The following is a 112,242-nucleotide window of genomic DNA, read 5'->3' on the forward strand; positions in this document are numbered from 1 at the left end:
CGACCACCGCGGCAGCGATCCAGTTCACGAGCGTGTTCAGGCTTGCGCGCGGGGGGCGGCGATCGCGGCCGGCTTCGCCTTCACTTGAGCCCTCGCCTGCGCTGCGTCCGATAGACGACCTCATGTCGCATGCCTCGCGCGTGCGTTCATGGCGTCGATCTGACGGTTGAGAACGTGGGCCTGCTCTGCGAAGGCCTCGCGACGCGGATGAGTCGGGTTCGCCGTTTCGCGTGAAACCAGCGGGATGCCGGCGAACGGGCCGCTGGCGACCTTGCCTTCTTTCAGAGCCCTGTCCGCCTGGGGCACGGAGATCTTCTGCCAGTGCGTGTGCTTCGGAAAGCATCGGACGAACGCTTGGCGGCGGGAGCCGACGTTGCGGATCCAGATTTCGCAGGTGGGGGTCGGGGTGTGTGCCGGCGCTGCGGCGGGAGAGGGTGCGGGCATTTCGGCCTCCGTCGTTGTAACGGGCCGAACAATACCTGCGGGTAACTTACCCTGTCAATACCTTCGGGTAAACATCTGAGTCAGCCGTCCGGGCAGCGCTCAAGCATGGATTCATCACAGAACTTTTCCGCGTGCATCTCTCGAATCGGGAGCCGCCACAACGGGAAGGGAATCACGCGAGAAGGAGAAAAGACTGATTCACGCGCGCCCCCTTTTTGCAGCAGGCGATTCGCTTGCCGGGGGGAGGATCATCTGAATCGTGTCCTCGATGTGGTCCTGTTGAGCCCGCGTCAATCTCGCATAGTTCGCAGGAGTGACTCGCCGAAAGGGCCATTTCGTCATCGAGGAGACCTTGCGCTCGTCATTCGATGGAGTACCTGGTCGACGACCGCTTGGCAGTTGCGAGCCGGTGGGCATGTCGAACCAGCCGGGTGGCAACTCGAAGCTCTCCGTGGCCGTCCGAATCGTCTGCAAGCCGAGGTTCTTGCGCCCCTTCTTGTGCGGCTCGTAGAGCAAGCGCGACACATAGTCAGGGGACTTGTCCAACTTGAGTGCCAGAGAGGCCTGCGTCAGGCCCAGATCATTTTTAAGTTCGATCAGGCGCAAGCGCCAGTGCTCAGCGATTTCCATGAGGAATTGTTGCAACTGCGTACCTTTAGGTAAATGGCCTGGAGGTATTGACCGATAGCTATACCCGTGGGTAAAGTTCTCGCCCATGAATGACTTGCGCCGCTACCTCAACTCGATGTCGACCTTCGCTCAGGCGGACTTCGCGCGGGATTGCGGGACGTCTGTCGGTTATCTGCGCAAAGCGCTGAGCAAAGGTCAGCGCTTGAGCGAAGGTCTGTGCATCGATATTGAGCGTGCTACTGCCGGCGAAGTGACCTGCGAGCACCTGCGGCCGGACAGGGCGGAGGCGTTTGCCTATCTGCGCGAGAGCGCTTGCCGATTGAAGCCACAGCCTTGCCATGAGTAGGCGCCGTGTGCGCGGCAGCGCCGCCCGCGGCGGTACGGCACGCGAATTCTTTCACTCGAAATGCTGCTGCGGATAGGGGCTCGATCCATGTCCGCACTGTGCCCGTGCGCGTCTCGCGATGCCACATCCAAACCCAAAAGGAACCGGACAACATGAGTCCACTCGACGCCATGCGCCTGATGATCGACAACTATCCCGGTGGCCGCGCTGCGGTGGCCGTAAGGATCGGCAAGAGCGAGGAGGTGCTGCGCAAGGAGACGAGCGGCCACGGCGCTTTCAAGCACGGCCTGGCCGACGCGGTGACGATCTCGGACATGTGCATCGAGGCCCAGTCGCCGCACTGCTACGCCTTCGTCAATGAGGTCGCGGGCAGGGCGGGGCGGCTTGTCGAACTGCCGGCTCACGAAGGCGCGAACAAGCAGGACATACGCGCCGACGTCGCTGGCCTGCTGAAGGAGTGCTCGGACACGGTCGCGGTAGTCACCGAGGCGCTTGCCGACGAGACGATCAGCGACAACGAGCTGCGGCACGTAGAGCGCGAGATCGAGGAGCTGGTGGAACGAGCGCAGGCGGTGTGCGCGGGCGCCCGGGCTAGGCATGCGGCGAGCAGGCCGGCGATGGACCACAACGGATTCGCGCGGCCTCTGCGGGTGTCATGAGCGGTCAGAACTTCAGGAAGGTTGCGCGGCCTTGAGCACTCGAATCATGGGACTCTGCTGGCGGCTGCAGATGGGGCCGCCTGCCAAGGCCGTGCTGATCGCACTCGCCGACATGGCGAACGACGAGGGCTATTGCTGGCCGAGCCTCGAGCGGCTGTGCGAGCGCACCTGCTTCGGGCGCACCGCGGTCATCAACGCGATCGCCTGGCTCGAAGCGCACGGCATCGTGCGACCGAACCGCATGACTGGGCGGAGCACCACCTACTGGGTCGAGCCCGAGAACTTCACAGCAGAGGCTGTGGACAACCCCGCCAACCCATCCGCCTCGCGTACCGGTGCGCCTGGCAAACCGGTACGCCACGCGGACCGAACCCGTCCGCCAGGCGCACCCGACCCGTCCGCGAGGCGGACCCTAATCGTCAAGAACCGCCAAGAACCAAAAACCCCCCAACCCCCCGCCGATGCGGGGGGCGAGCGCGATGCGATGCAGATGCCCGCAGATCGCCCGACCGGGCACGGTGGCTTCGAAGCGTTCTGGCAGGCCTATCCGCGCAAGACCGGCGAGATGCGGGCCAGGCGGCAGTGGGTACGCCTCAACCCGAACCCGGCGCTGCAGATGCGAATGCTGGCCGCTGTCGAGGCGCAGACGCGCTGCGAACAGTGGAATCGGGATGGCGGGCGATGGGTTCCGATGCCGAGCACCTGGCTGCATGGCGAGCGATGGCGTGACGTGACTGATGCCGGCGTGCCTGCGGTGTGGTGGGAATCGTCGGCGGGCGTCCAGGCCATGGGCGAATCGCTCGGCCTGATCTTCGACCTGGCGGAGCTCGGCAACGCCTACACGGACGATCGCCGGCTGGAGCACTGGAAGGCCTACCGCGGGCGGGTCTTCGAGGCGGCAGGCAGCGGGCCATGGGCGCAGAGGAGGCCGGCATGACGCGAGCAGAGGCGATGGTGAAGCTGCTGGCGATCGGTGAGCTGCGGCTGGAGGACCTGTACGCGATCTGCGGCTGGCATCCGGTCGACGTCCGCGCGGTGCTGCTCGACCTGGAGCAGGGCGGGCAGATCCGCTGCCTGCGCCTGCGGGGCGAGCGCTGGTACCAGGTCATTGACCAGGCCGGCGCAGATCACTGCGCGTGCGCCATGGAGGCCGACCGATGCGCGTGACCTTCGACACCGCGGCGCTGAAAGCGCTATCGGCACAGCTGCGTCGCGACGTCATCCCACGAGCCACCGCGCGAGGGTTGAACAACGTGGCCTTCGATGCGAGGAAGGCAGTTCAGCAGGAGATGCGCGACGTGTTCGACAGGCCGACGCCGTTCATCACGAACAGCCCGTTCGTGACGCAGGCCACGCCCGATCGCCTCGCGTCGAAGGTATCGATGCGCTATCCGGGCGGCAAGGGCGTCGAGCCCGAGAGCGTGCTGCGCGCCGAGATCACCGGCGGGCCGCGTCGCCTGAAGCGCTTCGAGATCCTGCTGGACCGCGCGGGCATCCTGCCCAAGGGCTACTTCGCCGTGCCGGGAGGGAAGGCGCCGCTCGATGCCTACGGCAACATACGAGCGGCGTTCATCGTCAAGCTCATCAGCTACCTGCAGGCCTTCGGCGAACAGGGCTACCGCGCGAACATGACGGACAAGCGGCGCGCGTCGATGTCTAAGGCCGGCAAGACCGATCGCGGCTATCGGACCATCGGCGGCGTGCAGTACTTCGCCACGCACGGGCGGCTGCGCGGCGGCCATCGCGGGTCACACCTCGAGCCCGGCATCTGGTCGCGCTCGGGCCTGCACGGCATGAAGCTCGAGCCGGTCATCCTGTTCGTCCGCCAGCCGACCTACGCGAAGCGCCTGGACATCGAGGCCGTCGCCCAGCGCGTGGTCGATGCACAGGGCGCGCGGCAGATGGCGCGGGCGCTGGAGTTCGAGCTGCGCAAGCTCGGCGGAGCGGCGCGATGAATCGATGTTCCACGCGAAACCACGGGTCCTCCCGGGAGGGTCGCCGCACGGGTAATTCGAACCCCGATCGCGGACTGTTTGATGGCCTTCCTATGGGGGTTGTATTGTGCTGATCGACCTTCGGGCTACCGGCACGCAGGCCGAGCTCGCCGAGATCGTCGGCGTGAGCCAACAGAACATCAGCGCGCTGATGGGCGAGGGCAAGCTCCCGCCGACCGGCATGCTCGGCGACCTGGTGCACGCCTACTGCCAGCGCCTGCGCGACCAGGCCGCCGGCCGCCTCGGCGCCGAGGTCGGCGGCCTCGACCTGGTGCAGGAGCGCGCCGCCCTCGCGCGCGAGCAGCGCCTGGGTATCGAGATCAAGAACGCCGTCGCCCGCGGCGAGTACTCGCCGGTCTCGCTGCTGGCCGAGGTGCTCGCCACCGCCAGCCAGACCGTCTCCGAGCGCTTCGAGCAGCTGCCCGGCGCGCTGCGCAAGGCCTGCCCCGACATGCCCGACGCCGCGCGCGACCAGGTCATGTCGACCATCGCCGAGGCCCGCAACGAATGGGTGCGCAGCACCGAGCGCCTGGTCGCTCAGCAGCTCGACAACGGCGACGATGGCGAAGCCGACGAGGTGATCTACGCATGAGCCACGCGCCCAACGAGACCCTGCGCGCCGTCGTCTCCGCCGTCGCCGCCGGCCTCTCGCCACTCACCACCGTGCCGCCGCAGCCGCTCAGCGCCTGGGCTGAGGAGAACTTCTTCCTGTCGGCCGAGGCCAGCCACATCCAGGGACGCTGGCATGCCTATCCGTTCCAGCGCGGCTGGATGGACGCCTTCAGCAACGACGACATCGAGGAGGTCACGGTCCGCAAGGCCAAGCGCGTCGGCTACACCAAGACCATCCTGGCCTTCATCGCCTACAACGCGGCGCACCGGCGCCGAAAGCAAGCCCTCTGGCAGCCCACCGACGACGACCGAGACAGCTTCGTGAAGTCCGAGGTCGAGCCGATGCTGCGCGATGTCCAGGCCCTCGAGGCCGTCACGCTGCCAGGCCGCGAGGCCACCATGAAGCTCAAGACCTTCCTGGGCTCCGTCCTGCACCTGCTCGGCGGCAAGGCCGCACGCGCCTACCGCCGCATCACCGTGGCCGTCGCCATGCTCGACGAGGCCGATGCCTTCGACCAGAAGATCGAGAAGTCCTCCGACCCGATCACGCTGGCCCGCGGCCGTCTCGAAGGCGCGCCGTTTCCGAAGCTCATCGCCGGCAGCACCGTGCGCGTGAAGGGCCTGAGCCACATCGAATACCGCGAAGAGCACGCCGACGCCCGCATGCGCTACCAGGTCGTCTGCCCGCACTGCAGCGCCGAGCATCCGCTGCTGTGGGGCGGCAAGGACGTGCGCCACGGGTTCAAATGGGACGGCGTCGACCCCGACACCGCGCGCCACGTCTGCCCGCACTGCCACGGCAGCATCGCCCAGGCCGACTACCTGCGCATCTGGGACCAGGGCGCGATGTGGGTCAGCGAATGCGGCCGGTATCGCTACGACCATCACCAGCACCGCTGGACCGACGCACACGGCGCGACCGTGCGCGCGCCGCGCCACGTCGCCTTCTCCGAAGCCTGGACCGCCTACAGCCCGCAGCGCAGCTGGTCGGACATCGTGCGCGAGTTCCTCGAGGCCAGCACCAAGGCCAAGGCCGGCGAGACCGGCCCGCTCGAAGGCTTCGTCAACGAGACACTCGCGCAGTACTGGGAAGAGACCGTCGAGCGCGCCGACGAGCATGCGCTGGCCCGCCGCGCCGAGGACTACCGCCGCTTCACCGTCCCCTTCGGCGGCCTGGTGCTCGTGGCCGGCGTCGACGTCCAGGACGACCGCTTCGAGGTCGTCGTGTGGGCGATCGGCCGCGGCGAGGAGATGTGGGCCGTCGACTACAGCGTCATTCACGCCAACCCCGCCGACGAGCGCGACTGGGACCGCCTCGACGCCTACCGCGAGACCCTCTTCACCCACGCGAGCGGCCAGGCCCTGCGCATCGAGGCGATGGCGGTCGACACCGGCGGCCACTTCACGCACCTGGTCTACAACTACTGCCGCCAGCGCGAGCGCGATCGCGTCTTCGCCGTGCGCGGCGATCCGCAGCCCAGCAAGATGGTCAAGGGCAAGGCCACGATCCAGGACGTGAACTGGCGGGGCAGGGTGGTCAAGCGCGGCGTGCGGCTCTGGTACGTCGGCACCGACACCGCCAAGGACCTGATCTACGGCCGCCTCTGCGTGACGCAGCCCGGCGCAGGCTACGTCCACTTCAGCAAGGACCTGCCGCCTGAGTTCTATCACCAGCTCACCGCCGAGGCACGCGTGCCGCAACGCACCAGCCGCGGCATCGAATACCGCTGGGTCAACAGCAAGCGCGCCCGCAACGAGGTGCTCGACTGCAGCGTGTACGCCATCTTCTGCACCCACGCGCTGGGCTTGCACACCTACACCGGCGCGATGTGGAGCCGGCTCGAGTCGACGGTCCAGCCGGCCAACGCGGATCTCTTCGCGGCGCCTCGGCCCCGGGCGGAGACTGAGGCCGAGGCCGCGTCGGAGCCCGCCATCGCGCCCGCCGCACCCAAACCCAGGTTCGCGCGGCGCCCCGCCCATCGCCCGCACAGCTTCGCCTCCGAAGAATGGAACGCCCGCCTATGACGCCGCCGCACGCCTCGACCACCGCAAAGCCCGACGACGGCGCGCTGCAGCTCGAGCACGACCTGGTCGAGATCCTGCGCGAGGAGCGCGGCCTCGCCGATCCGGCCGCATTCGAGCTCGCCGCCGACCTGGTGCGCGGCATCCGCAAGCGCTGGGGCGGCATGCGCCTGGGCACCCGCGGCCTGTACATCCCGGCTCCCAGCAAGACCGAGCGCAACGAGGCGATCCGCCGCGCCTACGACGGCACCAACGGCCCCCGCGTCATGCGCGAGCACGGCATCAGTCGCTCGAGCCTCTTCCGGATCGTCAACGACGGCCGCCCGCGCCGTACCGGCATCGGCGTCTCCAGCCCCAAGGATCCCGCTCCCTCCCGTGCTTCGGCATCGGACGAGCGCTAGCTTCTTCACTTCACTCTCCGGACATTCATGGCCTTCACTTCATCCGACCTGGTCGCCGTCGAGCGCGCCATCGCCAGCGGCGAGCTCTCGGTCAGCAACAACGGCCGCTCGGTCACCTACCGCTCCATGCTCGACCTGGTCCGCGCACGCGACATGATCCGCGCCGAGCTCGACAAGGCCGCGTCGCGCGGCGCGACCAACACCTTCGGTGGCCGAAGCTACGGCCTCGCCCGATTCGACTGAGGACAGCACCATGAACCTGATCGATCGATGCATCGCCTGGGCCGACCCCAGACAGGCCCTTGAGCGCGCCCGCGCGCGCACCGCGCTGGCCCACTACGAGGCGGCACAGCCCTCGCGTCTGCGGAAGAAGCGCAGCGACAACCAGAGCCCGAACGCCCTGGTCCAGCGCAGCGCCGTCGCCCTGCGGGCTCACGCGCGCTACCTCGAGCGCAACCACGACCTCACGCGCGGCGCGCTGCGCGTCATGGTGAACAACATCGTCGGCCCCGGCGGCATCGGCATCGAGCCGCAGCCCCGGCGCCACGACGGCACCATCCACACAGAGTACGCCGCGGCCCTTCGCAAGCTCCATCGCGAGTGGCGCCTGCGGCCCGAGGTGACCGGACGCATGCACGCGGCGCAGGCCGAGCGCATGGTGGCCTACACCTGGATCCGCGATGGCGAGTGCTTCGCGCAGAAAGTCATCGGCAACGCGCCCGGCCTGGTCCATGGATCGGCGCTGCCGTTCTCGCTCGAGCTGCTCGAGCCGGACTTCGTGCCGCTCGAGTTCAACGATGCCGGCCGCAACATCCGCCAGGGCGTGCAGGTCAACGCATGGGGCAGGGCGACCGGGTATCACGTCTACAAGGGCGATCCGCGCGATGCCGGCGCCTGGCTGTTGTCGCCGTCGGCACTGAAGCTTGTACCTGCCAGCAGCATGATCCATGTCAGCACGCTCGACCGCCTGCATCAGTGGCGCGGCGTGTCGGAGTTCGCCAGCGTGTTGACGCGCGTCGAGGATCTGAAGGATTACGAGGAAAGCGAGCGGGTCGCAGCGAAGATTGCGGCATCGCTTACGGCCTACGTCAAGCGCACGAGCCCGGACGGGTACGAGGCGCCATCGAAGAAGCCGGGCGAGTCGGACGACGCGTCGGCGCGGGATCTTCGGATGGAGCCCGGGATGATCCTCGACAACCTGGCGGTCGGCGAGGAGATCGGCCTGGTCGATACCAACAGGCCGAACCCCAATCTGGTGAGCTGGCGATCAGGGCAGCTGCGCGCATACGCGGCGGGGCTCGGGGCGAGCTACTCGAGCATCAGCCGCGACTACGACGGCACCTACAGCTCGCTGCGGCAGGAGCTGGTCGAGCAGTGGGTGCACTACGCGGTGCTGACGGATGACTTCGTGGGGATGTACACCCAGCCGGTGTGGCAGTCGATCGTGGCGGTGGCCAACCTGAGCGGCGTGCTGCGGATGCCGGATGACGTGGATCCGTCGACTGCGGACGATTGCCTGTTCCTGGGGCAGTCGATGCCGTGGATCGACCCGCTCAAGGAGGCGCAGGCCTGGCTGGCACTGACGCAAGCTGGCTTTGCAAGCGAGGTCGAGGTGATTCGCAGGCGAGGCGGAAACCCCAGAGATCTTCTTGATCAGATCGCGGAATGGCGCAAGGAAGCGTCAGAGCGTGCCCTTCAATTCACCAGCAACGCGAGCGAGGGCCGTGGCACCCCCTCGACAACCGGCGACGGCAAGTCGAACGCGAGTCGAGGCTGATGGGTCAATCACCTCGTCAAGACTGGGGGTGCAAGTGGCGCCACATCGGCGTATCGTTCCGATCGCGTCCCACGCCAAAGGATCACTTCGAGGAGGTGTTCGATGTACAAAGTAACCGATATCTTCTCGGAACTTGCTTCGCTGCTCGTGCCGCTTCTCGGGAAGGCAGTGGATGCGAACGCCGCGTCGCGAGATGAAATCGTGACGGTCATCAGTGACATGGCATCCGAGGTCGAGGAGGGGCTCGGGTTGGTCGCGACCTACATACGCGGCGCGGCGTACCTGGATTCCAAGCAGGAGATCGGGAAGCACTTCTTCGAGGCCGAGAAGACGCTCTACCGCTACCACAGCGAGTTCAAGATCTGCAAAGGCCTCAGGCTGTTGCGAGATCGCTTCAGCCGCATGTTCGATGCCATGCCGCATTCGGTCCAGATTGGTGAGCGGAAGAGGATCGAAACATTGCTCTCGGAACTGCAATTGGATGAAAGCCTGATCGTCGAGGAGTTCGGTGACTTCTGGCGACGAATTCATGCTGCCTTGGAGGCACAGCCTCTAGATGAAGTTAAGGCGCTGATTCGAGCAGAGCTCGAGAGCGTCCAAGACAAGAAGCGTCGGATCCAAGAGAGTGCCCGGACCATCCTTCAAGCGGTCTAGGTCGACCTCATAGTCAATGGACGCGAAGGGCGCTCGCCTGTGATGCCTTTAGTCCCAATCCTTACCTAAGACTGAAACACTGAAATCCGCAGACTCCCGTGCATCCAAACGATGCAAGGGAAGTCCGCAGTGAGCAGCAGCAGCGCAGCAAAGCAATCCACCCCCTGGTACGCCATCCGCCGCAAGACGGCGCAGGCCGCTGCTGCCTCGGGCGTCGGCTCCGCAGCCGAGATCTTCATCTACGGTGACATCGGCGAGAGCTGGTACGAGGAGACGGTCAGCGCCGCCAACTTCGTGCGCGAGCTGAACGCGCTTCAGGTCGACCACATCTCGGTGCGCATCAGCAGCCTCGGCGGCTCCGTCCCCGACGGCCTGGCGATCCACAACGCGATGCGCCGGCACCCCGCAGACATCACGACCGAAGTCGACAGCATGGCGCTCTCGATCGCCAGCCTGATCGCCATGGGCGGCGACAAGGTTCACATGGCCGAGAACGCCGTGCTCATGATCCACGCGCCCTGGACCCACGCCGTCGGCAACAGCGCCGCGCTGCGTGACCAGGCCGACCAGCTCGACACCTGGGCCGCGGCCATGTCGACCAGCTACGCCGCGCGCACGGGCGACCAGGCCGCGATGCTCGCGCTCGTCACCGACGGCCGGGACCACTACTTCACCGCCGCCGAAGCGCTTGCCGCCGGCCTGGTCGACGCGATCACCGAACCCTTCCCGGTCGCCGCCAGCGCGCGCGACCTTCCTCTTCATCGCTATCGCTCGCTGCCGGCATCGCTGCTGGCCGCGGGCCCCCCTGCGGCCGTTGCCGCGCCTCTTCCGGAGCCCTTCATGCCTCAAGCCACCACCGCCCCGGCGGCACCTTCGAACCCGACTGCGCCCGCCGCAGCCGCTGCCGCACCTGCTGCCGCCGCATCCGACATCGCCGCCGCCGCGCTCGCTGCCGATCGCAGCCGCCGCGACAGGATCCGCGCGAGCTTCGCACCCTTCGCCGCCCACCAGGGCGTGGCCGAGCTGCAGCGCGTCTGCGAGGACGACACCGCCACCGGCATCGAGGCCGCCGGCCAGCGCCTGCTCGCCCATCTCGGCAGCCAGGCCTCGCCCGTTGCCGGCCCCCGTGTCGTCACGACCGAGGACGAGGCCGACAAGCGCCGCGATGGCGTTGTCGCCGCGCTGCTCGTGCGCGCCGGCTACGCCAGCCGCGAAACGGTCGCTGCGCACGGCAGCAACCCCTACCGCGGCCTCACGTTGCTCGAGCACGCCCGCGCGAGCCTGGACCGCGCTGGCGTCAACGCCCGAGGCATGGACAAGCGCGAGCTGGTCGCCGCCGCCTTCACGCAGAGCACGAGCGACTTCCCGGTGTTGCTCACCGATGCGATTCACCGCACGCTGCTGGCCGCCTACGCGCTGCAGCCCTTCACCTGGACCCGCTTCGCCAAGCGCGGCAGCGTCAGCGACTTCCGCGCGCACAACCGTTTCCGCGTCGGCTCGCTTGGCAACCTGCAAGCCAAGAACGAGCTCGGCGAGTACAAGAACGTCGCGATCCCTGACGGCGAGCGCTCGAGCATCTCCGCGCAGACCAAGGGCTACATCATCAATCTGAGCCGCGAGATCGTCATCAACGACGACCTGGGCGCCATCACCGACCAGGCCGCCGCCATGGGCCAGTCGGCCGCCCGCACGGTCGAGGCGGACATCTACGCGCTGCTGCTGTCGAACGATGGCCTCGGCCCGGTGCTGAGCGACGGCAAGACGCTCTTCCACAAGAGCCACGGAAACCTGATCGCCGCCGCCTCGGCGCCCAGCAGCGCGAGCTTCAACGACTTCCGCATCGCGCTTGCCAAGCAGATGGACGTCTCGGGCAACGACTACCTCGATCTGCAGCCCGCCGTGTGGCTCGGCCCGATCGGCCTCGAGGCCCAGGCCAAGCTGGTCAACCAGGCGCAGTACGAGCCGAACGTCGAGATGAATGCGCTCACGCCCAACATTGCGCTCGGCATGTTCCGCGACATCGTCGGATCGCCGCGTCTCTCCGGGACGCGTCACTACGCCTTCGCCGATCCGACCCAGGCGCCCGCGCTCGAGGTCGCCTTCCTCGACGGAATCGACACGCCCTACCTCGAGCAGGAGACCGCCTTCGACACCGACGGCGCGCGCTTCAAGGTGCGCCTCGACTACGGCGTGGCCGGCCACGACTACCGCGGCGCGGCGACCAACGCCGGCGCCTGAGTGGCGGCCACCTCATTAATCAGCCAGGAGAACAACTGACATGGCACGCAATTTCGTACAGGCCGGCCACACGCTGGATTTCGTGAACCCGGGCCCGAACGCCGTGGCCGCGGGCGACGTGGTCGTCGCCGGCACGCTGCTCGGCGTTGCATTGGTGGACATCGCACCGCAGGCGACAGGTTCGGTCGCTCTGGAGGGCGTCTTCGAGTGCCCGAAGGAGCTCGGCGTCGCGTTCGCGCAGGGCCAGGCGTTGGCCTGCGAGATCGACACCGGCGCCTTTGCTGCCGAGCTCAGCTCAGGCCCCCGCGCCGAAGGGTTGGGCGCCGTGGCCTTCGCCGCCGCCAGCGCCGAAGCCCAAACCGTCCTGGTGAAGTTCACCGGCGTTCCCTGCGTCGTTTCGCAATGAGCTGCGGCTTCGCGTCGATCGAACAGCGCATCAACCGCGCGGTCGGCGGGCGCCTGTGCAATGCCAGCGCGCGCGTCGGCGATGGCGAGCCCTTCGGCGTCATCTTCGAGCGCGAGCGGGCAGACCCGCTCGGCCTGGTCGAGGCCGCCGTGCCGACGATCAGCTTCGCGCGCCACCTCGCGCCCGGGCTGGGCCTGCAGAGCAGCATCGCCGTCGACGGCCGCCCGTACCTGGTGGTCGGCGGCCTGGAACCCGACGCATCCGGCTGGCTCACCCTCCAGCTACGCGAGGCCTGACCATGGCGCTGCATCTTCAGGACCAGATCGTCGCGAGCCTCCAGCGCACGCTCGTCGACGCCGCAATCGTGGCGCCGGGGCGTGTCCAGGTCGAGGGCGTCGACGAGATTCCGGCCGACAGCGCGCCCGCTATCGCGATCGAGGTCGGCCCCGAGCAGGTCGAGGCCCTGACGATCAAGGCACCGCGCACGCTGCGGCGAACGCTGAGCCTCGTCATCCGCATCGTGGTGGCACAGAACAGCGGCTACCGCGAGCGCGCCGCCGAGATCCTCGGCCAGGTCGAGCGCGCCATCCACGGCACACCGCAGGCGCGCAGTGCCGACGGCATCGCACCCGAGGGCCTGCAGCTCCTGGGGTCCGAGCCCGAGCGCGATGGCGGTGCCTCCCGCGTCGTCTACGGCATCCGCACGCACTGGCGCGTGACCTACCTCTGCAAGGAAGGTGCGCCCGACCACTCGCTGGCCGCCTGACGTCACTCACATCCACTCAAGAAAGCGAACACCATGACCGTTCAAACCGTTGCCGGCACCAGCCTGCGCATCTCCGACAAGACGCCGATCGCCTTCACGGTCGCGGCCTACGCCGAGCTCGACTACGAGGAGATCGGCGAGGTCACTGACGGCGGCTCGCACGGCCGCACCTATGCCGAGGTCACGCACCAGCCGATCAATTCCCGCGGCACGCAGAAGTTCAAGGGCTCGTTCAACGAGGGAACCAAGACGCTGCAGCTCGCGATCGACGACGACGACCTCGGCCAGCTCGTGCTGAAGGAGGCCCTGCATTCCGACAAGGACTACAGCTTCGCCGTCGTCTACCAGGATGGCGCCACCGACTACTTCCAGGCCAAGGTCCTGTCCTTCGAGAAGGCCACCGCGGGCGTCGACAGCATCCGCTCGGCGACGGTCAACCTGTCGCTCACCACCAGCAAGGCCGGGATCGGCATCGTCGAAGCGCCTGCGCCCGCCGCGCCCTGAAGTCGCTGCGCATCACGTCGCAGGCCATCTCACACGCTCTCAAGCGTTCCCCTGAATCACTGAACCATGACCCTCAATCTCAAGACCCTGGCCGCCAGGAACACCAGCACCTTCCAGCTCCTCGACGGCAACGACGAGCCGCTCTTCGCGCCCGATGCGCAAGGCAACCCTGACGCGACCAAGCCGGTGCGCGTCACGGTCTACGGCCCTGGCAGCAAGGAGTACCAGCGCGTCCAGGCCAATGCCCAGAACCGCCTGGTCGAGCGCATGAGAAAGCGCGGCAAGGCCGCGCCATCGGCGGACGAACGCCTGCGCGACCAGGCCGAGCAGCTTGCGGACCTCACGGTCGCCTTCGAGAACCTCGAATACGACGGCCTCCAGGGCCGCGACTTGGCCCTCGCCATCTACGGCGATGGCTCGCTCGGCTTCATCACCGAACAGGTCAACAAGCACGCGGCGGACTGGGCAAATTTTACGAAGGCCTCGCAGCCGACCTGATCCTGCACGTGCGCCACGCCGCCTGGCTGGCGGCCGTGCCCGCCGACGACAGCAGCACCGCCAGAGTGACCCATCCTGCCAGCCCTCAGAGCCGCGGCGCGCAGCGCGAAGCCGCCGGCTTCGCGGTCGACATGCCGCCGCTCGATGCCGCGGCGCACCTGGTGGATGTGCTGTGGCAGATCGGCCCGTCGATGCCGACGGGCATGGGCGCGGTGCCGATCAGCTTCGGCGAGATGCAGGCCTGGCAGCAGCAGACCGGCTACGCGCTCGGCTCGTGGGAGGTCCGCACGCTGCGCCGCATGTCGGCGGCCTATGTCGCGCAGGCCGAGGAAGCCCGCCAGCGCGACTGTCCGCCGCCGTGGCTCGCGAAGGAGGCCCCGCGCGAAGGCGCGAAGACCGCCAGGCGCATCAGGGCGTTCCTGCGCGACTGAACTGGAATCGAGAACACGAGAGATGGTCAGCACCGGAAGCGAATTCGAGATGCGGTTCCTTGCCAACGTCGAGCAGGCGCTGGCGGAGGTCCGCAAGATGGAGCGCGGCATCGGCGCCTCGCTCGAGGGCATCACGAAGGCCGCGAAGTTCGCCGCAGGTGCACTCGCTGCCGTGGGCTTGAGCGTCAGCGTGTCGGCGATCTCCGGCTGGGTGCGCGAGGCCATCGAGGCGGCCGAGGCCACCGGCAAGCTCGGCCAGAAGGCCGGCATCGCAACGAAGGACGTCGCCGGCCTGCAGCTGGCTTTCGGCATGGCCGGCGTCAACGCAGCAGGCATGCAGACCGCGATGGCCAAGCTGTCGGTCGGGATCACGGGCGGCAGCAGGGCGCTCGAGCAGCTGGGCATCAAGACCCGGACCGCCTCCGGCGCCTACCGCGACACCAAGGACATCCTCTACGACGTTGCGGACAGCTTCGCGGAGCTCAAGACCGGCGCTGCGAAATCCACGCTCGCGGTGGAGATCTTCGGCAGGTCCGGCACCGACCTGATCCCGCTCCTCGACGGCGGTGCCGAAGGACTGCGCGACATGGCTGAGATGGCCGAGCGCCTGGGCCTCGTGATCGACGACCAGACAGCCACCGCGGCCGGCAGCTTCAACGACACGCTCAACCTTCTTCAGGAAGCGGGCCGGGGCGTGAGCACGCAGCTCGCCGCCCAGCTGTTGCCCACGCTCAACAGCATCGCGGGGGCCTTCTTCGACACGCTCACGCAGGGCGATGGCCTCCGCAAGGTCGCGGACTTCCTGGCTGCGTCCCTCAAGATCCTCTACACGGTCGGCATCGGCATCGTGCAGGTGTTCAAGACCGTTGGCACCACGCTCGCCGCGGCGGCGGCCCAGGTCGCCGCGCTGCTGCGCCGCGACTTCGCAGGGGCGACCGCGATCGGCAACGAGTGGATGGCCGACATGAAAGACGACGCGAAGTCCACCGCCGCGCAGATCGAGAAGGTCTGGTCGGGGGCGGGTGACTCCGCCGTGTCGGCACTGGCTGCGAACGCCCGCCGCACGAAGGAGATCCAGCTCCAGACCGAGGCGCAGCGCGCGGGCGCCAACCGCGCCGCGGCCGACGCCGATGCCGCCGCCAGCGCCCGCATCAAGGCTGCCGACAAGGCCATCCTCGAGGCCCGCAAGACCCACTTCGAGGACATCGCGCTCGCCGTGCGGCTCGGCACCCGCACCGAGCTCGAGGCGATCGAGGCGCAGCTTGCGAGGGAAGAGGAAGTCTTCGCCAGGCGCACGGCGCTCGCGAACGCCGAGCTGTCGAACCTCCGCACGCGCGCCAACAGCCTGAAGGACCAGGAGGGCGTGCTCGCGCGCCTGGCAGAGATCGAGCGCAACCATGTCGAGGCGCGCCGCAAGGCGGCCGCCGATACCGCGCTGCTCGACAAGCGCGAGAGCGATGCCCTCGAGGCGCGCTACCAGGACGCCGGCAAGGCGGCAGACGCCGCGGAGTCGGCCGTCCGCATGCAGCGGCGCCAGGCCCAGTTGCTCGGCGTCGAATACGCGCACGCGGCCAAGGGGGCGGGTGCGTCCAACTACGACCTTGTCGAGAGCCTGGCGGCGCTCGAGCGCTCGTGGGCTTACGACACCGCCGCGCAGATCGAGCGCCGCGCCGAGATGGAGCGGGGCCGTGACCTCAGCGGCGAGACGACCGAGGCTCTGCTGCGCCAGGCCGCGGCCATGCGCGAGCTCGCGGACATGCAGTACGGCGCCGCGATGAGGGCGAATTCCATCGAGACGCTGAAGGCGATCGATGCCTACCTGGATCCGGCCAAGGCCAAGGACTTTGGCACCGCGCTGCGCGACAGCTTCGGCGAGGCCGGCAACGCGCTCGCACAGATGGCGAATGCCCTGCAGGACTTCGCCCAGAAGCAGGCCCAGCTCGGCGCCATGCAGAAGGCGCTGGCCGAGGACAAGAGCATCAACGCTGCCGATCGCCTCGTGCGCGAGATGCAGCTCGCCAAGGCTTCCGCCGCACTCCAGGTGAGCGGCTACGCCAGCATCGCCGGGGCAGCCAAGGGGCTCTTCAAGGACCACTCCAAGGGCTACAAGGCCATGCAGGCGGCCGAGAAGGCCTTCCGCGCGGTCGAGATCGCGATGGCATTGGAGTCCACGGCCAAGAAGGTCTTGGGCATCACGCAGGTGGTCGCCGCCACCGCGATCGGCGAGCAGGCCAAGAGCAACGCGATCACCCAGGGCGTGGACGTCCAGCTCGCGGCCGACCAGGTCAAGGGGCAGTCCGCGGCCGTGGTGGGCGTCGCGACGCAGGCGCAGGGCGACCCGTACTCGGCATGGGCGCGCATGGCAGCGATGGCGGCCGTGATGGCGGCGATGGGCTTCGCGGTGCGCGGCGCCGGTGGATCCGGCGGTGGCGACAGCTACACGACGCCCGTGGCCGGCACGGGCACGGTGCTCGGCGCCGAGGGCCAGCAGTCGAAGTCGATCGGCAACGCGATCGAGCTGCTCGCGGCCAACAGCCGCATCGAGCTGCCGCTCACGCAGCGCATGCTGTCCGTGATGAGCGGTGTGCGCGATGGCATTGCGGGCCTGGGTTCCGTCGTCGCACGCAGCCAGGGCCTGCGCGGCGGCACGGCGACCGCGGCCAGCATCAGCGGCGCGGAGCTCATCGACAGCGGCATCGCGTTCTCGCCACAGACCATCGGCGACATGATCGCCAAGGGTGTGCAGGGCCACGGCTACACGGTCAACTGGGCCAAGAAGAAGGGCGCGAGCGCGAGCTACACCGCGCTCGACGCCGCACTCACGGGCTCCATGCAGTCCATGGTCATCGGCATGGTGGATGCAGTCGCCACGGCGGCGCACAGCCTCCGGCTCGACGACCCGGACATGATGTCGCGGATCCTTTCCATCATGCCGGACCTCGGCGACACGTCGATGATGCGCATGATGGGCATCGCCGGTGGCGGCATGGTGTCGCTCAAGGGCAAGTCCGGCAAGGAAGCGCAGGACGAACTCGAGGCGCTGTTCTCCAGCCTCGGCGACCAGATTGCACGCGCGGCGGTGCCTTCCCTTGCGGCGTTCCAGAGGGTCGGCGAGGGCATGTTCGAGACGCTCCTGCGCGTCGCAGCCGACGTCGAGAAGGCGGAGTACGCGCTCGAGAAGTTCGGCGTCGCCGCGATCGACTACACGCAGGTGCTCAACAAGAGCGGCGACCTCGCGACCGAGATCGTGCGGCAGTCGGTGGCCGCGCTCGAGTACACGGCCTCCGGCGCGCTCACCGGCGTGGGGCAGATCATCGAGGTCTTCACGGGCTCCTACGACGAGCTGATCGACCTGTACCGGGTCCTCTCGGACGTTCGCGGCGCGATGCGCTCGGTGGGCGCCGCAGGCGCGGACCTGTCGGCGGCGATGGTGCGCGGCGCCGGCGGCATCGAGGCGCTGCAGACTGGGCTGCAGGACTACTTCGACGGCTTCTTCACCGAAGTGGAGCAGCGCGCCGCCAACGCCGCGCGCCTGGCCGAGGAGTTCGCCCGGGTCGGCGTGGCCGTGCCGGTGAGCAAGGAGGCCTTCCGCGCGCTGGTCGAGAGCCTCGACACCTCCACCGATGCCGGTGCGAACCTCTTCGGGCAGCTGATGCAGCTCTCGGGCCAGTTCGCCGAGGTCGCCGATGCGGCCGCGGCGGCAGCCGACGCGCAGGCACAGGCCGCGATCTCGGCGGCGCAATCCGCGGCCGATGCCTGGCGATCGGTCGCCAACGGCCTGCGCGGTGACATCGAGCGCCTGCACGCCGACAGCCAGAACCTCGTCGATCCGATGCTGCGCTATGCGCGCGGTCTGGCGCAGCTGGACCGCGACGTCGTGCAGGCCCTGGCCGGCGACATCGAGGCGGCACGGCGCGTCGGTGCCTCGGCCACGGGCTTCCTGCAGGCGGCCGAGCGCACCAGCGCCACGCGCGCCGATTACCTGCGCGATCGCGCGCTCACCGAGGCCAAGCTCGGCGCCGTGCTCGAGCAGGCGGAGGAGCAGGCGGACATCCAGCAGGTGATCGCGGACGCGAGCGCCCGGCAGGTCTTTGAGCTGCAGTCGATCAATGCGAACCTGGTCGACTTCGCGCGCGCAGTGCTGGCCGGGCGCGCGGTGGGCTCGACACTGCCCGCGTTTGCCGAAGGCGGCATGCACGCGGGCGGTCTACGCCTGGTCGGCGAACGGGGATGGGAGATCGAGGCCACGGGGCCTTCGCGGATCTGGAACCAGGATCAGCTCGCGGACGCGCTGTCGGGATCGGCGGGCAAGGACGACGGCGAGGGGGAGGGCGACCGCATCTGGCGACGTCCGCAGGCGCGGTCGACCGGCTCGAGCCAGGCTGCGATCGACGATCGCATCGTGCAGCGGCTGGATGCCCTGATCGCCGAGTGCATCCGCGGAAACGATGAAGGCCGCGTCGGCGACGCCGCGATCGCCGAGATGGGCCTTCGCACGCACCGGCTGCTCGATCGCCTGAGCGATGGCGGCGACGCGTTGCGCACGCGAGATTCGAGCGCGCTCGACGCGCCGCCGACCCGCGCCCGCGTCATGAGGGCCTCGGCATGAAGGTGACGTTCCCCGTGGCCATCACGCCCGCCAATCTGCTCGCGAGCAACGTGAGCGAGGAAGACCTGCCGGCCTGGCAGGCCGGCGTCACCTACGCGGTCGCGCAGCGCGTGATCTCCGAGCGGCGGATCTGGGAAGCCGTGAAGGCAGGCAAAGGCCAGCCGCCCAGCGACAACCCCGAATACTGGGTCGACCTGGGTGCCACGAACCGCTGGGCGATGTTCGACCAGAAGGTGGGCAGCCAGTCGCGCCGCGCGACGCCCATCGTGGTCGAGTTCGCGCCCGGCATCGTCAGCGACGTTGCGGTGCTAAACGTCGATGCCGAGTCGGCCCTGCTCGAACTGCGCGATGGCGGCGAGGTGGTGTGGCGGTCCGAGCGCGACCTGCGCACCGGCGAGGTGATCGTCAACTGGTTCGACTACTTCTTCTCGGAGTTCAGGAACCGCACCGACGTGATCTTCACGGGCGTGCCTCCGTACGCGCAGGGCGTGCTCACGCTGACCGTCGCCAAGCCCGTCAACGACGTCGCCGTGGGCGAGGTGCTCGTGGGCCGTTCGATGACCTTCGGCCAGACGCAGATCTCGCCGCGCCTGGGGATCACCGACTACTCGCGCAAGGAAGCCGATGCCTGGGGCGACTACTTCGTGGTCGAGCGCGCGTTCTCCCGGCGCATGAGCGTCAGCGTGCTGGTCGACAACCGCCTGGTCGACGAGGTCTACCGCCTGCTCAACAAGCACCGCGCCACGCCGCTGATCTGGAGCGCGGACGACGAGCGCTTCAGCTCGCTCATCGTCTATGGCTTCTATCGCAGCTTCGACATCGTCGTCGCGCACCACACCCATTCCTTCTGCTCCCTCGACATCGAGGGCCTCACCTGATGACCGCCAGCCCCAGTCCGATGAACCGCCCCACCATTCCCTCGGTGCCGACGCCGGTACCGACGCGCAACGACCCCGAGAACTTTGCGGCGCGCGCCGATGCGACCCTGGGCGCGTTGCCCTCCGTCGTGGACGGCATGAACGCGATGGGCCTCTACATGGGGCAGCGCGGCGGCGATGCCGATGCGTCCGCCATCGCGGCCGCGCAGAGCGAGGCGAAAGCATGGGATTCGGCTGCGGCCTCCGAACTCTCCCGCCGTGCGGCCGCGCTCTCGGCCGCTGCCGCCGCGGCGTCGCCTGCCATGCCGAGCACGACGGCGGCGTCGCTCTCGGTGAGCCCTGGCATGAAGACCTTTCTGACCCAGCCGGCCCGGCTGTGGGCCGAGGGCCAGCATGTACGCATCGCGCGCACCGCGGCGCCGGCCGAGATCGGCATGGGTGGCGTGGTGATCACCTATGACGCGGCCACGGGCCACATGAGCGTGGTCGTCGGCCAGGGCATGACCCAGGGCCAGGGCGAGCACGCGGGCTGGACGATCACCGGCAGCGGCCCGACGGCGACGCTGGCCCAGCTTGGGCTGCCGCTCGCCTCCAGCGGTCCGAACCGGATCATGGTGGCGGACGCCGCTGGCCGTGTGTACGAACTGCGCACTTCCGAAGAGGTGTTTGCGCCCGCGCGCTCGGCTTTTGGCGTGCCCGTGGGCATGGTGGCGCATTTCGCCACCACGCGAACGCCGTCAGCATGGCTGCGCCTCAACGGAACGCTGGCTTCGCGCGTGGCATACGCCGACCTGTTCAATTTTGCGAAGGAACAGGGGTTGGTGGGCGAGTCGGAGTGGTTCGGCGGCGCCTTCGGCCGCTTCAGCCTGGGCAACGGCTCGACCACCTTCCGGGTGCCCGACCTTCGTGGTCTGGCATTGCGCGGCCTGGACGATGGTCGAGGCTTCGATCCGGACCGTGCCTGGGGCACGCACCAGGACTCCGACAACCGCTCGCATGCGCACGCCGTGGCCGACCCCACGCACGCGCACCCGGTGGCAGACCCCACGCACACCCACCCGGCCTGGACCGATGCCCAAGGCTGGCACGACCACGCGAACGGACTGAACGGCAACAACGGTCTGCACGGCCTGCAGTTCGGCTCGGGGGCGCACACCGGAAATATCGGCCTCTTCGGTGTTGACGGTGGCAGACGCACCGACGGCAACGGGCAGCACGGCCACAACGTCGGCGTCGGTGCCGCTGGCACGGGCATCGGCATTCATGCATCGGCCACCGGCATTGCCATCCATGCCAGTGGCGGCGCCGAGAGCCGGCCCAGAAACATCGCCTACCCCCTGTTCATCAAGTACTGAGGATCGTCATGCGCGTCTATTGCTTTGACCCCGCCACGGGCGTCTACACCGGAGAGAGCGAGGCCGACCCTTCGCCGCTCGAGCCTGGCTGCTTCCTGCTCCCGGCTTTCGCCACCTTCGACCCGCCCCCGCCGGCAGAGGAGGGCATGCGAGCCGTCATGGTGGAGGGCGCGTGGGCGCTGGAGGCCATCCCCGCCCCGCCGGCGCTCGAGACGCCCGGCGCGCCCGGTGAGCCCGCAGAGCCCGAGCTCCCGCGGCCGCCATCCGAGCCGCCCACCTTCGCGGAGCGTGCCGACATGCTCAGGGCGCTGGTGCAGGAATACATGGACGCCATGGCGCGCTCCTACAACTACGACGACATCAGCACCGCCGTGACCTACGCGGAGGAACCCGCAGTCCCCAAGTTCCAGAACGAAGGCCGCGCAATGCGCGCCTGGCGATCGCTGGTGTGGGAGGCCTGCTACGACCTGCTCGCCCGCGTCCAGGCCGGCGAGGCCGAGGAGCCGAGCGTCGAGCAGCTGCACGAGTTGCTGCCGCGCCTCTTCGTGCCGCCGCTCGAGCCGGTCGACCCGGCAGAGGAGCCCTCGGAATCGGAGGAGGTGCCCGTTGCCTGAGCGTGTTCCATCGATGGGTGCGGCCGCTGCCGCCACCGCTGCCGGCGCGGTCAACGGAATCGGGCCGGCCGCGGCCTGGTCGCAGCCCGACATCGTGCTGCTGAGCGGCGTCTTCTGCGGCGCGCTCGTGTTCTTGCTGCGCAGCAGGGAGCCGTCGCGGCTCAAGAAGGCGGTGTATTTCGGGGTGTCGCTGGTCGGCGGCTACGCGCTCACGCCGCACCTCGGCGAGGCCGTGCCCTCGCTGCCGCTGTGGCTGGCCGCCTTCGTCTCGTCGGCGCTGCTGGTGGCGATCGCGATGGTGGTGCTCGACTGGGCCGAGGCCAGCGTGCCGCAGATCCTGAGTCGCCTGGTGGAGCGTGTTCTCGGGGGTGGAGGTGAAAGTGGAAGTGAAAAGAAATGACTGAGCTGTTGGTGTACTTCGGGGCCCGCGGCCCGCTCGACCTGGTGCTGCTGCTGGCAAACGGTCTCATCGCCGGAGGAATCTTCCTGCTGCTGGTGCTGGCCCACCCGGATGCCGACGACGCCTTCGCGGCGCAGGGGCGCATCGCGCGCTATGTGCTGGCGGCGGTGTACGGCGTCGTGGCGTTGCGCGTGCTGGGCGGCTGGTACTACACGCCGGTCGAGCCCACCGAGGTCGCGGTCAACGCGCTCGTGCTCTGGCAGGTGTGGCTGGTGCGTGGCGACATCTCGGTGCTGATTCGTGCAATCCGCGCCCTGCAGGCACGTCTGGGCGCGCGCAAATGATGGCGCTGCGTTCGGTCCTGGCCGAGATCCTCGAGCCCGCGGCCAGGCTGCTGCCCGCGCGCATGGACAGCACCGCGGCGCGCGTGATGCTGCTGGCGATCGGCCAGCAGGAGAGCCGCTTCGAGTTTCGCCGCCAGTTGGGTAACGGTCCCGCGCGCGGCCTCTGGCAGTTCGAGCGCGGCACACGGGCGAGCCGGGGCGGTGTGTGGGGCGTGTTCCTGCACGAGCAGAGCCGCGGCTACCTGGAGGTGCTGTGCCGGGCGCGGCGCGTGAATTTCGAACCCGACGCGATCTGGTCGGCGCTCGAGCGCGACGACATCCTCGCGGCCTGCGTCGCCAGGCTGCTGCTGTGGACGGATCCGAAGCCGCTACCGTCGATCGACGACGTGGCCGGTGCATGGGATCTGTATGCCGTGCGAACCTGGCGACCCGGCAAGCCGCATCCGCAGACCTGGGCCGGCTACCACCTGGCGAGTCGTGGGGCGCTGGGGGTCTTGGCATGAGCCCGGCACTGGTTGCCGTGGCGAGTGCGCTGGTGCTGAGCCTCGCGGGCAATGCGGTCCTTGGCTGGGCATGGCTCGGCACGCGCGATGCGCTTGTCCAGGCCGTCAGCGATCGCGATCTGGCCCGGTCGTCGGCCTCGGCCTGCAGTGACGCGACCGACGATCTGCGCAAGCTCGCCGATCGGCGCGCGGCTGTCGCGAAGAAGGCCCAGGCCATCGCCCGCAGCCAGGCTGCCGCGCACGAGCAGCTCGCGCAAACGATTCTCTCGACCCCGGCGGCGCTGACCGGCGACGACTGCGGCAGCGCGCGTGTGCGCGTCGACCGCTGGTTGATCGAGCGAGGAGTGGCGCGATGAGGCGTCGCAGTGGCCTGCTGGCCTCGATGGCGATCGCCTGGCTCGTGGCGATGGTCGCGGTCTCGGGCTGCGTCACCACCAGCGGCGCTGTCGTGAAGATTCCGGTGCCCGTGGAGTGCCGCGTGCAGACGCCATCGCGTCCCGCCATGCCGACCGAATTGCTGGTGCCGGGTCTTGCCCTCGACCGCTTCGCGGCAAGCGCCCTGGCCGAGATCGAGATCCGCGAAGGCTACGAGCTCGAGCTGCGCGCCGTGGTCGATGCCTGCACGGCGCCGGTCGCACCTTCATAGAAAAAAAGAACAGGGCGACTCGCCTCGGTGTTGGACCACCTTGTTGAGCCACCGAACACACAGTACGCGCCTGTGAGCCCAGCCAAGGCCCTGTCCACCTCTAGAGGCGGGGCGAGTTTAAACGCAGTCTGGAACACCTCATGGCAATCCCAATCGTCCCCTGGCTCGGTGGCAAGCGCCGCTTGGCCGACACCATCATTCCGCGCTTCCCGGCGCATACCTGCTACGTCGAGGTCTTCGCGGGCGGCGCCGCGCTCTACTTCCTGCGGCCGGCCGCCGAAGTCGAGGTCATCAACGACGTCAACGGCGAGCTGGTCAACCTCTACCGCGTGGTGCAGAACCACCTCGAGGAGTTCGTGCGCCAGTTCAAGTGGGCGCTGTCGAGCCGCGAGGTCTTCAAGTGGCTGCAGGACACGCCGCCCTCCACGCTCACCGACATCCAGCGCGCGGCGCGCTTCTTCTATCTGCAGCACCATGCTTTCGGCGGCAAGGTCTCAGGGCAGACCTGGGGCACCGCAACCACGGCGCCGCCGGTGAACCTGCTGCGGCTCGAGGAGCAACTGAGCGCCGCGCACCTTCGCCTGGCCGGCACGCACATCGAGCGGCTCGACTGGCGCGAGTGCATGCGCCGCTACGACCGGCCGCACACGCTGTTCTACCTGGATCCGCCGTACTGGCAGACCGAGGGCTACGGCGTTCCGTTCGCGTGGGAGCAGTACGAAGCGATGGCCGAAACGCTGAAGGGGCTGCAGGGCAAGGCGATCCTGAGCATCAACGATCACCCGGACGTGCGGGCCTGCTTCGAGGGGCTGCACATGGAGTCGCTGGACATCACGTACCAGGTCGGGGGAGGGCACCGGGGCGCGGAGCGCAAGGAACTGCTGATCTTCAGCTGGGATGTGGTGGCTGAGCCGGCAGGGTTGTTCTAGACGCCTGGAACGGTGGTCCAGTTGTGCAGGCCATCACGGTTTCTCTGCTTTGGGGTGGCGGTCGAGGGGCACTCTGGCCGCATACCCGTCGCATACTCGCCGCGCAACAAATCAAACGGAGTGAGGATGAAAGGATTCGGGCCAGTGCTGTTCTTCATGGCGCTTGTCTTAGGCGCGGTGCTTCTTGGCGCGACTCGCCGGCCGCGCAAACAAGCGCCTTTAGAACTCCCGAGGGCCACATCGCCGCTTACGCGGCATGAGCAGGCGATGTACTTCCGTCTGCAAGGTGCGCTGCCCGGACTCGTCGTGCTCTCGCAGGTGTCGTTCAGTGCCTTGCTCACTGCCAGATCGATGGCCGCCCGCAGTACGTTCAATCGAAAGCGAGCTGACTTCGTCGTTTGCGAGAGGTCGTTCAAGGTCGTTGCGATCGTCGAGTTGGACGACGGCAGTCATGATGGCAACGAGGGCCGCGATGGGAAGCGCGATGCGCTGCTCGAGAAGGCGGGGTATCGAGTGTTGAGGTACCGGGGAATCCCGGACATTGATCGAGTGCAGGCGGATTTTGCGCCGCCGCCGCTGCCGTCCGCTTTGGGTGAAGACGAAGAAGGCAGGATCGATCCCACATAGGCGCAACAGGTGATACTTCTAGAGGGGCCCCCGGGCTAAGAGGAAGCAATGACAGAAGAAACGAAGCAAGAGTCAATTGGAGCTCCCAACGAGCCGCTGTTTGATCTAGACCTTGGTGCGAATGGTGGGCGGTTCGCTCCGACATCGATCGAGGAGATGGAGAGGTGGGTCGAGACGGAGTATCAAGCATGGGTGTGGGTACTGGGCACGCCTGGTGTGGATCACAGGTCGGTCTTGGACTATGCGTACCAGCCCATCAATGAGGCGCTCCACTTTGCTCGCCAATCAAGAACTTACGCGGCTCAATCAAACGACCAAGCTGCACGCGAGCAGATTTCCCAAGTCTCAGAGCGCATTCGGGAGGCATTTCAGGCCCGCACATTTCCGCATAGCACGTCATCACTTGGACAGCGCGTACTCGAACTTAGCGCGGAAGACCAAATTGCTGGAGTCGCGTACTTGTATGCGCAGCTTCCCCCGGTGCCTGGACAGGTTCATAGATTCGATGCTAGAGACCTGGCCGGATGGCGAGGGCTTGTCACTGGGTTGGCAGAGCGGTATGAATTCGCGTCAAATCATGAACCCGCCATCAGGGCGCAACGCAACGCGCTGGAGTTGCTCCACGAGCGCGCTGAGACGCTCATTGGAGAGAAGCGCATCACTCTGGATGGTCTTCACCGGAGCTACGAATTCAGTTCCCGAAGTATCGCTGACGCGATGAGCGATCAAGAGAGCAGATTCTCAGCGCTCTTGAGTTCGTCGGATGAAGCATACAGATCGGCTTTGGCTGATCATCACGAAAAGATGGAGTCCACGCAGAAAGCTTTCCGCGAGGGAATGGCGTTGAGGGCGCCAGTGGAGTATTGGAAGACGAAGGCAAGGACTCACGCCGAAAAGGCGGAAGAGCTACTTAAGGCGTCGTTCATTGCAATGGGACTACTTGCGGTCGTGCTCTGCCTTGCCGCGTGGTGGACTCTGGCTGGCACGTCTGACTTTCGAAAGTTCGCCGTGATGATTCTTCTGGGAACCTTGGGCATCTGGGCCATACGGCTCATCGTACGAATGTTTCTCAGCAACTCGCACTTGGCGACCGATGCCGAGGAACGTGTGACGATGGTTCAGACCTACTTGTCGCTGCTCGAAGAAGGGAAAATGGAGTCAGGCGACGATCGCAAGCTCATTCTGGCGCCACTTTTTCGACCAGCGTCGGACGGTCTAGTGAAAGATGAGGGCTTGCCGCATCCGATTCTTGAGTTGCTGACTCGACAGGGAAAATAGTGCTCGAGGGCCGTGGTGGAGTGTGCTTCGCGTATAGGACATGAATCCATCGAACTTAAGTGGCAAGACCGCCGCCGAGATCATCTTCTTCGCGGTTTTCGCGGCACTGTTCTTGCTCTTGTGGGCTGGCGCTTGGGCGTTGAAGCGCATGCTTCCTCATCAGCATCCGCTAAGAGCAAAATTGACAGGCAAGGCAGTTGTGCGCTGCGCACAAGTTGGCGCACTTGCATTGATCGCGGCTTACATCGCTGTGGCGCTTTACCAATCCTCCTAAGGCTCCTGAACGGCTACTCTCGGGAAAGATAGATGTCGACTTCGCCCAGACAATAAGTCCAAAGCCGTCATGCAGTTTGCCGTCTGTAAACGGGCTGCACTCGCTACACTCAAGTCTTAAATGCGCCTCCCTACAATCACACTTGCAATCTTTGGGCTGATAGTTGTGCTCGTTACTGGCTTCTGGCCGGTTGTCGTGTCGCACACCTTCAACGAGCAGACTTGGGGACTTTACTCTCGAGAGTTCTTTGAGAACGTGCTTGTGGAAGCACATGGCGCTCTGATCGATCTCTTTGTAATCGGCGTAGTGCTATTCTGGTTCGAGAGGAGGCGCGATGCGGCCAATACGATCAAGTCGCATATGCATACTCTTGCGGATCTTCGTTTCTACCGAGGACCTGATGCGTCATACCGCATTCTGGGTCAACTGAAGCGGCTGGTTGAACTCGGAGTTCAATCCTTTCAACTTCCTGAAGCCATTTTGAATGAGGTTGAAATCTCCGACGTATCTTTGAAAGACTCCAACCTTCGCGCCGTCAATTTTGCGAATACAACCCTGCTTCGCGTAACACTCGAAAACTGTCAGTGCGAAGCTGCAATCTTCGCTGGCGCCCGTTTTCGTCATGTCGTATTGAGCAACGTCAATCTTCGGAGAGCCAAGTTCCAGGGTGCACAACTAAATGGCTGCAACTTCTCTGGCTGTGAACTTCAGATGGCGGACTTTACGAACGCGGACCTGCGTAGCGCAATTTTTCGCGACGTCGATTGTCGAGGAGTAAAGTTTAAGAACGCAGACCTGAGAAGTGCAAACTTTATCGGCGCGAAAAATCTGGACCCTGAGGCGCTGAAGGAAGCGAAGAACTTCAAATATGTGAAGGATAAACACCACCACGCTATTTGGAAATAACGGCAGGGGAATCGAACCACCCGTCCAGATAGTCCTTGCGGCCTACCCGTTTCATCTAGGAGCTGCCCCCCATCAACAGCGCCAGCCCGTTGACTTACGAATATAGCACTGGACGCCCTGTCAGTAACCTGTCGCCCACTTGAAGTGCGCCGGCGATACATAGATTGAACGACCGCATCAATCTACCGCCATCGAAAAATTTTGGCCGATTGCCGGCTTTGCGCGAAAGGCAACGGCAGACCGCGTCTACCTGAAATCCCGACTCGACACCCGCAGTTCCCCCAACAGCGGCGTGTGGTCCCATAGCTCTCCAGCTACCAGCGAGCACACCCCTTTCTCGCTCTGCCAGGTCCCCTGAACCGTCAGCAGCCGCGACTGCCGCAGCTGAGCCCGCTGCGCCTGCGCCAGCTTCGGCCACACGATGATGTTCACCGTCCCGGTCTCGTCCTCGAGCGTCGCGAAGATCACCCCCTTCGAGGTGCTCGGCTGCTGCCGATGCGTGACGATGCCGCTGGCCATGACCCGATCGCGATCGCGCGCCTGCGTGCGCAGATCCTCTGCGGTGCGAATCCCGAGTTCGGCCAGGCGAGGGCGAATCAGCGCGAGCGGATGCCTCCGCAGACTGAGCCCCATCGAGGCGTAGTCATCCGCGACCTCGGCGCCTTCAGACGGCTCGGGGAAGGCGAACGGATCCTCGACCGTGCGCGCCTCCCGCAGCATCTCGGTCGGCCGCGTGTCTACGCCCGCCGCGTCCCACACGGCATCGGGCCGCCGACCCGCCAGCGTGAGCAGCGCATCGGCCGCTGACAGGCACTTGAGATCGTGTGCATCCAGCCCTGCGCGCTTGACCAGGTCCTCGACGCTCGCGAACGGCCCAGCTTGCCGCGCCGCCACGATCCGCTCAGCCGCCTTCTCGCGCATACCCACGATGCGCGACATGCCCAGCCGCACCGCGCGCAGAGGCGTGGCGTAGGTGGCATCCCAGCGAGGCAGGGCCCTGGCTTGTGCCTCTTCCTCGAGCGTGCTCCCCCAGTCACTCACCGTCACGTCCACCGGCCGCACCACCACGCCATGCTCGCGCGCATCGCGCACCAGCTGCGCGGGCGCATAGAAGCCCATGGGCTGGCTGTTGAGCAGCGCCGCGAGGAACGCGTCGGGATGGTGCCGCTTCAAGTAGCACGACACGTACACCAGCAGCGCGAAGCTCGCCGCATGGCTCTCGGGGAAGCCATAGGAGCTGAAGCCTTCGACCTGTTTGGCGATCTGGCTTGCGAACTCCGGCGTGTAGCCCTTGGCCGTCATCCGGTCGACCAGGCGCTTCTGGTGGACATCGAGGCCGCCGCGCTTTCTCCAGGCACCCATCGCGCGGCGCAGTTGGTCGGCCTCGCCGGCGGTGAAGTCGGCCGCGGCCATGGCGATCTGCATCACCTGCTCCTGGAAGATCGGCACGCCCAGCGTGCGCTCGGTCGCCTGCTTGATCTCCTCGCTCGGGTAGGTCACGGCTTCTTCGCCCGCGCGGCGGCGCAGGTACGGGTGCACCATGCCGCCCTGAATCGGCCCGGGCCGCACGATCGCCACCTGGATCACCAGGTCGTAGAAGCGCCGCGGGCGCATGCGCGGCAGCATCGTCATCTGCGCGCGGCTCTCGATCTGGAACACGCCCACCGTGTCGGCCTTGCAGATCATGTCGTAGGTAGCAGGGTCTTCCGAGGGCACGTCCTGCATGCCGAAGGGCCTGCCCAGCTTGATCGCCACCAGGTCGAGCGCGCGATGGATCGCGGTGAGGATGCCGAGCGCGAGCACGTCGACCTTGATGAGCCCGAGCGCATCGAGGTCGTTCTTGTCCCACTGCACCACGCTGCGGTTCTCCATCGAGGCGTTCTCGACCGGCACCAGGCGGCTCAGCTTGTCGCGCGAGATGACGAAGCCGCCCGGGTGCTGGCTCAGGTGCCGCGGGAAGTCGCGGATCTCATTCGCCAGCATCAGCCAGAGCTTGACCATGCGGTCGGCCGGATCGATTTCGTTCTCGATCAGGCACGCCTCGCTGATCCACTGCTGCTCCGTGCCGTAGGCGGTCTTGGCGAGGCGGTCGACTACCTTGAGCGTAAAGCCCAGCGCCTTGCCCACGTCGCGGATCGCCGACTTGCTGCGGTAGGCAATCACCACGCCTGTCAGCGCCGCGCGATCGCGCCCGTACTTGCGGTAGATGTACTGCATGACCTCTTCGCGGCGCTGGTGCTCGAAGTCGATGTCGATGTCCGGGGGTTCCTTGCGCTCCACGCTGATGAAGCGCTCGAACAGCACGTTCATTCGCTCGGGGTCCACCTCCGTCACGTAGAGGCAGTAGCAGATCGCCGAGTTGGCAGCCGATCCCCGGCCCTGGCACAAGATGCCGCGATCACGCGCCCAGCGCACGATGTCCTCGACCGTGAGGAAATAGGCCTCGTAGTCGAGCTGGCGGATGATGCCGAGCTCGTGCTCGATCTGCGCGCGCACCTTGTCCGGGAGCAGGGCAGGGAAGCGCTTGGCCGCTCCGGCATACGTGAGCTTGCGAAGGTACGAGGGCGCGGTCTCGCCGGGCGGAACCAGCTCCTCGGGGTATTCGTAGCGCAGCTCCTCGAGGCTGAAGGTGCAGCGGCGCGCCACCTCGACCGTCTCGTAGAGGTAGCTCGCTGGGAACAGCTCCGCCAGGATCGCGCGGCTACGCAGATACGCCTCGGCATTGGCCTCCAGCGCGAAGCCGCATTGCTGCACCGACCGGCCCACGCGCACGGCCGTCACCACGTCCTGCAGGCGCTTTCTGCTGCGCGTGTGCATGACCGGCGTGGAGCTGGCGACGATCGGCAGCTCGGTCATCTCCGACACCTGGTGGACCACATGCCAGCGGATGTCGTCGTCCAGGCCCATCGGCCACACAGTCACCAGCCAGGCCCGATCGCCGAACCAGGTCTTGAGCCACATCGCCTGGGCGAAGAGGCTCTCGACCGTGGCGTCGCGCTCGGGCAGCAGCAGCGCGAGGCAGCCTGGCAGGCCGGCCAGATGCGGCGCCTTGGCGGTCTTGCCCTCGAAGTCACCCACCTGGGCCAGGTAGGTGCCCTTGGCGGCGCGGCGGCGGGCGAGGGTGATCGCCTCGCAGAGGTTGCCGTAGCCGCGTCGGTCCTGCGCCAAGAAGATGAGGCGAACGAAGGGCTGTCCGCCCGCGGTGGTCAGCAGGATCTCGCTGCCGACGATGAAGTGGATACCGCTCTCGCGCGCGGCCAGGTGGGCGCGGACCACGCCCGAGACGGAGCATTCGTCGGTGAGGGCAATGGCCGTGTAGCGCTTGGCGGCGGCGCGCTCGACGAGCTCCTCGGGCTCGGAGGCGCCGACCAGGAAGGTGTAGTTCGAGCGGCAGTAGAGTTCGGCAAAGGGTGGGGGTTCAGGGGTGGCTGACATGCTGTACAAAGATACAGTGTTTATCCGTTCGACCCTAGAAATAAGTACTGGATGCGCGTACAGTTTTGGCATGGACACTAACAAACTTGCCGAGATCTGGATCGCGGCCTGCGCGCACCGCCTCCAGCAGCACTGGCGCACGGTCGATCCCATCGAGCTGGAGGAGGTGGCCGCCGAACTCTGGCGAAACGAAAGACTTCGCGAACTGCCGCCGGCCATGGCTGCGGCCGAGTGGCTTTCACCGATTGAACACTGAGTGGCGGGTACATTTCGGCGATGTGCAGCCACTACCAGGCCGAGAAGCGCCGCAAGCAGATCGAGAAGCTGTTCGGCATCCGCATGCCGCCCGACTGGGAGCCGCCGCCGGGCGGCCTGCACATCTACCCGACCCAGATGGCACCGTTCATCCGCCGCCCGCCCGAGCGCGAGTCGGGGGACGAGGCCGTTCCCGACTTCGAGCTCGTCGAGGGGCACTTCGGGTTGCTACCCGGCTTCGCGAAGGATGTGAAGTACGGCCTCAAGACGTACAACGCACGCACGGAAACCGTGGCCCAGCTCGCCAGCTTCAAGAACGCCTGGGCCAAGCCCCGGCACTGCATCGTGCCGTGCGAGGCGATCTACGAGCCGGACTGGCGCACGGGCAAGTTCATCTCGACGCGGTTCACTGCCGCCAACGATGAGACGCTCGGCGTGGCCGGGCTGTGGTCGCCATGGAAGAACCCGGAGACTGCGCAGTGGGAGCTGAGCTTCACGATGCTCACGATCAATGCGGACGAGCATCCGCTCTTCAGGCACATGCACCGCCCGGATCCGAAGCGGCCGCCGGAGAAGCAGGACAAGAGGATGGTGGTGGTGCTGGCGCAGGCACAGTACGGCGAGTGGCTGGATGCGCCGGCCGAGCGGTCGATGGCGTTCATGAATCAGTTTCCCGCCGAGCGCTTTGCCATGGTGGCAGAGCCGCCACCACCGAAGGCATTGAAGTCGGAGGCGCCGCCGGTCACTGATGCGCCGCTGGCCGAGCCGCCGCTGATCTGAGACGGACGCCGAAGTTGCATGTTCGTCATCACCCTCACGTACATCCGTCCGCTCGACGAGCTCGACGCGCTCATGCCGAAGCACGTTGCCTGGCTGAAGAAGCACTACAAAAGCGGCCTCTTCATCGCGTCGGGGCGGCAGGTGCCGCGCAATGGTGGCGTGATCCTTGCGCGCTCCGGGGACCGCCAGGCGCTCGAGGCCATCTTGCAACTCGACCCGTTCGTGAAGGGTGGATGCGCTCGGGCTGATGTGCTCGAGTTCGCGCCGAGCATGACTGCGCGCGGTGCTGAGGTCTTGAAGAACATGTAGGTGAGCGGTGGGGTTTGAGGCAGTTTTCCGATTTCGACCAGAAGCAGCCGTTCGAGTGCGGCTGGCGAAGCGCGTGCGCACTGACCCCGTCGCGGTAAAGAATCTCCTACCGCATAGCCTTCCACGCAGTGGCAACGCTGGTAGTTGAGGGCGAAAACAGACGAGGAGCCGCCGAATTGACTCATGTGACCATCGCCACTGCGGGAAAGTGCGTCGTTTCCGTCATCGCTTTGCTCGCAAGCTTCAGTTCGTCGGCGGCCTGTGCTCCTCCAAACCCCGAACGCTATGACTTTCGAGGCGAGGCAATCCGCTTCCAGGTCTCGTGGACCGATGCCGACGCGATTGTGCTGCGGGGCGCGGACCGGGCCTCCTTCGAAGTCATGGACTATCCGGCAACTAGTGGGAGCTACTGCTCACCCCCGCCTTCAGCGTACGGCCGAGACAAGGCTCGGGTGTACTTTCGCGGTGAGCCCATCGGTGACGCCGACCCCGCGACATGGACGTTCATCGACAGGGAGTACGCCCGCGACAAGACGCGGATTTACTTTCGAGGCAAGCTCGTCGCCGGCGCCGACCCCGCGACATGGAAGGTCATCAGCGCAGAGTATGCGCAGGACAAGTATGGCTACTATGCGTTGGGGCGCCGCGTACAGGGCAGCGGGTTTGTCATGCTGGACCACAACTATGCCAAGACAGACAAAGAGGTCTTCATGAGTGGCATCCCCTTGAAGGTGACGGATGCCCCGACATTTCAGGCTTGGCGCCCGAGCGTCGGTATCACGCGCGACAAGGCGCATGTCTACTTCCGCGGAGTAGCCATTCCGGGGGCTGATGTTGCAACCTTCGAGCAAGTCGACAGATACCTGTTCAAGGACCGACGGGCGGTGTATCTCGAGGGGCGCGAGTTGGAAGAGCTTGACCCGGTGAAGCTTCGGGTGTCCAAGTATGGTACGTACGCGCTTGATGAACGCGTCGTTTTCTCTGGCCACAAGAGGGTTCCACGCGACGCCAGCACCTTCGAGGAACTGCAGCCGCCGTGGTCGAAAGACAAGGATGGCGTCTATCACTGGGACCGCCTGGTCAAGGATGCGGACATTGAGTCGTTTATTGCCAAGTCGGTGCGGTCCGCTTACGACAAAAACTATCGGTACGACGGCGAAGTTGCGTACTGCAAGATTAACTCTCAGGCTCCCACAGAACTGAAGCTTTGCCCCAACTGAGGACCGGATTCGGCCATTTGCGGTCGCTCGCTGCGCGTTGTTCAATTTCGGCTAGGCGCTCACAAGCGGACACTTAGAGGTGATCAGAAAGCATGTCTGATCCCCGACGTCATATCCGTCGACCTGCTCGGCGTCCACCCAGAAGTCCGGATACCGTTCAAACGTACAGCCGCATGCGACGGTCCTCCACAACCGCTTCTGCAACGACGAAGGGAGCAGCATCAGGTCTTCGTACTGCCCGATGCACAGCTACGGCATCCATGATCTGCGGGGCGAGATTATGGCTCGCAGCAGGGCAGCCGTCATTGCAATCGCCGCAAGGACTCGCCAGTCCCCGCGGGAGATGCCGCACTCGCGCAGGCAGGCAGCTTCCAGACCATGGCTAAGGCGACTCGACTGTAGGGCGAGCTGATAGGGGACGTGTCGTCAAGACTGAGCGCCACTGGCTTGCGAGAACGACTGGGGGGAAACCCTATGTCGTTTCATATGAAACTAATTAAACTTTCATTTGTAATGAGTTTATCAATTTGCCCACTATGAATTTGCCGCCACTCAGATCACCCGCAGGCGCCTGCTGATGGCCTCCTCAGCATCTGGCGCACTGCCGGCAGGAACAGTGTTCGCGCGCAGCCGGAAGGGATCACGCGCTTCATCGTCCTCCCGGATCGCTCGCTCACTCTTGGCGCGCGCGAAGGTGGTGAGCCAGTCGTCCGACGAAGACGTCGCACGCTTGGTGGAGAGCGCTGCCAACTATGCGGAGCGCGTAGCCTACGGCGCCGACCTCACGCTCAAATGAACTTCAACCATTCCAGGAAACTCCTTCATGACAGATCTGTTCGAAAACCCGATGGGCCTGATGGGCTTCGAGTTCGTCGAGTTCGCCTCGCCCACGCCCGACACCCTCGAGCCCTTCTTCGAGAAGCTCGGCTTCTCGCTGGTCGCCAGGCACCGTTCCAAGGACGTGGTGCTGTACCGCCAGGGTGACATCAACTTCGTCGTCAACCGCGAGCCCAACAGCCCGGCCGCCTACTTCGCTGCCGAACACGGACCCTCGGCCTGCGGCATGGCGTTCCGCGTCAAGGACTCCCACAAGGCCTATGCGCGTGCGCTCGAGCTCGGCGCCCAGCCGATCGAGATCGCCACCGGCCCCATGGAGCTGCGCCTGCCCGCGATCAAGGGCATCGGCGGCGCGCCGCTCTACCTCATCGACCGCTTCGAGGACGGCAAGTCGATCTACGACATCGACTTCGAATTCGTGGAAGGGGTGGAGCGGCATCCCGCAGGCCACGGCTTGAAGGTAATCGACCATCTCACCCACAACGTCTACCGCGGCCGCATGACCTTCTGGGCCAACTTCTACGAGAAGCTCTTCAACTTCCGCGAGATCCGCTACTTCGACATCCAGGGCGAATACACCGGGCTGACCTCCAAGGCGCTGACCGCGCCCGACGGCAAGATCCGCATCCCGCTGAACGAGGAGTCGGCCAAAGGCTCGGGCCAGATCGAGGAATACCTCATGAAGTTCAACGGCGAGGGCATCCAGCACATCGCCTTGTTGAGCGACAACCTGATCGACACCATCGACCAGCTGGGTCTTGCCGGCGTGCCGCTGATGACCGCGCCCAACGACGTCTACTACGAGATGCTCGAGACGCGCCTGCCCGGCCACGGCGAGCCGGTGGGCGAACTGCAGGCGCGCGGCATCCTGCTCGACGGCACCACCGAGGGCGGCACGCCACGTCTGTTGCTCCAGATCTTCTCCGAGACCGCCTTCGGGGGCCCGGTGTTCTTCGAGTTCATCCAGCGCAAGGGCGACTACAGCGACGGCTTCGGCGAAGGCAACTTCAAGGCGCTGTTCCAGTCGATCGAGCGCGATCAGGTGCGCCGCGGAGTGTTGCAGACGGCCTGAGGCCGTACCGGGCCGGCGGGGAGCCGGCCGAGGTGTGAGTGCACGCGAAAGGTGTCACCAAAGAACGCGATTCCAGTCGGAGGTACGGGCCACTCCGACGGCGACCCGCACAGGCTGGATATTGCGTTAGACAAGCAAGTCTTCAATCGGAATGGAAAGCAATTTTCCGAGCGAAGCAGCAAACTGTGCCCGATTGCTCTCGGGAAGCGCTGAAAGCATGCGCTCTTCCAGTTCAAGGGCATACGGAACGAGTGTTTCGTAGACCTTGCGGCCGCTGGCTGTTGTCATGAGAAGCCGCATCCGGCGGTCCGCTTCAACAGCCTTCGCGACAACCAGCCCAGCCGTTTCGAGGCGCCGTACGGCGCGGTGCACCGCGACCGCATCCATGATGTGCGGGTCCACGAGGCTGGCTGCAGGACAACCTTCCTGCTGGGCGATCGACGCAAGCACCCGCCAGTCGGTCCGCGAAATCCCGCACTCGCGCTCGCACGCGGATTCGAGTCCGTGGCTGAGCCGGCTCGAAAGCAGCGCAAGCTTGTACGGAACATATTCTTCGAGCGCTAGCGAACGCGCCACAGGCTGGCGGGAGCGACTGGTGGAAACCCTATTTGATTTCATATGAAACTATATAAACTTTCATTTGTAACTATCACATCATACTCAAAGGGCCAACCACAATGAAGCTCGCATTTCCCCAGATCACACGCCGGCGCCTTCTTCTCGCGGGTGCAGCCGTAGGTGCATTGCCCGCAGGGTTGGCGCATGCGCAGCCCGAAGGCGTCACCCGATTCATCGTCCCGGTGCCCGCCGGCGGCGGCATGGACAGCACGGCCCGCCTGATCGCCGAGGGCGTCCGGGATGTCATCGGAACGGTGATTGTCGAGAACAAGCCTGGCGGTGCGCTGCGAATCGCATTGCAGTATGTAAAGGCCGCCGCGCCGGACGGGAAGACCCTGCTTTACACGACCCTCTCGCCGCTCACCATCTACCCCCACGTGTACCAGAAGCTAGGCTATGACGCAGTGTCCGACCTGATACCGGTTGCCCCTGTGGTTTCGTACGATTTCGCGCTGGCAGTTCCCGGCAGCAGCCCGATCTCGTCGCTTGCGGAGTATCTCGAAGCGGTCAAAAGGAACCCCGAGAAGATGGGTCTCTACGCCGTTCCTGCCGCAGGTACATCGCTGCACTTTCTCGGGGTAGCGCTGGCACAAGCGGCCAACGTCCCGCTCACTGTCGTCCCCTACAAAGGATCGGCGCCTGCTATGCAGGATCTGGTCGGCGGCCAGGTGCCCGCCTGCATCAACGTACTCGGTGAGTTCTTGCAATATCGGGCGGCCGGCAAGGTAAAGATTCTCGCGACGGCTGGCGCTCAGCGCTCGACCTTGACGCCGGATGTCCCAACATTCTCCGAACTTGGCTTCAAGTCGCTGGTCATGAACGAGCAGTTCGGCCTGTTCGCGCCGGCCAAGACGCCCCCTGCGACCGTTGCGCGCATCAACACCGCCGTGTCCGACGCCATGCGCAAGCCCGAAATGCAGAAGCGTGTCGCAGAGATGGGTTACGGGACCCTCATCCTCACTCCGGCGGCATTTGAAGAGAAAGTGCGCAAGGACCGCGACCTGTGGCGACCCCTTGTCAAGGCGAGCGGCTTCTCGCTGGACGAATAGAAAGGGCGCCGCAGCATGTACGAATTCAAGCCAGCGTGGCAGGTCGCCCTTGACGATCTGTGCGAGCGCGTCCTTCAGATCCGTGATGCCTGTGGCGAGGCATGGCCTTACCACTGCGATCCGGCGAGCGGCCAGTGGGATACCACCGCAGACGGTGACTGGTGTGGTGGCCACTGGGTCGAATGTCTTCGCATCGTGGGCGAGCTGTCCGGCGATAGGGTCTTGCAGCAGGAGGCCGAATCGCGGACCGAACGCCTTCGACAGTACCTCGAAAGAGACGACATGTTCCGCGCGCACCGGTTCTACTACTCGGCGGCGCGACAGTACGCCTGGACAGGCGAAAAGAAATTCAGGACGCTGGCGCTGGCGGGCGCGTGGGCTGTTCGCTCCATGGCCATTCCGTCCAACGGCGCCATGCCGATCGGGACCCAGGTGCAGGTCCGCTCGACGCAGCTCAGCGGCAGGCATAAGGTGTGCGTGGACAACGTCCACCCGAACCTGATCCTGGACTGGTGGGCGCTGAAGGAAACGGGAGATCAGGCCTTCGCGGATGGTGCGCGGCGCCACCTCGACCTCACCCTGCGGGACTTCGTTCTGGACGATGGATCCACGATCGAATTTATAGACTACGACGTAGCATCCGGAAAGCCCCTGCGCCACTTCACGCTACTGGGCGCCCATGACGACAGTTGCTGGTCACGCGGCCAGGCCTGGGCCGTCGCAGGGTACCTGCGCGCGTGGGAAGCGCTTGGCGACAACCGCTACCTGTCTGTGGGCAATCGCCTGCTCGACTACTGGATGGCGAACTGCGGTGCTGACGGCGTGCCGCCCTGGGACTTCAAGGACCCGGAACTCGACACGAATCCGGGTAGCGTCCCACTCGACACATCGGCTTCGGCCATCGTCGTAGAACAGCTTGCACGCATGGCGGTCAAGGGCGGCTTGCCGCCGGACGCGAGCCGGGCTTGCGCACGGCTGGAACCGATGCTCGACGGCCTGATCGCTCACATGGGCCGCGCGACAGGCGATGGATCGCCACCTGGAATGCTGCGCGATGCGTGCTTCAACCAGCCCAAGCGATATGCAAATCGCAGTGAGGTCATCTGGGGAACGGCTTACCTGTTGTTCGCCCTGTACTACCTGAGGACGGGTCGTGTTGTCGAGTAAGACTGTCGCCGTCGATGTACCTTGCACTCCGATGGCGCTCCAGGTTGTGCTCTTTCGCGCGCGCAAGGGCGAAAGCCACAAGTTTGCGCGTGCCATGGAGCAGGCTCTGCCGATACTGCGCGCCGCCGAAGGCTATCGGGATCACCGGTTTGCACCCGGCATCGACGAACCTGATGCCCACGTTCTGCTCGTCTGGTGGCGCGCCGTGGACGACCACGTGATCGGCTTCCGGCAGTCCGCTCGCTATGGCGATTGGCGGGCGCTACTAGACGGTCACATCTACGGCGAACCCTACGTCCGGCATTTCAGCCTGCCAGCGTAGCTGGCAGCCTCGAAGCAAAAAATCTTCAACTGCGCGCTGCGTGGCCAGTGTGCGAACCTTCTCAAGGGAGACGATATGTTCATCCGAAATTGCTGGTACGTTGCGGCCTGGGACAAGGAAGTTCCGGCCGATGGTTTCCTGAGCAGGACCATCATCAACACGCCCGTCGTGCTTTGGCGCGACGCGGAGTCAAAGGTGATTGCACTGGTCGATCGTTGCTGTCACCGTGGCGCCAAGCTGTCCATGGGCCGAAAGGAAAACGGCGGGGATTGCGTCCGCTGCATGTACCACGGGCTCGTGTTCGACCGAACCGGGCAGTGCATCGCCGCACCAGCCCAGGACCGGATTCCGCCGCAGGCCAGGGTCCAGAGCTTTCCCGTGGTCGAGCGCCATCGCTGGGTCTGGATCTGGATGGGCGACCCCCAAGCGGCCGATCCCGCCCTCATCCCGGACACGCAATGGCTGGACCATCCGGAATGGCGCTCGAAGGACGGCTACCTCCACTACGACGTCGACTACCTCTTGATCGCGGACAACCTATTGGATTTCTCTCACCTTCCGTTCCTACACCCCAGCACGCTGGGAGGATCCCCCGACTATGCAGCGGTCCTCCCGAAGGTGGAGCGAAACGCACGTGGCGTCCGTCTGACCAAATGGGTGCCGAACACCGAGCCACCGGCCTACTCCGCGAAATATGCGAACTACGCCCCGGGCGCGCAAGTAGACAGGTGGACTTACTACGACTTCATCGTTCCGGGCGTGCTGTTGATGGACACCGGGATGATGCCGGCCGGCACAGGTGGCCAGGATGCACACCGCGAAAACTCAGTGGCATTCAGGGGATGCCAAGCGTTGACCCCGGAGACCGAGACCTCTACGCACTACTTCTTCGCGCATGCGCACAACTTCATGCTAGACCGCCCGGATGTCACGGCCGAGATCCACGCCGGTGTCGAGCGCGCATTCGAGGAAGACCGGGTCATGATCACGTCGCAACAGCAGAACCTTGCGCACGATGCCGCCTTCAAGATGGTGCCGCTCAGCGTTGATGCGGCCTTGTCGCAATTCCGTTGGGTCGTTGACCAGATGGCAAAGAAGGAACTTGCAGCGTGAATAGCGCCAGTCAACAAGTCCTGACGGTCAGCGCTATCCGCGCAGAGGCGCGGGATGTCCTATCGGTCGAACTGCGGCATCCTGAGGGCGCGAGGCTTACACCCTTCGCTGCAGGGGCGCACCTTGAGATTCGGTTGCCGACGACGCGAGAACAAACCATGCCGATGATCCGGCATTACTCGCTATGCAACAGTCCGCTCGAAACGGATCGCTATGTGATCGCTGTCGGTTTCGCGCACGCCGGCCGGGGTGGGTCGAGGGCGGTTCACGAGACGATCCGCGTTGGCGGCCTAATCAACGCTTCCCTACCGATCAACAACTTTGCGCTCGTTCCTGCTGCAAGTCACTACCGCTTCGTGGCGGGTGGCATCGGAATCACGCCGATCATGTCGATGATTGGTTGGTGCGAGGCGCAAGGCAAGAGCTGGTCACTGCTGTATTGCACGCGCAACCGGCTTCGGACCGCGTTCTACGAAGAACTGCAGCAGTATGGCAATCGGATTCATTTCCACTTTGCGGATGAGGCAGGCGGCGAACGAGCAGATCTCGCCATGTATCTGGGGAGCAAGAAGACCGAAGAACATGTGTACTGCTGCGGCCCCGCGTCGCTGATGCACTCGGTACAGGAGCATTGCGGAGACCGACCCAAAGGCTCCGTTCATCTGGAGTGGTTTGCTGCAGGTGATCGGCCGCTTGAGAACTCGTCGCCTGCGTCTGAGTTCACGGTGGTTGTGAAGTCGTCAGGACAGCGCATTCTCGTGCTTGAAGAAAAAAGCATCCTGCAAGCGCTGGAAGATAGCGGGGTCGCGATCCCTTTCTCGTGCCGCGAAGGTTTGTGCCGGACGTGCGAGACAAGCATTTGCGCAGGGCGTGCAGACCACCGGGATTGGGTGCTTTCCGAAGAAGAGCGCGACGCTCAGCGTTCGTTGCTGGTCTGCGTTTCAAGGGCTCAAACGGCTGAGCTCGTACTAGACCTTTGAAGCGTAAAGCCAAGGTCATTACGCGACACGACAAGGGCCGGAACATGGTCTCAAGAATAGGGAAAGAGTTTCGAATAGACGTGCCATTGTTGTAGCGGACACGCAGGCAACGCATGCTTGAGGACATGCGCGTCCGCAAGCCTTAAGCATCAACGGTCATTGGCCGAACCCACGTCGATGTCTTCAATCGATGCATACCTGCCATCCAGACGCGTGCCACGAAAGACCGAGTTGGGCCCACAGCGGAAGTAGGCCATTTTCAATCTAGCCGACCGGCTACCATTCGCCATGGACTCAAGCTGCGATCACATTGATGCAAAACCGCTCATGTGGCGCGTCGCGAGAAGGCCGACTGTGGTCGTCATTTCGCTGATCCTCGCGGTCTTTGCCGCGTGGTCATGGGGTCTCCACGCGGGCGTCTGCGTGTCGCAGTTTCGCATCCTCAAGGATAGAGAATTGATCGAAGCCGCCGTCAGGCACGTCATCCTGGGCGACGATGCGGACCAAGGGCAGGTCGATGAGTTCCTTCATGCCAATCCAGACTGTTGCGGGGTGAATCGGACCGCGAGCCGTGGCTTTCTTTCTTGGGACGTGTTTGAAGTCGAGATCAATTACCAACGACAGCCAATGGGCACGAGCGTTGAACCTTTCTACAAGACGATCGTAGCTGTCCAGGCTTGCGGTTCTTCGATGGGCTCAACTCACGGAATCTCCACGCCGACCCTCGAAAAGTATTGACGGAAGCTGGCGTGATCGTCTGCTCCTGGCCGAAAAGATGCTTCCTCCACATCCGATCGCGTGTCAATGGGAATTGCATGCAGTCATCTCCGCCAAGTAACTTTTATCCCGAAGGACCGAAGCGCCACGGAGAGCAAACCAAGGACAAAAAAGAACCACGCTGCAGTGAACACTATCAGCAGTGAAGCCATCAATGACGCACTCGCTCGCCATGCGGGCTCGTTCTTCGCGACAGTCGGAATCTCGCCGAAGACGTACGCTACTGCCTCGAGGGACAACCATGCCAAAAATGGGGCAGCGAAGCCGATCATTAGGACTAGTGACGTTCGAGGGTGACTGGTGATTGATAGTTTAGTGGCGCCGAGCAGCCGACATACGACTGCTGTGAAGAGGAGGCAGACGCAAGAATATCTCAGCCACTTGAACACATCCGGCAAGCTGGCCACCGCAAAGTCAGCGAGTTGGGGTCTATCGAGCCGCCGTGCGAGCGTTGCGTCATCGAAGAGCCCGGCGAAGTTGGTGCCAAGCAAAGAAGTCACGGAGAGCAATTCAGATCGGAGGCACAGCGACACCAACGCGACCACCAAGGAAGCGACCAGCATTCTGTTAGAGATGGATAGAGCGAGGGCCCGATCGTCGAATATGCGGACCACCAAGCCCATCGCTAGTGCCGCAAGCGCGACGCAGAACCCAAAAGCAGCCCAATCGCTGAAATGGAGCGGCGGCGCACGCCCATACTGCACATAGACGTGCCCGGTAGCAAACCCAACCATTGACCAGGCTACCAGGACGGCGCTGCAAGCAGCCAAAAATATCGGGCGAGTTGCGAATGACTTACTGGCCGTAGTGCGTCCCCTGCCGTGCGACGGCGATTCAACTCTCAATTCTTGCTTGGTAGTTGGTTAGTGCGCAAACACGACGATCCACCCAGTTGGACCCTGCCAACCAACGACTGCTACTGGCCGGTAATCGACGTTAGCGAAACATCGACATTGCTTTAAAAAACGCCCCTATCAGGATGATGCCGCCGCAGAAGATGACGACAAACTTTCCACCCCATCCGGGAGCCCGCCACAGCAAGCCAAACGTGGACCAAGGGTTAAGTCTGGGCGCGCCAGGCGCCTGCTTCTTGGGAAGGTGCTTGGCCTCAATCAGCGCGACCGCCCCGATGCCAGCAAAGAAAAGGGCAAAGGCTAGGCACATCAACGCAGACTGATATGCGCCTCGCTGTGCCATGCCGCCAGCCGCCACAGCGAAGAACAAGACAACCGCACCAACCAGCAACCTTGTGAACCAGCCCACCAAATCTCCTCTGGCCCTATTTAAAGCGGCAACGCCGCGCCGATGACGGATTGTTGTGCGTACTTCCGTGAGTGCGCACGCGCTCCGGACGGCCTTGTTGTGAGCCAGCGACGAAGGTCCACTGTTGGCCACGCTCCGCCACTCACCTTTATGCCTCAGCGACCGCCGCGATGGAAACCTTAAGCCCCGGAATTCTCGCCGGCAGCTTGGCACCTTGCTGGGCGGGAGGATCAGAGGGGAACCATCTGATCCATTCCTCGTTCATGCCCGCAAAGTCGTCTTCGTCTGCAAGGACAACGGTGAACCTGACAGCCTTCGCCAGTGAGCTGCCCGCGGCCTCGAGAATTGCCTGCACATTGGTCATGCACTGACGGGTCTGTTCCTGGATCGTGCTACCGACGATTGCGCCCGTGACGGCATCGGCAGGGGACGTTCCAGAGAGGAAGACGAGTCCGGCGGCTTTGACCGCCTGACTGTAGGTCGCCGGCGGCTTGGCTGGCAGCCTTCGGTGTGTAGACGATCTGGCGAGTCATTGGCTTCTCAGCGACTGTTAGAAACGGTGGCGATGGCGCCACCCGCCTGCGCAGTTTGGTAGCGAGCAGCAGGTCACCACGATCCCCTCGCGTCCATCGGAAAGATCTCATCCGGATGGGGGAGGGCTGGTTGAGCGAATCGCATCTATCCCGATTTGCGGGCTAGGCCCTCGAGGTGCTTCGAGAGCTTAGTGAGCCAAAGCCTGCGCTCGGTGTCGTAGCTGTGGGCGTTGTAAGTGCCCTCAATCACCGGCGGCAGATGACCCAGGATCGCCTCAGCCACTTCTCCGGGGCACCCTAGCGCGGCGAGCATCGTGCGGCTCGTGCGCCGCAGGTTGTGCGGCGTCCAGTGGATGACCGGCAGCATCAGGCCCTCGCTTTCACGTTTAGCCACCTTGGCGGAATACGGCTGCAGGCCGTAGATGTAGGTCGAGAAATCATGCTGGGTGTACTGCTCGCCGCGCGCGTCTTCGAAGAGGAAGCCCGACTTGCCGACCGCCTTCAGGCGCCGCTGAATGATCTTCCGCGCGCGGCCGATGAGTGGCACTCGGAGGTCGACGGCAACAGCGAACCGCTCGTTCTTCGTGAGTGCCTTAGGGACGGTCCACCAGGTGCCATCTTTTTCCTCGCTGATGTGCTCGGGCCGAATCGCTAGGATCTCGCCGCCACGTGTGCACGTCCACAGGTACATCTGCAGGGTGTCCTGGCCGAGCTCGTGCATGTTGGGCAGCCACCCGAGCAACGTGCCGACCTCTTCGTCGCGTAGCAAGCGCCGCTGCTGGCCCTGGTGCTCGCCGCCGACGATCTTCCCCTTGCTTTTCAGCCGGCCCTTTTGCACGGCTGGCCACCAGTTCGGCGTGTCTTGGTCTAGGCGGCCTGAGTCCAGCGCCAGTGCCCACGCTGCACCGAGCATCGAGCGTAGCTTTTGAGCGGCCGTCGGCGTAGCTTTCCGCGCTTCCAGCAGGTCGAAGCATGTCGATCTGGTCACCGAGTTCGCCAGGCTGGCCGCGAACGTCGGTTCTTCGTCCAGAAGCCGCTCGAGCGCTCTGCGCGCAGCGAGTGCGCCGGCCGCCTTCCGCTCGGCCTCGAGGTGACCCATGATGTAGTCTTGGACCAGCTTGCGCACGGTGAACAGCTCGGCGGGCGGCGGAGCAGAGCCGGCAGGCTTGCGACGCTGCCGCTGGAATTCCTTCGGGTCGATTCCGTCGGCGCGTTTGGCGCGGAGGTCCTCCCAGATAGCCGCGGCCTTGGATGCCCGCATCTTCGGGTAGGGGCCGATGGCCGTCTGCTTCATCAAGCCTGACACCGGGTGCTTGTAGCGATAGGTCCACGTCGCCTTCGACGCTGAAGCCACCAGGCGGAGACCTTCGCAGCCGTCGACAACGAGGTGTTCACCAGGCTTCAGCAGCTTGGCGGCGCGAACATCGAAGAACATGGGGGACCTATACTCCGGCTGTCGTCGAGGGGTGCCCTCAAGGGATCCCGCGACGGGTAGGGGGTGGCGCGGTTGTCTCAAAAGCTACGCCGAAACCTACGCCGAAGTGCAAAGTGTATAGGGGTGACGCCGGCCGGCTTTGGGGAATGTCAAAGCGACCTATGAGCTGATTTCCCTCTATAGATCAAACACTTAGGTCGAAAATTCGTTGCGCGTCAACGACTTACGAAATGCGGGTGTAGTTCAATGGCAGAACGGCAGCTTCCCAAGCTTCATACGAGGGTTCGATTCCCTTCACCCGCTCCAGATCCAGCTGAAAAACGGCCCCGCACCGCGGGGCCGTTTTTCATGGGTGCCTGCCGTTCAGCGCAGCCCGTTGCGCATCGGATCGACGTTGGCCGGCAGAGCGTTGAAGTCGATCGCTTTCCAGAGATATTCCTTCTGCTGCGGCGACAGCAGCGCGTAGCGCGGCCAGAAGAAGAAGTAGTCGGCCGACGACATGTACGAGTTGTTGTCGAGGATCATGCGCTTGGCGCAGCAGGTGAAGTTGGTCCAGTCGGGCCAGGAAGTCTGGCCGTCGAACAACTGGGAGGGCGCACCGGTGCGGGCGAAGGTCGCGACGTGCCTGATGAAGCGGTCCGACAGCGCCTGGCGGCTGGCCGTGTTGCTGCCGTCCCATGCAAAGCGCATGAAGTTCGGCTCGCTGGTGACGAAGTTGCCGAACAGCGGCCCGATGTCGAGGCCGTGGAAGGCCGCGAAGGTGTTCTTCCAGGGCTGCGGCGTGTCGTCCCAGTTGAAGTTGTAGCGGTAGATGCCGCCCTGCTGCAGGCGCAGCAGCCGCACCACGTTGTCGATGATGTTGTCCATCGCATAGGAGATGGCCTCGTGCGTCTGGGTGTAGATCGGCTGGAACTCCGGCTTGATCAGGTCGTTGAAGCCGACGCTGCCGGGCGCCGCGTAGTTGGCCAGCTGCCAATACTCCTGCGCACTCGGCTTGCCCATGCCGAAGGAGAAGGCGAAGTAGGAGCCCTCGTCGTGGGTGGAGCCGATCATCAGCGGCATCTTGTTGTAGTTCCCCGCCACCAGCCCCACCAGGCCGCTCGAACGGATCACGGTGCCGTCGGTGAAATGGCCCGGCACGACGGGGTAGGGCGTGTACTTCATGATCTGCGCCGCGGTGGCGCCGCGCAGCAGTGCCGCCACGTCGGCCGCACTCATGCCCAGGCGCTGGGCGGCGGCCTGCTCGGGCGTGGACGCGCGGCCGCTGTCGACCAGCAGCTTGTTGACCAGATCCTCGGCCGCCAGCTGGCCCACGGCCGAGGGGTAGCCGTTGGGGATGCCCGACATGCACAGGGCGCGCTGGAACTTGCCGGCCGCCAGGGGCGACTGCAGCAGCCCCCAGGTGTTGATGCAGCCGGCGGACTGGCCCGCCACGGTCACCAGGTTGGGATCGCCGCCGAAGGCGCCGATGTTGGTTCGCACCCAGTCGAGTCCGCGCACCAGGTCCAGCGTCGCGAAGTTGCCGGAGTCGTCCTTGGCGTTGCCGTTGGCCAGCGCGGAATGCTTGAGCCAGCCCAGCATGCCGAGCCGGTACTGCACCGTGACCACCACCATGTTGGCCTTGGCGGCCAGGTAGGCGCCGTCATAGAGCGGCTCGCGTGCCGATCCCTTGATGTTGCTGCCGCCGTGGATCCAGAAGAACACCGGCAGCTTGTCGGCACTCGAGTTGGGCCGCCAGACGTTGAGGTACAGGCAGTCCTCGCTGCCCACCGGCTGGTCGAAGGTGGCCGGATCGGGCTCGCCGAAGAAGCTGCCCATCTGCACGCACATCGACGCGAAGCTGGTCGCGGCGCGCGATCCGGTCCAGGCCACCGGCGGCTGCGGCGCGCGCCAGCGCAGGGCGTCGACAGGCGGCTGGGCGAAGGGCACGCCCAGGAAGGCCTGGGTGTTGTTGGCAGCGGCCTTGCCGTAGATCTTGCCGGCGTCGAGCTGGCGCGTCAGCTGCTGGTCGTAGGCGGCGAGCGCCGGGCCCAGGCCGGACACGGCGGCGATGAAGGCCACGCTGCGCAGGGCCATGCGGCGCCAGCGCGCCCAAGGCGCGGGCGAGAGTTCGAGGTTCACGGCTGTCTCCTGGTTGTTATCTGGTGGAGCTCGCTGGGCTCCTTCGGCATTCTCGAAGCGATCGATAGCGCCGGCCTCTGGTCATTCCCCAGGGTCGCCTCGGAATCGGCTGATTGACAGGCGCTCGCGCCCTTGCTAGAGCCAGTGCGACGTCGGCCGGTCAAGGCACCAGGTCGTGGCGCACGGCGTAGAGCACCAGCTGCGCGGTGCTGGCCACCTCGAGCTTGCGGAAGATGTTGCCGCGATGGGTGCTCACCGTCTTCACGCTGATGCCCATGCGGGCACCGATCTCGGTCGGCGACAGGCCCTTCAGCAGCAAGGGCAGCAACTGCTGCTCGCGCTCGCTCAGCCGCCGGTGGGGCGGCAGCGGTGCCGGCGCGGCCTGTCCCGGTGGCGTGGGCGAAGCTTCCGAGGCCGGCCCGAGGGCCGCGGCGATCTGGCCGACCGCCTCGATGGTCTGCCTCGTCAGCCCCAGCAGCCGTTCGGTCAGGGCCTGCAATTCCCCACCCTGGGCGCTGTGCAGCACGCGGGCCGCATCGGTGCGGATGTTGCTCAGCATGCCGCCCAGCACCTCCTGCACCTCGCGCGCGAAGGCACTGCGCTGCGCCTCGAGGCGCGCGGCCGTGTGGCTGCTGAAGGCCTGCAGCTGGGCCAGCAGGCGGCGCTGTTCGGCCTCGTTGTGCAGGCGCTCGGTGACATCGACGCCGACGCCGATCACGGCCGGCCGGCCCCGGTAGTCCATGCGCGACCCATGAACCTCCACCAGCACCACATGGCCCTCGCGATGCAGCCCGCGCGTGATGAAGTGCATGCTGGGCGGATCGCCGCGCAGGCGCGTCTCGACCCGCTGGCGCACTTCGTCCAGGAAGTCCGGCGGCACGATGCGCGCGAGCGGCATGCCGATGACCTCTTCGGGCGTGTAGCCGGCGATGGCGGCCCAGGTGCTGTTGGCGTAGACGAAGCGGTCGTCCTGGATCACGTAGATCCCGGCCACCGATTGCTCGACGATGGCCTCGAAGGGAATGCCGGCGGCGGGATTCATGGATCGAAGGAGAGTGGGGCCGGATTATTGCGGATCGATCTCGCGAGTCCGGCCCTGCGTCGGCGCGCAGCGGGTCCGGCAAAATGCCGCGATGACGAAAACTGCGCGCTACTACGCGCGTTCACTGGCCCTGCTGGCCATCGGCCTGACCCTGGCCGGTGCCGCTGCCCTCTGGCAGTTCCGCTACAACGAATCGCTCATGGAAACGCGCTTCGAGGCCCTGTCCCGGCGCGCCGTGGAGCAGGTGGGCGCGCGCATGCAGGCCTTCGAGTACGGGCTGCGCGGCGCGCGCGGGGCCGTGATCGCGGCCGGCGGCGACACCGGCATCACGCGGCTGCGCTTTGCGCAGCACAGCGCGTCGATCGATCTCGAGCGCGAGTTTCCGGGCTCGGGCGGCTTCGGCTTCGTGCGCCGCGTGCCGCGCGAGAAGGAGGCCGACTTCGTGGCCGCCGCCCGGCGAGATGACAAGCCCGACTTCGAGATCCGCCAGATTGCGCCCCACGACGACGAGCGCTTCGTGATCCAGTTCTTCGAGCCTTCCCTGCCCAACAGTCCCGCGATCGGGCTCGACATCGCCTCGGAGGCGCGCCGCCGCGCCGCAGCCGAGCGGGCGATGGCCACCGGCGAGATCGCCATGACCGCGCCGATCACGCTGATGCAGGCGGTGACCACGCCACCGCGCCGCTCGGTGCTGGTTCTGCTACCGGTGTTTCGCATCGAGGCCGAACTCGAGGCACTCAAGCAGCGGGATCGCCGCTCGGCCCCGGTGCACGGCACGCCCGAAGACACGGTCGGATGGATCTACACGCCGCTGGTGATGGACGAGGTGCTCAAGGACTTCGATTTCCAGGACGGCCAGTTCACGATGACGCTGACCGACACCTCGGACGCCGCGAATCCCGACCGCTTCTTCGTCTCGCCGCAGCATCACCCTGCGGGCGTGCGAGGCCTGAACGCCACGATTCCGCTCGCGCTCTACGGCCGCACCTGGCTGGTCGAGCTGGCGGCCAAGCCGCAGTTCCTCAAGACGCTCAACCTGCGCAGCCCCTGGGTGGTGTTCCTGGTTGCCGTGACGCTGGCTGCGCTGTTCTCGGCGCTGTCCTTCTTCGAGCAGTCGTCGCGCCGCCGCAAGCAGCGCGAGAGCGAGCAGCGCTCGCGCCTGGCCGCGATCGTGACCAGTTCCAACGACGCCATCATCGGCTGCGACCTGGAAGGCCGCATCACCGAGTGGAACGACGCCGCGACGAAGATCTTCGGCCATTCCGTCCAGGAGGCGGTCGGTCAGCCGATCCGGTCGCTGCTGGTGCCGCCCGGCTCGGAGCCCGAGGAAGAGGCACTGCTGCGGCAGGTCTCGGACGGCTTCTCGGTGGCTGCCTTCGAGACCTTCCGGCTGCACCGGGACGGCAGCCCGGTGGCGGTGTCGGTGGCGGCGGCGCCGATCCGCTCGGCCGACGGCAGCGTGGTGGGGGCGGCGCAGACCGTGCGCGACATCACGCACGAGAAGGCGACCAAGGCGCGCATCCTCGAGCTCAACGCCACGCTCGAGGAGCAGGTCACCGAACGCACTGCCCAGGTGGTGGCGCTGTCGCTGCGCGAACGTGCGATCCTGGCCGATGCCGCGAGCGCCATCATCGCGACCGACGTCGACGGCGTGGTGACGCTCTTCAATCCCGCCGCCGAGGCCTTGCTGGGCTACACCGCCGCCGAGGTGGTCGACCGCTTCGAGCTGACCCGCTTCCACGATCCGGTCGAGGTCCGGGAGCGCTCGCAGGCACTGGCCGCCGAGCTCGAACGTCCGCTGGTGGTCGGCGAGGTCTTCGCGCGGCCGCTCGAATCCGGCCACGGCGATCCCGGCGAATGGACCTGGGTACGCAAGGACGGCAGCCGGGTGCCGGTGCATCTCAACGTCAGTCCGCTGCGAGATACCGAGAACCTGGTGGTCGGCTTCATCGCGATCTGCTCCGACCTCTCGCAGCGCAAGCTGACCGAGGAGAAGCTGCGCAACAACGAGCGCTTCATGCGCATCGTGACCGACAACATCCCGGGCATCGTCGCCTACTGGACGCCCGACATGCGCTGCACCTTCGCGAACAGCGGCTACCGTCGCTGGCTCGGCCTCACGCCCGAGCAGATGATCGGCACCAGCCAGCTCGAGCTGCTGGGTCCCGAGCAGTTCCGCGTCAACGAGCCCTACATGCGCGCCGCGCTCGCCGGCGATGAGCAGCGCGTGATGCGCACCCGCACCCTGGCCGACGGCACGGTGGCCCACTACTGGCTGCACTACGTGCCCGACCGCGACGAGCACGGCGTGGTGCAGGGCTACATCTCGGTGGCGGTCGATGTCACCGACATGCGGCGCGCGCAGGACCAGCTCGAGGCGCTGAACCTCGCGCTCAACGCGCGCAGCGCGCAGGCCGAATCGGCGAGCCGCGCCAAGAGCGAGTTCCTCGCCAACATGAGCCACGAGATCCGTTCCCCGCTCAACGCGGTGATCGGACTGGCCTACCTGCTGCGCCAGACACCGCTCGACGCCTCCCAGCTCGACTACCTGCAGAAGATCGACGCCTCCAGCAGCGCCTTGCTCGGCGTCATCAACGACATCCTGGACATCTCGAAGATCGAGGCCGGCGAGATGGCGCTCGAGCAGACCCGCTTCAAGCTCGACGAACTGCTCGACGGCGTGATGGCCATGGCCTCGGTGAACGCCGGCGGCAAGGCCGTCGATCTGCGCCTCGAGGTCGAGCCCGGCCTGCCCGCGCAGCTGCGCGGCGACGTCACGCGGCTGCGCCAGATCCTGCTCAACCTGATGAGCAACGCGGTCAAGTTCACGGCCGAAGGCTCGGTGCGACTGTGCGTGACCGCCGAGCCGGCCCGCGACGCACGCGTGCTCCTGCGCTTCGCGGTGATCGACACCGGCATCGGCATCGAGGCCGATCAGCTCGGGCGCGTCTTCGCGCCCTTCGTCCAGGCCGATTCATCGACCACGCGGCGCTTCGGCGGCACCGGGCTCGGGTTGTCGATCGTCAAGCAGCTGACCGAGCTGATGGGCGGCGAGATCGGCGTCTCGAGCACGCCGGGGCAGGGCAGCGAGTTCTGGGTCCGGCTGCCGTTCGAGGCGGTCGACAGCGTTGCGCTGCCGGAGGCCGACGACGACGGACACGAACCGGGCCTCGCCGGCATCCGCGTGCTGGTGGTGGACGACAGCCCGGTCAACCTGCTGGTCTGCCAGAACATCCTGGCGCGTGCGGGGGCCGAGCCCAGCCTGGCCAGGGACGGCCGCGAGGCGGTCGAGCGCCTGCGCGCCGACCCCGCGGCCTTCGACATCGTGCTCATGGACGTTCACATGCCGGTGCTCGACGGCAATGCGGCGACGCGCGAGATCCGCGGCGAGCTCGGCCTCGCGACGCTGCCCGTGATCGCGCTGACCGCCAGCGCACTGGTGGCCGAGCGGCTGCGGGCCTTCGAGGCCGGCATGAACGACTTCGTGAGCAAGCCCTTCGACGCCGATGCGCTGGTGCGCACCGTGCGTCGCTGTGTCGAGCGGTCGCGCGGACAGGGGGTTGCAGCGCCGGGTGGCAGCGGCAGCATCGCCACTGGCGCAGCGCAGAAGCCGGCTGCCGCTCCGGCGGCCGACCCGGCACCGCCGATGGCGACGGCGACGGCAACGGTAGCGCGGAACCCGGTGAACCCGGCGACCCCGCTCGCCGACCTGATCGACGCCCTGCGCAATCGCAGCGGCTCGGCCCTGTCGCGCTACGACGCCATGACCCCCTGGCTGCAGGAGCGCCTCGGCGAGCGCCGGTTCGCGGAGCTCGAGCGCGCGATGCAGGAACTGCGCTTCCGCCGCGCGGCCGAGCTGCTGGCCGAGGTCGAGGCGGCCGGACAGCCCCCAAACCTATAATCGAGGGCTCCAAGCAGAACAGGCAGACAGGTGGCTTCGCCAAGAGGGGCTGCCCCTGCCGGCCGCCTGCGCCACCAGCCACACCCCAAATGAGCCAGCCCACCTTCAGCGTCGCCGACATCCGCAAGTCGTTTCTCGATTTCTTCGCGACCAAGGGTCACACGGTCGTTCCCTCCAGCTCGCTGGTGCCGGGCAACGACCCGACCCTGATGTTCACGAACTCGGGCATGGTGCAGTTCAAGGACGTGTTCCTGGGCAGCGACAAGCGTCCCTACGTGCGCGCCGCCTCGGTCCAGGCCTGCCTGCGCGCGGGCGGCAAGCACAACGACCTCGAGAACGTCGGTTACACCGCGCGCCACCACACCTTCTTCGAGATGCTGGGCAACTGGAGCTTCGGCGACTACTTCAAGCGCGATTCGCTCAAGTGGGCCTTCGAGCTGCTGACGCAGGTCTACAAGCTGCCGGCCGAGAAGCTCTGGGCCACGGTCTACATCGAGGACGACGAGGCCTACGACATCTGGACCAGGGAGATCGGCCTGCCGCCCGAGCGCGTCGTGCGCATCGGCGACAACAAGGGCGGCCGCTACATGTCCGACAACTTCTGGATGATGGCCGACACCGGCCCCTGCGGCCCCTGCAGCGAGATCTTCTACGACCACGGCCCCGAGATCGCGGGCGGTCCGCCCGGCAGCCCGGACGAGGACGGCGACCGCTACATCGAGATCTGGAACAACGTGTTCATGCAGTTCGACATGCAGCCCGACGGCAGCGTGAAGCCCCTGCCGGCCCCCTGCGTCGACACCGGCATGGGCCTCGAGCGCCTGGCCGCCATCCTGCAGCACGTCCACAGCAACTACGAGATCGACCTGTTCGACGCGCTGATCAAGGCCGCCTCGCGCGAGACCGGCGAAAAGGACCTCGGCAACAAGAGCCTGCGCGTGATCGCCGACCACATCCGCGCCACCGCCTTCCTGGTGGCCGACGGCGTGATTCCATCGAACGAGGGCCGCGGCTACGTGCAGCGCCGCATCGTTCGTCGTGCCATCCGCCACGGCTACAAGCTGGGCCGGAAGAAGCCCTTCTTCCACAAGCTGGTGCCCGACCTCGTGGCCGTGATGGGCGACGCCTATCCCAAGCTGCGTGCCGACGAAAAGCGCATCACCGAGACCTTGAAGGCCGAGGAGGAGCGCTTTTTCGAGACGCTCGCCAACGGCATGGAGATCCTCGACGCGGCCCTGGCCGGCGATGCCAGGGTGCTGCCCGGCGAAGTGGCCTTCAAGCTGCACGATACCTACGGCTTCCCTCTGGACCTCTCGGCCGACGTCTGCCGCGAGCGCGGCGTGGCGGTCGACGAGGCCGGCTTCCAGGCCGCCATGGAAAAGCAGAAGGCCGCGGGCCGCGCGGCCGGCAAGTTCAAGATGGAGCGCGCGGTCGAGTACACGGGCGCCGGCAATGCATTCACGGGCTACGAGCAGCTCGAGCAGCAGGCGCGCGTGGTGGCGCTGTACTTCGAGGGCGTGCCGGTGCAGCAGCTCGACGAAGGGCAGCCCGGCATCGTGGTGCTCGACACCACGCCCTTCTATGCCGAGAGCGGCGGCCAGGTCGGTGACCAGGGCGTGCTCGCGGCCGAGGGCCTGCAGTTCGGCGTCGAGGACACGCAGAAGATCAAGTCCGATGTCTATGGCCATCACGGCATCCAGACCCAGGGCACGCTGAAGGTCGGCGACACGGTCACTGCGCGGGTCGACACCGAGCGCCGTGCCGCCACCATGCGCAACCACAGCGTCACCCACCTGATGCACAAGGCACTGCGCGAGGTGCTCGGCGGCCACGTGCAGCAGAAGGGCTCGCTGGTCGACGCCGACAAGACGCGCTTCGACTTCGCCCACAACGCCGCGGTCACGCCCGAGCAGATCGTCGAGATCGAACGCCGCGTGAATGCCGAGATCCTCGCCAACCAGGCCACCCAGGCCCGCGTGATGGACATGGAGGCGGCCCAGCAGACCGGCGCCGTCATGCTGTTCGGCGAGAAATACGGCGAGACCGTCCGCGTGCTCGACATCGGCACCAGCCGCGAGCTGTGCGGGGGCACGCATGTCACGCGCACCGGCGACATCGGCCTCTTCAAGGTCACGAGCGAAGGCGGCGTCGCCGCCGGCGTGCGCCGCATCGAGGCCGTGACCGGCGCCAATGCGCTGGCCTACCTGCAGCAGCTCGAGTCCACCGTGCACAGTGCGGCCGCGACGCTCAAGACGCCCGCGGCCGAGCTGCAGGCACGGCTCGCGCAGGTGCTCGAGCAGGTGCGCTCGCTCGAACGCGAGGTCGGTGCGCTCAAGGGCAAGCTGGCTTCGTCCAAGGGCGACGAGCTGCTGGCGCAGGCGGTCGATGTCAATGGCGTCAAGGTTCTGGCGGCCAAGCTCGACGGTGCCGACGCCAAGACGCTGCGCGACACCATGGACAAGCTCAAGGACAAGCTCAAGACCGCGGCCATCGTGCTGGCGGCCGTGGATGGCGCCAAGGTCCAGATCGCGGCCGGCGTCACCGCCGACACGCTGGGCCGGGTGAAGGCCGGAGAGCTGGTCAACTTCGTCGCCCAGCAGGTCGGCGGCAAGGGCGGCGGCAAGGCCGACATGGCCATGGCCGGCGGCACCGATGCGGCCGCCGTGCCGGCGGCGCTGCAATCGGTGCAGGCCTGGGTCGCGGAACGCGTGAAGGGATGAGCGCCGCACGGCCGCCCGAAGGCGCTCGCACCGCAGCGCGAAGCGCGGAGGTTTTCGAATGAGCGCCGCACGGCCGCCCGAAGGCGCTCGCACCGCAGCGCGCAGCGCGAAGGTTTTCGAATGAGCGCCGCCCGGCCGCCCGAAGGCGCTCGCACCGCAGCGCGAAGCGCGAAGGTCTGCGAGTGACCCAGGCACGGCCCGTCGACATCCTCGTGATGGGCGCCGGCACGGTCGGCTGCTTCATCGGCGGCAGTCTGGCGGCAGCGGGCGTGCGGGTCTGCCTGGTCGGGCGACCGCGCGTGCTCGATGCGGTGGCCGCACACGGCCTCACGCTGACCGACCTGGAAGGCGGTCGCCATCAGGTGCCGGCGGGCGAGCTTCGGCTGGCGGGGCAGGTGCCCGAAGGGGTGCGTCCCGCCCTGGTGCTGCTGACCGTCAAGAGCGGCGCCACCGCCGAGGCTGCGGCCGAACTCGGCACCGTGCTGCCGGCCGGCACGCTGGTGCTGTCGCTCCAGAACGGCATTTCCAACGCGGCCGTGGCGGCCCATGCGGCAGCCTCGCTGCGCGTGATGCCCGCGATGGTGCCCTACAACATCGCCGAGATCGGCCCCGGCGCCTTCCATCGGGGCACCACGGGGCGGCTCGCGGCGCAGGACGATCCCGCGCTCAGGCCCTGGGTGGCGGTGTTCGAGCGCGCCGGCATCCCGATCGACCTGCACGAGGCACTGCTGCCCGTGCAATGGGGCAAGCTGCTGTTCAATCTCAACAACCCGGTCAATGCGCTGTCGGGCCTGCCGCTGCGCGCCGAGCTGCTCGAACGCGGCTACCGCGTCTGCTTCGCGGCGCTGATCGACGAGGCGCTCGCGGTGCTGGCGCGGGCCGGTATCGCGCCGGCGCAGCTCGGACCGGTGCCGCCGGCGCGCATCCCGGCCATCCTGCGCCTGCCGACGCCGCTGTTCAGGCTGGTCGCGGCGCGCATGCTGCGCATCGATGCCAAGGCCCGTTCGAGCATGGCCGACGACCTCGCGCTGGGACGGCGCACCGAGGTCGACGTGTTGTGCGGCGAAGTCGTGCGGCTTGCGCAAGCGCAAGGCATCGATGCACCGCTCAACGCGAAGATGGTGGCGCTGCTGGAAGCCTGGCCCGAGCGCCGCGAGCGCTGGCCGGCACGGCAATTGCAGGCAGCGCTGGGGCTGTAGTTCTCGAGGGTCCGCATGCACGTTCTGATTCTGGGCAGTGGTGTCATCGGCACCACCTGTGCGTACTACCTCGCGAAGGCCGGCCACGAGGTCACGGTGCTCGACCGCCAGCCGGCACCGGCGCTCGAGACCAGCTATGCCAACGCGGGCGAGGTCTCGCCGGGCTACTCGGCGCCCTGGGCCGGCCCCGGCGTGCCGCTCAAGGCGATCCAGTGGATGCTCATGCAGCACAGTCCGCTCGTGATCAAGCCGATGCTCGATCCCGCCATGTGGCGCTGGGGCCTCTCGATGCTGCGCAACTGCACGCAGGCGCGCTACGAGCTCAACAAGGGCCGCATGATGCGGCTGGCCGAGTACAGCCGCGACTGCCTCGTGGCGCTGCGCGCCGAGACCGGCATCCGCTACGACGAGCGCGCCCTCGGCACGCTGCAGCTGTTCCGCACGCGAAAGCAGTTCGAAGGTGCGGCCAAGGACATCGCGGTGCTCGAGCGCTACCGCGTGCCCTACCAGCTGCTCGACCGCGACGGCTGCGTCGAATACGAACCGGCGCTGGGCGCGGTGCGGCACAAGTTCGTGGGCGGCCTGAGGCTGCCGGGCGACGAGACCGGCGACTGCTTCAAGTTCACGCAGCGGCTGGCGGCGATGGCCGAGGCCGAGGGCGCGCGCTTTCGCTTCGGTGTCGCGATCGAGGAGATCGCGGGCCATGCCGAGGGCGTGGTCGCGGTGCATACCGACGCCGGCAGCTTCGAGGCCGACCGCTACCTGGTGGCGCTCGGTAGCCACTCGCCGCAGCTGCTGCGGCCACTCGGCATCCGGCTGCCGGTCTATCCGGTCAAGGGCTTCTCGCTCACGCTTCCGATCACGGACGCGGAGATGGCCCCCGAATCGACCGTGATGGACGAGACCTTCAAGGTGGCGGTCACGCGCCTCGGCGACCGCATCCGCGTCGGCGGCACGGCACAGCTCTCGGGCTACGACCTCAAGCTCGATGCGCGCCGCCGCGACACGCTGGAGCACGTGGTGGGCGACCTGTTCCCGCGCGGGGCGCAGGCGATGGGCGGCGAGTTCTGGACCGGCCTTCGCCCGATGACGCCTGATGGCACACCGGTGCTCGGCGCCACGGCGCTGCCGAACCTGATGCTGGCCACGGGACACGGCACGCTCGGATGGACCATGGCGGCCGGCACCGGCCGCGTGATCGCCGACCTGGTGTCGGGACGCGCCCCGGAGATCGACATGGAAGGCCTCGGCGTCGCGCGCTACGCCTGAGGCCGGGCTTCAGGGCGCGGCGGCCGGCGCCACGCTGGCGCCTGCGATGCCATGCCGCTTCAGGGCCTCGGCGACGAAGCCCCCGGCCTTCATCTCCTCGACGAACCCGGCGAGCGCGGCCTGCGCCTCGGCGCCACGCGAGGCCGGCGTGCCCATGGCCTGCTGGATCACCATGAAGCGGCCCGGCAGCAGTCGCAGTCCGGCGTCGGCTGCGGCCTCGGCCTCGAGCACCTGTCGGATGCCGGCCGCCACCTCGACCTCGCCCGCTCGCAGGCTCTGCATGACGCCGCTCGCGCCCTGCACGCGCACGATCTGCGCGCGCCGGATCTCGCGCGTGAGGAACAGGTCGTAGGCACTGCCCGTGCCGACCGCGATGCGCTGGCTCTCGCGGTCCACGTCGTCGTTGCGCCCGATGGCCGAGCCTGCCGGAACCAGGTAGCTGCCTTCGATCAGCACGTAGGGTGCGGTGAAGCGCAGGCCCTCGCTGCGCGCGGGATCGATCGCGAAGAAGCCGATGTCGGCCTGTTCGTTGCGAACCGCATCGACGGAAGCCGCGGCCTTCTCGAACACCACGAGCTCGAGCGCGACGCCGAGCCGCTCGGCGAAGGCGCGTGCCAGGTCGACCGAGACGCCGGCAGGCTCGCCGTCGGCGCCGCGGCCCGCGAGGATCGGGTTGCCGAGATTGATGGAGGCGCGCAGCGCGCCGGCGGGCGTGAAGGCCGAGACGACGGCCGCGGGGAGGAGGGTGCTGCTCATCGCCCGGATTCTGCCGCAGCGGCTCTGCGCGCGCGGCAGCTTTCAGGCCACCGCCGGGCGCCGTCCCTTGCGGTAGAGGATCAGCGTCGCCACGAGCCCGCACACGGCTGCCACGCTGAGCCACAGCGCCGGCGCCGCCTTGTCGCCCGTGGCCTCGATCAGCCAGGTCGAGATCGCGGGCGTGAAGCCGCCGAAGACCGCGGTCGCCAGGCTGTAGGCCAGCGAGAAGCCCACCACGCGCACCTCGACCGGCATCACCTCGGTCAGCGCCACCACCATCGCGCCGTTGTACATGCCGAACAGGAACGAGAACCACAGCAGCACGTCGAGCATGCGGCCGAAGCTCGGCGCCGCCGCGAGCCAGTGCATGGCCGGATAGGCAGTGCAGATCGCCAGCAGCGTCACCGCGAGCAGCAGCGGCTTGCGGCCGATGCGGTCCGACAGCGCGCCGCCGATCGGCAGCCAGATGAAGTTGGTCACGGCCACCAGCAGGGTCACGATCAGGCTGTCACGCGCGCTCAGGTGCAGCACGCTGCGGCCGAAGGTCGGCGTGTAGACCGTGATCAGGTAGAAGGTGGTGGTGGTCATCGCCACCAGCAGCATTCCGCACAGCACGATGCGCCAGTTGCGCGCCATCGAGCGGAACACCTCGCGCGTGCTCGGATGGTGCTTGCGGGCCTGGAAGGCCTCGGTCTCCTGCAGCGAGCGGCGCAGCACGAAGATGCACGGGATGATCATGCAGCCGACGAAGAAGGGAATGCGCCAGCCCCATTCGCCGAGCGCCGCGGGCGGCAGCAATTCGTTGAGCGCGAAGCCCAGCGCCGCGGCAAGCACGATCGCCACCTGCTGGCTGGCCGACTGCCAGGCGGTGTAGAAGCCCTTGTGGCCCGGCGTCGCCATCTCGGCGAGATACACCGAGACGCCACCGAGCTCGGCCCCGGCCGAGAAGCCCTGCAGCAGGCGGCCCAGCAGCACCAGCACCGGCGCGATCAGTCCGATGGTCGCGTAGCCCGGCACGAAAGCGATCAGCACGGTGCCGCTGGCCATGATGGCGAGCGTGACGATCAGGCCCTTGCGGCGACCCACCTCGTCGATGTAGGCGCCCAGCACGATGGCGCCCAGCGGCCGCATCAGGAAGCCGGCGCCGAACACCGCGAAGGTCAGCATCAGCGAGGCGAAGTCGCTGCTGGCCGGGAAGAAGGCCTTCGAGATGGAGGTCGCATAGAAGCCGAACAGGAAGAAGTCGAACTGTTCGAGGAAGTTGCCGCTCGTGACGCGCAGCACGGCGCCGAGTCTGGAAGTGCCGGCCGGGGCCGGGGTCGGGTCCTCGGCGAGGATGGCTGTGCTCATGGATGTGTCTCCTACGGGGTGCGCGGCCCGCGGCCGCGTTCACTTCCATCGTAGGAATCCAAGCTGTCGATCAGCCGTCCACGCGCTCGGGGAATGTCCCGAGCCGTGGCGTCAGGCGCCGTTCAGGCGGCCTGGTGCAGCTATTCCTTGTAGCTCTGGTCGATCCGGTCCAGCTTGCGGATCAGCGACGGCCACACGAACGCGCCGCCCATGCCGCCGGTCTGCACCTTCATGGCCTGGCCCACGCCTTCGACGATGCGCGGGTCGACCTGCGTGAGCTCGCCGCCGCCGGCCTGGGCCGCGATCTGGATCTGGCAGGTGTTCTCGAAGGTGTACATGCTCAGGAAGGCATCGGCGATGGTCCGGCCGCAGGTCAGGAGGCCGTGGTTGCGCAGCATGAGGAAGTTGGCCGAGCCCATGTCGGCCTGCAGGCGCGGCTTCTCGTCGTCGCGGAAGGCGACGCCCTCGTAGTCGTGGTAGGCCAGCGAGGCCAGCACGAAGGTCGACTGCTGGCTGATCGGCAGCACGCCGTTCTTCTGCGCGCTCACTGCGATGCCTGCCCGCGTGTGGGTGTGCAGCACGCACTGGATGTCCTCGCGCGCGGCATGCACGGCGCTGTGGATCACGAAGCCGGCCGGGTTCACGGGGTAGGGCGATTCGATGACCTTGTTGCACTGCTGATCGACCTTGACGAGGCTCGACGCGGTGATCTCGTCGAACATCAGGCCGTAGGGATTGATCAGGAAGTGGTGCTCGGGGCCCGGCACCCGGGCGCTGATGTGCGTGAAGACGAGGTCGCTCCAGCCGTACAGCGCGACCAGCCGGTAGCAGGCCGCGAGGTCGATGCGCAGCTGCCATTCCTCGGCGCTCACGAGCTTCTGGATTTCGCTCTGGGTATTGGCGTTCATGGGGATTCCTTCGGGTGGGCTGGGGCTCAGGCGGCCGCGGCGTCGGGCTGCTTCGCACTCTTGTAGATGCTCTGGCGCGGGGCCGCCATGAGGCGCCGCAGCATCGGTTCGAACTCGCTGATGGGCAGCGTCTCTGCCTTCGGGTCGAAGGCCGGGTTGTCGTAGAGCTCGCAGAACTCGGCGGTGCGCTCGAAGCAGGGATGGCTGCGGAAGTTCTCGCGCAGATCCCGGTCCAGGCCGATGTGATGAAAGAAGTAGTGCCCCTGGAAGATGCCGTGGTGCGCCACCATCCAGTGGTTCTCCTCGCTCACGAAGGGCTTGAGGATGGCGGCCGCGATGTCGGGGTGGTTCATGGTGCCGAGCGTGTCGCCGATGTCGTGCAGCAGCGCGCACACCACGTATTCCTCGTCGCGGCCATCGCGCAGCGCGCGCGTGGCGGTCTGCAGCGAATGGCTGTAGCGGTCGATCGGGAAGCCGCCGTAGTCGCCCTCGAGGATCTGCAGGTGCTTGATCACGCGCGCCGGCAGGCCGCCCGCGAACTGCATGAACTCGCCGCCGATCAGCTGCCAGTCCTGCTGGGTGCTGTCCTGCATGCGCGTGAAAGTGGCTCTTGCGTTCATCGTGTCTTCCTTGTGTCTGGACGCACTGTAGACCCGTGCTTGACCTTCAACTGTCAAGAATTTGACAATGGAGTCCCCCTGGAAACCCCCGCCCGACCGCGGCCCGGCCCCTCGCTCGCGCCACTTGCGCGCCTATCGCATGACTTCTCCGAACATCGTCCACGTCTCGCCAGCCCATCGCGGCGTGATGGAGGCCAACCCGTGGTTTGCCTCGATGCCGCGCGCCCAGCGCGAGGCGCTGCTCGGCGATGCCGAGCTCGTGCACCTGCGGCGCGGTGCCATGCTGTTCCGCCAGGGCGATCCCGTGCACGCGGCGGGCGCGGGTTTCTTCGGCCTCGCCGACGGCCTGATCAAGATATCGACCTTGCGCCAGGACGGCCGGGAAGCCATCCTCGCGGTGCTCGAGCCCGGCAACTGGTTCGGCGAGATCAGCCTGATCGACGGCTCGCCGCGCACCCACGACGCCACGGCGCTGACCGCGCTCGACCTGCTGGTCGTGCCGCTCGAGGCCTTTGCGCGGCAGATGCAGGATGCCGCCTTCGTGCGCGCGATCGCGGTGCTGCTGGCCGCGCGCGTGCGCGGGCTCTACGGCCTGATGGAAGACGCAACCCTGCGCGGCCTGCGCGCGCGCGTGGCGCGGCGGCTCCTGCGGCTCGCGCACGGCGATGTCACGCAATCGGCGCAGGCGCGGGCCTCGGTGGTGCTGCCGCAGGAGGCGCTCGCCATGATGCTCGGCGTCACCCGCCAGACCTTGTCGAAGGAGCTCAACGCGCTGGCCGAACTCGGCGTGATCGCACTCGGCTACGGGCGCATCGAGCTGCTGTCGCTCGACGAACTGCGGGATCTGGGCGGCGCGGCCTAGCCGACGGGCTGGTGCCTCATCCGGGTCGCTGCGGTGCCCCATGGTGCAATTGCATGCCGGCTCGAACGGTGTCATGGTCGACGTGCGCCTGCAGCCGCAAGGGGATATGTCGTCCACCGACCGGTTCGCGGGCTCCAGGAGCAATGCGATGGCGAAGAAGGACAACAAACCCGATCCGCGCAGGCAGGTTGCAGTCGGGAAGGCGACCGCAGGCGGCACGCCCGCGATCCTGCCGCGGCCGGACTTCCACTTTCCCGGCGAGGTCGGCCGCACGTACCTCGATTCGGACCCGGCCCGCTTCCCCAAGCCGGTTCAGGCACCCGAGGGAGCGCCGAACATCGTCCTGATCCTCATCGACGACTGCGGTTTCGGCCAGTACGGCACCTTCGGCGGCGGCATCCCTTCGCCCACGATGGACAAGCTGGCGGCCGAGGGCCTGCGCTACAACCGCTTCCACACCACCGCGCTGTGCAGTCCCACGCGCGCTGCGCTGATCACGGGGCGCAATCATCATTCGACCTCCTTCGCCGGCATCACCGAACTGGCGACCGGCTATGACGGCTACACCTGCATCCTGCCGAAGAGCTGCGGCACGATGGGCGAGGTGCTGCGACAGAACGGCTACATGACGGCCTGGGTGGGCAAGAACCACAACACGCCGACCTGGGAGACCAGCATGGCCGGGCCCTTCGACCGCTGGGCCAACGGCCTGGGCTTCGACTATTTCTACGGCTTCAATGCCGGCGACATGAACCACTGGAACCCGATCCTCTACCAGAACCGGGATCTGGTGCCGGCATCGACGGACCCGGACTATCACCTCACGACCGACCTCGCCGACAAGTCGATCGCCTGGGTCCGCCAGGCCAAGAGCGTCGCGCCCGACCGGCCGTATTTCCTCTACCTCGCGACCGGCGCGACCCACGCGCCGCACCACACGCCGGAAGACTGGATCGCGAAGTTCAAGGGCCAGTTCGACGGCGGCTGGGACAGATACCGCGAGCAGACCCACGCGCGGCAGCTGAAGCTGGGCGTGATCCCGAAGGGAACCAAGCTCACCACGCGCTCGAAGGGCCTGCCGGCCTGGAGTTCGCTCAATGCCGACCAGAAGCGGCTCTATGCCCGGATGATGGAAGTCTTCGCGGGCTACGCGGCGCACTGCGACCACGAGCTCGGCCGCGTCATCGAGGCCTGCAAGGAGCTGCCCGACGCGGACAACACGCTCTTCATCTACATCGCCGGCGACAACGGTGCGAGCGCCGAAGGCGGGATCGAGGGATCGTTGTGCGAGAACCTGTTCTTCAACGGCTTCTCCGAGAAGTGGCAGGACAACATCAAGGCGATCGACGAACTCGGCGGCCCGAAGCACTTCAATCATTTTCCGTCGGCGTGGGCGCATGCGATGAACACGCCCTTCCAGTGGACCAAGCAGGTGGCGAGCCATTTCGGCGGGACCCGCAATCCGATGATCGTCTCGTGGCCGGCGCGCATCAAGGACAAGGGTGCGCTGCGCGAGCAGTTCCTGCACACCATCGACATCGTGCCGACGATCTACGAGCTCTGCGGCATCACGGCGCCGGCCATGCTGAACGGCGTCGTGCAGAAGCCCATCGAAGGCAGGAGCTTCGCCGGCACGCTGGCGGACGGCGGCGCGGACAGTCCGCGCAACACCCAGTATTTCGAACTGGGCTGCAATCGCGGCCTCTATCACGACGGCTGGATGGCCTCGTCGCCGTCCTTCGTCCCGTGGGACCCCAACCGCCAGGAGTGGGACCCCGACAAGGCGCCCTGGGAGCTGTACAACATCGAGGAAGACTTCTCCCAGGCCAACGATCTCGCCAAGAAGCACCCCGACCAGCTGCGCAAGCTGCAGGACCTCTGGTGGGTGGAGGCCGCCAAGTACAACGTGCTGCCGCTCGACTGGCGCGCGACGATCCGCATGAATGCCGAGCTGATGGGGCGTCCCAGCCTCATTGCCGGGCGAACCCGCATGACCTACTACCCCGGCACCATCGGCCTGCCCGATGCGGCCTCGCCCGCGATGTGCAACAAGTCCTGGACGATCACCGCGGAGATCGAGGTGCCCGAGGGGAAGGCCGAAGGAATGATCGTGACGCACGGCGGGCTCGAGGGCGGCTACGGTCTCTACCTGCGCGACGGCACGCCCACCTTCGTCTACAACTACCTGAGCATCGACCGGCCGACCTTCACTGCCAGGAACGCGCTGCCTCCGGGCAAGGCCACGCTGGTCGTGGCCTTCAAATACGACGGCGGCGGAATGGGCAAGGGCGGCACCGTCACCATGAGCGCGAACGGCCGGAAGATCGCCGAAGGCCGTCTGGAGCGCACGATCCCGATCCAGTTCTCGCTGGGCGAGGGACTGGACGTCGGCATGGACATCGGCTCGCCGATCGATTTCAGCTACAAGATGCCCTTTGCCTACACGGGCACCATCGAGAAGGTCACCGTCGAACTCGGGCCGCTGGCCGTGGCTCCCACGGCGGCGAGCCCGCGCCGGTCCTCCGGCCCCCGAAAGGCCGCGACGAAAAGGAGCGCGAAGTGAGACCGACCGAACTGTCGCCCGCCTGGGCTCGCGCGCTGCCGCCCGGCCCCGACACGCGCGTCGCCATCACCGAGGCCTATGCTGCCCATGTCGCGCGCGACGCCTTCTTCTGGGCCTGGCCGCTGGTCAACCTCTTCAACCGCCGCATCGCCTTCTCGAAGATGAAGGAGCACCGCTACGTCGGGCCGCTGCTCGACGCACCGCTCAACCGGCTGACCATGCTCACCGACTATGTCGATCCCGATGAGCGCAACGTCGCGTGCCCGAACCAGGATGTCGTCTACGGACTCGGCATGCTGGCGCTGGACGTGTCGCCGGTGGTGATCCAGGTGCCGGATTTCGGCGACCGCTTCTGGGTCTACCAGATCGTCGATCTGCGCACCGACAGCTTCGTCCAGCTCGGGAAGATGCACGGCAGCACGCCGGGCTTCTATCTCCTGGCCGGCCCCGACTGGAACGGCGAGGTGCCAGCGGGAATCACCCGCGTTTTTCGCGCATCGAGCAAGACCGGCCTGGTCGCGCCGCGCATCTTCCAGGACGACACGGCACAGGACAAGCAGGCGATCCAGCAAGTCCTGACCGGCATCGTGATGTACCCGCTCGCGGAGTACGACGGGCAGATGAAGTCCATCGATTGGAGCAGGCTGCCGCGGGTGGCGGCCGCGCCGCACGGCGAGGAGGAGACACGGTGGGTGCTGCCCGAGAAGTTCTTCGACGAGCTTGCGCAGGTGCTCGCCGATGCGCCGCCGCTTGCGGGCGAGGAAGCGCGCTATGCGCAGGTGCTGGCCGTGCTGGCCGCCGCCGATGGCGATCCGAAGCTGAAGCAGGCGATGATCGAAGCGGCAAGGCTAGCCGAGAAGGAACTCGTGAATCCGTTGTTCCAGTTCCGCAACTACGGCCAGCGCTTGCCGCACCACTGGAGCACCATCTCGAACGAATCGGCCTTCGGCACCGACTACTTCACGCGCACCGCGGTCGCCAAGTCCAACATACTGGTCAACTCGCCCGACGAGACGAAGTATTTCTACCAGGACCTGGACGAAACGGGCGCGAGGCTCGACAGCAGCCACAGATACACCGTCAGCTTCCCCAAGGGGGGCACGCCGCCGGTGAACGGCTTCTGGTCGCTTTCGATCTACAACGAACACCACTTCTTCGTGGCCAACGAGATCGACCGCTACTCGGTGGGCACGAAGAACAAGGATCTCGCGTTCGATGCCGACGGCTCGCTGACGATCTTCGTGCAATCCGATGCGCCCGCCGACCCTGTGCAGCGCGCCAACTGGCTGCCCGCGCCGAAGGGCGATTTCTCGCTCTACGTTCGCGCCTACTGGCCGAAGGCCGCTGCCATGGACGGCTCCTGGACGCCCCCGGCGGTTCGACTTCGGCCCTGAGCCCGCGATCGGACGGCGTCAGGCATGCGCCTGCGGCACGATCCGATCGGCCTATCGCGGCTGAAATCCCGCGCAACGCGGTGTCCGCTAGCATCGGCACTCGCAAACTGACAGAGAAAAGACAGATGACCACCGAAAAGAATCCAGCCGCTCCCGCCAAGAAGGCGGCAGCAAAGCGTGCACCGAACCCGGCCTTCATGAAGACCCTGACGCCCAGTGCCGAACTGGCGGCGGTGATCGGGTCGACGCCGGTGGCGCGGACCGAAGTCGTGAAGCAGCTGTGGGTCTACATCAAGGCGCACAACCTGCAGGACGAGAAGAACAAGCGCAACGTCAACGCCGACGCGAAGCTCCGGCCGATCTTCGGCAAGGACCAGGTGACGATGTTCGAGATCGCTGGCCTCATCGGCAAGCACCTGAGCTGAGCGCCGGCGGCCGCCGTGCTGCGGGCCCGCCAGTGCGCCAGAGCGCGCGGGCCGGCTCAGCGCAGGATCCGGCCGTCCTTCGTGATGCTGATCAGGTCGATGCTGCGGCCCGGATCGCGCAGCCCCGGGCGCAGGTTGATGCGAAAGCCGCCGACGTCGTAGTCGGTCATGCCGGTCATCGTGCGCTGGAGCGTCGCGGGCGTGAAGCCCCGGCCGGCGCGCCGCACGGCCTCGGCCGCGGCCTTGGTGGCGATGAAGCCTTCGAGGCCCTCGTAGGAGGGCGTCTGGTCCGAGTTCTCGATCGCCGCCAGGTATTCCTTGACGATCGGGATCGCCGAGGGCCGCGGCGAAGGCACCACCTGCGAGATCACGATGCCGCCGATGTCCTTGCCGAGCTCGGCATACAGCGGATCGATGCCGACGATCGAGAAAGCCATGAAGTTGCCCGTGTAGCCGCTCTTGCGCAGGCGCCGGATCACGTCGGCCGTGGTCGCCGACAGCGACACCAGCACGATCGCCTGGGGTGAAGCCTTCTGCACCTCGGCCAGTGCGGCTTCCAGCTTGGGCCCGCTGGTGGGCACCAGCGCGCTGGCCACCAGCGGCGGCAGCTTGAGGTCGGCGATCGCGAGCTGCACCGAGGCCAGGCCGGCGCGGCCCATCGTGTCGTCGTCGCCGACCAGCGCGATGCGGGTCTGACCCACGGTGGCGCACTGGCGCACGATCTTGAACGCCTCGTCGGCCATGCTGGGGCGGACGTGGAACACGTTGGGCGCCTCGCTTCCGCGCAGGTTGTCTCCCGCCGCGAAGGGCGCGAACAGCTGGCTGCCCTGTTGCGACGCCACCTTGGCGCCGGCCTCGCTGCTCGCGGTGCCGACGAAGCCGAACAGCATGTCGGCCTTGTGGGTGCCCAGCAGCGTGCGTGCATTGGCGGCGGCGCGCGTCGCGTCGTAGCCGTCGTCGAGCTGCACCAGCTTCAGCTGGAAGCCGCTGGCGGCGTTGTGTTCGTTGAATTCGGTCGCGTAGAGGCGGCTGCCGGCCGCAAACGCCAGACCGATCTCGCTGGCGGCGCCCGTGAGCGGCACCGACTGGCCGAGCACCACGGTGCGCACCGCGCCGCCGGTGCTCCTTGGCACCGCGCCCGGCGCCGGCGTCTGGGCTTGGGATCGCGTGGCCACGAGGGCGCTGCCGCCCGCCAGCAAGGCCACGCTTGCCTGGGCCAGCCAGCTTCTCCGGGAGATATGCATTGGAAACCTTTCGCTACATTTCAAAGAATAATGTAGCAAGTTGGATGCCTTTCCCGTAGGTACTAAGTCATGGATCAGGCCGATGCGGATGCCGGCGGGCCGCGCAATGCCACGATGGCGGCTTTTATATTGTTAACTTATGTATTTCAGTTGTGGCTTTTTGCACAGGGGCTTTGAGGCTTCCACTGTCAACATCGGGTCCACGAACCGGAATTGATCCGGCGGGATGAAATGAAGCCAACTTCCACCGAAATTGCCCTGCTCGAGAATGCGCTGGTCGCCATCGAGAAGGTGCTCGCCCACGCCGACAGCGAACTGATGGATGCCCCCTACCTCGGGCCGACGGCGAACATGCCGCTCGAGGCCATGTGCTCGGCCACGCAGGCCGAGCAACGACGCTTTCTCAAGAGCCCGGCCCAGAGCGCGATCAACATCTGCCTGAGCTCGGCCGCGGCGCTGGTCGACGTGAGCCAGGCGCTGCTGCACCGCAACCGCGAGCACAACGAAGCCGAACTCGAGCGCGAATGGCAGGCGCTGATCACCCACACCAAGATCGCGAGCCGCTCGGCCTACCGCGCGGCGCTGCTCATGGCGGCACAGCAGAACGTGCTGCAGGCCCAGGGGCAGGACGACGAACATCGCCAGCCGCCCGTGCTGCGCTGAGGGAGCGCGCGCCGCTCAGGCGCGCTCGAACACCACGTCCCAGACGCCGTGGCCGAGCTTGATGCCGCGGTTCTCGAACTTCGTCAGCGGCCGGTAGGCGGGCTTGGGCGCATAGCCGGGCGCCGTGTTGCGCAGCAGCGGTTCGGCCGACAGCACTTCCAGCATCTGCTCCGCATAAGGCTGCCAGTCGGTGGCGCAATGAAGGTAGCCACCGGGTTGCAGCCGGTCCGCGAGCTTGCGCACGAAGGGCGACTGGATCAGCCGGCGCTTGTTGTGCCGCGTCTTGTGCCAGGGGTCGGGAAAGAACACATGCACGCCCGCGAGCGTGCCGGGCGGCAGCATGTGGTCGAGCACGTCGACAGCGTCGTGGGCGCAGATGCGGATGTTCTGCAACCGCTGCTCGCCGATGCGCTTGAGCAGCGCGCCGACGCCGGGCTCGTGCACCTCGCAGCAGAGGAAGTTCTTCTCGGGCATCAGCGCGGCGATGTGCGCAGTGGCCTCGCCCATGCCGAAGCCGATCTCGAGCACCGTCGGCGCGCTGCGGCCGAAGGCGGCTTCGAAGTCCAGCGGCTCGGCGCGGTAAGGCAGCAGGAAGCGCGGCCCGTAGTCGTCGTAGGCGCGCTGCTGGCCATCGGTGGTGCGGCCGCCGCGCTTCACGAAGCTCTTGAGGCGGCGGTGCAGCGGATGGTTCTCGCCGGTGAGTTCGGGCTCGGACGCAGGTGCGTCGGTTGGCGGCGTGCGCGGAAGGTCGTTGGAAGAGGATGGGGTCACGGCCGCGGATTGTAGAGATCGCGCCATGCAGGCACCCATCGCGCGAGCGCCTCGGGCACCGACGCGGCTTGCAAATGGCCCAGGCCGAGCACGCCCGCTGCGGCCTGCAACGCGGCCAGCGCCTCGTCCGGCGTGGCACAGGCGATCGGCGTCGCGCCGTTCTGCTTGGAGAGCTTGTCGCCGTCGGCGGCTCGCACCAGCGGCGTGTGCAGGTAGCTCGGCGTCGGCAGGCCGAGTGCGCGCTGCAGCAGGATCTGGCGCGCCGTGTTGTCGGCCAGATCCTCGCCGCGTACCACGTCGGTCACGCCCTGGTCGGCATCGTCGACCACCACCGCGAGCTGGTAGGCCCAGGGGCCGTCGGCGCGCCGCAGCACGAAGTCGCCGATCTCGCGCGCGACGGCCTGTTGCTGGGCGCCGAGGCGGCGGTCGTGCCACTGAAGGAGGCCGCCGGGCTGTACGGCAGCCTCGAATTTCGTGGTCGCGAAGCGCCAGGCGCGCGCCGGCTTGCCGTGAAGCCCGTCGCGACAGGTGCCGGGATAGACGCGCTCGCCGTGCCGCGCGTGCACCACGCCGTCGCGCGCCAGGGCCTGGTCGATGTCCTTGCGCGAGCAGCCGCAGGGGTAGGCCCAGCCTGCTGCCACGAGGTGTTCGAGCGCGCGTTCGTAGAGCGCGGAGCGCGCGGTCTGCCACGCAGGCGGCGCATCGGGTCGAAGGCCGCAGGCAGCGAGCTGCGCCAGGATGTGTTCGCCCATGCCCGGCAGGCAGCGCTCGGTGTCGGCATCCTCGATGCGCACCAGCCAGCGCGCCGCAGGGCCGCGCGCGCGCACGTCGAGCCAGCTCGCGAGCGCCGCGACCAGCGAGCCGGCGTGCAGCGGTCCGGTCGGAGAGGGTGCAAAGCGGCCGATGCGGGTCACGAGCCGCGGCAGGATGCCTAGAGGACCTTCAGTGCGAGCGTCAGGCCGGACAGGAACGCGTCCTCGACCCGATGGCCCATGCACCAGTCGCCGGCCACGCCGATGCGGGCCTTGGCGTCCCACAGGTGCGGCTTGCCGACCGGCACCTGGGTCTGGGCCTCGGGCCAGCAGCGCGCCTGCGCGTGCGAAGGTTCGGCCCGAACTCCGGTGATCTCCGAGAAGGCGCGCAGCAGCTTCGCCTCCACGCGCGCGGCATCGTCGCGCAGATGTTCCTGCGACCAGGCGGCGCTGGCCTGCAGGGTCCAGCGTTCGATGCGGTCGCGCCCCGGCTTGGACGATTCGCGCGCCAGCCAGGCGACGCGGTGGTGCGTGCTGCGCGCCGCATTCCATTGCGGGCCCAGGTGCGACAACGTGGCCTGGTTGGCCTGCGGGAAGGCAATCATCAGCGTCCAGCACGGCGCGATGCGCACCGGCTCGATCCTGCGGCTGAGCTCGGCCGACAGCCGGCCGTCGCCGAGCAGCGCCCGGGTGCGCGCCGGCGGCACCGCGAGCAGCACCGCATCGAAACCCGAATACACGTGCTGCGAATCGTCCGCGCCCGCGGTGCGCAGCTGCCAGCGTCGGCCGTCGAGCGCATCGCGTTCGATCTGCGTCACCTGGGCGCCGGTGACGAGCGCCTCACCGAGCGGGGCGGCCCACCGGGCCACCAGTGAATCCATCCCTGGCTGGGCCACGAAATGCGGCTCGCGTGCGGGCAAGGCGGCCTCGGCCACGCGGCCGTGCGCATCGAGCACGCGGACGAGGTTGGCGCTCCAGGGCTTGCAGACCTGCGGCGCCGTCTCGAGCGCCAGCGCGAAACGGGGATCGCGCACCGTGAAGTACTGGGCGCCGCTGTCAAAGCGGCCGAAAGGCGTGGTCACGCTCGCCATGCGGCCGCCGACCGTGGCCTCGCGCTCGAACACGGTCACGCGGTGGCCGGCCTGCAGCAGCGTGCGGGCGCAGGCGACGCCCGCGATGCCGGCGCCGACGACGGCGTAGTGGCGTGCAGCGGCGGCGGTTCGGTGGCGATCGGCGACGGGTCGGATGTTCATGGCGAGTCTCTTTTGTCGGGTGGCAGTCCATCGGACTCTAACCGGGTTGCGGGCCTACCTTCCGCGGTGGCGTTCGAGCAGTGCGCGGCGCGTGGCTTCGTGCTCGAAGCGCTCCAGCCACCAGGCCATGGCGCGGCCCGGGCTGCCGGCGCTGCGCACGCGCCACGCGCAGTGCAGCGCGACCATTGGCGGCGCGCGCTCGGTGCGGCGCTCGACCAGGTGGCCGGCCTCGATGTAGGGCCGCGCCATCGGCTCGGGCAGGAAGCCGCCGCCCAGGCCATGCAGCTGGGCCGCCAGCTTGGCCTGCATGGTCGGCACCGTGAGCACGTCCTGGCCACCGACGAGGTTGACCGTCATGCTCGGCCCCGCGCGCGCCGAATCGGCAGCCGCCACCGCGCGATGGGCCCGCATCACGTCGTCACTGAGCGGCTCGGGCAGCGTGGCCAGCGGGTGGTGCGGCGCCACGGCGAACACGAAGGGCAGTTCGCCCAGCGGGCGGCTGCGGATGCCGGTGGCCGTGAAGGCCAGGCTCGCGGCGTCGAGCACCGACCCGACGGCGATGTCAGCCTCGCCGCTGGTCAGTGCCTCGATGGTGCCGAGCAGCGTCTCGTCGCGCAGCTTGAGGCGCGTCGGCGGATCGAGTGCATAGAAGTCGTTGACCACGTCGAGCAGCGGATCGCGCGCGATCACGCTGTCGACGGCGATGGTCAGCATCGGCTCCCAGCCGGTGGCGATGCGCTTCACGCGATTGGCGACCGCGTCGATCTCGCCGAGCAGCCGGGTCGATTCGCGCAACAGCTCCACGCCGGCTTCGGTGATGCGCGCCTGGCGGCCGCTGCGGTCGAACAGCAGCACGTCGAGCGCGTCCTCGATCAGCCGCACGCGGTAGCTCAGCGCGCTCGGCACCAGGTTCAGGGAGCGGGCCGCGGCCGCGAAGCTGCCGCTTGCGGCGACGGTCTGCAGCATCGACAGCGCATCGGGGGTCAGGACGTCGCGGGCGGTGGGCATGGCTCGATCATTCAAAAAATTTGAATGATGCCATCAAACTCGCGCACTTTCAGGGCAGGGCGCAAGTCCTAAAGTTCGACTCATCCGCTGCGCACAGGGCGCGGCATTTCGAAGGCCCTCCACGAGAGGGCAGGAGTTCGATGATGTTGCAAGTTCGTAAATCGCAGGAACGCGGCTATGCCGACCATGGCTGGCTGCGCTCATTTCACAGCTTCTCGTTCGCCGGCTACTACGACCCGGCCCACATGGGGTTCGGCAACCTGCGCGTGATCAACGAGGACCGCGTCGCAGCGGGCGCCGGCTTCGGCACCCATGGCCACAAGGACATGGAGATCATCAGCTACGTGCTGTCGGGCGAGCTGGCCCACAAGGACAGCATGGGCAACGTGGAGTCGATCCCGCCCGGTGACGTGCAGCGCATGAGCGCCGGCCGCGGCGTGATGCACAGCGAGTTCAACCACAAGCCCGACGAGACCACGCACTTCCTGCAGATCTGGATCGAGCCCAACGTGCGTGGCATCGCGCCGGGCTACGAACAGAAGACCTTCCCGACCGCCGAGAAGCGCGGCCGGCTGCGCCTGGTCGCCTCGCCCGACGGTGCCGACGGCTCGGTGCTCGTGCATGCCGATGCGCGCCTGTTCGCCGGGCTGCTCGACGGCGACGAGCAGGCCAGCCTGGCGCTGGACCCGAAGCGCAAGAGCTACGTGCACCTGGTCCGCGGCGAGCTCGAAGCCAACGGCACCCGGCTCTCGACCGGCGACGCAGCCCTGATCGAGGGCGAGTCCGAACTCAAGCTCGCGGCGGCCAAGGACGCCGAGGTGCTGGTGTTCGACCTCGCGGCCTGACAATTCCCTCATTCATTTTTTTCAACCCAGGAGTACTTCGAAAATGACCACCACCACCGCTTCCAACTACGCCGCTCCGGCCACAACCGCCGCGACGCAGGACGCGATGGCCCTCGTGGGCCGCATCCTGATCGCGCTGCTCTTCATCCCCGCGGGCTTCGCCAAGCTCACGGGCTTCGCGGGCACCGTGGGCTACATCACGGCCGTCGGCCTGCCGCTGCCGCAAGTGGCGGCCGCGATCGCGGTGATCGTCGAACTCGGCCTCGGCATCCTGCTGCTGGTCGGCTTCAAGACCCGCCTGACGGCGCTGGTGCTGGCGCTGTTCACCCTCGCCACCGCCTTCTTCTTCCACAACTACTGGGCCATGCCGGTCGAGAAGGTGCAGATGAACCAGCTGCAGTTCTTCAAGAACCTCGCGATCGCGGGCGGCGTGTTCGCCTTCGCTGCCTTCGGCGGCGGTCGCTTCAGCATCGATAGGAAGTAACTCTCCCCCAGGGTTGGCTCACTTCGTGTAGCCGCCCACCCCCTCACCGGGGGCAACACCAGAGGCCCGGCAAAGCCGGTTCCTCGGTGTTCCGCGAACACGGCCGGGCTGCGCCGGCCGGCCGCCTGTTTTGCGTAGGATGTCGGGCTCAGTGATTTCACAGGACTTGCATGGCCGACATCGTCGTCGTTTTTCATTCGGGCTACGGCCATACGCAGCGCGTGGCGCAGGCGGTCGCCGATGGCGCCGAGGCGCATCTGCTCGCCATCGACGCGGACGGCAACCTGCCGCCCCAGGGCTGGGAGCTGCTGGCCGCGGCAGACGTCATCGTGATGGGCGCACCGACCTACATGGGCGGGCCGAGCTGGCAGTTCAAGAAGTTCGCCGATGCCTCGTCCAAGGTCTGGTACGCGCAGGGCTGGAAGGACAAGCTCTTCGCGGGCTTCACCAACAGCGCCGCGATGAATGGCGACAAGGACGCGACGCTGACCTACCTCTGGCACCTTGCGATGCAGCACGGCGGCCTGTGGGTCAGCCTCGGCATCATGCCGAGCAATCACAAGGCCGCGACCCGCGACTCGATCAACTACGTCGGCGGCTACAACGGCCTGCTGACCACCTCGCCCTCCGACGCGAGCCCGGCCGAGATGGCGCGCGGCGACCTCGAGACCGCGCGCGCCTTCGGCGAACGCGTGTCCGCGGTGGCAACATCGCGCCGCTGAACACCCACCCACCGACCGGAGAACCACGATGAGCGCAGCGCTACTGATCCAACCGCACGACAAGGACCTGGGCGGCGGCTTCAAGGTCCGGCGGCTTCTTCCGGCCGCGAAGCAGCGCTCGGTCGGACCCTTCGTCTTCTTCGACCACTTCGGTCCGGCCACCGAGGTGCCGGGCTCCGAGCACGACGTGCGGCCGCATCCGCACATCGGCCTGGCCACGGTCACCTACCTGTTCGAGGGCGCGATGATGCATCGCGACAGCCTCGGCAGCGTGCAGGAGATCCGCCCCGGCGCGATCAACTGGATGACCGCCGGCCGCGGCATCGTGCATTCGGAGCGCAAGCCCGACACGCTGCGCGATGCCACCTACGTGAACCACGGCCTGCAGCTCTGGGCCGCGCTGCCGCAGGCGCACGAGGAGGTCGAGCCGGCGTTCGTCCACACGGCCGCAGCCGACATCCCGGCGCTCGAGGTCCAGGGCGTGCCGGTGCGCGTGCTGGTCGGCGAGGCCTTCGGCGTGCGCTCGCCGGTGGCGACGCTGTCGCCGACCGTGTACCTGGATGTCGCGCTGCCGGCCGGCGCCCGCTTCGAGCTGCCGGCGCTGGCGCCCGAGCTCGCGGTCTATGCGGTCGACGGCGACATCGCGCTCGGCGGCGAGCCGGTGCCGCAGCACACGATGGCGATGCTGCCGGCCGGGCAGGGCGGCGTGCTCAGTGCGCAAGGTGCTGTGCGGCTGGTCGTGATCGGCGGCGAGCCGCTCGACGGCCCGCGCTACATCACCTGGAACTTCGTCTCGAGCCGGCGCGAGCGCATCCTCGAGGCCGGCGCCGCCTGGGCCGCGCAACGCATGGGCCAGGTGCCGGGCGAGACCGAATTCATTCCGCTGCCGGGGCATCCGTTCCAGGTACAGCAGCCGGCGGATACGGGCACCACGCCGACCTGAACACCGGCTCGCACCCCTGTCGCGCCGCGCCCGGCTCGACTCCCGAGGTGCTCGCTCAGCGCTTGATCGACAGATCCGGGTCTTCGGGCGCACGCGCGCTCGCGCGGTTGGCGCGGGCGCTGAGATCGGGCGCCAGGCTCTCGCGGCCGTCGAAGACGAAGCATTCGCCGCGGTAGTGGGCACCGCCCACCTCCTCGAAGTACTTGAGGATGCCGCCCTCGAGCTGCAGCACGTCGGCCACGCCCGCCTCGCGCATCAGGATGGCCGCCTTCTCGCAGCGGATGCCGCCGGTGCAGAAGCTGACCACGGTCTTGCCGGCCAGCGCGTCGGCATGCGCCGCGAGCGCCTTCGGGAATTCGGTGAACTTGGCGATGCGCCAGTCGATCGCGCCCTCGAAGCTGCCATGGTCGACCTCGAAGGCGTTGCGGGTGTCGAGCAGCGCCACCGGCTTGCCGGCGTCGTCATGGCCCTGGTCGAGCCAGCGCTTGAGCGTGCGCGCATCGACGCCCGGCGCCCGGCCCGCGGCGGGCTGGATCGCGGGATGGTCCATGCGGATGATCTCGCGCTTGATCTTGACCAGCATGCGCCGGAACGGCTGCGCCTCCGACCAGCTTTCCTTGGCCTCGAGGTCGGCGAAGCGCGCGTCGTCGCGCAGCGCCCGCAGGAAGCTGCGCACCGCCTCGGCCGTGCCGGCGACGAACAGGTTGATGCCTTCGGGGGCGAGCAGGATGGTGCCCTTGAGCGCCAGCGAATGGGTCAGCGCGCGCAGCTGCTCGCGCAGATCGGCGGCGTCGTCGATCTGCACGAACTTGTAGGCCGCGATGTTCAGAATTTCTTTCACGGGGCGCGATTGTAGGGAGAGCGAGATCACATCGTGGAGCGGGCCCTTTCTACAATGGCCGGATGTTCGTTCACCTGCGCCTGCACACCGAGTTTTCCGTCGTCGACGGCACCAACCGCATCGACGAAGTCGTCAAGGCGGCGGCCGCCGACCGCCAGCCCGCGCTGGCCATCACCGACCTCAACAACCTGTTCGGCGCGGTCAAGTTCTACAAGGAAGCCCGCGGCAAGGGCGTCAAGCCGCTGCTGGGCGCCGAGGTGTTCGTCGAAGGGCTGGGCGCGGAGCCCGGCACGCTCACGCGGATCGTGCTGCTGGTGCAGAACAAGGAAGGCTACCTGCACCTGTCGGAGCTGCTGGCGCGCGCCTGGACGCAGAACGTCGGCCGCGGTCAGGCTCAGGCGGCCTGCAAGCTGGCCTGGCTCCAGGAGCTCCAGGGCGGGCTGATCGCGCTGTCGGGTGCCCAGGCCGGGCCGCTCGGGGCGCCGCTGCTGCAGGGGCAGGAAGAGCGCGCGGCCGAAGTCGCGCTGCAGCTCGCCGGCCTGTTTCCGCACCGCTTCTACATCGAGTTGCAGCGCGCGGGCCGGCCCGAGGACGAGCCGCACGTGGTCGCCGCGGTCAAGCTCGCGGCGCGGCTCAGGCTGCCGGTGGTCGCCACGCACCCGGTGCAGTTCGCGACCGCCGAGGACTACGAGGCCCACGAGGCCCGGGTCTGCATCTCCGAGGGCGAGATCCTCGGCAACCCGAGGCGGGTTCGCAAGTTCACGCCCGAGCAGTATTTCAAGTCGGCCGCCGAGATGGCCGAGTTGTTCGCCGACCTGCCGAGCGCGCTGGCCAACACGGTCGAGATCGCCAAGCGCTGCAACCTCACGCTGGTGCTCGGCAAGCCGCAGCTGCCGAACTTCCCGACGCCCGACGGCATGCCGATCGACGCCTACTTCCGCGTCGCCTCGTTCGAGGGCCTCGAGGAGCGCCTCGCCCACCTGTACCCCGACGCCGGCAAGCGCGACGTCGAGCGGCCGCGCTACGTCGAGCGGCTCGAGTTCGAGATCAACACCATCCTCAAGATGGGCTTCCCGGGCTACTTCCTGATCGTCGGCGACTTCATCAACTGGGCCAAGAAGAACGGCTGCCCCGTGGGCCCGGGTCGCGGCTCCGGCGCCGGCTCGCTGGTGGCCTACGCGCTCAAGATCACCGACCTCGATCCGCTCGAATACAAGCTGCTGTTCGAGCGCTTCCTGAACCCCGAGCGCGTGTCGATGCCCGACTTCGACATCGACTTCTGCCAGGGCAACCGCGATCGCGTGATCGACTACGTGAAGGACAAGTACGGCCGCGACGCGGTGAGCCAGATCGCTACCTTCGGCACCATGGCTGCGCGCGCCGCGATCCGCGACGTCGGCCGCGTGCTCGACATGAGCTACATGTTCTGCGACGGCATCAGCAAGCTGATCCCGAACAAGCCGGGCCAGCCGGTCACGCTGCAGTACCCGCCGTCGCCGAAGCCCGAGGGCGACAAGAACAACTACGCGATCGAGATGGAGCCCCAGCTGGCGGCCCGCATCGAGAAGGAGGAAGAAGTACGCATGCTGGTCGAGCTGGCGCAGAAGCTCGAGGGCATGACGCGCAACATCGGCATGCACGCAGGAGGCGTGCTGATCGCGCCCGGCAAGCTGACCGACTTCTGTCCGCTCTACCAGCAGCCCGGCAGCGACTCCGCCGTGAGCCAGTACGACAAGGACGACGTCGAGGCCGTGGGCCTCGTGAAGTTCGACTTCCTGGGGCTGGCGACGCTGACGATCCTCGAGATCGCCAAGGACTTCATCGTCGCCCGCCACAAGGGCCAGGAAGCCTTTGCCTACGAGAACATCAGGCTCGACGACGCCGCCACCTACAAGCTGTTCGCCGAGGGCAAGACCGAGGCCGTGTTCCAGTTCGAATCACGCGGCATGCAGGGCATGCTGAAGGACGCGCGTCCCACCCGCCTGGAAGACCTGATCGCGCTCAATGCGCTGTACCGTCCGGGCCCGATGGACCTGATCCCTAGCTTCGTGGCGCGCAAGCACGGCCGCGAGCCGGTCGAGTATCCGCACCCGCTGGTGGCCGAGATGCTGTCCGAGACCTACGGCATCATGGTCTACCAGGAGCAGGTGATGCAGACCGCGCAGATCCTGGGCGGCTACTCGCTCGGCGGCGCCGACCTCTTGCGGCGCGCGATGGGCAAGAAGAAGGCCGAGGAGATGGCCGAGCACCGCGAGATCTTCCGCAAGGGCGCGGCGACCAACGGCATCGACCAGCCGAAGGCCGACGAGATCTTCGACCTGATGGAGAAGTTCGCGGGCTACGGCTTCAACAAGTCGCACGCGGCGGCCTATTCGCTGCTGGCCTACCACACGGGTTGGCTCAAGGTCCACTACACGGCCGAGTTCTTCTGCGCCAACATGACCGTCGAAATGGACGACACCGACAAGCTCAAGGTGCTGTTCGAGGACGCGCAGAAGAACTTCGGCATCAGCTTCGAGCCGCCCGACGTGAACCGGGGCAACTACCGCTTCGAGCCCGTGACCGACCGCGCCATCCGCTACGGCCTCGGTGCGGTCAAGGGCACCGGCCAGCTGGCGGTCGAGGCCATCGTCAAGGCGCGCGAGGAGGGCGGCGCCTTCGCGAGCCTCTACGACTTCTGCGTGCGCGTGGACCGCCAGCGCATCAACAAGCGCACGGTCGAGGCGCTGATCAAGGCCGGCGCCTTCGATTCGCTGCAGCAGAACCGTGCCTCGCTGATCGCCTCGGTCGATCGCGCCTTCGAATTCGCCAACGCGACGCAGGCCAACGTCGCCCAGGTCGACATCTTCGGCGACTGCGAGCACGGCTCGGCCACGCAGGAGCCGGCGCTGGTCGACGCCACGCCCTGGGGCGTGAAGGAACGCCTGACCTACGAGAAGACCGCGGTCGGCTTCTATCTCTCGGGCCATCTGTTCGACGAGGTCGAGCACGAGGTCCGGCGCTTCTGCAAGCGCCAGATCGACGACCTGCTCGACAGCCGCGACCAGCAGGTGATCGCAGGCATCGTGAGCGATTTCCGGGTCATCAACGGCCAGCGCGGGCGCCTCGCGATCTTCAAGCTCGACGACAAGTCGGGCGCGATCGACGGCACCGCCGACGAGGCGCTCTTCAACGCCAACCGCAACGTGCTCAAGGACGACGAACTGGTCATCGTGAGCGGCCGGCTGCAGCCCGGGCGCGGCGGCTTCGAGGCGCGCTTCCAGGTCCAGCAGGTGTGGGACCTGGCCACGGCGCGCTGCCGCTTCGGCAAGTTCCTGCGCGTGTCGGTCAATGGCAAGGCGCCCGACATCGCGCGGCTCGTGAAGGACTTCCCGCCCCGCACCGAGCAAAGTGAGCACGGCGAGCTGCAGCAGGGGCTGGGCGTCCGCCTGTCGCTCGCGCGCGGCGGCGCACAGGTCGAGCTGCAGCTCGGCGAACGCGCCAGGTTCTTTCCCACCGATGCGGCGCTGGCCAGCTGGACGGCGCAGGCCGACGCGGGCAAGGCCGCGATCGTCTACGAGTAGCGCGACAGCGTCGGGACGATGCCGCCATGACCACCGTGGATCGCCAGCTGTTCCTGCTGCTCAACGCCGATGACGATGCCCACGACTGGGTCATCGATGGCGGCCAGTTCTTCGCCGCGCACGCGCACTGGCTGCTGCTCGTGCTGCTGCTGGTCATGGCGCTCCGTCGCAGCAGGCCGCTGCTGCGGCCGATCGGGGTTGCGGCGCTGGCGATCGCTTTCGGGGCCCTGGCCTGCGAGCTGATCCCGCTCGCCTGGGATCGCCCGCGTCCGTTCGAGCGCGGCCTCGGGGTGCTGCACCTGCCGCACAGCGGGAGCCCCTCGTTTCCGAGCAGCCATGCGACCGCCTACGGCGCCCTGGCCTTCTCCTTCGTGCTCGGCTCGAAGTTGCGCTGGGTCGGTGGCGTGCTGCTGGCCCTGGCGGCGCTGGTGAGCCTGGCGCGCGTGGTCGTGGGCGTGCACTATCCGTTCGACATCGCGATCGGTGCCGGCCTCGGCGGCCTGTCGGCAGTCGCGGCGCATGCCCTCGTCGAGCGGGTTTCCTTTTGGGCCCGCAGCCGAACCAGCGGCGGATTGTCCTGAGGTTTCGGGCTCAGCGCCCGAGCCGGAGCGCCAGCGCCGCCTTCACCTGCGGCCACTCGTCGTCGATGATGCTGAAGCGCACCGAGTTGCGCTTGCGTCCGTCCGGCATGATCCGTTCGTGGCGCACGATGCCCTCCTGCGTCGCGCCGATGCGCAGGATCGCGGCGCGTGATCGCTCGTTCAACACGTCGGTCGTGAACTGCACGCGCACGCAGTGCATGGCCTCGAAGGCATGCTGCAGCAGCAGGTACTTGGCTTCGGTATTAACGGGCGAGCGTTGCGCGCCCGTGGCCAGCCAGGTGTGGCCGATCTCGAGCTTGCGGTTGCGCGCATCGATCTTCCAGAATCGCGTGCTGCCCACCACGCGGCCGCTCTCGCGATCGACGACCACGAAGGGCATCACGGTGCCCGCGTCACGGCCGGACAGCGCGGTCTCGATGTAGCCATGCACCGTGGCCGGGCCCGGCACCACGGTCAGCGTCATGTTCCAGAGTTCGCCGTCGGCCGCGGCGGCGAGCAGCGCATCAGCGTCGCCGCTCTCGAGCGGCCGCAGCGCCACGTGGCGGCCCGTCAGCGTGGGCTGTGGCTGTATCGGCATGGCCCGCAGCGGCTCAGCGCTTGGGCCGCAGCGTCACGATCAGCCGCGCCGGCACCGTGCCGTCGATGTCTCGCGGCAGCTTTTCGGTCTTCTGCAGCGCACGCAGCGCGGCGTCGTCCCAGTTCGGCAGGCCGCTGGACTTGACCAGCTGCGGCGTGCCGACGATGGTGCCGTCGGGCGCCAGCCGCACGTCGAACTCGGCGCCCGGATTGCCGCTCACCATGTCAGCATCGGGGAACACGACGTTGGGCCGCACTGCAGCGGCGACCTTGCCGCCATAGCTGCCCGACGGCCCCGATGACTTCGCGGCCGCACCTTCGCCGCCCGAGCCGGCCATCGCCTGCATGCGCTTGAGCGTGGCTGCGCGATCGGCGGCGGCCTGTGCCTGCTGCTTCGCGTCGGCTTCCTTCTTCTTCGCGGCCTCGGCCTGCTTGGCGGCCTCGGCTTCCTGGCGACGCTTCTGCTCGGCCAGCTTCTTCTGTTCTTCCTTCTTGCGCTCGGCTTCGTCCTCGGCGCGCTCGCGGGCCTCGGCCTCGCGCTTTTCCTGTGCCGCCTTGCGTTGCGCCTCGAGCTTCTTCTGCTGGGCCTGCTGCTCGAGCTCGCGTTCGCGCTGCTGCTCCTTCAGCTTCTTCTCGCGCTCGAGTGCGATGTCGGGCGCCTTCGGGACCGGCGTCGGATCGGGCGGACGCACCGCCTGGGGTGGGGGCGGCGGCGGTGGGGGCGGCGGAGGCGCCGGCGTGGGCGTCGGCTGCGGCGGCACCGGGACCGGCGCCACCGCGCGCGGCGCGGCCTGCTGCACCGTGGTCGACCACAACTCGGCCTCGACTGCGTCGTTCTCGGCCTCGCGGCGCCAGCTCACGCCCCAGGTCAGTGCCGCGATCAGCAGGGCATGGGCGATCAGGGCCAGCACCACGGCCCGCGGCGTGCCGCGCTGGGGCGGCGGTGCGAACTCGGGTCGGTCGGCGGCGAGCGACATCACTTCGCGCCGGTGGTCTGCACCGACAGGCCGACGCGTTCGATGCCGCTGCGCTTGAGCTGGTTCATGGCCTTGACCACGGTCTCGTACTTCACGGTCTTGTCGGCACTGATGACGACCGGGCGCTCGGCGTCGCCGCCCTGCGCGGCCTTGGCGGCCGCGCCGATCTGCGTCATCGGGATCGAGCTGCCGCCGGTGCCGGTGGATGCGTCCTTCTTGATCTGCACCTCGTCATCGCTCTTGATGACGATCTCGATCGGCTTGTCGGGCTGCTTGCTGGCCTTGTCGACGCTCGGCAGGTTGATCACGCTCGGCGTGATCAGCGGCGCCGTCACCATGAAGATGATCAGCAGCACCAGCATCACGTCGATGAACGGGACCATGTTGATCTCGTTGATCGTGCGGCGGCCGCGGCCGCGGGATTGCATGGCGGACATGGTGCTTCGCTCCGTTCAGCGGCCGGCGGCCGGGGTCACGGTGGCCGGGTTCACGTGCGCGGTCAGGTTGCGCTGCAGGATGTTCGAGAACTCCTCGATGAAGGTCTCGAGCGCGATCGCGATCTTGTCGATCTCGCGGGCGAAGCGGTTGTAGGCGACCACGGCCGGGATGGCGGCGAACAGGCCGATCGCGGTGGCGACCAGCGCCTCGGCGATGCCGGGCGCCACGGTCGACAGCGTCACCTGGGCCAGCGCGGCCAGTCCGGTGAAGGCGTGCATGATCCCCCAGACCGTACCGAACAGGCCGACGTACGGGGACACCGAGCCGACCGTGGCCAGGAAGGACAGGTTCTGTTCCACCGCATCGAGCTCGCGCTGGTAGCTGGCGCGCATCGCCCGGCGTGCGCCGTCGAGCAGCGTGCCGGTGTCGGAGACGTGGCGTTCGCGCAGCTTCTGGTATTCGCGCATGCCGGAGGCGAAGATGCGTTCCATCGGGCCCGCGAACTTGGCGTTCTGGGCGGCCGACGAGAACAGCTCGTTGAGGCTGGTGCCGGACCAGAAGTCGCGTTCGAAGTCCTCGTTGAGCGAGCGCGTGCGCTTGAGCGCGAAGTACTTGCGGAAGATCGCGGCCCAGCTGGCGACCGACACGACGATCAGCAGCAGCACCACGAGCTGGACCGGCAGGCTGGCATGCAGCAGGAGGGAGAGGATCGACAGGTCTTGTTGATTCATGGCTTGAGAGGTTGAGACATGGAGCCGGCGTTGCCCTCGAGGGTTCCCGAAACTTGAAGCGGGATGCGTGCCGGCCGCAGGGTGGCCGCATCGACCCAGCCGATGCGGATCGTGCCTTCGCACAGAAGCAGGGGCTCGGATGCGATCGACGCGCCGGGTTGCTCTGAATTTGATAGCACGCGCTGGGCGATTATCAGTGACGCGGAGCCGATCCGGCGAAGCTCGGCTGTAACCAGCAGTTCGTCGTCGAGGCGCGCGGAACGGTGGTACTTGAGCTGCGTCTCGCTGACCACGAACATGCCCCCCGTTTCCTCGCGCAGGCGGCGCTGCGCGATGCCGAGGGTGCGCAGCCACTCGGTGCGCGCGCGCTCCATGAACTTGAGGTAGTTGGCATAGAACACGATGCCGCCGGCATCGGTGTCCTCCCAGTAGACGCGGATCGGCAGTGCAAAGCTCATGCGTGCACGCCGGCACCGGCCCAGGCACGCAGGCGCGCCACCGATTCCTCGAGCTGCGCCATCGAGCTGGCGGTCGAGAAGCGGATGAAGCGGCCGGTCTGGTCGCTGCCGAAGTCGCGCCCCGGCGTGACCGCCACGTGGGCCTGCTTCATGGCCTCGAAGGCGAAATCCCAGCTGCCCGAGATGCCGAGCCGGCGGGCCAGGGTACTGCAGTCGGCCCAGGCGTAGAAGGCGCCGTCGGGCATCACGGGCACCTCGAGGCCGAGACTCGCGAGCTGCGGGATGAACCAGTCGCGCCGGGCCTTGAACTGCGCCCTGCGCCGTTCGTATTCCTCGATGCTCTCGGGCTCGAAGCAGGCCAGCGCCGCATGCTGCGACACCGTGCTCGCGCAGATGAAGAGGTTCTGCGCCAGCCGCTCGATCGCCGGCACCAGTGCATCGGGCACCACCAGCCAGCCCAGGCGCCAGCCGGTCATGTTGAAGTACTTGCTGAAGCTGTTGATGCTGATGACCTGGTCGTCGATGGCGAGCGCGGTCTGGCCGTAGGCGTCGTCGTACGAGAGGCCGAGGTAGATCTCGTCGATCAGCGTGATGCCGCCGCGCGCGCTCACCACCTCGTGGATGCGGCGCAGTTCGTCAGGCGCGATCGAGGTGCCGGTCGGGTTCGAGGGCGAGGCCAGCAGCACGCCGCGCGTGCGCTCGGTCCAGGCGGCCTCGACCTTGGCGGCGCTGAGCTGGAAGCGCTCGGCCGCGGTGGTCGGCACCAGCACGGCGCGGCCGTCGGCCGCGGTCACGAAATGCCGGTTGCACGGATAGCTGGGGTCGGGCAGCAGCATCTCGTCGCCGGCCTCGATCAGCGCCAGGCAGGCCAGCTGCAGCGCCGCCGAGGCACCGGCCGTGATCACGATGCGTCGCGCCGGCACGTCGGCCTTGAAGCGCTCGGCATACCAGCCGCTGATGCGTTCGCGCAGGGCGTCCAGGCCCATGGCCGGCGTGTACTGGGTCGCACCGGCACGCACTGCGCGGGCGGCCGCCTCCTGCACCAGCGGCGGCGCCGTAAAGTCGGGTTCGCCGATGTTCAGGAAGATCATCGGCCGGTCGGTATGGGCGACCTCGCGCGCCAGCTTCGAGGCCGCCTTCGCGACCTCCATCACGTAGAAGGGCTCGATGCGCTCGGCGCGCCCCGAGATCCGCATCACCGGGCCTTGCCCGCCGAGCGATCGGCCTCGACCTCGGTCGCCCGCAGCGTCGGCGCCAGGCCGTTGAGCACCGCGTTGACGTACTTGTGGCCGTCGGTGCCGCCGAATTCCTTCGCCAGCTCGATGCACTCGTTGAGCACCACCCGCCACGGCACGTCGAGGCAGTGCTGGAACTCGTAGACGCCGATCCACATCACGCCATGCTCGATCGGCGAGATCTCCTCGAGCTTGCGGTCGAGCAGCGGCACGATCAGCGCGTCGAGCGCAGCGGCGTTCTCGATGGCGCCGTGCAGCAGCGCGTCGTAGTGGGCCGCGTCGGCCTTGTGGAAGCCGGCCAGGTCGCGCGTGAATTGGTCGATCGATGCCGCGTCGTTGCGCCCCACCAGGTGCTGGTAGAGCGCCTGCAGCGCGAATTCGCGCGCGCGGCTGCGGTTGGACTTGGCGGCCGCCTTGCGGGCGCCCGTGCTGGTGAGTCCGGTGCGGGTCTGGCGCGGCTTGCCGCCCGGTGTCTTGGTGGTGTCTTCGTTCATGAGAGGGTGGCGAGCAGCTGCGCCATCTCGACCGCCACGCGTGCGGCATCGCGGCCCTTGTCGGTCTGTCGGGCCACAGCCTGTTCGAGGTTTTCGGTGGTGAGGATCGCGTTGGCGATCGGGATGCGGTGGTCGAGCGCGACCCGGCTCACGCAGGCGCCGGATTCGTTGGCCACCAGCTCGAAGTGGTAGGTCTCGCCGCGGATGATGCAGCCCAGCGCGACCAGCGCGTGGTAGCGCTGGCGGCCGGCCATCGCCTGCAGTGCCACCGGCACTTCGAGCGCGCCCGGGACGCTCACGTGGTCGATGTCGACCGCCAGCACGCCGAGGGCCGACAGTTCGTCGCGGCAGGCTTGGGCCAGTGCGTTCGTGATGTCCTCGTTGAAGCGCGCCTGCACGATGCCGATGCGCAGACCCCGGCCGTCCAGCGCGATGTCCGCGCCCTTGTTTGCTTCTTGCATCAGCTCTGGTCCTTGGAGATGTAGCCGGCGATTTCGAGGCCGTAGCCGGCCGCCATGCTGGGCATGCGACGTGGCGTGCCCAGGAGGTTCATGCGGTGGACGCCGCATTCGCGCAGGATCTGGGCGCCGATGCCGTAGCTGCGCAGGTCCATGCGGCCGCGTTCGGGCGCCTGTGCGGGGCGCGCGGTGCCGTCGAACTGGGCCAGCAGATCGGCGCCCGTTTCGCCGCAATTCAGCAGCACGGCCACGCCCTTGCCCTGCGCCGCGAGGTGCGCGAGGCTGGCGTCCAGGCTCCAGGAATGCAGCGCGCGATTGCGCTCGAGCGCATCGAGCACCGACAGTGGCTCGTGCACGCGCACGTCCACCGTGTCGTCGGCGCTCCAGCTGCCGCGCACAAGCGCCAGGTGGACGCCGTGACTGGGCTTGTCGCGGAATGCGTGGGCCGTGAAGGGCCCCCAGGCGGTCTCGATCTCGCGGCAGCCGACCTTCTCGACCAGCGTCTCGGTGCGGCTGCGGTGTTCGATCAGGGCCGCGATGGTGCCGATCTTGATGTCGTGCTCGGCCGCGAACAGCTGCAGGTCGGGCAGCCGTGCCATCGTGCCGTCCTCGTTCATGACCTCGCAGATCACCGAAGCGGGCGAGCAGCCGGCCATCGCGGCCAGGTCGCAGCCGGCCTCGGTATGGCCCGCGCGCATCAGCACGCCGCCATCGACCGCCTGCAGCGGGAAGATGTGGCCCGGCTGCACCAGGTCGGCGGCCACCGCATCGGGGGCGACGGCGGCCTGCACGGTGCGCGAGCGGTCGGCGGCCGAGATGCCGGTCGTGACGCCCTCGGCGGCCTCGATCGAGACCGTGAAGGCGGTCGAGTGCTTGGCGCCGTTGCGCGCCACCATCGGCGGCAGTTGCAGCCGCTCGCACATCTCGCGCGAGAGCGTCAGGCAGATCAGGCCGCGCGCATGCCGGGCCATGAAGTTGATCGCCTCGGGGGTCACGTGGTCGGCCGCGAGCACGATGTCGCCTTCGTTCTCGCGGTCTTCCTCGTCGACCAGGATGACCATGCGGCCGGCACGCAGCTCGGCCACGATGTCCTCGACCGGCGAGATGGGCGCGGGCGCCTGGCCGCTGCGTTGTGCGCCGATCGGCGTCACGGATGCGTTCATGGGAGGCTGTCTTTCTTGGGATTCTCTGGAATGTGGATGGCGCCGGCCTGGAGCATGCGCTCCACGTAGCGCGCCACGGTGTCGATCTCGAGGTTGACCCGGCTGCCGGCCTTGAGGCTGCCGAGCGCGGTGTTCTCGACCGTGTGGGGAATCAGGTTGATGCTCACCTCGCTGCCTTCGGCCAGGTCCTCGACGCGGTTGACCGTGAGGCTCACGCCGTTGACCGTGATCGAGCCCTTGTAGGCCAGGAAGCGGGCCAGCTCGGGCGGCGCCAGCACGCGCAGCTCCCAGCTTTCGCCGACCGGTTCGAAGCGGCTCACGCGCCCGATGCCGTCGACATGGCCCGAGACGATGTGGCCGCCCAGCCGGTCGCTCGCGCGCAGGGCCTTCTCGAGGTTGATGCGGGTCTCGGCTTCGGCCAGGCCCGCGGTCTTGTCCAGCGATTCGGCCGAGATGTCGATCGTGAACTGCCGCTGGGCCGGGTCGAGCGTGGTGACCGTCATGCAGGCGCCATTGAGGGCGATGCTGTCGCCGAGCCCGACATCGGCCAGATAGCCGTCGGGCACCGCAATGCTGAGACGCTTGCCGTGGGAGGAAGAGCTTCCGAGGTCGTGGACGGCGGCGATGCGCCCCACGCCGGTGATGATTCCGGTGAACATCGCCGCATTTTCGCAGAGATGCGGGCCGGGCCCGGCGATCGGCGCCGAAGGGGCCCCGAAAGCGTCTCTAGAAGCTGTCGCGACCGGCCACGAGGGCGACGATCCGCAGGTCCGGGCCGATCGCCTCGATGGAGTGGAAATCGAGCGCCAGCGCGCCGTCGAGCGAGTTCAGCGGGCCGCCCGCATAGGGCTGGCTTGCGATGCCGAGCCCGTCGCCGATGAATTTCGGCGCCATGTAGAGCAGCAGTTCGTCGACCAGGCCCTCGCGCATCAGCGAGCCGTTGAGCTTGTGGCCGGCCTCCACGTGAAGTTCGTTGACTTCGCGCCGGGCGAGGTCGGCCAGCATGGCAGCGAGATCGACCTTGCCACCAACGTTGGGCAGGTAGCGGATGTCGGCGCCGCGTGCCTGGAGCGCTCCGGCGCGGGCCTCGTGGGCGGCCGCGGCATAGATCCAGACCGCGCGGCCGGGAACGTCGAACAGTCGCGCCCCGGGCGGCGTCTGCAGCCGGCTGTCGACGATCACGAGCGGGGGCTGGCGCGGCGTTTCGACGGCGCGCACGTCGAGCTGCGGATCGTCGTCGATCACGGTGCCGACGCCGGTCAGCACGGCGCCGGCGCGTGCGCGCCAGGCGTGGCCGTCGGCGCGTGCCGCCTCGCCCGTGATCCACTGGCTGCTGCCGTTCTCGAGCGCGGTCCTGCCGTCGAGCGATGCCGCGACCTTGAGCCGAACCCAGGGGGTGCGGCGCACCATTCGGCTCAGGAATCCGATGTTGAGCGCGCGCGCCTCCGACGCACCGGATCCGACCTCGACGGCGAGGCCCGCCGCGCGCAGCCGTTCGAAGCCCTGGCCCGCCACGAGCGGATTGGGATCGGCGATGGAGGCCACCACGCGTGCGACGCCGGCTTCGATCAGCGCCTCGCAGCAGGGGCCGGTGCGGCCGTGGTGGGCGCAGGGCTCGAGCGTGACGTAGGCAGTCGCGCCGCGCGTGTCCTCTCCGCGAGCCGTGGCATCGCGCAGCGCCATCACCTCGGCATGGGCGCCGCCGACCCGCTGAGTCTGGCCGCTGCCGACGATGCGGCCGTCGGGTGCGACCAGCACGCAGCCGACCGCCGGATTGGGCGGCGCGGTGCGGCTCGCGTCGCGCGCAAGCGAGAGCGCGAGTCGCATGGCTTCGTCGGCGGACAGCGTCGGGGTGGAGGAAGGCAGCGGAGTCATGCGGGAGGCTTGGGCTTTCAACGGATCCAGCACTCGGCCTTGAGCGAGTCCGATGCGTCGGCGACCGTGAGGCCGCGGACGCCGGCGTCGTCGAGGGTGAAGCCGCCGCAACGGTCCGTGGCCTGTGCGCCCAGGGGCAGTGCGGTCAAAGTGTAGCCGCTGCCTTGCGCGTCACGCGGCTCGTAGGCGATGCGGTAGGAAGCGAAGGACGTCGTCCTGAAGGCCCCGGGGAGGTGCGATGCCTCGCCCGGATAGGTGCCGTTCGCGGTCGCGAATCGCTCGAGCCAGTGCGCGGCCTGCAGCAGCGTGCCGCGGGCCTCGCTGCGCCGGCCGCGGCGGATCGTGTCGTCGTAGATCGGCAGCGCCACGGCGGCGAGCACAGCCAGCAATGCCAGGACGATCAGCGTTTCGATCAGCGTGAAACCTCGTGCGGGCCGCCGGCCGCTTCGGCGCTTCCCTTGATCGCTCATTGCAACTGGCGCCAGCTGACACGCTTCATCGTGCGGACAGGCCGCAGCACCGACGGCGGGGCCGGCTGGCCGGGTGCCGCGAGTCGGACCTCGGATCGCGCGTCGCGCAGCGCCGCCGCCGGAGCGCTGCGCGTCCGCGAGGCCTGTGCGCCGGCCGCCGCGGGCGCCTGCGCGTAGAGCGCGCTGCGTGGCGCGGAGCCATCGACGATGTCGAGCGTGGTGCGGTATTCGGCGCTCGGCGCGGAGGGCGGGTGCGGCGCGTCGCCCGAGGTGGCCGCGGGCACCACGCTCCAGATGTCGATCAGGCGGCCATCGAGCCATCCCGGGTTGGCCAGCACGCGCTCGCGCGGCGCGGGCAGGTCGACGAACCAGCCGCGTCGGGCATCGCTGCCGCCGTAGCGGACCGCATGGGTCGACAGCGTGCCCCATTCGTTGCGCGCGTCGACGCTGAGAGTCTGGGCCACCAGCGCTGCACGGCCGGCGGTGATGGCGCCGCTCCCGGTCGCCGGGCGCGCGGAAGCTGCGGCCGGATCAGTGACCGGCCGGCTTCGGACCGGCGTGTCGTCGCGCAGCCCGTAGAGTGTCTGGGGTTGGCGGTCCTGGTCCGCGCTCACCGGTGGGCGTCGTCCGGTGCCGAAGGCAATCATGAGTCCGCCCTCGGGATGCGGCCGCCAGACCGGTGCCGAGGCGATGGACTGGCGTCTTGCGGCGGCCGTGCCGTCGCGCGCGACGAAGAAGGGCGTGGCGCCGAAAGCGGGTTTCCATCGGGCAGGGTCGGCGTGGGTGAGGTCGAACTTCCAGAGATTGCCCTGCAGGTCGCCGGCGTAGGCAATATCGATGCGGCCGTCGCCGTCGAGGTCGATCAGGCGCGGCGTCGAAAGACCGTTGTCGGGCCCGGCGTCCGCCACGATCCGGTGCAGTTCGCGCGCGCCGTCGAGATACTGGATCAGCAGCACGGCCCGCCCGTCGGTGCTGCCGCTGCCGTTGCCGATGAGCAGCGCCCAGCGGCCGTTGTTGAGGCGGGCGATCTGCCGGCTCGTCGTCGGGTCGCCGGGCTCCGTGGAAGGCTCGCCCTCGATGCGGCCGATGTCGGGGTCCATGCCTGAAGGCGCCGTGCGGTCGAGCACCACGAGGTCGGAGGCCCGGCCTGCCGAGAAGGCCTGCGGCTGCGAGATGTCGAGCACGAAGTAGCCTCGGCCGCCCGCGCCCGGGAAGCCGGCGAGGTAGGTGCGCCATAGCCTGGCGTCGCGGCTTCCGGGCATGCCGAGGTAGACATCGCCGGACAACGGCGATCCGTCGACGAACGCACCTTGACCCTGCGCCGTACCGAAGTGCTGCGCGAGGGTGGCATGGAAGCCCTCGGGCACGTAGGCGATGCGCTCATGGCCCGTGACGGCATCGAAGCCGTGCAGCATGCCGTCGCTGGCGCCGACGTAGAGCATCGCGAGGCGGTCGCCGAGCAGGCGCCGAAAGCCCGCGTGATCGTCGAAGGCGTAGCCGCCCGTGGGCCGCGCGGGCTGGAACCAGGGCTTCGAATGGACGATCGCGCCGTGACGCGAGGGGCGGATGCGCAAGACAACGCGGGCCGTGGCCTCGCCTTCGCGGCTGCGGTCGCCGCGCAGGTAGGCGAGCACGCTGCGGCCTCCGACGTCGCCGGCGGAGCCGTCGTCCCGGCTGCTGCCATCGCGCTCACCGGCGGCCGCGCGCCATGGCGCGGACATGGCGATGCGTTGCGAATCCGAGAGCTGCTCCCATTCCCAGGCAATGCCACCGCCCGCCCGACTTTCGCTCCCGCTCCGGTGCGACAGCACGACGCGGGCGGCCGGCCAGTCGCTGCCTTGCGCGTCCATCAGGGAGGCGGTCGAGTGCGGCAGTGCTTCTGCGTCCCGGCTGCCGGGGCGGTCGCCCCAGAGGCCAGTCGCGTCGGCGAGCTTGCTGCCTGCGCGCACCCGATGACCGGTGATCGATCCGCTGCGGCCCGTGGCGTCGTAGCGTGCCACGAAGAGGGCCGCATCCCGCCGCGCGTCGAAGTCCGCCGCGATCGTGACCGAGCTCACGGTCTCGTCCGACTTGGCCTGCGCGTCGGGCGGCGGCAGGCTCGCACCTTCGACGGTGCTCGCCATGAGCGCCAGCCCGAGGCCCCATTTCATCCAGCTCATGAAGGCTCCCTTTTCCAGACGACCGTCGTCTGCAGCACCGCCTGCGTGCCACGCCGAAGTCCCTGCGCAACCGCCGTGATGCGATAGATGAACGGCGTCTGATCGTCGGGCGCGAAGGCGCCCCCGGCTCCGCCTTCGAACGCCGAAGCCATGTCGTAGGGGAGCAGCTCGACCCAGTACCAGGCACGCTGCCGTGGCTCGGCCGCCAGCAGCGGGGTGTCGACTTCGGAATAGGCCCCGGTGTGGGCGCCATAGGCGGCCGCGACCTTCTTCATCCGGTCGAGAGCCTCGCGGTCGGCCCAGAAGCCCGGCGAGACCCGGTCGGGCACGCAGATGCCGGCCGCACAGGAAGGCCGACGGGCGCCGAGGCTGGCCCGCAGGTCCTGCCATTCGGCTAGGTTGGAGGGATACGAAACCTGGCCGGCATCGATGTCGATCGGCCCGTCCGGGCGGCAGCCGACGCGGCAGGGAGCGCCGTCCGGGCCCAGTCCGCGGATGTCTGCCTCGGCGTCGCGCAGCAGTGCATGCGCGGCCTCGCGGGCGCGCTGGTGGTCGCTGTCGCTGCCGGCCGATTGCTCGCTCAGGCGGGCTCCGCGCAGTCCGGCCATCGTGAGCAGCGAGCACAGCAGCACCGCGACCATCACCACGACGAGCGAGAAGCCGCGCGCGCGGCGGCGCGGCGTCATGGGAGCGATGTCGGATCGGTTCATGCGTTGCGCAGGTGGAAGAGGTGCCGAATGACCTGGTGCACCCGACCGTCCCGCGGCCGTTCGCGGTCGCTGCAGTCGCGATAGCGCAGCGCCGCGGAGTCGGGCGCGCGTTCCTCGCCCTTCAGGTCGAGGCAGACCTCGAGGGCCATCACGGAGGGCCAGAGCGCCGCAGCCTCGACCTGGTTGGCGTCGAGTTCGCGCGTCACGCCTGCGGTCACGACGCGATAGCGAACCTGCAGATCGACGACCTGCCCGATGACGGGCTGGCTGCCGCGCAGGCTGCGGCAGACCAGGCTGCTGCGCCTGGTGTCGATCGCGAAGCGCGCCTGTACGCGCTCGTCGTTCTCGACCCGGGCGCCGATGCAGTCGTATTGCCAGGCGGCCCTTGCCGCCGGGTTCGGCCAGCGCACCGGCGCGAAGCTCAACGTCACGGTGTCGCTGGCGCCGTCGCGGCCTTCGGTGCCGAAGACCTTCGGCCCTGCGTCGACGTCCGTGCCCGGCGCGGGAAAGGCGTACAGGCCGCTGTCCTCATCGCGCACCGGGTCGACCGCGCCGGCCTGCCGTATCTGCAAGCCGATCAGGTGCATCGCGTACGAGGCCTGCTGCTGCAGCTGCGCCAGTTCCTGCACCTGGGCGGTTGCACCACGCGAGATGAGCAGCGTGCCGAGCGCCGCGTACATGACCATCAGCGCGATCGCCATGGCGACAAGCACTTCGAGCAGAGCCAGCCCGCGGGCTTTAGCGTGATACGTCACCATGGACCTAGGGCTGGACATGCGTCACGCGACAGACGAGACCCGGCGGGCACCGTGCATCCGTCGGCAGTTGAACGGACGCGCTGCCTTTCGGGTTCGAAGCGGCTCGCGGATCGGCCGGTGCCGTCGCCCGCCATGCCACGAGGACGGTCAGTCGCCCGCCGCCGGGCGCTTCGAACGCAGCGCCTTGCCCGCCTGGCAGTGCGTCGGCCACGGCCTGCTTCCAGCGCGCGATGTCCCATTGCGCGAGCGCTGCGGCGTCGCAGCCGGCACTGCGTCGGCAGTCGGGCGGAGCGATTGCTGCGTCCCAGCCGGTCGCGTAGGCGGGCAGCGATGCGGGGGCGTCCGGGTGCGCCTTGATGCGCTCGGCGAAGTCGTCCGCCAGACGGACCGCCTGGGACTGGTGCGTGCTCGCGCGGGCGTCGACCAGGGTGCCAAGCTGCATTCCCAGCATGCCGTACAGCGCGATCGCAAGAAGGGCCAGCGAGACCAGCGCCTCGATCAGGGAGAGTCCGCGCTGCCACGCGCGGCAGCGGGCGCTCAGCATTCTCCGGTGCCTCGCGTCCGATGCACGCGGCCGCCCGCACTCATGCACAGCACCTCGGTGGCGTCGACCCGGCTTTGGTTCGAGGGCGTGAGCGTGAAACGGAAGGCGCCGAGCCCCGGAAACCGCCCCCAGCGATTCACTGCCAACGCATCCGAGGGCGCCGGGGCGTTGGTCGTGGCCAGCACGCTCCGCAGCGGCGGCCAGGCCTGGATCAGCTCGTCGCCTGGCCCGAAGCGGCCGTCTTCGTCGAAGTCTGCGAAGACCGCCCAGCCGCAACTCCAGTCGCGCGCGGAAGGGGCAGGGCAGCCCGGCACCTCGGTCTTGCGCAGGACCACCTGGCTGCCGCGGCGCAGCGCCTCGGCGCGCGCGAGATGGAGCGCGGCGGCCAGGTCGTCACCGGCATTGCGGACTCGCTGGCGCACGATCGCGCTGCTGAAGTGCGGAGATGCCAGTCCGGCCAGGATCGCCACGATGGCGGCCACGACCAGCAGTTCGACGAGCACGAGGCCGTGGGCGAGGGGTGCGGCAGCGCGGGAGGTCATCGCGGGCCATGCTAGGAGCGCCCTTTGCGTGTCTTCGGCCCTGGGATACCGGCGGCGCGCGGCTGCCGACGCGCGGTCGGATAGCTCGCCACCACGATGATTCGAAAGGAGTTTGGCGGCATCTTCAAGAAGCCGCCGCGCCTCGATGCCGACTCAGATGTCGCGCAACAGCTGCCGGAACTCGTCCACGTCCTCGAAGCTGCGATAGACCGAGGCGAAGCGCACGTAGGCGACCTTGTCGAGCTTCTTCAGTTCGCGCATGACGAGTTCGCCGAGCTTGGTGGTCTCGATCTCGCGCAGGCCGCTGGAAAGCAGCTTCTGCTCGATGCGCAGCAGCGCGTTGTCGATCTGCTCGATGCTCACCGGGCGCTTGCGCAGCGCCAGCATCATCGAGGCGCGCACCTTGGCTGTCTCGAAGTCGGTGCGGCTGCCGTCCTTCTTGACCACCACCGGGAAGTTGACGTCGGGGCGTTCGTAGGTGGTGAAGCGCTTGTCGCAGCCGCCACACTGACGGCGGCGGCGCACGAAGTCACCGTCCTCCGAGACCCGGGTCTCGACGACCTGGGTTTCGAGATGGCCGCAGAACGGGCACTTCATGCGACGAAGCAGGTCACTTGTAGACGGGGAAGCGGCTGGTCAGCGCGTGAACCTTGGCGCGCACGGCATCGATGTTCGCGGCGTCGCGCGGATTCTCGAGCACGTCGGCGATCAGGTTGGCGGTGGCGCGGGCCTCTTCGTCCTTGAAGCCGCGGGTGGTCATGGCGGGCGTGCCGATGCGCACGCCGCTCGTGACCATCGGCTTCTCGGGGTCGTTCGGGATCGCGTTCTTGTTGATCGTCATGTGGGCGGCGCCCAGCACGGCTTCGGCTTCCTTGCCCGTGATGCCCTTGGCGCGCAGGTCGACCAGCATCACATGGCTTTCGGTGCGTCCGCTCACGATGCGCAGGCCACGCTCGGTCAGCGTCTCGGCGACGATCTGCGCGTTCCTGACCACTTGCTGCTGGTAGGACTTGAATTCCGGCGACAGCGCCTCCTTGAAGGCCACGGCCTTGGCCGCGATCACGTGCATCAGCGGGCCGCCCTGCAGACCCGGGAAGATGGCGCTGTTGATTGCCTTCTCGTGCTGCGACTTCATGAGGATGATGCCGCCGCGCGGGCCGCGCAGGCTCTTGTGGGTGGTCGAGGTGACGATGTCGGCATGCGGCACCGGGTTCGGATAGACGCCCGCCGCCACCAGGCCCGCGTAGTGGGCGATGTCGACCATGAAGATCGCGCCGACGTCCTTCGCCACCTTGGCGAAGCGCTCGAAGTCGATGCGCAGCGAATAGGCCGAGGCGCCGGCGATGATCAGCTTCGGGGCGTGCTCGTGCGCCTTGCGCTCCATCGCGTCGTAGTCGATGGCTTCGTTGGCGTCGAACCCGTAGCTCACGACGTTGAACCACTTGCCGCTCATGTTGAGCGGCATGCCGTGGGTCAGGTGGCCGCCTTCGGCCAGGCTCATGCCCATGATGGTGTCGCCGGGCTTGAGGAAGGCCAGCATCACGGCCTCGTTGGCCGAGGCGCCGCAATGCGGCTGGACATTGGCGGCGTCGGCGCCGAACAGCTGCTTGACGCGGTCGATCGCCAGTTGCTCGGCCACGTCGACGTGCTCGCAGCCGCCGTAGTAGCGCTTGCCCGGATAGCCCTCGGCGTACTTGTTGGTGAGCTGCGAGCCCTGGGCGGCCATGACGGCCGGCGAGGCGTAGTTCTCGCTCGCGATCAGCTCGATGTGGTGTTCCTGGCGCGCGTTCTCGGCCTGGATGGCGGCGAAGATCTCAGGATCGGTCTGTTCGACCAGGATGTTGCGGTGGTACATGGCAGTCCTTCATGACGATGGTCCTTGTTCTTCAATCAAACAAGGGCTGCCCAGGCGAACGGCTGAACGCCCGGCGGCAAGTCCGGGCGGCACGCTTCCCAGTGGTGTTCCACGTCAGCGCAATGCACCTGAAAAGGGTTGCGCCTATCGCCAGTCGCGTGCTGGTCGAGTGTAGCCGAGGGCGCCCGCGATCGCGGCGGCCGCCTCCAAGGCCTTGATCAGGAGTCGCCGAGCAGCGCGACTTGCGGATCGGGTTCGGCGCGGGGCTTGGCAGGCGCCACGACCGGCAGCGGGGTCGCGCGCATGCCCGGCGGCGTTGCGGCGGGGGGCGGCGTGACGGTGGTCGGCGGCGTACGGCCCGCCACGACCTGGCGCAGGCGCTCGGTCTCGGCCAGCACCTTGCCGGCATAACCGCCGTCGTCGGCGAGGTTGGCGGCGCCGACGTAGTAGCGCAGGCCGCCTTCGAGCGAGCCGGCGCGCGCGATGCATTCCTGCAGCACCTTGACGCCGACGCGCATGTTGGTGACCGGATCGAAGGCGGTCAGGGTGCCGCCCGCGCGCTCGTACTTCTCGCCATGCACCCGTGTCATGACCTGCATCAGCCCCTGGGCGCCGACATGGCTCTGGGCGAAGGGGTTGAAGCTGGATTCGACTGCCATGATCGCGAGGATCAGCGTCGGATCGAGCTTGGTGCGCTTGCCGAGTTCGAAGGCCTCGGCCACGAGCACGCTGAGCGGCTCGGGCGCCACGCGGTATTTCTTGCTGAGCCAGAAGGCGACGGCAGCCTGCGGCTTGGGGAGCTCGTGCGGGCTGGCGGCGGTGGTGCGATCGATCGCGGTCGGCTCGAGGTCGGTCGCCTCGGGCGCGGGCTTGCGCGACTGCAGCCAGCCCATCAGCTGCTCCTCGCCGGACTGGCGCAGGTCGGGGCGGGCGACCAGCGCCAGCACCGCGAACACCAGCGCCAGGCCGAGCAGGGCGAAGCTGTTGTGGGTGATTTCGAAGAAGCCGTCGACCACGTCGGACCCGAAGGTCTTCAGCCCGCGGGCCGTGGCATCTAACGCCTGTTTCATCGCTCTTCCTTTCTGTGCGGCACCTGCTCGCAACGCCCGGATGGGGCGAAGAAGGAAGGAAGCGGCGCAATGGATTGGTTGCGATCAGGTCCGCGCGACAAGGGGAGAGAGCGCGGCCGCCTGATCAAGCCGGCACATGCCGGCGGCGGATTCGGTGAGCCCGGTGGGTTGGGTTCCGGGGAGGTCGCATTCTAGAAGTGGCTACATACCCGGTCAAGAATAAGAACTGGGGGCGTTACTCTAAAACGATCGTAAGAAAATGTATGAAATAGTGCACAAATCGACCGAGACAGGTTGATTGAAAACCCGATTTGCAATTGATCGCCGACAGGCCTACGCTGAGCCTGCCTGAGTTTTCAGGCGTCTACCGAGGTCCGAGCAACCGGCGGAGCAATCCGAGGGTTCGGCGGCCGAGGCCCCATGGTGGCAATCTCTTGCTGCCGGCATGACTGGAACGATTCAACTTCCGGTTGCGCGAAAAGATGGCATGGGCGTTGCGCTCGCCATCGAGCCCGGAGGCACGACTTCTCGTCGGGCCTCCGGGCTTTCTCGTTGATGGGCACCGAAATCCGTTTGGGGCACACTTCCGGGCAATGAATCCTGCCTTGCTGAAACAGAACAAGTGGGTGCGGCGCATCGCGATCGCGCTGATGATCGTGGTGGGCGTGTGGCTGCTGGCCTGGCTCGCCGTCCCGCCGATCGTCAAGGGCCAGCTGCAGAAGATCGCGAGCGATAAGCTCGGCCGCCAGGTCACGGTGGGCAAGATCGACTTCAAGCCCTGGACGCTCGAACTGGCCCTGAACGACCTGCGCATCGCCACGGCCGATGGCAGCCAGCCGCAGGTGGCGATCAAGCGCATCTATGTAGACGCGGAATTGCAATCGATCCTGCGCCTGGCGCCCGTGATCGATGCGGTCCGCATCGAGGCGCCCGCGATCCAGCTCACCAAGCTGGCCAAGGGCGGCTTCGACATCGACGACATCGTGGCCCGGCTGACGCCGGCGCCCGAGCCGCCCGAAGCGCCCAAGAAGGGCCCGCCGCGCTTTGCTGTCTACAACATCGCGATCAGCGACGGCGCCTTCGACTTCACCGACCAGACCGTGGAGCGCAAGCACGAGGTCCGCGACTTCGCGCTCAGCGTGCCGTTCCTGAGCAACCTGGCCTCGCAACGGGAGATCAAGACCGACCCGAAGCTGGCCTTCGTGCTGAACGGCAGCAGGTTCGACTCGGCGGCAGAGACCACTCCCTTCGCCGACACCCGCAAGACCGACGCCCACATCCGCTTCGAGGGACTGGACCTGGTGCCCTACCTGGGTTACATCCCCGGCGGCCTGCCGGTGGCGCTGAAATCGGGCACGCTCGATGCCGATCTCAAGATCGATTTCGAGCAGGCCGCGGCGACCGGCCTCAAGATCACGGGCACGGTGGCGGCCCACGCCATCAAGCTGGACGATGCCCGGGCCCGCGACCTGCTGGCCTTCGACTCGCTGAAGATCTCGCTGGCCGACGTGCGGCCGCTCGAGCGCGTGTTCCACCTGTCCGAGATTGCGCTCGCTGGGCCGAACCTGGTGGTGGCGCGCGACGAGGGCGGGCGGCTCAACCTGCTGGCGACCGACCGCGCCACCGGGGCGACCGAGAAGGTGGCGCAGGTTCCCGCACCGACGCCCGAAGGGGCGGCCAAGCCGGCCGAGCCGTTGCCGCTGCGCTTCCAGCTCGACAAGTTCGTGCTGACCGACGGCCAGATCGGCTGGCGTGACCAGACCACCCAGCCTGCCGCCGCGATCGACGTCAAGTCGCTCGCGCTCGAGGCCCAGGGCGTCGCCTGGCCGATCGAGAAGCCCGCCACGTTCAACGGCGCGATGGCGGTCGGCGGGGCGCCGCTCAAGTTCGGCGGCGAAGGCACCGACAAGAAGGCACTGATCCACACGGAGATCGAGGGGCTGCCGCTGTCGCTGGCCGCGCCCTACCTGGCCCAGAGCCTGGAGCCCACGCTCGACGGCAAGCTCAGCGGCAAGGTCGATGTCGAATTCAACAAGCCCGATATCCGGTTCATCGCCCGCAGCGTGGTGGCCGACGGCCTGGCGCTGACCCAGGAGAAGACCGCGTTGGCGAGCGTCGGCCGCTTCGAGCTGGTCGACGCGGTGGCCGACATGACGAAGCACACGCTGTCGATCGCCTCCTTCACGGCCACCAACCCCAAGGTGCGGATCGAGCGCGACAACGAGAAGCGCTGGATGTTCGAGCGCTGGCTGCGGGCGCCGGCCGGCGCCAGCCCGGGCAATGCCGAACCGGCCAAGGTCGCCGCGCCCAAGGAATCCCAGGCCGCGGGGACGCCGCCCGCGGGCGCCAACACCAAGCCCTGGGCGCTGTCGATCGGCACCGTCGCGGTCGACAACGGCGTGCTCTCCTATGCCGACAACGCCAGCGCCACGCCGGTGGCCTTCGAGATCAGCGCCTTCAAACTGAATGCGCAGAAGATCGCGCCCGATACCGCCACGGTGTCGCCGCTCAAGCTGTCGGGCCGCATCGCGGCGGGGCGCGCCGAGGCGGGACGCTTCGAATACGACGGCAACCTGGTGCTCAAGCCGATGGCCGCCGAGGGGCGGCTCACGGTGGCCGCAATTCCGGCCCATGCCTTCAAGGCTTACTACGCGGATGCCCTGAACATGGACATCCGGCGCGCCTTCGCGAGCTACCGGGGAACGGTCAAGTTCGCGACCCTGCCCGCGGGCATCAGCGTGCGGCTGGCGGGCGACACCGCGGTCGACGACTTCCGCGCCAACAGCGTGATCCTGACCCAGGCGCCCGGGCTGTCGGCCAATCGGCAGCTGCTGAGCTGGAAGACGCTGGGCCTGCGCGGCCTCCAGGTCAACATGGCGCCCGGCACGCCGCTCAATGTCGACGTGCGCGAGACCACGCTGAGCGACTTCTTCGCCCGCGTGATCATCGATCCGACCGGCCGACTGAATCTGCTGTACCTGGTGAAGAAGCCAGGACAGGTGGCGTCGGCCGACGAGCCCATGCCCGAGGTCCAGACCGAGCGCAGCCTGGGCGGCACCACCACCACGACTGCCAAGCCGCCGAGCGCTCGCAGGGGAAGGGCGGCTGCGGCTCCCGCGAGTCCGGCGCCGCCGGCCGAGCTGATGGTGGGCGGCGGCCAGTCGTCGGCTCCGGTTGCGGCCGCACCGGCTGCGCCTGCGGCGGCCGACGATCCCATGGCACCGGTCATCACCTTCGGACCGATGTCGCTGGTCAACGGTCGCATCGACTTCTCCGACCTCTTCATCAAGCCCAACTATTCGGCCGACCTGACCGAGCTGACCGGCAAGCTCAGTGCCTTCTCGTCCAAGTCGCCCGCGCTGGCCGACCTCGAGCTGCGCGGCAAGGCCCAGCAGACCGCCGCGCTCGAGATCACCGGCAAGCTCAATCCGCTCGCCAAGCCTCTGGAGCTCGACATCACGGCGCGCATGAAGGAGCTCGACCTGCCGCCGTTGTCGCCCTACGCGATCCGTTTCGCCGGCCACGGCATCGAGCGCGGCAAGCTCAGCATGGACGTCAACTACAAGATCGCGCCCGACGGCACGCTCACCGCGGCCAACAAGATCGTGCTGAACCAGCTGCAGTTCGGCGAGCAGGTCGAGGGCGCACCGGCCAGCCTGCCGGTGCGGCTCGCGGTGGCGCTGCTGTCCGACCGCAACGGCGTGATCGACATCGACCTGCCGCTGCGCGGCTCGATCAACGACCCCCAGTTCAGCGTCGGGCCGCTGATCCTGAAGGCGATCGTCAACCTGATCGTCAAGGCCGTGACGGCGCCGTTCTCGCTGCTCACCGGCGGCGGCGGCGGCGGAGGCGGCGACTCCAGCATCATAGCCTTCGCGCCGGGCAGCTCGGATCTCGGCAAGGATGCGGGCGAGAGCCTCGACAAGGTCGCGAAGGCGCTCGTCGACCGGCCGGCGCTGCAGATGACGGTGATCGGCACCGCCAGTCTCGACAAGGAGCGCGAGGCCTACCAGCGCCAGCGCGTGCGCGCCCTGGCGCAGTCCGAGAAGCGCCGCATCGCGGTGCGCGCCGGCAAGGATGCGGCCGAGGTCGGGCCGGTCACGGACGCCGAATACCCCGAGCTGCTGACCGCGGTCTACAAGCGCTCCGAGGTGACCAAGCCGCGCAACATGGTGGGGCTGGCCAAGGACCTGCCGGTGAGCGAGATGGAAGACCTGCTGATGGCCGGCATCCCGGTCGACGAGGAGGCGATGCGCCAGCTCGCCGTGGAGCGCGGTGCCGCGGTGCGCGACTACCTGCTGGCGCAGAAGCTGCCGAGTGAACGGCTGTTCCTCGGCGCGGTGCGCACCAAGGCCGAAGGCGCCGACTGGAAACCCGGTGCCGAACTGAAACTTGCCACCCGTTGACCCGGGTTCCGCCAACTCGGTGAAAATGCAGCCCTGCGCCGGCCAAATGCCGGCGTCGCGCTTTTCCCCACCAGACAACGAATATTCGCTCAGTGACTTCAACTTCTTCCAAGACGCACGACCTCCAGTCTCTCGACACCTTGACCGGAGGCGCCTTCACCGCGCCCACCTCGGGCGAGCGCGCCCAGCGCATCCGGGACTGGCTCGCGGCCAATCCGTCGCCCGAGCAGATGCAGGACGTCTTCAAGGAACTGAGCGGCCGTGACAAGGGCGCGGCGCGCCTGCTGCGCGAAAAGCTCGACGAGCTCAAGCGCGCCAAGGGCCAGGAGGCGCTGGCCGTCGAATGGACCCACAAGGCCGAGGCCCTGCTGGCGCAGCCCAAGCTCAACATCGCCGATGCACTGGCCTGGCAGCGCGATGCCGCCAAGGCCGGGGCGCCGCTGTCGCGCGAGCCGCTGGCCGGCCTCAAGGCCCGGCTGGCCGAACGCGTGAAGGGCATCGAGGACCTGCAGCACCGGGCCCAGGTGCACCGCGAGGCCGCGGTCCTGCTGGCCCAGCGCTTCGAGGTCCTGTCGACCAAGAGCTGGCGCGATGCGCAGGGCGTCGAAGAGGCCCTGCGCGCAGACGTCGCCCACTGGCAGCAGCAGGCGGCCGAGATCACCGCCGACGCCAACTGGAGCAGCCTCGACGCCCGCTTCGCGCCGCAGCTCGACGCCTCCAAGGCGCAACTGCTGGTGGTGTCCGACGCCTTCAACGGCGCGCTGGCGCAGGCCGTGGCGGCCGCGGCCGATGCCGCCGCCCCGTTGCCGCCGGTGCCCGTCTGGGCCGACGAGCTGCGCGTGGCGCGCGGCGGTGCGCCCGAAGCCGCGCCGGCTGCCGCCCCCAAGCCGGCCGCGCCACGGGTCGATCCCGAAAAGCGGGCCGCTGCCCAGGACGCGGTGCAGGCCGCGCTCGTCAAGCTCGAGCAGGAAACCGCCGAAGGCCACGGCAAGGCCAGTGCCGGCGCCGCCGCCGCGCTGCGGGCAGTGCTCAAGGAGCACGGCAAACTGGTCGAGCCGCCGCTCGAGGCCCGCGTGCACGCGGCGCTGGTGGCCGCTGGCGAACTCGAAGGCTGGCAGCGCTGGAGCGCCGACAAGGTGCGGGAAGACCTGGTTGCCAAGGCCGAGGGCCTGCTCAAGCGGCCCGAAGGCCAGGCGCTGGGCGGCCGCAAGATGCAGGAGACGCTGCGCGCGCTGCGCGACCAGTGGAAGCAGGCCGACCAGGGCGGCGTGCCGAACCACGCGCTCTGGAAGCGCTTCGACGAGGCCTGCAACGAGGCTCACAAGGTGGTCGAGGCCTGGCTCGAGAAGGTTCGCGCCGACGCCGCCGAGCACCGTGCGCTGCGCACGGCGCTGATCGAGGAAGTGAAGGCCTGGGCCGCCGAGCATGCCCAGGCATCCGACCTCAAGGCCCACAACCGCGCGCTGCACCAGTTCGCCGATCGCTGGCGCGATGCCGGCCACGTCGGCGAGAAGGCGTTTGCCGAGCTTCAGGCCCAGTGGGCCGAAGCCTTTGGCGCCGCGCGCGCACCGTTCGAGACGGCGCAGAAGGCCAGCGTCGAACGCCGCCAGGCCATGATCGCCGAGGCCGCCGAACTCGGCGCCGCGCCGATGCTGCGCATCGATGCGGTCAAGGCGCTGCAGCAGCGCTGGCAGCAGGAAGCGCAGTCGGTGCCGCTCGACCGCCGCCATGAACAGAAGCTCTGGGATGCGTTCCGGGCCCCGATCGACGAGGCCTTCAACCGCAAGACCGCCGAGCGCGAGAAGGCCAGTTCGGCCATGAGCGAGCACGATCGCCACGTCCTCGACGCCTCCAAGGCGCTCGAGGCCGCCAACGCGACCGGCGACGCGCAGAAGATCCGCGCGGCGATCGCCCGGCTCGAAGGCGCGATCCGCGGCGAGGCGCCGCCACCGGCCCCCGCACCCGCACCCGCCCCCAAATCGGAAGCGCCCGCCGCTGCGGCGAATGCCGACGGGCCGGCCGTGGGCGCAACCGAGGTGGTGGCGCCGGGCCAGGCCGCGGCCGAATTCAGCGAAAGCGCCGGCCAGTCGCCGGCGCCCGAGGATGCCGACGCCGTGCCGGCAGCAGCTGCCGCCGATGAGTCGGCCGCGGCCGCCGCATCGGGCGAGACCGACCTGGTCGCGCCGGCCGACGGCGCCGACGCCTCGGCCCGCTCGGATGCCGAAGCCAAGCCCGCGGCGGCGCCGAAGCCGGCACCGAAGCCGGTCATCGCCGTGCGTGGCGACGACCGGCCGGGCAACAAGAAGGCCGAGGCCGTGCCCGCAGGGCGTGGCGGCGGCAAGTTCGGCGATCGTCGCGACAGCCGTGGCGGCCCCGGAGGACCCGGTGGTCCTGGCGGCCGCGGTGGCGAGCGGCCGCCGCGTCCCGGCGGCGATCGCGGTGCGCCCGCGGGCGGCGGCCGATTCGGCGACCGTCCGCCACGCTTCGAAGACCGCGGTCCTCGTCTCGGCGATGCGGCCTTCCGCGCCCAGCGCGAGGCGCTCGAGCGGGCCGACTTCGCGCTGCGCAAGCTCGCGTCGCAGGCCCATGGCGAAGCCCTCACGCAGGTGCTGGGCGCCTGGGAGAAGCGCGACGCCGCGCAACTGCCAAGTGCGCAGGAGCTGGGCCGCGCGGTGACGCCCGCAGTACGCAGCGGTTGGTCGCAGGCCCTCGGCGCGGCACCGTCCGCACCCTCGGCCGATACCGCCGAGGCGCTGCTGCGCCTCGAGATGGCGGCCGAGGTGCCGACGCCGGCCGAGCAGCTCGATGCCCGCCGCGCGCTGCAGCTCAAGCTGTTGACGCGCCGCGGTGATCCGACGCCCGAGCAGACCTGGGGTCAGGATGCCGGCAAGGTGCTGGCTGCAAGCCACGACGCGGCTTCGGCGCGACGGCTGCAGAACGCGCTGAAGGCCCTGCTGCGCAAGTAGAGCGGAAGGGCGGCCCTGCTCTCGGAGCAGCCGCCCGATCCGGTGCGATTCGGGCCGGTTCTCAGCGGTGCGGCGCGCCGTTGAAGAAGGCGTCGAACAGACCGACCAGCGCCGGGAACTCCGCTTCGAGCGCCTGTCGGTTCACGAAGTAGGCCTCGCAGGCCACCGCGAAGAATTCCGCCGGCGACTGCGCGCCGTAGTCGTCGAGCCAGGGCGGCTCGCCGCCGAAGCGCTCGGCCACGATGGCCTTCTCGCGCAGCGCCTCGTAGGCCGGCTGCAGCACCGCGAACCACGCACTGCGCGCGGCGCGCGCGCTGCGGCTGCCAAGGAAGCCCGGCGGCAGCGGCGGGCAGCCGTCGGCCTCGCCTTGCGCCATGTCGAGCTTGTGCGCGAACTCGTGGATCACGACGTTGTAGCCGTCGGCCTGCGTGACGCTGCCGGCCAACACGTCCTGCCAGCTCAGCATGACCGGGCCGCGGTCCATGGCCTCGCCGGCCACGACCTCGTCGTAGTGGTGCACCACCCCGACTGCATCGGTGGTCGTGCGATGCGCGATCACCTCCGACGGATGCACCACGATGCCGACGAAGTCGTCGTACCAGGCCAGTCCGCCCTTCAGGTGCAGCACCGGCAGCACCGCCTGCGCGGCGATCGCCAGAGCCACCTCGTCGGTGATCACGAAGCCGTGGGCACCATGGAATTCCTTGTCGCGCAGGAAGGTGGCGGCCAGCTCACGCAGCCGCTCGCGCTCGGCCGCGCTGCGTTCGGCCAGGAAGGGATAGCGAGCCAGCGTGGCCTGCCAGTCGGCGTCGGGCAGCGCGGGAGGAGGGCGCAGCCTGCGCAGCCAGCCCAGCATCAGCGAAGGTCGACGCGGCGGGCGCCGGTGGCCGAAAGGCACAGCAACTGGGCGCGCGGCGGGTCCGCGTCTGCATCCCAGTCGCTCAGCACGATGCGGCGCAGGCCGTCGCCGAGTGCATGGATCGCAGGCCGGTGGGTGTGGCCGTGCACCAGCGTGTCGGCACCGGCCTGGCGCAGCCAGTCGCGCGCTGCTGCGGCATCGACGTCGGCCCAGACCGCGTCGGGGCTGCGCTTGCGGTCTTCGCTCCGGGCCCGCACGGAACGGGCGAGGGCGCGCCGCTCTTCGAGCGGACGTGCGAGCAGTGCCTGCTGCCAGGCCGGTTCGCGGACCTGGGCGCGGAACTGCAGGTATTCGGTGTCTTCGAGGCACAGCGCATCGCCATGGCTCAGCAGCCAGCGCACGTCGTGCAGCACCAGCACCGTGGGGTCGTCGATCAGCGTCATGCCGCAGCGCGCGGCGAAGGCCGGGCCGACCAGGAAATCACGGTTGCCGTGCATGAAGAAGATCGGCCGCCGCGCCGCGGCGCGGTGCAGCAGCGCTGCGCAGTCGGCCTCGAAGCCCGGCGCATCGGCCGCGTCGTCGCCGGGCCAGACCTCGAACAGGTCGCCGAGGATGAAGACGGCATCGGCCGGCGTGGTCTCGAGGTAGCCCTGCCACGCGGCGACGGTCGCGGCCTCCGAGGCCTGCAGGTGCAGGTCGGAGAGCAGGTCCACCGTGCGCCAGCTTGCGGGCGCGACGATCTCGGCAAAGGCCGAGGGGGCCACGTTCAGGCCTTGACGACGGCCTTCTCGATCACGACGTCCTCGAGCGGCACGTCGTCATGAAAGCCCTTGCGGCCGGTCTTGACGGTCTTGATCGCATCGACCACTTCCTTGCCGCCGACCACGCGGCCGAACACCGCGTAGCCCCAGCCCTGGGCCGAGGGTGCCGTGTGGTTGAGGAAGCCGTTGTCGGCCACGTTGATGAAGAACTGGGCCGTGGCCGAGTGCGGTGCGCTGGTGCGCGCCATGGCGACCGTGTAGTTGTCGTTCTTCAGGCCGTTGTTGGCCTCGTTCTGGATCTCGGCGCCGCTGGGCTTTTGCGACATGCCGGGCTCGAAGCCGCCGCCCTGGACCATGAAGCCGGGAATCACGCGGTGGAACACGGTGTTGTCGTAGTGGCCCTTCTCGACGTAGGCGATGAAGTTCTCGACCGACTTGGGCGCCTTGTCCTGGTCCAGTTCGAGCGTGATGACGCCCCGATCCTTGATGTGCAGTTCGACTTGCGGGTTGCTCATGGCATTTTCCTTTGCGTTTACTTCGCCACCAGGGTGGCGGACTGGATGGTGATGGGATCGACCGGCACGTCCTGCATGCCGCCCTTGCTGCCGGTGCGCACGGCGCGGATCTTGTCGACCACGTCGGCGCCCGAGACGACCTTGCCGAACACCGCGTAGCCGTGGCCGTCCGGGTTGGGTGCGTCGAGCATGGCGTTGTCCTTCACGTTGATGAAGAACTGCGCGGTGGCCGAGTTCGGGTCGGAGGTGCGCGCCATCGCGATGGTGTACTTGTCGTTCTTGAGGCCGCTCTTGGCTTCGAGCGGGATCGCAGCGCGCGTCGCCTTCTGCTTCAGGTCGGGGGTGAAACCGCCGCCCTGGATCATGAAGCCGTCGATGACGCGGTGGAACACCGTGCCGTCGTATTGCTTGTCCTTGACGTACTGCAGGAAGTTCTCGACCGTCTTCGGCGCCTTCGCGGGAGCCAGTTCGACCACGAAGTCGCCGGCCGAGGTGACGAACTTGACGCGCGGCGCGTCGGCTTGCGCCCAGGCGCCGGTGGCGCTTGCGCCGACGGCCAGCGTCGCGGCCAGGACCAGCGCACGGCGGCGCGAGAGTGCTTGATGGGTCACGTTGGATCGCTTTCGAAAAGGAGCGGGAGGAAAGACGGAAGGAGAAGGAAGGCGGAAGGCTGCCGCAGCGCGGTCGGGAGCGGCCGCCTTCAGTTCTTGACCGGCTTGCGCACCACCGGCGTTGCGGGCGGCAGGGCGCCCGCGGCCGGTGCGCCGACCATCTGGCGCGCCAGTGCGAGCTTCGCCGGCACCGTGGCGTTGCCGGCCTCGAGCTTGAGCGCGCGCGCATACGACTGGGCCGCGAGCCGTGCGTAGACGTCGCCAAGGTTCTCGTGTGCGGTGGCGTAGTCGGGGTTGAGCTTGATCGCCATCTCGAGCGCGGCGCGCGCCTTGTCGAACTGGCTCTGGGCCGCATAGAGCGCGGCCAGGTTGTTGTAGGGCTCGGGCAGCTCGGGGAAATCCTGCGTGAGCGCCGTGAAGACGACGACCGCGTCGGCCTGCTTGCCCTGCTCGGTCAGGATCACGCCGCGCAGGAAGCGCATCTGCGGATCGCGCGGCTTGCCGGCGATGTAGGCGTCGGCCTTGGCGAGCGCCTCGTCGGCCTTGCCCTGGCGCAGCAGCGTGTTGACATCGCCGTAATCGTCGGCATGGGCGACGCCGAAGGCGAGCGCGAGCAGCAGGGCCGGCAGAAGCCTGAAGCGCCTGACGGCGGGGCCGGTGCCGGAAATCGAGCAGGGAGAGAAAGCGGCGTGCAGCATGGAGCCTCGGGAGTTGAGCGGACGCGGGCCTCGTAGAAACACGCGGAAAACATCCGGCGGGGGCCGTTTATACTGGGGGCGATTGTAGCCGAGGGGCCCTGGACGGCCGCTCGCAGCCACCACCTCCTCACCCCTGAAAAACCCCAGTCCTTCGCCCGTTCCGGAACGCGCGCGAGCCGACGTTTTCCGAGCCTCATGAGTCTTCGCATCTACAACACGCTGTCGCGTGAACTGGAGGAATTCATCCCTCTGCAACCCGGCAGGGTCCGCATGTACGTGTGCGGCATGACGGTGTACGACTACTGCCACCTGGGCCATGCGCGCTCCATGATCGCCTTCGACGTGGTGCAGCGCTGGCTGCGCCGTTCGGACTTCGCGGTCGACTACGTGCGCAACATCACCGACATCGACGACAAGATCATCCGCCGCGCCGTAGAGAACAACGAGAGCATCCGCGCGCTCACCGACCGCATGATCGACGCGCTGCACGAGGACGCGGACGCTCTCGGCATCGAACGGCCGACGCACGAGCCGCGGGCGACCGAGTTCATTCCGCAGATGCTGTCGATGATCGCGACGCTCGAGACCCGCGGCCTGGCCTACCGTTCGCCCAACGGGGACGTCAACTACGCGGTGCGCAAGTTTCCGGGCTACGGCAAGCTCAGCGGCAAGTCGCTCGACGAACTGCACGCAGGCGAACGGGTGGCCGTGCTCGACGGCAAGGACGACCCGCTCGACCCGGTGCTCTGGAAGAGCGCCAAGGCCAGCGAGCCCGAGGAAGTCAAGTGGGCCAGCGATTTCGGCCCCGGTCGTCCGGGCTGGCACATCGAATGCTCGGCCATGGCCTGCCAGCTGCTCGGCGAGACGCTCGACATCCATGGCGGCGGCATGGACCTCCAGTTCCCGCATCACGAGAACGAGATCGCGCAGAGCGAAGGCGCCAGCGGCAAGCCGCTCGCGCGCACGTGGATGCACAACGGCTTCATCAACATCGACGACGAGAAGATGTCCAAGAGCCTGGGCAACTTCTTCCTGATCCGGGACGTGCTGAAGTCGTACGACGCCGAGACGGTGCGCTTCTTCGTCGTGCGCGCGCACTACCGCAGCGCGCTCAACTACAGCGATGTCCACCTCGACGACGCGCGCAACTCGCTGCGGCGGCTCTACAACGCGCTGCACCTGGTGCCGCCGGCCGCGGTCGAGATCGACTGGACCGATCCCTATGCCGCACGCTTCAAGGCCGCGATGGACGAGGACTTCGGCACGCCCGAGGCCGTGGCCGTGCTGTTCGAGCTGGCGGGCGAGGTCAATCGCGCGCGCTCACCCGCGGCATCGGGCCTGCTCAAGGCGCTGGCCGGTTGCCTCAACCTGCTGCAGGGCGACCCGCAGGCCTTCCTGCAGGCCGGCAGCACGCTCGACGACGCCACCATCCAGGCCCTGATCCGGCAGCGCGCCGACGCCAAGGCGGCGAAGGACTTCGCCGCGGCCGATCGCATCCGCAACGAACTGCTCGTGCAGGGCATCGTGCTCAAGGATTCGGCCAGCGGCACCACCTGGACCACCGAGAAGTGAGCGCCGCCCGCACCACGCCGGGTGGCAAGGAGCCGGTCGTCCAGGTCTACACGCCCGCCTATTGGGAAGAGGCCTGCAGGCACCTGGCGAAGAAGGACCGTGTGATGAAGCGGCTGATCCCGCGCTTCGGCGATGCCTGCCTCGAGTCGCGCGGCGACGCCTTCACGACGCTGGCGCGCAGCATCGTCGGCCAGCAGATCTCGATGAAGGCCGCGCAAACGGTCTGGCGGCGCTTCGTCGAGCTGCCGCGCAAGCTGACGCCGGCCAACGTGCTCAAGCTCAAGGTCGACGACATGCGTGCGGCAGGGCTGTCTGCGCGCAAGGTCGAGTACCTGGTCGACCTCGCGATCCATTTCGATTCGGGCGCGGTGCACGTCGATGCCTGGGAGCACATGGCCGACGAGATGATCATCGCCGAGCTGGTCGAGATCCGCGGCATCTCGCGCTGGACTGCCGAGATGTTCCTGATCTTCCACCTGATGCGCCCCAACGTGCTGCCGCTGGACGACGGCGGCCTGATCACCGGCATCAGCCAGAACTACTTCTCGGGCGACCCCGTGAGCCGCAGCGATGCGCGCGAGGTAGCGGTCGCCTGGGCGCCGTACTGCAGCGTGGCGACTTGGTATATTTGGCGATCGCTCGACCCGCTGCCGGTCGCTTATTGAACAACAGGAGAAGACGTTGGCGAAACGAACCTTTCTCGACTTCGAGCAGCCGGTTGCCGAGCTCGAAAGCAAGATCGAAGAACTGCGATATGTCCAGACCGAATCGGCGGTCGACATCTCGGAAGAGATCGATCAGCTCGGCAAGAAGAGCCTGCAGCTCACCAAGGACATCTACAGCGACCTGACGCCCTGGCAGATCACCAAGATCGCGCGTCATCCCGAACGCCCCTACACGCTCGACTACGTCAACGAGATCTTCACCGACTTCGTCGAACTGCACGGCGACCGCCACTTCTCCGACGACCTCTCGATCGTCGGCGGCCTGGCCCGCTTCAACGGCACGCCCTGCATGGTGCTGGGCCACCAGAAGGGCCGCGACACCAAGGAGCGCACCGCGCGCAACTTCGGCATGAGCAAGCCCGAGGGCTACCGCAAGGCGCTGCGTCTCATGAAGACGGCCGAGAAGTTCAAGCTGCCGGTGTTCACCTTCGTCGACACGCCCGGCGCCTATCCCGGCATCGACGCCGAGGAGCGCGGCCAGTCGGAAGCCATCGGCCGCAACATCTTCGAGATGGCGCAGCTCGAGGTGCCCATCATCGTCACGATCATCGGCGAAGGCGGCTCCGGCGGCGCGCTCGCGATCTCGGTCGGCGACCAGGTCGTGATGCTCCAGTACTCGATCTACTCGGTGATCAGCCCCGAGGGCTGCGCTTCCATCCTCTGGAAGACCAGCGACAAGGCACAGGAAGCCGCCGACGCGCTCGGCATCACGGCGCACCGCCTCAAGGCGCTGGGCCTGGTCGACAAGATCGTCAACGAACCGGTCGGCGGCGCGCACCGCGACCACCGCCAGATGGCAGCCTTTCTCAAGCGCGCGCTCAACGATGCCTTCCGCCAGGTCGGCGACCTCTCGGTCAAGGACCTGCTGAACCGCCGGTACGAGCGGCTGCAGAGCTACGGCCGCTTCGCCGACACCAAGGCCGAGAGCAGCAAGTAGGGCGCCGCGCGGCCCGGGCCCCTCGGCCCGCGCGCCCGCGCCTTCGCCCGATTCCATGGAAAACCCCGCCGCCCCCGCACTTGCGTCCTGGGCGGCGCCGGCGTTGTCGCTGGCGCCCGGGGCAGGGCCAGCGCTGCCGCTGGCGTCCGGAGCAGGGCCAGCGTTGCCGCTCGCCGTGGCCTTCAGCGGCGGCGCCGACTCGACCGTGCTGCTGCATGCCGCGGCGGCTCGCTGGCCGGGCCAGGTGCAGGCGCTGCACGTGCACCATGGACTGCAGGGCGCGGCGGACCATTTCGAAGCCCATTGCATGGCCGCCTGCGAGGCGCTCGGCGTCCCGCTGTGGGTGGGGCGCGTCGACGCCCGCCATGCCGCCGGCGAAAGCCCCGAGGACGCCGCGCGCCGGGCGCGCTACGCCACGCTCGCCACGCTTGCCCAATCCCGGGGCCTGGCGGACGTGCTGCTGGCCCAGCATGCCGACGACCAGGTCGAGACCCTGCTGATCGCGCTCGGCCGCGGCGCCGGCCTCGACGGACTGGCGGGCATGCCGGCGCGCATCGAGCGCCACGGGGTGAGCTTCCACAGGCCGCTGATCGGGCTGTCCGCTGCGGTGCTGCGCGAATGGCTGCGAAGCCAGGGCATCGCCCACGTCGAGGACCCGAGCAATGCCGATCCCCGCTACACGCGCAACCGGATTCGTCAGCTGGTGCTGCCGGCGCTGCAGGCGGCGCTGCCGCAGTACCGCGACACCTTCGCGCGCTCGGCGCGCAACGCGGCCCGGGCCTCGGCGCTGCTTTCCCAGCTGGCCGAAAGCGATCTGATGGCGGCCGGTTCACCGCCTGCACTGGAGGTGCTGCGGGCGCTGCCGGCCGAACGCCTGGCCAATGCGCTGCGCCACTGGCTGCGACGCGACCACGGCGCCGTGCCGAGCGAGGCTCAGCTCGCGCAGCTGTTGGTTCAGGTCGCGGCCTGCAGCACGCGCGGCCACCGGATCCGGCTTCGGATCGCCGATGGCCGTGTGGAGCGCGAAGGGCCGGTGCTGCGTTGGTACAATGCTTCGCCCACGCCCTAGCCTGCAGCCTTGCTGCCGTGTTGCGCTCGAAGCGTCCTTGTTCGTTCGTCGAGTGTCTTTCCAGGCAGGTCGGGCCCAGGAATGGTGGCTTCCTGCCGCCTCCGAACATTTCTCCCTTGACTCTCATCCATGGCATTGATCGTTCATAAATACGGCGGCACGTCGATGGGCTCGACCGAGCGCATCCGCAATGTCGCCAAGCGCGTCGCCAAGTGGGCGCGCGCCGGCCACCAGATGGTCGTGGTCCCGAGCGCCATGAGCGGCGAGACCAATCGCCTGCTCGGCCTGGCCAAGGAACTGGCGCCCGTAGGCCCCGCAGGCGGCGCCTACAACCGCGAGCTCGACATGCTTGCTTCCACCGGCGAGCAGGCCTCGTCGGCGCTGCTGGCCATCGCGCTGCAGGCCGAGGGCCTCGAGGCCGTGAGCTATGCGGGCTGGCAGGTGCAGGTCAAGACCGACAGCGCCTACACCAAGGCGCGCATCGAGAGCATCGACGACGAGCGCGTGCGCGCCGACCTCGACGCCGGGCGGGTCGTGGTCATCACCGGCTTCCAGGGCGTGGACGAGGGCGGCAACATCACGACCCTCGGACGCGGCGGCAGCGACACCTCGGCAGTCGCGATCGCGGCGGCGCTCAAGGCGCACGAATGCCTGACCTTTACCGACGTCGACGGCGTCTACACCACCGACCCGCGGGTCGAGCCCGACGCGCGCCGGCTCAAGACCGTGAGCTTCGAGGAAATGCTCGAGATGGCGAGCCTGGGCTCCAAGGTGCTGCAGATCCGCTCGGTCGAATTCGCGGGCAAGTACAAGGTGCCGCTGCGCGTGCTGTCGAGCTTCACGCCCTGGGACATCGACATCGAGGAAGAGGCCAAGTCC

The 112,242-nt window shown here is 67.7% G+C and carries 110 protein-coding genes, 1 tRNA gene and 1 riboswitch (1 of these 112 running past the window's edge); of the genes, 66 read left to right on the forward strand and 45 right to left on the reverse strand.

What is annotated here, in order from left to right; translation table 11 throughout:
* Nucleotides 1-120: 120 nt before the first annotated feature.
* Nucleotides 121-444, reverse strand: a complete 324-nt coding sequence (locus QTH87_RS05890; RefSeq protein ID WP_286607642.1) for a hypothetical protein — start codon at nt 442-444, stop codon at nt 121-123.
* A gap of 198 nt (nt 445-642) precedes the next feature.
* A complete protein-coding gene (locus QTH87_RS05895; protein ID WP_286607643.1) occupies nt 643-1,074 on the reverse strand; it encodes a helix-turn-helix domain-containing protein in 432 nt (143 codons plus the stop codon).
* A gap of 85 nt (nt 1,075-1,159) precedes the next feature.
* On the opposite strand from QTH87_RS05895, the gene QTH87_RS05900 reads away from it, so the two are divergent.
* The 32 genes from QTH87_RS05900 to QTH87_RS06055 all read left to right on the forward strand — a co-directional run bounded on the left by QTH87_RS05900 (nt 1,160) and on the right by QTH87_RS06055 (nt 27,745).
* Complete coding sequence (locus QTH87_RS05900; protein WP_286607644.1) at nt 1,160-1,420, forward strand: transcriptional regulator; 261 nt, start codon at nt 1,160-1,162, stop codon at nt 1,418-1,420.
* Nucleotides 1,421-1,572: 152 nt separating this feature from the next.
* The gene (locus tag QTH87_RS05905; RefSeq protein ID WP_286607646.1) at nt 1,573-2,079 is read left to right on the forward strand and encodes a phage regulatory CII family protein; all 507 of its coding nucleotides are present in this window, start codon (nt 1,573-1,575) and stop codon (nt 2,077-2,079) included.
* A gap of 46 nt (nt 2,080-2,125) precedes the next feature.
* On the forward strand, nt 2,126-3,016 hold the full coding sequence (locus QTH87_RS05910; protein WP_286607649.1) for a helix-turn-helix domain-containing protein: 891 nt from the start codon (nt 2,126-2,128) through the stop codon (nt 3,014-3,016).
* Nucleotides 3,013-3,246, forward strand: a complete 234-nt coding sequence (locus QTH87_RS05915) for a hypothetical protein (protein ID WP_286607650.1) — start codon at nt 3,013-3,015, stop codon at nt 3,244-3,246. The genes QTH87_RS05910 and QTH87_RS05915 overlap by 4 nt, the downstream gene beginning before the upstream one ends.
* Nucleotides 3,237-4,034, forward strand: coding sequence for a hypothetical protein (locus tag QTH87_RS05920; RefSeq protein WP_286607651.1), 798 nt, complete (start codon nt 3,237-3,239; stop codon nt 4,032-4,034). The genes QTH87_RS05915 and QTH87_RS05920 overlap by 10 nt, the downstream gene beginning before the upstream one ends.
* A 106-nt stretch (nt 4,035-4,140) precedes the next feature.
* Nucleotides 4,141-4,665 (forward strand): hypothetical protein, encoded by a 525-nt coding sequence (locus QTH87_RS05925; RefSeq protein WP_286607652.1) that lies wholly within the window; start codon nt 4,141-4,143, stop codon nt 4,663-4,665.
* Nucleotides 4,662-6,710 (forward strand): phage terminase large subunit family protein, encoded by a 2,049-nt coding sequence (locus QTH87_RS05930; protein WP_286607653.1) that lies wholly within the window; start codon nt 4,662-4,664, stop codon nt 6,708-6,710. The genes QTH87_RS05925 and QTH87_RS05930 overlap by 4 nt, the downstream gene beginning before the upstream one ends.
* Complete coding sequence (locus QTH87_RS05935; RefSeq protein WP_286607654.1) at nt 6,692-7,108, forward strand: hypothetical protein; 417 nt, start codon at nt 6,692-6,694, stop codon at nt 7,106-7,108. The genes QTH87_RS05930 and QTH87_RS05935 overlap by 19 nt, the downstream gene beginning before the upstream one ends.
* 27 nt (nt 7,109-7,135) lie before the next feature.
* Nucleotides 7,136-7,351: a phage head-tail joining protein gene (locus QTH87_RS05940; protein WP_286607655.1), complete on the forward strand. Its 216-nt coding sequence runs from the start codon at nt 7,136-7,138 to the stop codon at nt 7,349-7,351.
* A gap of 10 nt (nt 7,352-7,361) precedes the next feature.
* Entirely contained in the window at nt 7,362-8,885 is a 1,524-nt protein-coding gene (locus QTH87_RS05945; protein ID WP_286607656.1) for a phage portal protein, read from the forward strand.
* A 102-nt stretch (nt 8,886-8,987) separates the two neighbouring features.
* Nucleotides 8,988-9,539 (forward strand): hypothetical protein, encoded by a 552-nt coding sequence (locus QTH87_RS05950; RefSeq protein WP_286607659.1) that lies wholly within the window; start codon nt 8,988-8,990, stop codon nt 9,537-9,539.
* A gap of 129 nt (nt 9,540-9,668) precedes the next feature.
* On the forward strand, nt 9,669-11,777 hold the full coding sequence (locus QTH87_RS05955) for a ClpP-like prohead protease/major capsid protein fusion protein (RefSeq protein ID WP_286607661.1): 2,109 nt from the start codon (nt 9,669-9,671) through the stop codon (nt 11,775-11,777).
* A gap of 40 nt (nt 11,778-11,817) precedes the next feature.
* Nucleotides 11,818-12,183, forward strand: coding sequence for a DUF2190 family protein (locus QTH87_RS05960; RefSeq protein ID WP_286607663.1), 366 nt, complete (start codon nt 11,818-11,820; stop codon nt 12,181-12,183).
* The gene (locus QTH87_RS05965) at nt 12,180-12,479 is read left to right on the forward strand and encodes a hypothetical protein (protein ID WP_286607664.1); all 300 of its coding nucleotides are present in this window, start codon (nt 12,180-12,182) and stop codon (nt 12,477-12,479) included. Before QTH87_RS05960 ends, QTH87_RS05965 begins: the two co-directional genes overlap by 4 nt.
* A gap of 2 nt (nt 12,480-12,481) precedes the next feature.
* Nucleotides 12,482-12,949, forward strand: a complete 468-nt coding sequence (locus QTH87_RS05970; RefSeq protein WP_286607665.1) for a hypothetical protein — start codon at nt 12,482-12,484, stop codon at nt 12,947-12,949.
* A 33-nt stretch (nt 12,950-12,982) separates the two neighbouring features.
* Nucleotides 12,983-13,453, forward strand: a complete 471-nt coding sequence (locus QTH87_RS05975) for a phage tail tube protein (protein ID WP_286607666.1) — start codon at nt 12,983-12,985, stop codon at nt 13,451-13,453.
* Between the two features lie 66 nt (nt 13,454-13,519).
* Nucleotides 13,520-13,951 carry a hypothetical protein gene (locus QTH87_RS05980; RefSeq protein ID WP_286607667.1) on the forward strand — a complete coding sequence of 144 codons (432 nt, stop codon included), beginning with the start codon at nt 13,520-13,522 and terminating at the stop codon, nt 13,949-13,951.
* Nucleotides 13,952-13,959: 8 nt separating this feature from the next.
* The gene (locus QTH87_RS05985) at nt 13,960-14,382 is read left to right on the forward strand and encodes a hypothetical protein (protein ID WP_286607668.1); all 423 of its coding nucleotides are present in this window, start codon (nt 13,960-13,962) and stop codon (nt 14,380-14,382) included.
* Between the two features lie 22 nt (nt 14,383-14,404).
* The gene (locus tag QTH87_RS05990) at nt 14,405-18,991 is read left to right on the forward strand and encodes a hypothetical protein (protein ID WP_286607669.1); all 4,587 of its coding nucleotides are present in this window, start codon (nt 14,405-14,407) and stop codon (nt 18,989-18,991) included.
* Nucleotides 18,988-19,869: a hypothetical protein gene (locus QTH87_RS05995; protein ID WP_286607670.1), complete on the forward strand. Its 882-nt coding sequence runs from the start codon at nt 18,988-18,990 to the stop codon at nt 19,867-19,869. Before QTH87_RS05990 ends, QTH87_RS05995 begins: the two co-directional genes overlap by 4 nt.
* A 20-nt stretch (nt 19,870-19,889) precedes the next feature.
* Nucleotides 19,890-21,224: a phage tail protein gene (locus QTH87_RS06000; RefSeq protein WP_286607671.1), complete on the forward strand. Its 1,335-nt coding sequence runs from the start codon at nt 19,890-19,892 to the stop codon at nt 21,222-21,224.
* An 8-nt stretch (nt 21,225-21,232) separates the two neighbouring features.
* Nucleotides 21,233-21,838 (forward strand): hypothetical protein, encoded by a 606-nt coding sequence (locus QTH87_RS06005; RefSeq protein WP_286607673.1) that lies wholly within the window; start codon nt 21,233-21,235, stop codon nt 21,836-21,838.
* Nucleotides 21,831-22,238 carry a putative holin gene (locus tag QTH87_RS06010; RefSeq protein ID WP_286607674.1) on the forward strand — a complete coding sequence of 136 codons (408 nt, stop codon included), beginning with the start codon at nt 21,831-21,833 and terminating at the stop codon, nt 22,236-22,238. The genes QTH87_RS06005 and QTH87_RS06010 overlap by 8 nt, the downstream gene beginning before the upstream one ends.
* Nucleotides 22,235-22,582, forward strand: a complete 348-nt coding sequence (locus QTH87_RS06015) for a phage holin family protein (protein ID WP_286607675.1) — start codon at nt 22,235-22,237, stop codon at nt 22,580-22,582. The genes QTH87_RS06010 and QTH87_RS06015 overlap by 4 nt, the downstream gene beginning before the upstream one ends.
* Nucleotides 22,582-23,085 carry a hypothetical protein gene (locus tag QTH87_RS06020; RefSeq protein ID WP_286608040.1) on the forward strand — a complete coding sequence of 168 codons (504 nt, stop codon included), beginning with the start codon at nt 22,582-22,584 and terminating at the stop codon, nt 23,083-23,085. Before QTH87_RS06015 ends, QTH87_RS06020 begins: the two co-directional genes overlap by 1 nt.
* Nucleotides 23,082-23,441, forward strand: a complete 360-nt coding sequence (locus tag QTH87_RS06025) for a hypothetical protein (protein ID WP_286607676.1) — start codon at nt 23,082-23,084, stop codon at nt 23,439-23,441. The genes QTH87_RS06020 and QTH87_RS06025 overlap by 4 nt, the downstream gene beginning before the upstream one ends.
* On the forward strand, nt 23,438-23,731 hold the full coding sequence (locus tag QTH87_RS06030) for a hypothetical protein (RefSeq protein ID WP_286607677.1): 294 nt from the start codon (nt 23,438-23,440) through the stop codon (nt 23,729-23,731). The genes QTH87_RS06025 and QTH87_RS06030 overlap by 4 nt, the downstream gene beginning before the upstream one ends.
* A 140-nt stretch (nt 23,732-23,871) precedes the next feature.
* A complete protein-coding gene (locus QTH87_RS06035; protein ID WP_286607678.1) occupies nt 23,872-24,660 on the forward strand; it encodes a DNA adenine methylase in 789 nt (262 codons plus the stop codon).
* Nucleotides 24,661-24,804: 144 nt separating this feature from the next.
* The gene (locus tag QTH87_RS06040; protein WP_286607679.1) at nt 24,805-25,287 is read left to right on the forward strand and encodes a DUF2726 domain-containing protein; all 483 of its coding nucleotides are present in this window, start codon (nt 24,805-24,807) and stop codon (nt 25,285-25,287) included.
* 48 nt (nt 25,288-25,335) lie between these two features.
* Nucleotides 25,336-26,565: a DUF6161 domain-containing protein gene (locus QTH87_RS06045; protein ID WP_286607680.1), complete on the forward strand. Its 1,230-nt coding sequence runs from the start codon at nt 25,336-25,338 to the stop codon at nt 26,563-26,565.
* Nucleotides 26,566-26,605: 40 nt separating this feature from the next.
* Nucleotides 26,606-26,839: a hypothetical protein gene (locus QTH87_RS06050; protein ID WP_286607682.1), complete on the forward strand. Its 234-nt coding sequence runs from the start codon at nt 26,606-26,608 to the stop codon at nt 26,837-26,839.
* Between the two features lie 120 nt (nt 26,840-26,959).
* Nucleotides 26,960-27,745, forward strand: coding sequence for a pentapeptide repeat-containing protein (locus tag QTH87_RS06055; RefSeq protein WP_286607684.1), 786 nt, complete (start codon nt 26,960-26,962; stop codon nt 27,743-27,745).
* Nucleotides 27,746-27,991: 246 nt separating this feature from the next.
* On the opposite strand, the gene QTH87_RS06060 is transcribed toward QTH87_RS06055, so the two are convergent.
* Nucleotides 27,992-31,180, reverse strand: coding sequence for an error-prone DNA polymerase (locus tag QTH87_RS06060; protein WP_286607685.1), 3,189 nt, complete (start codon nt 31,178-31,180; stop codon nt 27,992-27,994).
* On the opposite strand from QTH87_RS06060, the gene QTH87_RS06065 reads away from it, so the two are divergent.
* The 4 genes from QTH87_RS06065 to QTH87_RS06080 all read left to right on the forward strand — a co-directional run bounded on the left by QTH87_RS06065 (nt 31,179) and on the right by QTH87_RS06080 (nt 33,744).
* Nucleotides 31,179-31,436 (forward strand): hypothetical protein, encoded by a 258-nt coding sequence (locus QTH87_RS06065; RefSeq protein ID WP_286607686.1) that lies wholly within the window; start codon nt 31,179-31,181, stop codon nt 31,434-31,436. The two genes, QTH87_RS06060 and QTH87_RS06065, sit on opposite strands and share 2 nt — an antisense overlap.
* Nucleotides 31,437-31,456: 20 nt before the next feature.
* The gene (locus QTH87_RS06070) at nt 31,457-32,215 is read left to right on the forward strand and encodes an SOS response-associated peptidase (protein ID WP_286607687.1); all 759 of its coding nucleotides are present in this window, start codon (nt 31,457-31,459) and stop codon (nt 32,213-32,215) included.
* A gap of 18 nt (nt 32,216-32,233) precedes the next feature.
* A complete protein-coding gene (locus QTH87_RS06075; RefSeq protein ID WP_286607688.1) occupies nt 32,234-32,524 on the forward strand; it encodes a YciI family protein in 291 nt (96 codons plus the stop codon).
* Between the two features lie 185 nt (nt 32,525-32,709).
* Nucleotides 32,710-33,744: a DKNYY domain-containing protein gene (locus QTH87_RS06080; protein ID WP_286607689.1), complete on the forward strand. Its 1,035-nt coding sequence runs from the start codon at nt 32,710-32,712 to the stop codon at nt 33,742-33,744.
* Between the two features lie 552 nt (nt 33,745-34,296).
* Here the strand turns inward: QTH87_RS06080 and QTH87_RS06085 are convergent.
* A complete protein-coding gene (locus tag QTH87_RS06085; protein ID WP_286607691.1) occupies nt 34,297-34,494 on the reverse strand; it encodes a hypothetical protein in 198 nt (65 codons plus the stop codon).
* A gap of 73 nt (nt 34,495-34,567) precedes the next feature.
* Between QTH87_RS06085 and hppD the strand changes: the two genes are divergently transcribed.
* The gene (gene hppD, locus QTH87_RS06090) at nt 34,568-35,653 is read left to right on the forward strand and encodes a 4-hydroxyphenylpyruvate dioxygenase (protein ID WP_286607694.1); all 1,086 of its coding nucleotides are present in this window, start codon (nt 34,568-34,570) and stop codon (nt 35,651-35,653) included.
* A gap of 126 nt (nt 35,654-35,779) precedes the next feature.
* Here hppD and QTH87_RS06095 read toward each other — a convergent pair whose 3' ends face one another.
* Nucleotides 35,780-36,271 (reverse strand): MarR family winged helix-turn-helix transcriptional regulator, encoded by a 492-nt coding sequence (locus QTH87_RS06095; RefSeq protein WP_286607695.1) that lies wholly within the window; start codon nt 36,269-36,271, stop codon nt 35,780-35,782.
* 59 nt (nt 36,272-36,330) lie between these two features.
* Here QTH87_RS06095 and QTH87_RS06100 point away from each other — a divergent pair, with 59 nt between their 5' ends.
* The 6 genes from QTH87_RS06100 (at nt 36,331) to QTH87_RS06125 (ending at nt 41,640) form a co-directional block, all read left to right on the forward strand.
* On the forward strand, nt 36,331-37,320 hold the full coding sequence (locus QTH87_RS06100) for a tripartite tricarboxylate transporter substrate-binding protein (RefSeq protein WP_286607696.1): 990 nt from the start codon (nt 36,331-36,333) through the stop codon (nt 37,318-37,320).
* A 15-nt stretch (nt 37,321-37,335) separates the two neighbouring features.
* Nucleotides 37,336-38,487 (forward strand): hypothetical protein, encoded by a 1,152-nt coding sequence (locus QTH87_RS06105; RefSeq protein WP_286607698.1) that lies wholly within the window; start codon nt 37,336-37,338, stop codon nt 38,485-38,487.
* Between the two features lie 31 nt (nt 38,488-38,518).
* Nucleotides 38,519-38,809, forward strand: a complete 291-nt coding sequence (locus QTH87_RS06110; protein ID WP_286607700.1) for an antibiotic biosynthesis monooxygenase family protein — start codon at nt 38,519-38,521, stop codon at nt 38,807-38,809.
* A gap of 75 nt (nt 38,810-38,884) precedes the next feature.
* Nucleotides 38,885-39,922, forward strand: a complete 1,038-nt coding sequence (locus tag QTH87_RS06115) for an aromatic ring-hydroxylating dioxygenase subunit alpha (RefSeq protein ID WP_286607702.1) — start codon at nt 38,885-38,887, stop codon at nt 39,920-39,922.
* The gene (locus QTH87_RS06120; protein ID WP_286607704.1) at nt 39,919-40,902 is read left to right on the forward strand and encodes a PDR/VanB family oxidoreductase; all 984 of its coding nucleotides are present in this window, start codon (nt 39,919-39,921) and stop codon (nt 40,900-40,902) included. The genes QTH87_RS06115 and QTH87_RS06120 overlap by 4 nt, the downstream gene beginning before the upstream one ends.
* Nucleotides 40,903-41,190: 288 nt before the next feature.
* Nucleotides 41,191-41,640 carry a hypothetical protein gene (locus tag QTH87_RS06125; RefSeq protein WP_286607706.1) on the forward strand — a complete coding sequence of 150 codons (450 nt, stop codon included), beginning with the start codon at nt 41,191-41,193 and terminating at the stop codon, nt 41,638-41,640.
* 975 nt (nt 41,641-42,615) lie between these two features.
* Here QTH87_RS06125 and QTH87_RS06130 read toward each other — a convergent pair.
* The 3 genes from QTH87_RS06130 to QTH87_RS06140 all read right to left on the reverse strand — a co-directional run bounded on the left by QTH87_RS06130 (nt 42,616) and on the right by QTH87_RS06140 (nt 44,910).
* The gene (locus tag QTH87_RS06130) at nt 42,616-42,942 is read right to left on the reverse strand and encodes a hypothetical protein (protein ID WP_286607707.1); all 327 of its coding nucleotides are present in this window, start codon (nt 42,940-42,942) and stop codon (nt 42,616-42,618) included.
* 148 nt (nt 42,943-43,090) lie between these two features.
* The gene (locus tag QTH87_RS06135; RefSeq protein WP_286608041.1) at nt 43,091-43,444 is read right to left on the reverse strand and encodes a RidA family protein; all 354 of its coding nucleotides are present in this window, start codon (nt 43,442-43,444) and stop codon (nt 43,091-43,093) included.
* Between the two features lie 176 nt (nt 43,445-43,620).
* Complete coding sequence (locus QTH87_RS06140; protein WP_286607709.1) at nt 43,621-44,910, reverse strand: tyrosine-type recombinase/integrase; 1,290 nt, start codon at nt 44,908-44,910, stop codon at nt 43,621-43,623.
* Between the two features lie 232 nt (nt 44,911-45,142).
* Between QTH87_RS06140 and QTH87_RS06145 the strand changes: the two genes are divergently transcribed.
* Nucleotides 45,143-45,216 (forward strand) — tRNA-Gly (locus QTH87_RS06145).
* A 57-nt stretch (nt 45,217-45,273) separates the two neighbouring features.
* On the opposite strand, the gene QTH87_RS06150 is transcribed toward QTH87_RS06145, so the two are convergent.
* Together QTH87_RS06150 and QTH87_RS06155 are read right to left on the reverse strand one after the other, a co-directional pair.
* Nucleotides 45,274-47,031, reverse strand: a complete 1,758-nt coding sequence (locus QTH87_RS06150; RefSeq protein WP_286607711.1) for a carboxylesterase/lipase family protein — start codon at nt 47,029-47,031, stop codon at nt 45,274-45,276.
* A gap of 160 nt (nt 47,032-47,191) precedes the next feature.
* Nucleotides 47,192-48,073, reverse strand: coding sequence for a PAS domain S-box protein (locus QTH87_RS06155; RefSeq protein ID WP_286607712.1), 882 nt, complete (start codon nt 48,071-48,073; stop codon nt 47,192-47,194).
* Between the two features lie 91 nt (nt 48,074-48,164).
* Between QTH87_RS06155 and QTH87_RS06160 the strand changes: the two genes are divergently transcribed.
* From QTH87_RS06160 to QTH87_RS06175, 4 genes are all read left to right on the forward strand, one after another.
* Nucleotides 48,165-51,974, forward strand: coding sequence for a PAS domain-containing hybrid sensor histidine kinase/response regulator (locus QTH87_RS06160; RefSeq protein ID WP_286607714.1), 3,810 nt, complete (start codon nt 48,165-48,167; stop codon nt 51,972-51,974).
* 89 nt (nt 51,975-52,063) lie between these two features.
* Nucleotides 52,064-54,694: an alanine--tRNA ligase gene (gene alaS / locus QTH87_RS06165; RefSeq protein ID WP_286607716.1), complete on the forward strand. Its 2,631-nt coding sequence runs from the start codon at nt 52,064-52,066 to the stop codon at nt 54,692-54,694.
* 215 nt (nt 54,695-54,909) lie between these two features.
* A complete protein-coding gene (locus tag QTH87_RS06170) occupies nt 54,910-55,893 on the forward strand; it encodes a 2-dehydropantoate 2-reductase (protein ID WP_444812754.1) in 984 nt (327 codons plus the stop codon).
* A gap of 15 nt (nt 55,894-55,908) precedes the next feature.
* On the forward strand, nt 55,909-57,162 hold the full coding sequence (locus QTH87_RS06175) for a D-amino acid dehydrogenase (protein ID WP_286607719.1): 1,254 nt from the start codon (nt 55,909-55,911) through the stop codon (nt 57,160-57,162).
* 9 nt (nt 57,163-57,171) lie between these two features.
* Here the strand turns inward: QTH87_RS06175 and QTH87_RS06180 are convergent, their stop codons facing one another.
* The 4 genes from QTH87_RS06180 to QTH87_RS06195 form a co-directional block, all read right to left on the reverse strand.
* A complete protein-coding gene (locus QTH87_RS06180; protein WP_286607721.1) occupies nt 57,172-57,918 on the reverse strand; it encodes a transporter substrate-binding domain-containing protein in 747 nt (248 codons plus the stop codon).
* A 42-nt stretch (nt 57,919-57,960) separates the two neighbouring features.
* Entirely contained in the window at nt 57,961-59,268 is a 1,308-nt protein-coding gene (locus QTH87_RS06185) for an MFS transporter (protein ID WP_286607722.1), read from the reverse strand.
* Nucleotides 59,269-59,408: 140 nt separating this feature from the next.
* Entirely contained in the window at nt 59,409-60,176 is a 768-nt protein-coding gene (locus QTH87_RS06190; RefSeq protein ID WP_286607725.1) for a class II aldolase/adducin family protein, read from the reverse strand.
* 26 nt (nt 60,177-60,202) lie between these two features.
* On the reverse strand, nt 60,203-60,796 hold the full coding sequence (locus QTH87_RS06195; protein ID WP_286607727.1) for an HD domain-containing protein: 594 nt from the start codon (nt 60,794-60,796) through the stop codon (nt 60,203-60,205).
* 139 nt (nt 60,797-60,935) lie between these two features.
* Between QTH87_RS06195 and QTH87_RS06200 the strand changes: the two genes are divergently transcribed.
* The 4 genes from QTH87_RS06200 to QTH87_RS06215 all read left to right on the forward strand — a co-directional run bounded on the left by QTH87_RS06200 (nt 60,936) and on the right by QTH87_RS06215 (nt 66,040).
* A complete protein-coding gene (locus tag QTH87_RS06200; RefSeq protein ID WP_286607728.1) occupies nt 60,936-61,658 on the forward strand; it encodes a Crp/Fnr family transcriptional regulator in 723 nt (240 codons plus the stop codon).
* A 148-nt stretch (nt 61,659-61,806) separates the two neighbouring features.
* Nucleotides 61,807-64,221 (forward strand): arylsulfatase, encoded by a 2,415-nt coding sequence (locus QTH87_RS06205; protein WP_286607729.1) that lies wholly within the window; start codon nt 61,807-61,809, stop codon nt 64,219-64,221.
* Complete coding sequence (locus QTH87_RS06210; RefSeq protein ID WP_286607730.1) at nt 64,218-65,615, forward strand: DUF1254 domain-containing protein; 1,398 nt, start codon at nt 64,218-64,220, stop codon at nt 65,613-65,615. The genes QTH87_RS06205 and QTH87_RS06210 overlap by 4 nt, the downstream gene beginning before the upstream one ends.
* Nucleotides 65,616-65,740: 125 nt before the next feature.
* Nucleotides 65,741-66,040 (forward strand): SWIB/MDM2 domain-containing protein, encoded by a 300-nt coding sequence (locus tag QTH87_RS06215; RefSeq protein ID WP_286607732.1) that lies wholly within the window; start codon nt 65,741-65,743, stop codon nt 66,038-66,040.
* Nucleotides 66,041-66,096: 56 nt separating this feature from the next.
* On the opposite strand, the gene QTH87_RS06220 is transcribed toward QTH87_RS06215, so the two are convergent.
* Nucleotides 66,097-67,284: an ABC transporter substrate-binding protein gene (locus tag QTH87_RS06220; protein ID WP_286607736.1), complete on the reverse strand. Its 1,188-nt coding sequence runs from the start codon at nt 67,282-67,284 to the stop codon at nt 66,097-66,099.
* A gap of 231 nt (nt 67,285-67,515) precedes the next feature.
* On the opposite strand from QTH87_RS06220, the gene QTH87_RS06225 reads away from it, so the two are divergent.
* Nucleotides 67,516-67,947: a hypothetical protein gene (locus tag QTH87_RS06225; protein WP_286607737.1), complete on the forward strand. Its 432-nt coding sequence runs from the start codon at nt 67,516-67,518 to the stop codon at nt 67,945-67,947.
* 15 nt (nt 67,948-67,962) lie between these two features.
* On the opposite strand, the gene trmB is transcribed toward QTH87_RS06225, so the two are convergent.
* Genes trmB through QTH87_RS06245 form a run of 4 tightly spaced genes read right to left on the reverse strand, consistent with a single transcriptional unit; the run spans nt 67,963 to nt 71,731 of the window.
* On the reverse strand, nt 67,963-68,757 hold the full coding sequence (gene trmB / locus QTH87_RS06230; RefSeq protein ID WP_286607738.1) for a tRNA (guanosine(46)-N7)-methyltransferase TrmB: 795 nt from the start codon (nt 68,755-68,757) through the stop codon (nt 67,963-67,965).
* Nucleotides 68,715-69,632: a tRNA glutamyl-Q(34) synthetase GluQRS gene (gene gluQRS / locus QTH87_RS06235; RefSeq protein ID WP_286607739.1), complete on the reverse strand. Its 918-nt coding sequence runs from the start codon at nt 69,630-69,632 to the stop codon at nt 68,715-68,717. Before gluQRS ends, trmB begins: the two co-directional genes overlap by 43 nt.
* 17 nt (nt 69,633-69,649) lie before the next feature.
* On the reverse strand, nt 69,650-70,723 hold the full coding sequence (locus QTH87_RS06240; RefSeq protein WP_286607741.1) for an NAD(P)/FAD-dependent oxidoreductase: 1,074 nt from the start codon (nt 70,721-70,723) through the stop codon (nt 69,650-69,652).
* Nucleotides 70,724-70,777: 54 nt separating this feature from the next.
* Entirely contained in the window at nt 70,778-71,731 is a 954-nt protein-coding gene (locus QTH87_RS06245; RefSeq protein ID WP_286607742.1) for a LysR substrate-binding domain-containing protein, read from the reverse strand.
* Between the two features lie 143 nt (nt 71,732-71,874).
* On the opposite strand from QTH87_RS06245, the gene QTH87_RS06250 reads away from it, so the two are divergent.
* The 4 genes from QTH87_RS06250 to QTH87_RS06265 all read left to right on the forward strand — a co-directional run bounded on the left by QTH87_RS06250 (nt 71,875) and on the right by QTH87_RS06265 (nt 74,725).
* On the forward strand, nt 71,875-72,576 hold the full coding sequence (locus tag QTH87_RS06250) for a pirin family protein (RefSeq protein WP_286608042.1): 702 nt from the start codon (nt 71,875-71,877) through the stop codon (nt 72,574-72,576).
* 43 nt (nt 72,577-72,619) lie between these two features.
* The gene (locus QTH87_RS06255) at nt 72,620-73,060 is read left to right on the forward strand and encodes a DoxX family protein (RefSeq protein WP_286607745.1); all 441 of its coding nucleotides are present in this window, start codon (nt 72,620-72,622) and stop codon (nt 73,058-73,060) included.
* Nucleotides 73,061-73,230: 170 nt separating this feature from the next.
* Nucleotides 73,231-73,782: a flavodoxin family protein gene (locus QTH87_RS06260; protein ID WP_286607746.1), complete on the forward strand. Its 552-nt coding sequence runs from the start codon at nt 73,231-73,233 to the stop codon at nt 73,780-73,782.
* Between the two features lie 28 nt (nt 73,783-73,810).
* Complete coding sequence (locus tag QTH87_RS06265; RefSeq protein WP_286607747.1) at nt 73,811-74,725, forward strand: pirin family protein; 915 nt, start codon at nt 73,811-73,813, stop codon at nt 74,723-74,725.
* 55 nt (nt 74,726-74,780) lie between these two features.
* Here the strand turns inward: QTH87_RS06265 and QTH87_RS06270 are convergent, their stop codons facing one another.
* Nucleotides 74,781-75,566: a sulfurtransferase gene (locus QTH87_RS06270; protein ID WP_286607750.1), complete on the reverse strand. Its 786-nt coding sequence runs from the start codon at nt 75,564-75,566 to the stop codon at nt 74,781-74,783.
* Between the two features lie 62 nt (nt 75,567-75,628).
* Between QTH87_RS06270 and dnaE the strand changes: the two genes are divergently transcribed.
* Both dnaE and QTH87_RS06280 read left to right on the forward strand, forming a co-directional pair.
* Entirely contained in the window at nt 75,629-79,129 is a 3,501-nt protein-coding gene (gene dnaE / locus QTH87_RS06275) for a DNA polymerase III subunit alpha (protein WP_286607752.1), read from the forward strand.
* Between the two features lie 26 nt (nt 79,130-79,155).
* A complete protein-coding gene (locus QTH87_RS06280; RefSeq protein ID WP_286607753.1) occupies nt 79,156-79,710 on the forward strand; it encodes a phosphatase PAP2 family protein in 555 nt (184 codons plus the stop codon).
* Nucleotides 79,711-79,720: 10 nt separating this feature from the next.
* Here QTH87_RS06280 and QTH87_RS06285 read toward each other — a convergent pair whose 3' ends face one another.
* The 20 genes from QTH87_RS06285 to QTH87_RS06380 form a co-directional block, all read right to left on the reverse strand.
* A complete protein-coding gene (locus tag QTH87_RS06285; protein WP_286607755.1) occupies nt 79,721-80,308 on the reverse strand; it encodes a GNAT family N-acetyltransferase in 588 nt (195 codons plus the stop codon).
* A 13-nt stretch (nt 80,309-80,321) separates the two neighbouring features.
* A complete protein-coding gene (gene tolA, locus QTH87_RS06290) occupies nt 80,322-81,284 on the reverse strand; it encodes a cell envelope integrity protein TolA (protein ID WP_286607757.1) in 963 nt (320 codons plus the stop codon).
* Complete coding sequence (locus QTH87_RS06295) at nt 81,284-81,721, reverse strand: biopolymer transporter ExbD (protein WP_286607758.1); 438 nt, start codon at nt 81,719-81,721, stop codon at nt 81,284-81,286. The genes tolA and QTH87_RS06295 overlap by 1 nt, the downstream gene beginning before the upstream one ends.
* 15 nt (nt 81,722-81,736) lie before the next feature.
* Nucleotides 81,737-82,453, reverse strand: a complete 717-nt coding sequence (tolQ, locus tag QTH87_RS06300; protein WP_286607759.1) for a protein TolQ — start codon at nt 82,451-82,453, stop codon at nt 81,737-81,739.
* Entirely contained in the window at nt 82,450-82,911 is a 462-nt protein-coding gene (locus QTH87_RS06305) for a tol-pal system-associated acyl-CoA thioesterase (RefSeq protein WP_286607760.1), read from the reverse strand. Before QTH87_RS06305 ends, tolQ begins: the two co-directional genes overlap by 4 nt.
* The gene (locus tag QTH87_RS06310) at nt 82,908-84,107 is read right to left on the reverse strand and encodes a pyridoxal phosphate-dependent aminotransferase (protein WP_286607762.1); all 1,200 of its coding nucleotides are present in this window, start codon (nt 84,105-84,107) and stop codon (nt 82,908-82,910) included. The genes QTH87_RS06305 and QTH87_RS06310 overlap by 4 nt, the downstream gene beginning before the upstream one ends.
* Nucleotides 84,107-84,640 carry a transcription antitermination factor NusB gene (gene nusB, locus QTH87_RS06315; RefSeq protein WP_286607763.1) on the reverse strand — a complete coding sequence of 178 codons (534 nt, stop codon included), beginning with the start codon at nt 84,638-84,640 and terminating at the stop codon, nt 84,107-84,109. The genes QTH87_RS06310 and nusB overlap by 1 nt, the downstream gene beginning before the upstream one ends.
* On the reverse strand, nt 84,637-85,101 hold the full coding sequence (ribH, locus tag QTH87_RS06320) for a 6,7-dimethyl-8-ribityllumazine synthase (protein ID WP_286607765.1): 465 nt from the start codon (nt 85,099-85,101) through the stop codon (nt 84,637-84,639). Before ribH ends, nusB begins: the two co-directional genes overlap by 4 nt.
* Entirely contained in the window at nt 85,101-86,261 is a 1,161-nt protein-coding gene (gene ribBA, locus QTH87_RS06325) for a bifunctional 3,4-dihydroxy-2-butanone-4-phosphate synthase/GTP cyclohydrolase II (RefSeq protein ID WP_286607766.1), read from the reverse strand. Before ribBA ends, ribH begins: the two co-directional genes overlap by 1 nt.
* The gene (locus QTH87_RS06330; RefSeq protein ID WP_286607767.1) at nt 86,258-86,920 is read right to left on the reverse strand and encodes a riboflavin synthase; all 663 of its coding nucleotides are present in this window, start codon (nt 86,918-86,920) and stop codon (nt 86,258-86,260) included. The genes ribBA and QTH87_RS06330 overlap by 4 nt, the downstream gene beginning before the upstream one ends.
* A 67-nt stretch (nt 86,921-86,987) precedes the next feature.
* On the reverse strand, nt 86,988-88,136 hold the full coding sequence (gene ribD / locus QTH87_RS06335) for a bifunctional diaminohydroxyphosphoribosylaminopyrimidine deaminase/5-amino-6-(5-phosphoribosylamino)uracil reductase RibD (protein WP_444812744.1): 1,149 nt from the start codon (nt 88,134-88,136) through the stop codon (nt 86,988-86,990).
* 17 nt (nt 88,137-88,153) lie between these two features.
* Nucleotides 88,154-88,606 (reverse strand): type IV pilin protein, encoded by a 453-nt coding sequence (locus QTH87_RS06340; RefSeq protein WP_286607768.1) that lies wholly within the window; start codon nt 88,604-88,606, stop codon nt 88,154-88,156.
* Nucleotides 88,603-90,765, reverse strand: a complete 2,163-nt coding sequence (locus QTH87_RS06345) for a pilus assembly protein (RefSeq protein WP_286607769.1) — start codon at nt 90,763-90,765, stop codon at nt 88,603-88,605. The genes QTH87_RS06340 and QTH87_RS06345 overlap by 4 nt, the downstream gene beginning before the upstream one ends.
* Nucleotides 90,762-91,475 (reverse strand): pilus assembly PilX family protein, encoded by a 714-nt coding sequence (locus QTH87_RS06350; RefSeq protein ID WP_286607771.1) that lies wholly within the window; start codon nt 91,473-91,475, stop codon nt 90,762-90,764. Before QTH87_RS06350 ends, QTH87_RS06345 begins: the two co-directional genes overlap by 4 nt.
* Entirely contained in the window at nt 91,472-92,176 is a 705-nt protein-coding gene (locus QTH87_RS06355) for a hypothetical protein (RefSeq protein ID WP_286607773.1), read from the reverse strand. The genes QTH87_RS06350 and QTH87_RS06355 overlap by 4 nt, the downstream gene beginning before the upstream one ends.
* Nucleotides 92,177-92,237: 61 nt before the next feature.
* Complete coding sequence (pilV, locus tag QTH87_RS06360; protein ID WP_286607774.1) at nt 92,238-92,777, reverse strand: type IV pilus modification protein PilV; 540 nt, start codon at nt 92,775-92,777, stop codon at nt 92,238-92,240.
* Nucleotides 92,771-93,319 (reverse strand): GspH/FimT family pseudopilin, encoded by a 549-nt coding sequence (locus QTH87_RS06365; protein ID WP_286607775.1) that lies wholly within the window; start codon nt 93,317-93,319, stop codon nt 92,771-92,773. Before QTH87_RS06365 ends, pilV begins: the two co-directional genes overlap by 7 nt.
* A 153-nt stretch (nt 93,320-93,472) precedes the next feature.
* Nucleotides 93,473-93,916 carry a transcriptional regulator NrdR gene (gene nrdR / locus QTH87_RS06370; RefSeq protein WP_286607777.1) on the reverse strand — a complete coding sequence of 148 codons (444 nt, stop codon included), beginning with the start codon at nt 93,914-93,916 and terminating at the stop codon, nt 93,473-93,475.
* A gap of 13 nt (nt 93,917-93,929) precedes the next feature.
* Nucleotides 93,930-95,174, reverse strand: coding sequence for a serine hydroxymethyltransferase (glyA, locus tag QTH87_RS06375; protein ID WP_286607779.1), 1,245 nt, complete (start codon nt 95,172-95,174; stop codon nt 93,930-93,932).
* A gap of 41 nt (nt 95,175-95,215) precedes the next feature.
* Nucleotides 95,216-95,342, reverse strand: a riboswitch (ZMP/ZTP riboswitch).
* 50 nt (nt 95,343-95,392) lie between these two features.
* On the reverse strand, nt 95,393-96,244 hold the full coding sequence (locus QTH87_RS06380; protein WP_286607781.1) for a lytic transglycosylase domain-containing protein: 852 nt from the start codon (nt 96,242-96,244) through the stop codon (nt 95,393-95,395).
* Between the two features lie 593 nt (nt 96,245-96,837).
* Here QTH87_RS06380 and QTH87_RS06385 point away from each other — a divergent pair.
* Nucleotides 96,838-100,650 (forward strand): DUF748 domain-containing protein, encoded by a 3,813-nt coding sequence (locus QTH87_RS06385; protein WP_286607782.1) that lies wholly within the window; start codon nt 96,838-96,840, stop codon nt 100,648-100,650.
* Nucleotides 100,651-100,742: 92 nt separating this feature from the next.
* Complete coding sequence (locus tag QTH87_RS06390; RefSeq protein ID WP_286607783.1) at nt 100,743-103,616, forward strand: DUF349 domain-containing protein; 2,874 nt, start codon at nt 100,743-100,745, stop codon at nt 103,614-103,616.
* Between the two features lie 61 nt (nt 103,617-103,677).
* On the opposite strand, the gene QTH87_RS06395 is transcribed toward QTH87_RS06390, so the two are convergent.
* The 5 genes from QTH87_RS06395 to QTH87_RS06415 all read right to left on the reverse strand — a co-directional run bounded on the left by QTH87_RS06395 (nt 103,678) and on the right by QTH87_RS06415 (nt 107,060).
* Complete coding sequence (locus tag QTH87_RS06395; protein WP_286607785.1) at nt 103,678-104,472, reverse strand: M90 family metallopeptidase; 795 nt, start codon at nt 104,470-104,472, stop codon at nt 103,678-103,680.
* A complete protein-coding gene (locus QTH87_RS06400; RefSeq protein WP_286608045.1) occupies nt 104,472-105,245 on the reverse strand; it encodes a UDP-2,3-diacylglucosamine diphosphatase in 774 nt (257 codons plus the stop codon). The genes QTH87_RS06395 and QTH87_RS06400 overlap by 1 nt, the downstream gene beginning before the upstream one ends.
* Nucleotides 105,242-105,751, reverse strand: a complete 510-nt coding sequence (locus QTH87_RS06405) for a peptidylprolyl isomerase (protein ID WP_286607787.1) — start codon at nt 105,749-105,751, stop codon at nt 105,242-105,244. Before QTH87_RS06405 ends, QTH87_RS06400 begins: the two co-directional genes overlap by 4 nt.
* 17 nt (nt 105,752-105,768) lie before the next feature.
* Nucleotides 105,769-106,362, reverse strand: a complete 594-nt coding sequence (locus QTH87_RS06410) for a peptidylprolyl isomerase (RefSeq protein ID WP_444812745.1) — start codon at nt 106,360-106,362, stop codon at nt 105,769-105,771.
* Nucleotides 106,363-106,451: 89 nt separating this feature from the next.
* On the reverse strand, nt 106,452-107,060 hold the full coding sequence (locus QTH87_RS06415; protein WP_286607788.1) for a tetratricopeptide repeat protein: 609 nt from the start codon (nt 107,058-107,060) through the stop codon (nt 106,452-106,454).
* Nucleotides 107,061-107,255: 195 nt separating this feature from the next.
* Between QTH87_RS06415 and cysS the strand changes: the two genes are divergently transcribed.
* From cysS to QTH87_RS06440, 5 genes are all read left to right on the forward strand, one after another.
* Nucleotides 107,256-108,632, forward strand: coding sequence for a cysteine--tRNA ligase (gene cysS / locus QTH87_RS06420; RefSeq protein WP_286607790.1), 1,377 nt, complete (start codon nt 107,256-107,258; stop codon nt 108,630-108,632).
* A complete protein-coding gene (locus tag QTH87_RS06425; protein ID WP_286607791.1) occupies nt 108,629-109,297 on the forward strand; it encodes a DNA-3-methyladenine glycosylase family protein in 669 nt (222 codons plus the stop codon). The genes cysS and QTH87_RS06425 overlap by 4 nt, the downstream gene beginning before the upstream one ends.
* Nucleotides 109,298-109,313: 16 nt before the next feature.
* Nucleotides 109,314-110,294 (forward strand): acetyl-CoA carboxylase carboxyltransferase subunit alpha, encoded by a 981-nt coding sequence (locus QTH87_RS06430; protein ID WP_286607792.1) that lies wholly within the window; start codon nt 109,314-109,316, stop codon nt 110,292-110,294.
* 163 nt (nt 110,295-110,457) lie between these two features.
* A complete protein-coding gene (tilS, locus tag QTH87_RS06435) occupies nt 110,458-111,363 on the forward strand; it encodes a tRNA lysidine(34) synthetase TilS (RefSeq protein ID WP_286607793.1) in 906 nt (301 codons plus the stop codon).
* A gap of 129 nt (nt 111,364-111,492) precedes the next feature.
* Nucleotides 111,493-112,242, forward strand: the 5' portion of a protein-coding gene (locus QTH87_RS06440; protein ID WP_286607794.1) for an aspartate kinase. The gene runs 522 nt beyond the window's last position; 750 of the gene's 1,272 nt are visible here — the first part of the coding sequence; it begins with the start codon at nt 111,493-111,495; its stop codon lies off the right edge, out of view.

This window comes from Variovorax jilinensis (assembly GCF_030316885.1).
GTDB classification, from domain to species: Bacteria; Pseudomonadota; Gammaproteobacteria; order Burkholderiales; family Burkholderiaceae_C; genus Variovorax; species Variovorax jilinensis.

Coding starts and splice junctions, on each gene's coding strand:
- QTH87_RS06385 (WP_286607782.1), top strand. CDS start 96,838: ATGAATCCTGCCTTGCTGAAACAGAACAAGTGGGTGCGGCGCATCGCG.
- QTH87_RS06365 (WP_286607775.1), bottom strand. CDS start 93,319: ATGACCTCCCGCGCTGCCGCACCCCTCGCCCACGGCCTCGTGCTCGTC.
- QTH87_RS05940 (WP_286607655.1), top strand. CDS start 7,136: ATGGCCTTCACTTCATCCGACCTGGTCGCCGTCGAGCGCGCCATCGCC.
- QTH87_RS06095 (WP_286607695.1), bottom strand. CDS start 36,271: ATGAAATCAAATAGGGTTTCCACCAGTCGCTCCCGCCAGCCTGTGGCG.
- QTH87_RS05935 (WP_286607654.1), top strand. CDS start 6,692: ATGGAACGCCCGCCTATGACGCCGCCGCACGCCTCGACCACCGCAAAG.
- QTH87_RS05965 (WP_286607664.1), top strand. CDS start 12,180: ATGAGCTGCGGCTTCGCGTCGATCGAACAGCGCATCAACCGCGCGGTC.
- QTH87_RS06070 (WP_286607687.1), top strand. CDS start 31,457: ATGTGCAGCCACTACCAGGCCGAGAAGCGCCGCAAGCAGATCGAGAAG.
- QTH87_RS06340 (WP_286607768.1), bottom strand. CDS start 88,606: ATGAGCGATCAAGGGAAGCGCCGAAGCGGCCGGCGGCCCGCACGAGGT.
- glyA (WP_286607779.1), bottom strand. CDS start 95,174: ATGTACCACCGCAACATCCTGGTCGAACAGACCGATCCTGAGATCTTC.
- QTH87_RS06295 (WP_286607758.1), bottom strand. CDS start 81,721: ATGTCCGCCATGCAATCCCGCGGCCGCGGCCGCCGCACGATCAACGAG.
- QTH87_RS05900 (WP_286607644.1), top strand. CDS start 1,160: ATGAATGACTTGCGCCGCTACCTCAACTCGATGTCGACCTTCGCTCAG.
- QTH87_RS06000 (WP_286607671.1), top strand. CDS start 19,890: ATGAACCGCCCCACCATTCCCTCGGTGCCGACGCCGGTACCGACGCGC.
- QTH87_RS06250 (WP_286608042.1), top strand. CDS start 71,875: ATGTTGCAAGTTCGTAAATCGCAGGAACGCGGCTATGCCGACCATGGC.
- QTH87_RS06260 (WP_286607746.1), top strand. CDS start 73,231: ATGGCCGACATCGTCGTCGTTTTTCATTCGGGCTACGGCCATACGCAG.
- QTH87_RS06125 (WP_286607706.1), top strand. CDS start 41,191: ATGGACTCAAGCTGCGATCACATTGATGCAAAACCGCTCATGTGGCGC.
- QTH87_RS05960 (WP_286607663.1), top strand. CDS start 11,818: ATGGCACGCAATTTCGTACAGGCCGGCCACACGCTGGATTTCGTGAAC.
- QTH87_RS05975 (WP_286607666.1), top strand. CDS start 12,983: ATGACCGTTCAAACCGTTGCCGGCACCAGCCTGCGCATCTCCGACAAG.
- QTH87_RS06200 (WP_286607728.1), top strand. CDS start 60,936: ATGACTTCTCCGAACATCGTCCACGTCTCGCCAGCCCATCGCGGCGTG.
- QTH87_RS06245 (WP_286607742.1), bottom strand. CDS start 71,731: ATGCCCACCGCCCGCGACGTCCTGACCCCCGATGCGCTGTCGATGCTG.
- QTH87_RS06050 (WP_286607682.1), top strand. CDS start 26,606: ATGAATCCATCGAACTTAAGTGGCAAGACCGCCGCCGAGATCATCTTC.
- QTH87_RS05910 (WP_286607649.1), top strand. CDS start 2,126: ATGGGACTCTGCTGGCGGCTGCAGATGGGGCCGCCTGCCAAGGCCGTG.
- QTH87_RS05945 (WP_286607656.1), top strand. CDS start 7,362: ATGAACCTGATCGATCGATGCATCGCCTGGGCCGACCCCAGACAGGCC.
- alaS (WP_286607716.1), top strand. CDS start 52,064: ATGAGCCAGCCCACCTTCAGCGTCGCCGACATCCGCAAGTCGTTTCTC.
- QTH87_RS06405 (WP_286607787.1), bottom strand. CDS start 105,751: ATGAGCAACCCGCAAGTCGAACTGCACATCAAGGATCGGGGCGTCATC.
- dnaE (WP_286607752.1), top strand. CDS start 75,629: ATGTTCGTTCACCTGCGCCTGCACACCGAGTTTTCCGTCGTCGACGGC.
- ribD (WP_444812744.1), bottom strand. CDS start 88,136: ATGACTCCGCTGCCTTCCTCCACCCCGACGCTGTCCGCCGACGAAGCC.
- QTH87_RS06045 (WP_286607680.1), top strand. CDS start 25,336: ATGACAGAAGAAACGAAGCAAGAGTCAATTGGAGCTCCCAACGAGCCG.
- nusB (WP_286607763.1), bottom strand. CDS start 84,640: ATGAACGAAGACACCACCAAGACACCGGGCGGCAAGCCGCGCCAGACC.
- QTH87_RS06185 (WP_286607722.1), bottom strand. CDS start 59,268: ATGAGCACAGCCATCCTCGCCGAGGACCCGACCCCGGCCCCGGCCGGC.
- QTH87_RS05890 (WP_286607642.1), bottom strand. CDS start 444: ATGCCCGCACCCTCTCCCGCCGCAGCGCCGGCACACACCCCGACCCCC.
- QTH87_RS06060 (WP_286607685.1), bottom strand. CDS start 31,180: ATGTCAGCCACCCCTGAACCCCCACCCTTTGCCGAACTCTACTGCCGC.
- QTH87_RS06265 (WP_286607747.1), top strand. CDS start 73,811: ATGAGCGCAGCGCTACTGATCCAACCGCACGACAAGGACCTGGGCGGC.
- pilV (WP_286607774.1), bottom strand. CDS start 92,777: ATGCTGAGCGCCCGCTGCCGCGCGTGGCAGCGCGGACTCTCCCTGATC.
- QTH87_RS06255 (WP_286607745.1), top strand. CDS start 72,620: ATGACCACCACCACCGCTTCCAACTACGCCGCTCCGGCCACAACCGCC.
- QTH87_RS06035 (WP_286607678.1), top strand. CDS start 23,872: ATGGCAATCCCAATCGTCCCCTGGCTCGGTGGCAAGCGCCGCTTGGCC.
- QTH87_RS06280 (WP_286607753.1), top strand. CDS start 79,156: ATGACCACCGTGGATCGCCAGCTGTTCCTGCTGCTCAACGCCGATGAC.
- QTH87_RS05950 (WP_286607659.1), top strand. CDS start 8,988: ATGTACAAAGTAACCGATATCTTCTCGGAACTTGCTTCGCTGCTCGTG.
- QTH87_RS06225 (WP_286607737.1), top strand. CDS start 67,516: ATGAAGCCAACTTCCACCGAAATTGCCCTGCTCGAGAATGCGCTGGTC.
- QTH87_RS06100 (WP_286607696.1), top strand. CDS start 36,331: ATGAAGCTCGCATTTCCCCAGATCACACGCCGGCGCCTTCTTCTCGCG.
- QTH87_RS05895 (WP_286607643.1), bottom strand. CDS start 1,074: ATGGAAATCGCTGAGCACTGGCGCTTGCGCCTGATCGAACTTAAAAAT.
- QTH87_RS06140 (WP_286607709.1), bottom strand. CDS start 44,910: ATGTTCTTCGATGTTCGCGCCGCCAAGCTGCTGAAGCCTGGTGAACAC.
- QTH87_RS06395 (WP_286607785.1), bottom strand. CDS start 104,472: ATGCTGGGCTGGCTGCGCAGGCTGCGCCCTCCTCCCGCGCTGCCCGAC.
- QTH87_RS06030 (WP_286607677.1), top strand. CDS start 23,438: ATGAGGCGTCGCAGTGGCCTGCTGGCCTCGATGGCGATCGCCTGGCTC.
- QTH87_RS05980 (WP_286607667.1), top strand. CDS start 13,520: ATGACCCTCAATCTCAAGACCCTGGCCGCCAGGAACACCAGCACCTTC.
- QTH87_RS06005 (WP_286607673.1), top strand. CDS start 21,233: ATGCGCGTCTATTGCTTTGACCCCGCCACGGGCGTCTACACCGGAGAG.
- tolQ (WP_286607759.1), bottom strand. CDS start 82,453: ATGAATCAACAAGACCTGTCGATCCTCTCCCTCCTGCTGCATGCCAGC.
- QTH87_RS06110 (WP_286607700.1), top strand. CDS start 38,519: ATGGCGCTCCAGGTTGTGCTCTTTCGCGCGCGCAAGGGCGAAAGCCAC.
- QTH87_RS05930 (WP_286607653.1), top strand. CDS start 4,662: ATGAGCCACGCGCCCAACGAGACCCTGCGCGCCGTCGTCTCCGCCGTC.
- QTH87_RS06330 (WP_286607767.1), bottom strand. CDS start 86,920: ATGTTCACCGGAATCATCACCGGCGTGGGGCGCATCGCCGCCGTCCAC.
- QTH87_RS05995 (WP_286607670.1), top strand. CDS start 18,988: ATGAAGGTGACGTTCCCCGTGGCCATCACGCCCGCCAATCTGCTCGCG.
- hppD (WP_286607694.1), top strand. CDS start 34,568: ATGACAGATCTGTTCGAAAACCCGATGGGCCTGATGGGCTTCGAGTTC.
- QTH87_RS06195 (WP_286607727.1), bottom strand. CDS start 60,796: ATGAACGCAAGAGCCACTTTCACGCGCATGCAGGACAGCACCCAGCAG.
- QTH87_RS06240 (WP_286607741.1), bottom strand. CDS start 70,723: ATGAACATCCGACCCGTCGCCGATCGCCACCGAACCGCCGCCGCTGCA.
- QTH87_RS06015 (WP_286607675.1), top strand. CDS start 22,235: ATGACTGAGCTGTTGGTGTACTTCGGGGCCCGCGGCCCGCTCGACCTG.
- ribBA (WP_286607766.1), bottom strand. CDS start 86,261: ATGAACGCATCCGTGACGCCGATCGGCGCACAACGCAGCGGCCAGGCG.
- QTH87_RS06170 (WP_444812754.1), top strand. CDS start 54,910: ATGGGCGCCGGCACGGTCGGCTGCTTCATCGGCGGCAGTCTGGCGGCA.
- QTH87_RS06065 (WP_286607686.1), top strand. CDS start 31,179: ATGCTGTACAAAGATACAGTGTTTATCCGTTCGACCCTAGAAATAAGT.
- QTH87_RS06025 (WP_286607676.1), top strand. CDS start 23,082: ATGAGCCCGGCACTGGTTGCCGTGGCGAGTGCGCTGGTGCTGAGCCTC.
- ribH (WP_286607765.1), bottom strand. CDS start 85,101: ATGCAAGAAGCAAACAAGGGCGCGGACATCGCGCTGGACGGCCGGGGT.
- QTH87_RS06020 (WP_286608040.1), top strand. CDS start 22,582: ATGGCGCTGCGTTCGGTCCTGGCCGAGATCCTCGAGCCCGCGGCCAGG.
- QTH87_RS06310 (WP_286607762.1), bottom strand. CDS start 84,107: ATGCGGATCTCGGGGCGCGCCGAGCGCATCGAGCCCTTCTACGTGATG.
- QTH87_RS05970 (WP_286607665.1), top strand. CDS start 12,482: ATGGCGCTGCATCTTCAGGACCAGATCGTCGCGAGCCTCCAGCGCACG.
- QTH87_RS06105 (WP_286607698.1), top strand. CDS start 37,336: ATGTACGAATTCAAGCCAGCGTGGCAGGTCGCCCTTGACGATCTGTGC.
- QTH87_RS06155 (WP_286607712.1), bottom strand. CDS start 48,073: ATGAATCCCGCCGCCGGCATTCCCTTCGAGGCCATCGTCGAGCAATCG.
- QTH87_RS06220 (WP_286607736.1), bottom strand. CDS start 67,284: ATGCATATCTCCCGGAGAAGCTGGCTGGCCCAGGCAAGCGTGGCCTTG.
- QTH87_RS06305 (WP_286607760.1), bottom strand. CDS start 82,911: ATGAGCTTTGCACTGCCGATCCGCGTCTACTGGGAGGACACCGATGCC.
- QTH87_RS06160 (WP_286607714.1), top strand. CDS start 48,165: ATGACGAAAACTGCGCGCTACTACGCGCGTTCACTGGCCCTGCTGGCC.
- QTH87_RS06350 (WP_286607771.1), bottom strand. CDS start 91,475: ATGAACCGATCCGACATCGCTCCCATGACGCCGCGCCGCCGCGCGCGC.
- QTH87_RS06190 (WP_286607725.1), bottom strand. CDS start 60,176: ATGAACGCCAATACCCAGAGCGAAATCCAGAAGCTCGTGAGCGCCGAG.
- QTH87_RS06380 (WP_286607781.1), bottom strand. CDS start 96,244: ATGAAACAGGCGTTAGATGCCACGGCCCGCGGGCTGAAGACCTTCGGG.
- trmB (WP_286607738.1), bottom strand. CDS start 68,757: ATGGGTGCCTGCATGGCGCGATCTCTACAATCCGCGGCCGTGACCCCA.
- tolA (WP_286607757.1), bottom strand. CDS start 81,284: ATGTCGCTCGCCGCCGACCGACCCGAGTTCGCACCGCCGCCCCAGCGC.
- QTH87_RS06215 (WP_286607732.1), top strand. CDS start 65,741: ATGACCACCGAAAAGAATCCAGCCGCTCCCGCCAAGAAGGCGGCAGCA.
- QTH87_RS05915 (WP_286607650.1), top strand. CDS start 3,013: ATGACGCGAGCAGAGGCGATGGTGAAGCTGCTGGCGATCGGTGAGCTG.
- QTH87_RS05990 (WP_286607669.1), top strand. CDS start 14,405: ATGGTCAGCACCGGAAGCGAATTCGAGATGCGGTTCCTTGCCAACGTC.
- QTH87_RS05920 (WP_286607651.1), top strand. CDS start 3,237: ATGCGCGTGACCTTCGACACCGCGGCGCTGAAAGCGCTATCGGCACAG.
- QTH87_RS06180 (WP_286607721.1), bottom strand. CDS start 57,918: ATGAGCAGCACCCTCCTCCCCGCGGCCGTCGTCTCGGCCTTCACGCCC.
- QTH87_RS06415 (WP_286607788.1), bottom strand. CDS start 107,060: ATGCTGCACGCCGCTTTCTCTCCCTGCTCGATTTCCGGCACCGGCCCC.
- nrdR (WP_286607777.1), bottom strand. CDS start 93,916: ATGAAGTGCCCGTTCTGCGGCCATCTCGAAACCCAGGTCGTCGAGACC.
- QTH87_RS06115 (WP_286607702.1), top strand. CDS start 38,885: ATGTTCATCCGAAATTGCTGGTACGTTGCGGCCTGGGACAAGGAAGTT.
- QTH87_RS06175 (WP_286607719.1), top strand. CDS start 55,909: ATGCACGTTCTGATTCTGGGCAGTGGTGTCATCGGCACCACCTGTGCG.
- QTH87_RS06345 (WP_286607769.1), bottom strand. CDS start 90,765: ATGAGCTGGATGAAATGGGGCCTCGGGCTGGCGCTCATGGCGAGCACC.
- cysS (WP_286607790.1), top strand. CDS start 107,256: ATGAGTCTTCGCATCTACAACACGCTGTCGCGTGAACTGGAGGAATTC.
- QTH87_RS06285 (WP_286607755.1), bottom strand. CDS start 80,308: ATGCCGATACAGCCACAGCCCACGCTGACGGGCCGCCACGTGGCGCTG.
- QTH87_RS06075 (WP_286607688.1), top strand. CDS start 32,234: ATGTTCGTCATCACCCTCACGTACATCCGTCCGCTCGACGAGCTCGAC.
- QTH87_RS06205 (WP_286607729.1), top strand. CDS start 61,807: ATGGCGAAGAAGGACAACAAACCCGATCCGCGCAGGCAGGTTGCAGTC.
- QTH87_RS05905 (WP_286607646.1), top strand. CDS start 1,573: ATGAGTCCACTCGACGCCATGCGCCTGATGATCGACAACTATCCCGGT.
- QTH87_RS06055 (WP_286607684.1), top strand. CDS start 26,960: ATGCGCCTCCCTACAATCACACTTGCAATCTTTGGGCTGATAGTTGTG.
- QTH87_RS06355 (WP_286607773.1), bottom strand. CDS start 92,176: ATGGCGATCGCGCTGATGGTCATGTACGCGGCGCTCGGCACGCTGCTC.